General features: G+C 68.1%; 99 protein-coding genes and 7 pseudogenes (1 of these 106 only partly in view). 56 read left to right on the top strand and 50 right to left on the bottom strand.

From position 1 onward, the window contains the following. Positions 1-166: 166 nt before the first annotated feature. The 5 genes and pseudogenes from KUF83_RS32605 to KUF83_RS32585 all read right to left on the bottom strand — a co-directional run bounded on the left by KUF83_RS32605 (position 167) and on the right by KUF83_RS32585 (position 3,123). Positions 167-1,351: an IS701 family transposase gene (locus tag KUF83_RS32605; RefSeq protein ID WP_217458249.1), complete on the bottom strand. Its 1,185-nt coding sequence runs from the start codon at positions 1,349-1,351 to the stop codon at positions 167-169. A gap of 54 nt (positions 1,352-1,405) precedes the next feature. Next, a pseudogene (locus KUF83_RS32600) lies at positions 1,406-2,029 on the bottom strand (anti-sigma factor RsbA family regulatory protein); the annotation flags it as partial. Further along, positions 2,026-2,382 (bottom strand): STAS domain-containing protein, encoded by a 357-nt coding sequence (locus KUF83_RS32595; RefSeq protein WP_308403232.1) that lies wholly within the window; start codon positions 2,380-2,382, stop codon positions 2,026-2,028. The pseudogene KUF83_RS32600 and the gene KUF83_RS32595, both read right to left, overlap by 4 nt. A 188-nt stretch (positions 2,383-2,570) precedes the next feature. After that, a pseudogene (locus KUF83_RS32590) lies at positions 2,571-2,776 on the bottom strand (ATP-binding protein); the annotation flags it as partial. Positions 2,777-2,814: 38 nt separating this feature from the next. Further along, positions 2,815-3,123: a hypothetical protein gene (locus KUF83_RS32585; protein WP_217458595.1), complete on the bottom strand. Its 309-nt coding sequence runs from the start codon at positions 3,121-3,123 to the stop codon at positions 2,815-2,817. 545 nt (positions 3,124-3,668) lie between these two features. On the opposite strand from KUF83_RS32585, the pseudogene KUF83_RS32580 reads away from it, so the two are divergent. From KUF83_RS32580 to KUF83_RS32560, 5 genes and pseudogenes are all read left to right on the top strand, one after another. Further along, positions 3,669-4,682: pseudogene (locus tag KUF83_RS32580) on the top strand (TerC family protein); the annotation flags it as partial. Between the two features lie 428 nt (positions 4,683-5,110). After that, positions 5,111-5,428: pseudogene (locus KUF83_RS32575) on the top strand (hypothetical protein); the annotation flags it as partial. Then, positions 5,425-6,339 (top strand): SDR family oxidoreductase, encoded by a 915-nt coding sequence (locus KUF83_RS32570; RefSeq protein ID WP_217458594.1) that lies wholly within the window; start codon positions 5,425-5,427, stop codon positions 6,337-6,339. The pseudogene KUF83_RS32575 and the gene KUF83_RS32570, both read left to right, overlap by 4 nt. 219 nt (positions 6,340-6,558) lie before the next feature. Continuing rightward, positions 6,559-7,476, top strand: a complete 918-nt coding sequence (locus KUF83_RS32565) for an alpha/beta fold hydrolase (RefSeq protein ID WP_217458593.1) — start codon at positions 6,559-6,561, stop codon at positions 7,474-7,476. A 183-nt stretch (positions 7,477-7,659) separates the two neighbouring features. Next, positions 7,660-8,643, top strand: coding sequence for an SDR family oxidoreductase (locus KUF83_RS32560; RefSeq protein ID WP_217458592.1), 984 nt, complete (start codon positions 7,660-7,662; stop codon positions 8,641-8,643). 146 nt (positions 8,644-8,789) lie between these two features. Here the strand turns inward: KUF83_RS32560 and KUF83_RS32555 are convergent, their stop codons facing one another. The 6 genes from KUF83_RS32555 to KUF83_RS32530 all read right to left on the bottom strand — a co-directional run bounded on the left by KUF83_RS32555 (position 8,790) and on the right by KUF83_RS32530 (position 13,852). Further along, positions 8,790-9,056: an LLM class flavin-dependent oxidoreductase gene (locus KUF83_RS32555; RefSeq protein WP_217458591.1), complete on the bottom strand. Its 267-nt coding sequence runs from the start codon at positions 9,054-9,056 to the stop codon at positions 8,790-8,792. A gap of 135 nt (positions 9,057-9,191) precedes the next feature. Next, a complete protein-coding gene (locus KUF83_RS32550; protein ID WP_217458590.1) occupies positions 9,192-9,890 on the bottom strand; it encodes a nitroreductase in 699 nt (232 codons plus the stop codon). Between the two features lie 267 nt (positions 9,891-10,157). After that, positions 10,158-10,895 carry an NADPH-dependent F420 reductase gene (locus KUF83_RS32545; RefSeq protein WP_217458589.1) on the bottom strand — a complete coding sequence of 246 codons (738 nt, stop codon included), beginning with the start codon at positions 10,893-10,895 and terminating at the stop codon, positions 10,158-10,160. A 104-nt stretch (positions 10,896-10,999) separates the two neighbouring features. Then, positions 11,000-11,593 (bottom strand): TetR/AcrR family transcriptional regulator, encoded by a 594-nt coding sequence (locus KUF83_RS32540; RefSeq protein ID WP_217458588.1) that lies wholly within the window; start codon positions 11,591-11,593, stop codon positions 11,000-11,002. A 171-nt stretch (positions 11,594-11,764) separates the two neighbouring features. After that, positions 11,765-12,604 (bottom strand): helix-turn-helix transcriptional regulator, encoded by an 840-nt coding sequence (locus tag KUF83_RS32535; protein ID WP_217458587.1) that lies wholly within the window; start codon positions 12,602-12,604, stop codon positions 11,765-11,767. 498 nt (positions 12,605-13,102) lie between these two features. Beyond that, positions 13,103-13,852 carry an SDR family oxidoreductase gene (locus KUF83_RS32530; protein WP_217458586.1) on the bottom strand — a complete coding sequence of 250 codons (750 nt, stop codon included), beginning with the start codon at positions 13,850-13,852 and terminating at the stop codon, positions 13,103-13,105. A gap of 436 nt (positions 13,853-14,288) precedes the next feature. On the opposite strand from KUF83_RS32530, the gene KUF83_RS32525 reads away from it, so the two are divergent. Further along, a complete protein-coding gene (locus KUF83_RS32525) occupies positions 14,289-14,528 on the top strand; it encodes a hypothetical protein (RefSeq protein ID WP_217458585.1) in 240 nt (79 codons plus the stop codon). Between the two features lie 440 nt (positions 14,529-14,968). Here KUF83_RS32525 and KUF83_RS32520 read toward each other — a convergent pair whose 3' ends face one another. Next, positions 14,969-15,445: a MarR family winged helix-turn-helix transcriptional regulator gene (locus KUF83_RS32520; protein ID WP_217458584.1), complete on the bottom strand. Its 477-nt coding sequence runs from the start codon at positions 15,443-15,445 to the stop codon at positions 14,969-14,971. 156 nt (positions 15,446-15,601) lie between these two features. Here KUF83_RS32520 and KUF83_RS32515 point away from each other — a divergent pair, with 156 nt between their 5' ends. Beyond that, the gene (locus tag KUF83_RS32515) at positions 15,602-16,711 is read left to right on the top strand and encodes an ABC transporter substrate-binding protein (RefSeq protein WP_217458583.1); all 1,110 of its coding nucleotides are present in this window, start codon (positions 15,602-15,604) and stop codon (positions 16,709-16,711) included. 414 nt (positions 16,712-17,125) lie between these two features. On the opposite strand, the gene KUF83_RS32510 is transcribed toward KUF83_RS32515, so the two are convergent. Then, complete coding sequence (locus KUF83_RS32510; RefSeq protein WP_217458582.1) at positions 17,126-17,575, bottom strand: hypothetical protein; 450 nt, start codon at positions 17,573-17,575, stop codon at positions 17,126-17,128. 234 nt (positions 17,576-17,809) lie between these two features. Here KUF83_RS32510 and KUF83_RS32505 point away from each other — a divergent pair, with 234 nt between their 5' ends. Continuing rightward, the gene (locus KUF83_RS32505; RefSeq protein ID WP_217458581.1) at positions 17,810-18,001 is read left to right on the top strand and encodes a DUF6207 family protein; all 192 of its coding nucleotides are present in this window, start codon (positions 17,810-17,812) and stop codon (positions 17,999-18,001) included. A gap of 155 nt (positions 18,002-18,156) precedes the next feature. Continuing rightward, on the top strand, positions 18,157-18,513 hold the full coding sequence (locus tag KUF83_RS32500) for a VOC family protein (RefSeq protein WP_217458580.1): 357 nt from the start codon (positions 18,157-18,159) through the stop codon (positions 18,511-18,513). A gap of 188 nt (positions 18,514-18,701) precedes the next feature. Here KUF83_RS32500 and KUF83_RS32495 read toward each other — a convergent pair whose 3' ends face one another. Further along, entirely contained in the window at positions 18,702-19,352 is a 651-nt protein-coding gene (locus KUF83_RS32495) for a GntR family transcriptional regulator (RefSeq protein ID WP_217458613.1), read from the bottom strand. Positions 19,353-19,468: 116 nt separating this feature from the next. Here KUF83_RS32495 and KUF83_RS32490 point away from each other — a divergent pair, with 116 nt between their 5' ends. The 7 genes from KUF83_RS32490 (at position 19,469) to KUF83_RS32460 (ending at position 24,060) form a co-directional block, all read left to right on the top strand. Then, on the top strand, positions 19,469-20,119 hold the full coding sequence (locus tag KUF83_RS32490) for an NAD(P)H-binding protein (RefSeq protein ID WP_217458579.1): 651 nt from the start codon (positions 19,469-19,471) through the stop codon (positions 20,117-20,119). Positions 20,120-20,173: 54 nt separating this feature from the next. Next, positions 20,174-20,575, top strand: a complete 402-nt coding sequence (locus KUF83_RS32485; RefSeq protein WP_217458578.1) for a RidA family protein — start codon at positions 20,174-20,176, stop codon at positions 20,573-20,575. Next, complete coding sequence (locus tag KUF83_RS32480; protein WP_217458577.1) at positions 20,575-21,009, top strand: SRPBCC family protein; 435 nt, start codon at positions 20,575-20,577, stop codon at positions 21,007-21,009. The genes KUF83_RS32485 and KUF83_RS32480 overlap by 1 nt, the downstream gene beginning before the upstream one ends. Before the next feature lie 70 nt (positions 21,010-21,079). Further along, positions 21,080-22,189: an NADH:flavin oxidoreductase/NADH oxidase gene (locus tag KUF83_RS32475; protein ID WP_217458576.1), complete on the top strand. Its 1,110-nt coding sequence runs from the start codon at positions 21,080-21,082 to the stop codon at positions 22,187-22,189. 80 nt (positions 22,190-22,269) lie between these two features. Next, positions 22,270-23,013, top strand: a complete 744-nt coding sequence (locus KUF83_RS32470) for an SDR family oxidoreductase (protein WP_217458575.1) — start codon at positions 22,270-22,272, stop codon at positions 23,011-23,013. Between the two features lie 41 nt (positions 23,014-23,054). Beyond that, on the top strand, positions 23,055-23,489 hold the full coding sequence (locus KUF83_RS32465; protein WP_217458574.1) for a VOC family protein: 435 nt from the start codon (positions 23,055-23,057) through the stop codon (positions 23,487-23,489). A gap of 28 nt (positions 23,490-23,517) precedes the next feature. Then, complete coding sequence (locus KUF83_RS32460; protein WP_308403230.1) at positions 23,518-24,060, top strand: nuclear transport factor 2 family protein; 543 nt, start codon at positions 23,518-23,520, stop codon at positions 24,058-24,060. 106 nt (positions 24,061-24,166) lie between these two features. On the opposite strand, the gene KUF83_RS43090 is transcribed toward KUF83_RS32460, so the two are convergent. Continuing rightward, the gene (locus KUF83_RS43090; RefSeq protein WP_374106219.1) at positions 24,167-24,511 is read right to left on the bottom strand and encodes a transposase; all 345 of its coding nucleotides are present in this window, start codon (positions 24,509-24,511) and stop codon (positions 24,167-24,169) included. Positions 24,512-24,594: 83 nt separating this feature from the next. Between KUF83_RS43090 and KUF83_RS32450 the strand changes: the two genes are divergently transcribed. Then, positions 24,595-25,137, top strand: a complete 543-nt coding sequence (locus KUF83_RS32450; RefSeq protein WP_217458572.1) for a GNAT family N-acetyltransferase — start codon at positions 24,595-24,597, stop codon at positions 25,135-25,137. Positions 25,138-25,449: 312 nt separating this feature from the next. Here KUF83_RS32450 and KUF83_RS32445 read toward each other — a convergent pair whose 3' ends face one another. From KUF83_RS32445 to KUF83_RS32430, 4 genes are all read right to left on the bottom strand, one after another. Next, on the bottom strand, positions 25,450-25,923 hold the full coding sequence (locus KUF83_RS32445) for a GNAT family N-acetyltransferase (RefSeq protein ID WP_217458571.1): 474 nt from the start codon (positions 25,921-25,923) through the stop codon (positions 25,450-25,452). Between the two features lie 202 nt (positions 25,924-26,125). Beyond that, on the bottom strand, positions 26,126-26,491 hold the full coding sequence (locus KUF83_RS32440) for a VOC family protein (protein WP_254644687.1): 366 nt from the start codon (positions 26,489-26,491) through the stop codon (positions 26,126-26,128). A gap of 400 nt (positions 26,492-26,891) precedes the next feature. Then, positions 26,892-27,059, bottom strand: a complete 168-nt coding sequence (locus tag KUF83_RS32435; protein ID WP_217458569.1) for a hypothetical protein — start codon at positions 27,057-27,059, stop codon at positions 26,892-26,894. Between the two features lie 9 nt (positions 27,060-27,068). Further along, positions 27,069-27,809, bottom strand: coding sequence for a leucine-rich repeat domain-containing protein (locus KUF83_RS32430; protein ID WP_217458568.1), 741 nt, complete (start codon positions 27,807-27,809; stop codon positions 27,069-27,071). A gap of 459 nt (positions 27,810-28,268) precedes the next feature. Here KUF83_RS32430 and KUF83_RS32425 point away from each other — a divergent pair, with 459 nt between their 5' ends. Further along, the gene (locus KUF83_RS32425; protein WP_217458567.1) at positions 28,269-28,805 is read left to right on the top strand and encodes a DUF4240 domain-containing protein; all 537 of its coding nucleotides are present in this window, start codon (positions 28,269-28,271) and stop codon (positions 28,803-28,805) included. A gap of 90 nt (positions 28,806-28,895) precedes the next feature. Here KUF83_RS32425 and KUF83_RS32420 read toward each other — a convergent pair whose 3' ends face one another. After that, complete coding sequence (locus KUF83_RS32420; RefSeq protein WP_217458566.1) at positions 28,896-29,369, bottom strand: hypothetical protein; 474 nt, start codon at positions 29,367-29,369, stop codon at positions 28,896-28,898. A 226-nt stretch (positions 29,370-29,595) separates the two neighbouring features. Continuing rightward, entirely contained in the window at positions 29,596-30,324 is a 729-nt protein-coding gene (locus KUF83_RS32415) for a TetR/AcrR family transcriptional regulator (protein WP_217458565.1), read from the bottom strand. A 141-nt stretch (positions 30,325-30,465) separates the two neighbouring features. Here KUF83_RS32415 and KUF83_RS32410 point away from each other — a divergent pair, with 141 nt between their 5' ends. After that, positions 30,466-30,984, top strand: coding sequence for a hypothetical protein (locus KUF83_RS32410; protein WP_217458564.1), 519 nt, complete (start codon positions 30,466-30,468; stop codon positions 30,982-30,984). Positions 30,985-31,406: 422 nt separating this feature from the next. Here KUF83_RS32410 and KUF83_RS32405 read toward each other — a convergent pair whose 3' ends face one another. After that, positions 31,407-32,321, bottom strand: coding sequence for an NAD(P)-dependent oxidoreductase (locus KUF83_RS32405; RefSeq protein ID WP_217458563.1), 915 nt, complete (start codon positions 32,319-32,321; stop codon positions 31,407-31,409). Positions 32,322-32,355: 34 nt separating this feature from the next. Further along, entirely contained in the window at positions 32,356-33,225 is an 870-nt protein-coding gene (locus tag KUF83_RS32400) for an alpha/beta fold hydrolase (RefSeq protein WP_217458562.1), read from the bottom strand. A 72-nt stretch (positions 33,226-33,297) separates the two neighbouring features. On the opposite strand from KUF83_RS32400, the gene KUF83_RS32395 reads away from it, so the two are divergent. Continuing rightward, the gene (locus KUF83_RS32395) at positions 33,298-33,786 is read left to right on the top strand and encodes a MarR family winged helix-turn-helix transcriptional regulator (RefSeq protein ID WP_217458561.1); all 489 of its coding nucleotides are present in this window, start codon (positions 33,298-33,300) and stop codon (positions 33,784-33,786) included. A 791-nt stretch (positions 33,787-34,577) separates the two neighbouring features. On the opposite strand, the gene KUF83_RS32390 is transcribed toward KUF83_RS32395, so the two are convergent. Next, positions 34,578-35,390 (bottom strand): hypothetical protein, encoded by an 813-nt coding sequence (locus KUF83_RS32390; RefSeq protein ID WP_217458560.1) that lies wholly within the window; start codon positions 35,388-35,390, stop codon positions 34,578-34,580. Positions 35,391-36,049: 659 nt separating this feature from the next. Next, entirely contained in the window at positions 36,050-39,709 is a 3,660-nt protein-coding gene (locus tag KUF83_RS32385) for a helix-turn-helix domain-containing protein (RefSeq protein ID WP_308403229.1), read from the bottom strand. Between the two features lie 450 nt (positions 39,710-40,159). On the opposite strand from KUF83_RS32385, the gene KUF83_RS32380 reads away from it, so the two are divergent. Together KUF83_RS32380 and KUF83_RS32375 are read left to right on the top strand one after the other, a co-directional pair. Beyond that, positions 40,160-41,356, top strand: coding sequence for an acyltransferase (locus KUF83_RS32380; protein WP_308403227.1), 1,197 nt, complete (start codon positions 40,160-40,162; stop codon positions 41,354-41,356). A gap of 186 nt (positions 41,357-41,542) precedes the next feature. Further along, positions 41,543-42,418 (top strand): annotated as a pseudogene (locus tag KUF83_RS32375) (IS5 family transposase). Positions 42,419-42,470: 52 nt separating this feature from the next. Here KUF83_RS32375 and KUF83_RS32370 read toward each other — a convergent pair. Together KUF83_RS32370 and KUF83_RS32365 are read right to left on the bottom strand one after the other, a co-directional pair. Beyond that, complete coding sequence (locus KUF83_RS32370) at positions 42,471-42,977, bottom strand: DinB family protein (protein WP_217458558.1); 507 nt, start codon at positions 42,975-42,977, stop codon at positions 42,471-42,473. Positions 42,978-43,014: 37 nt separating this feature from the next. Beyond that, positions 43,015-43,587 (bottom strand): GNAT family N-acetyltransferase, encoded by a 573-nt coding sequence (locus KUF83_RS32365; RefSeq protein ID WP_217458610.1) that lies wholly within the window; start codon positions 43,585-43,587, stop codon positions 43,015-43,017. Positions 43,588-44,013: 426 nt separating this feature from the next. On the opposite strand from KUF83_RS32365, the gene KUF83_RS32360 reads away from it, so the two are divergent. Beyond that, positions 44,014-44,598, top strand: a complete 585-nt coding sequence (locus KUF83_RS32360) for a 3'-5' exonuclease (RefSeq protein ID WP_217458557.1) — start codon at positions 44,014-44,016, stop codon at positions 44,596-44,598. A 76-nt stretch (positions 44,599-44,674) separates the two neighbouring features. Here the strand turns inward: KUF83_RS32360 and KUF83_RS43085 are convergent. Beyond that, positions 44,675-44,779, bottom strand: a pseudogene (locus tag KUF83_RS43085) (hypothetical protein); the annotation flags it as partial. A 383-nt stretch (positions 44,780-45,162) separates the two neighbouring features. Between KUF83_RS43085 and KUF83_RS32355 the strand changes: the two are divergent. Continuing rightward, entirely contained in the window at positions 45,163-45,807 is a 645-nt protein-coding gene (locus KUF83_RS32355) for a dihydrofolate reductase family protein (RefSeq protein WP_217458556.1), read from the top strand. Between the two features lie 93 nt (positions 45,808-45,900). On the opposite strand, the gene KUF83_RS32350 is transcribed toward KUF83_RS32355, so the two are convergent. The 4 genes and pseudogenes from KUF83_RS32350 to KUF83_RS32330 all read right to left on the bottom strand — a co-directional run. Next, complete coding sequence (locus KUF83_RS32350) at positions 45,901-46,113, bottom strand: hypothetical protein (RefSeq protein ID WP_217458555.1); 213 nt, start codon at positions 46,111-46,113, stop codon at positions 45,901-45,903. Continuing rightward, positions 46,079-46,990 carry a DUF5937 family protein gene (locus KUF83_RS32345; protein ID WP_217458554.1) on the bottom strand — a complete coding sequence of 304 codons (912 nt, stop codon included), beginning with the start codon at positions 46,988-46,990 and terminating at the stop codon, positions 46,079-46,081. The genes KUF83_RS32350 and KUF83_RS32345 overlap by 35 nt, the downstream gene beginning before the upstream one ends. Before the next feature lie 1,103 nt (positions 46,991-48,093). Further along, positions 48,094-48,303 carry a hypothetical protein gene (locus tag KUF83_RS32340; protein WP_217458615.1) on the bottom strand — a complete coding sequence of 70 codons (210 nt, stop codon included), beginning with the start codon at positions 48,301-48,303 and terminating at the stop codon, positions 48,094-48,096. A 207-nt stretch (positions 48,304-48,510) separates the two neighbouring features. Then, positions 48,511-48,642: pseudogene (locus tag KUF83_RS32330) on the bottom strand (N-acetyltransferase); the annotation flags it as partial. A 96-nt stretch (positions 48,643-48,738) separates the two neighbouring features. Here KUF83_RS32330 and KUF83_RS32325 point away from each other — a divergent pair. Further along, positions 48,739-48,903, top strand: coding sequence for a hypothetical protein (locus KUF83_RS32325; protein WP_217458553.1), 165 nt, complete (start codon positions 48,739-48,741; stop codon positions 48,901-48,903). A gap of 135 nt (positions 48,904-49,038) precedes the next feature. On the opposite strand, the gene KUF83_RS32320 is transcribed toward KUF83_RS32325, so the two are convergent. Then, the gene (locus KUF83_RS32320) at positions 49,039-49,902 is read right to left on the bottom strand and encodes a LysR family transcriptional regulator (RefSeq protein WP_217458552.1); all 864 of its coding nucleotides are present in this window, start codon (positions 49,900-49,902) and stop codon (positions 49,039-49,041) included. 105 nt (positions 49,903-50,007) lie between these two features. On the opposite strand from KUF83_RS32320, the gene KUF83_RS32315 reads away from it, so the two are divergent. Beyond that, positions 50,008-50,880, top strand: coding sequence for an aldo/keto reductase family oxidoreductase (locus KUF83_RS32315; protein ID WP_302828573.1), 873 nt, complete (start codon positions 50,008-50,010; stop codon positions 50,878-50,880). Here KUF83_RS32315 and KUF83_RS32310 read toward each other — a convergent pair. The 4 genes from KUF83_RS32310 to KUF83_RS32295 form a co-directional block, all read right to left on the bottom strand. Continuing rightward, the gene (locus KUF83_RS32310) at positions 50,837-51,700 is read right to left on the bottom strand and encodes an alpha/beta fold hydrolase (RefSeq protein ID WP_217458551.1); all 864 of its coding nucleotides are present in this window, start codon (positions 51,698-51,700) and stop codon (positions 50,837-50,839) included. The two genes, KUF83_RS32315 and KUF83_RS32310, sit on opposite strands and share 44 nt — an antisense overlap. A gap of 170 nt (positions 51,701-51,870) precedes the next feature. Next, positions 51,871-52,224 (bottom strand): hypothetical protein, encoded by a 354-nt coding sequence (locus KUF83_RS32305; RefSeq protein ID WP_217458550.1) that lies wholly within the window; start codon positions 52,222-52,224, stop codon positions 51,871-51,873. A 169-nt stretch (positions 52,225-52,393) separates the two neighbouring features. After that, positions 52,394-53,290 (bottom strand): LLM class flavin-dependent oxidoreductase, encoded by an 897-nt coding sequence (locus tag KUF83_RS32300; RefSeq protein WP_254644684.1) that lies wholly within the window; start codon positions 53,288-53,290, stop codon positions 52,394-52,396. 104 nt (positions 53,291-53,394) lie between these two features. Beyond that, on the bottom strand, positions 53,395-54,189 hold the full coding sequence (locus KUF83_RS32295) for a hypothetical protein (RefSeq protein WP_217458549.1): 795 nt from the start codon (positions 54,187-54,189) through the stop codon (positions 53,395-53,397). On the opposite strand from KUF83_RS32295, the gene KUF83_RS32290 reads away from it, so the two are divergent. From KUF83_RS32290 to KUF83_RS32275, 4 genes are all read left to right on the top strand, one after another. Then, complete coding sequence (locus tag KUF83_RS32290; protein WP_374106217.1) at positions 54,175-55,770, top strand: radical SAM protein; 1,596 nt, start codon at positions 54,175-54,177, stop codon at positions 55,768-55,770. The two genes, KUF83_RS32295 and KUF83_RS32290, sit on opposite strands and share 15 nt — an antisense overlap. Further along, positions 55,767-56,783 (top strand): aminotransferase class I/II-fold pyridoxal phosphate-dependent enzyme, encoded by a 1,017-nt coding sequence (locus tag KUF83_RS32285; protein WP_217458548.1) that lies wholly within the window; start codon positions 55,767-55,769, stop codon positions 56,781-56,783. Before KUF83_RS32290 ends, KUF83_RS32285 begins: the two co-directional genes overlap by 4 nt. A gap of 30 nt (positions 56,784-56,813) precedes the next feature. Then, a complete protein-coding gene (locus KUF83_RS32280) occupies positions 56,814-56,981 on the top strand; it encodes a hypothetical protein (protein WP_254644683.1) in 168 nt (55 codons plus the stop codon). 270 nt (positions 56,982-57,251) lie between these two features. Beyond that, positions 57,252-58,241: a phosphotransferase gene (locus tag KUF83_RS32275; RefSeq protein WP_217458547.1), complete on the top strand. Its 990-nt coding sequence runs from the start codon at positions 57,252-57,254 to the stop codon at positions 58,239-58,241. A gap of 77 nt (positions 58,242-58,318) precedes the next feature. On the opposite strand, the gene KUF83_RS32270 is transcribed toward KUF83_RS32275, so the two are convergent. After that, a complete protein-coding gene (locus tag KUF83_RS32270) occupies positions 58,319-59,230 on the bottom strand; it encodes an aminoglycoside phosphotransferase family protein (protein ID WP_217458546.1) in 912 nt (303 codons plus the stop codon). Between the two features lie 155 nt (positions 59,231-59,385). Here KUF83_RS32270 and KUF83_RS32265 point away from each other — a divergent pair, with 155 nt between their 5' ends. Together KUF83_RS32265 and KUF83_RS32260 are read left to right on the top strand one after the other, a co-directional pair. Continuing rightward, entirely contained in the window at positions 59,386-60,483 is a 1,098-nt protein-coding gene (locus KUF83_RS32265; RefSeq protein ID WP_217458545.1) for a DUF4037 domain-containing protein, read from the top strand. 90 nt (positions 60,484-60,573) lie between these two features. After that, a complete protein-coding gene (locus KUF83_RS32260) occupies positions 60,574-61,173 on the top strand; it encodes a hypothetical protein (RefSeq protein WP_217458544.1) in 600 nt (199 codons plus the stop codon). Between the two features lie 81 nt (positions 61,174-61,254). Here KUF83_RS32260 and KUF83_RS32255 read toward each other — a convergent pair whose 3' ends face one another. Beyond that, entirely contained in the window at positions 61,255-62,169 is a 915-nt protein-coding gene (locus KUF83_RS32255; RefSeq protein ID WP_217458543.1) for a LysR family transcriptional regulator, read from the bottom strand. 125 nt (positions 62,170-62,294) lie between these two features. Between KUF83_RS32255 and KUF83_RS32250 the strand changes: the two genes are divergently transcribed. The 10 genes from KUF83_RS32250 (at position 62,295) to KUF83_RS32205 (ending at position 72,765) form a co-directional block, all read left to right on the top strand. Continuing rightward, positions 62,295-63,104 (top strand): inositol monophosphatase, encoded by an 810-nt coding sequence (locus KUF83_RS32250; RefSeq protein ID WP_217458542.1) that lies wholly within the window; start codon positions 62,295-62,297, stop codon positions 63,102-63,104. 43 nt (positions 63,105-63,147) lie between these two features. After that, the gene (locus KUF83_RS32245; protein WP_217458541.1) at positions 63,148-63,792 is read left to right on the top strand and encodes an NADPH-dependent F420 reductase; all 645 of its coding nucleotides are present in this window, start codon (positions 63,148-63,150) and stop codon (positions 63,790-63,792) included. A gap of 122 nt (positions 63,793-63,914) precedes the next feature. Continuing rightward, positions 63,915-64,736 (top strand): GNAT family N-acetyltransferase, encoded by an 822-nt coding sequence (locus KUF83_RS32240; protein ID WP_308403225.1) that lies wholly within the window; start codon positions 63,915-63,917, stop codon positions 64,734-64,736. 146 nt (positions 64,737-64,882) lie between these two features. Next, entirely contained in the window at positions 64,883-65,410 is a 528-nt protein-coding gene (locus tag KUF83_RS32235) for a hypothetical protein (protein ID WP_254644682.1), read from the top strand. A 243-nt stretch (positions 65,411-65,653) separates the two neighbouring features. Continuing rightward, the gene (locus KUF83_RS32230) at positions 65,654-66,412 is read left to right on the top strand and encodes an alpha/beta fold hydrolase (protein WP_217458539.1); all 759 of its coding nucleotides are present in this window, start codon (positions 65,654-65,656) and stop codon (positions 66,410-66,412) included. A gap of 190 nt (positions 66,413-66,602) precedes the next feature. Then, the gene (locus KUF83_RS32225; protein WP_217458538.1) at positions 66,603-67,151 is read left to right on the top strand and encodes a YciI family protein; all 549 of its coding nucleotides are present in this window, start codon (positions 66,603-66,605) and stop codon (positions 67,149-67,151) included. A 70-nt stretch (positions 67,152-67,221) separates the two neighbouring features. Continuing rightward, a complete protein-coding gene (locus KUF83_RS32220) occupies positions 67,222-68,373 on the top strand; it encodes a GDSL-type esterase/lipase family protein (protein ID WP_217458605.1) in 1,152 nt (383 codons plus the stop codon). A 194-nt stretch (positions 68,374-68,567) separates the two neighbouring features. Then, entirely contained in the window at positions 68,568-69,431 is an 864-nt protein-coding gene (locus KUF83_RS32215) for an LLM class flavin-dependent oxidoreductase (RefSeq protein WP_217458537.1), read from the top strand. A gap of 412 nt (positions 69,432-69,843) precedes the next feature. Continuing rightward, entirely contained in the window at positions 69,844-72,192 is a 2,349-nt protein-coding gene (locus KUF83_RS32210) for an alpha-L-fucosidase (RefSeq protein ID WP_217458536.1), read from the top strand. Between the two features lie 165 nt (positions 72,193-72,357). Further along, a complete protein-coding gene (locus tag KUF83_RS32205) occupies positions 72,358-72,765 on the top strand; it encodes a MerR family transcriptional regulator (protein ID WP_217458535.1) in 408 nt (135 codons plus the stop codon). A gap of 2 nt (positions 72,766-72,767) precedes the next feature. Here the strand turns inward: KUF83_RS32205 and KUF83_RS32200 are convergent, their stop codons facing one another. Together KUF83_RS32200 and KUF83_RS32195 are read right to left on the bottom strand one after the other, a co-directional pair. Further along, entirely contained in the window at positions 72,768-73,694 is a 927-nt protein-coding gene (locus KUF83_RS32200) for an NADP-dependent oxidoreductase (protein ID WP_217458534.1), read from the bottom strand. 179 nt (positions 73,695-73,873) lie between these two features. Then, entirely contained in the window at positions 73,874-74,719 is an 846-nt protein-coding gene (locus KUF83_RS32195; protein ID WP_217458533.1) for an SDR family oxidoreductase, read from the bottom strand. A gap of 65 nt (positions 74,720-74,784) precedes the next feature. Here KUF83_RS32195 and KUF83_RS32190 point away from each other — a divergent pair, with 65 nt between their 5' ends. Continuing rightward, positions 74,785-75,120 (top strand): helix-turn-helix domain-containing protein, encoded by a 336-nt coding sequence (locus KUF83_RS32190; RefSeq protein ID WP_217458532.1) that lies wholly within the window; start codon positions 74,785-74,787, stop codon positions 75,118-75,120. Between the two features lie 31 nt (positions 75,121-75,151). Here KUF83_RS32190 and KUF83_RS32185 read toward each other — a convergent pair whose 3' ends face one another. After that, positions 75,152-76,033 carry a radical SAM protein gene (locus KUF83_RS32185; protein ID WP_217458531.1) on the bottom strand — a complete coding sequence of 294 codons (882 nt, stop codon included), beginning with the start codon at positions 76,031-76,033 and terminating at the stop codon, positions 75,152-75,154. A gap of 283 nt (positions 76,034-76,316) precedes the next feature. On the opposite strand from KUF83_RS32185, the gene KUF83_RS32180 reads away from it, so the two are divergent. The 3 genes from KUF83_RS32180 to KUF83_RS32170 all read left to right on the top strand — a co-directional run bounded on the left by KUF83_RS32180 (position 76,317) and on the right by KUF83_RS32170 (position 77,715). After that, positions 76,317-76,697: a VOC family protein gene (locus KUF83_RS32180; protein ID WP_217458530.1), complete on the top strand. Its 381-nt coding sequence runs from the start codon at positions 76,317-76,319 to the stop codon at positions 76,695-76,697. A 125-nt stretch (positions 76,698-76,822) separates the two neighbouring features. Then, positions 76,823-77,215, top strand: a complete 393-nt coding sequence (locus KUF83_RS32175) for a nuclear transport factor 2 family protein (protein WP_217458529.1) — start codon at positions 76,823-76,825, stop codon at positions 77,213-77,215. Between the two features lie 74 nt (positions 77,216-77,289). Then, positions 77,290-77,715, top strand: coding sequence for a PPOX class F420-dependent oxidoreductase (locus tag KUF83_RS32170; RefSeq protein ID WP_217458528.1), 426 nt, complete (start codon positions 77,290-77,292; stop codon positions 77,713-77,715). A gap of 85 nt (positions 77,716-77,800) precedes the next feature. Here KUF83_RS32170 and KUF83_RS32165 read toward each other — a convergent pair whose 3' ends face one another. Next, positions 77,801-78,313, bottom strand: a complete 513-nt coding sequence (locus KUF83_RS32165; protein ID WP_217458527.1) for a MarR family winged helix-turn-helix transcriptional regulator — start codon at positions 78,311-78,313, stop codon at positions 77,801-77,803. A gap of 196 nt (positions 78,314-78,509) precedes the next feature. On the opposite strand from KUF83_RS32165, the gene KUF83_RS32160 reads away from it, so the two are divergent. Genes KUF83_RS32160 through KUF83_RS32150 form a run of 3 tightly spaced genes read left to right on the top strand, consistent with a single transcriptional unit; the run spans position 78,510 to position 80,057 of the window. Continuing rightward, positions 78,510-78,872 (top strand): helix-turn-helix transcriptional regulator, encoded by a 363-nt coding sequence (locus tag KUF83_RS32160; protein WP_217458526.1) that lies wholly within the window; start codon positions 78,510-78,512, stop codon positions 78,870-78,872. Next, entirely contained in the window at positions 78,856-79,392 is a 537-nt protein-coding gene (locus KUF83_RS32155; protein WP_217458525.1) for an SRPBCC family protein, read from the top strand. The genes KUF83_RS32160 and KUF83_RS32155 overlap by 17 nt, the downstream gene beginning before the upstream one ends. Beyond that, complete coding sequence (locus KUF83_RS32150; protein ID WP_217458524.1) at positions 79,392-80,057, top strand: dihydrofolate reductase family protein; 666 nt, start codon at positions 79,392-79,394, stop codon at positions 80,055-80,057. The genes KUF83_RS32155 and KUF83_RS32150 overlap by 1 nt, the downstream gene beginning before the upstream one ends. 191 nt (positions 80,058-80,248) lie before the next feature. On the opposite strand, the gene KUF83_RS32145 is transcribed toward KUF83_RS32150, so the two are convergent. The 3 genes from KUF83_RS32145 to KUF83_RS32135 all read right to left on the bottom strand — a co-directional run bounded on the left by KUF83_RS32145 (position 80,249) and on the right by KUF83_RS32135 (position 82,923). Continuing rightward, entirely contained in the window at positions 80,249-81,289 is a 1,041-nt protein-coding gene (locus tag KUF83_RS32145) for a DUF6215 domain-containing protein (RefSeq protein WP_217458523.1), read from the bottom strand. Positions 81,290-81,517: 228 nt separating this feature from the next. Continuing rightward, complete coding sequence (gene arsB / locus KUF83_RS32140) at positions 81,518-82,618, bottom strand: ACR3 family arsenite efflux transporter (protein WP_217458522.1); 1,101 nt, start codon at positions 82,616-82,618, stop codon at positions 81,518-81,520. Next, the gene (locus KUF83_RS32135) at positions 82,615-82,923 is read right to left on the bottom strand and encodes a helix-turn-helix transcriptional regulator (protein WP_217458521.1); all 309 of its coding nucleotides are present in this window, start codon (positions 82,921-82,923) and stop codon (positions 82,615-82,617) included. Before KUF83_RS32135 ends, arsB begins: the two co-directional genes overlap by 4 nt. A gap of 227 nt (positions 82,924-83,150) precedes the next feature. On the opposite strand from KUF83_RS32135, the gene KUF83_RS32130 reads away from it, so the two are divergent. After that, complete coding sequence (locus KUF83_RS32130; protein ID WP_217458520.1) at positions 83,151-83,570, top strand: arsenate reductase ArsC; 420 nt, start codon at positions 83,151-83,153, stop codon at positions 83,568-83,570. A gap of 251 nt (positions 83,571-83,821) precedes the next feature. Then, positions 83,822-84,256, top strand: a complete 435-nt coding sequence (locus KUF83_RS32125; protein ID WP_217458604.1) for a hypothetical protein — start codon at positions 83,822-83,824, stop codon at positions 84,254-84,256. A gap of 195 nt (positions 84,257-84,451) precedes the next feature. On the opposite strand, the gene KUF83_RS32120 is transcribed toward KUF83_RS32125, so the two are convergent. Together KUF83_RS32120 and KUF83_RS32115 are read right to left on the bottom strand one after the other, a co-directional pair. Beyond that, positions 84,452-84,901 carry a spore-associated protein gene (locus KUF83_RS32120; protein WP_217458519.1) on the bottom strand — a complete coding sequence of 150 codons (450 nt, stop codon included), beginning with the start codon at positions 84,899-84,901 and terminating at the stop codon, positions 84,452-84,454. Between the two features lie 174 nt (positions 84,902-85,075). After that, complete coding sequence (locus tag KUF83_RS32115) at positions 85,076-85,300, bottom strand: hypothetical protein (protein WP_217458518.1); 225 nt, start codon at positions 85,298-85,300, stop codon at positions 85,076-85,078. 303 nt (positions 85,301-85,603) lie between these two features. Between KUF83_RS32115 and KUF83_RS32110 the strand changes: the two genes are divergently transcribed. From KUF83_RS32110 to KUF83_RS32095, 4 genes are all read left to right on the top strand, one after another. Continuing rightward, a complete protein-coding gene (locus KUF83_RS32110) occupies positions 85,604-86,113 on the top strand; it encodes a SigE family RNA polymerase sigma factor (protein WP_217458517.1) in 510 nt (169 codons plus the stop codon). 12 nt (positions 86,114-86,125) lie between these two features. Continuing rightward, entirely contained in the window at positions 86,126-86,638 is a 513-nt protein-coding gene (locus KUF83_RS32105; RefSeq protein ID WP_217458516.1) for a hypothetical protein, read from the top strand. Positions 86,639-86,755: 117 nt separating this feature from the next. Next, entirely contained in the window at positions 86,756-87,973 is a 1,218-nt protein-coding gene (locus KUF83_RS32100) for a bifunctional glycosyltransferase family 2/GtrA family protein (RefSeq protein WP_217458603.1), read from the top strand. After that, positions 87,970-89,256, top strand: a complete 1,287-nt coding sequence (locus tag KUF83_RS32095) for a glycosyltransferase family 39 protein (protein ID WP_217458515.1) — start codon at positions 87,970-87,972, stop codon at positions 89,254-89,256. The genes KUF83_RS32100 and KUF83_RS32095 overlap by 4 nt, the downstream gene beginning before the upstream one ends. A gap of 187 nt (positions 89,257-89,443) precedes the next feature. Here KUF83_RS32095 and KUF83_RS32090 read toward each other — a convergent pair whose 3' ends face one another. Beyond that, a complete protein-coding gene (locus KUF83_RS32090) occupies positions 89,444-90,181 on the bottom strand; it encodes an SDR family NAD(P)-dependent oxidoreductase (RefSeq protein ID WP_217458514.1) in 738 nt (245 codons plus the stop codon). An 84-nt stretch (positions 90,182-90,265) separates the two neighbouring features. Between KUF83_RS32090 and KUF83_RS32085 the strand changes: the two genes are divergently transcribed. Then, positions 90,266-90,931, top strand: a complete 666-nt coding sequence (locus tag KUF83_RS32085; protein ID WP_217458513.1) for a TetR/AcrR family transcriptional regulator — start codon at positions 90,266-90,268, stop codon at positions 90,929-90,931. A gap of 122 nt (positions 90,932-91,053) precedes the next feature. Here the strand turns inward: KUF83_RS32085 and KUF83_RS32080 are convergent, their stop codons facing one another. After that, positions 91,054-91,109 carry the 3' end of an alpha/beta fold hydrolase gene (locus tag KUF83_RS32080; RefSeq protein ID WP_217458512.1) on the bottom strand. It continues 814 nt past the right edge of the window, so only the last 56 of its 870 coding nucleotides appear in the window; its start codon lies off the right edge, out of view; its stop codon occupies positions 91,054-91,056.

The raw sequence follows: 91,109 nt of genomic DNA, 5'->3' as shown, positions 1-91,109 counted from the left end.
CTAGTACTGCAACGGTGCTTGTTCTGATTGATGGGCAGTTGTCAGGGGCTGTGTCCGCGTCTTTTGTAGTGGCTGGTGCGGGCTTGGTGCTGGCGTCGGCGTCGCCAGTGTGACCAGTGCAGGATGTGGTCGACCGGGGTGGGTCGGCGGTCGGTGAGGCGGGTGATCAGGCGTCTGATCTCGGCGAGGCTGAGGTGGATGAGCTGGGAGGATCCGTTTCTGCTTTGTCCGTGTCCAGCTGGCGGGCCCGCAGGACGGTCAGGCAGGCGTGGGCGGCCATGGCCAGGGTCATGTGGCGGTGCCAGCCGGGGTAGCGGCGGACTTGGTAGTCGTCCAGGCCGCATTCCTGCTTCGCGGTCTGGAAGCACTCCTCCACGGCCCACCGACTGCCCGCGATGCGGATCAGGTCGTCGAGGGTGGTCTCCGCGGGGCAGTAGGCGATGTAGTAGGAGATCTCCTCCGGGCGGCTGACGCTGCGGCGGGCGATCACCCAGTGCCGGCGGTCGGGTCGGTGCCAAGGGCGGACCTCGACGCGGGCCCAGTCGTAGATCCGCTGTCCATGGGCACCTTGGCCGCAGGAGCGGCGCTTCCACTTCTGCCGTGCAAGGCCGGGGAACAAGTCATGGACGGGATGGTCGAGGGCCCAGCGGGTGACGACGGTGTCGTGCCGGGTGGTGGCCATGACGTGGAAGACGTCCGCCTGCTCCAACTCGAAGCGCCAGCCCTTGCTGAAGCCATAGGCGGCATCCGCCGTCACCCACCCGAACGGAATCTTCTCCGCGATCGCCCGGCGGACCATCGCCTTGGCCATGGCCACCTTCGTCTCGAAGGCGACGCTGTCGTCGATGCCTGCCCGTCGGCACCGCTCCCGGTCGTCCGTCCATGACGTGGGCAGATACAAGCGGCGGTCGATCAGCGTGCGCCCGCGCCCAGTGGCGTAGGCGAGGAACACACCGACCTGGCAGTTCTCGGTACGGCCCGCGGTGCCGGAGTACTGCCTTTGCACGCCGGCCGAACGGACGCCCTTCTTGAGGAAGCCGGTGTCATCGACGACCAGGACGGCATCCCGGTCTCCGAGATGTTCTACGACGTACTCGCGCACGTCGTCCAGGACCTCGTCGGCGTCCCACTCGATCCGGTTCAGCAACCGGTGGATGCGATCGGGGCCCGCGTGCCCGGCCTCCTCCGCCAGCGTCCAGCCGTTCTTGCGCTCCAGCGGCGCAACCAATCCCCTCATGTATGCGAGCGCCGAATCCCGCGGCTCCGACCGGCTGAACCGGTGCACGAACCGCCCGTGCACAGCGTCCAGTTCACTCGCCCACAACCTGACATCAGCAAGGTCCCCACCCATAACCTCACCAACGACTGACCTGGCCAGCAGTCACGGCAAGCACCGTTGCAGTACTAGAGCGAACCGGCGGACCGCCGGAAGGTCCTCCCCGCCGTAGGAGAGGGCCGCGGCGTCCGGTGCAGGCGCAAGCGCCTGGTTGTACCGATCGACGACCGCCTGCCAGTCGTAGACGTCGCTGACCGACTCACGCCCCTCCCTGCTGATGAGGGTCGGGTGCGTAACCCGCGCATCGGCGATCACCTCCGGGTCCAGCCGCACCTCGTCGTAGGGGCACAGGATCGTCACCGCCCGGCCCTCGAACGCGGCGTTGATCAGCGCCTCGTGCTGCGCGCACGCCGGGTACTCCACCGCGCTGCGCCCGGCCCAGATCGGCTCGCCGATGATCCGCACACGCCCCTTCGGGTGGGCGTCGGCGAATCCGCGCAGCACCCTGGGGATGATCCGCCCCGGGTTGCGGCCGGCCTCGGTCATGTCCAGGAACAGGATGCCCTCGGCGTTCCCGCCCAGACCTGCCTTGATCAGTTCCAGGTTGGGGCCGGGCACCGCCACGGCCATCGGCTCGCCGTTGCTCAGGCCCTCGCGCAGGAAGGTCACCGTCTGCCGCGTGTACTCCTGCTCGGTGCGGTAGAAAAGGGCAGGGTGCACGAACACCTCGTGGGTGGTCACCGTGCTCGTCACAGAGCCACCTCGATCCGGTCCAGGCCCGGCCAAAACATCTCCAGAACCCGCGGCAGCTGCGGCGGGGGATTCTCGACCACAACCCTCCCGTCGGGCAGGTTCATGGCGGTGACCGCCAGCGCGCTCACCCCGGCCACGTCGACGAACGCCACGTCCGACAGCTCGACGTACGACACGCCCGCGTGCCGCCGGACCAGCTCGGACAGAGCCTGCTCCCAAGACGGGCGAGTGAGGACGCTGATCTCACCACGGGCACGTATCCCAGAACGACCGCCGGGCAACGGGCTCACCTCCAACGCGGCCCTCCCGGGCACCGCCGGGTCGGGCCCGCCCACCACATGTGGGTCATCCACCCTCGGGCTCCTTCACATCAGGCCGCCTGCCGACCGTCCGGCACGGGCAGAGGAACAGCCCCTCCCAACGAGACAGTGTATCCAGGCAGCAGAAACGCCTGGCTCTCAGTGGGAGCGAGCAACGTTTTCGACGGTTCCGGAGAGCGCTCTGGGATCGCGGAGCACGAAGTCGGGGTGGTCTGCATCGTCTACGGGGGTCGGAGTCCGGCGATGGCACCTCCGGGGTCTCCGGGGTCGTCCAGGAGGGCGATGCGGACGGTGATGCGCTTGCCGACTGGCTCCTGCTGCGCTTCGAAGCCCTGGGCGACGGCCCTGACGATCTCCAGATCGTGCTGGCCGAGCCGTCCCGCGTCTGCGGTCCGGCCACCGGCAGTACCGGATCGCCGGCCCACACTCACCTGTCCCCATACCGGCTGACGCTGTCCGACCGGCTCAGTGCTGACGGTGATCGTGCTTGGACAGGTAGAGGGGACCGATCTGACGCCAGTAGCCGTGAACCAGGTTTTCGGCCTCCTGCACCGCCCGCTGAGCGCCTGGCGCGTCCGCTGGCAGGCGTTGCTCGGATTGAGCCGCGGCGGGCCCCGTGCGCCGGGCCTTTCTCAACACCGTCCAGCGCGAGGCACGGCGGGATACGGCAGCAGTGCGCGGCCTGCCAGTTCGGCCCGCCATGCACCATCGCGCGAGCAGTATCGCGGCCACCACCGACAATGCGCTGGCGGCATAGACCTCATGACCGGCCACTGGCTCCTCCTGCCGGACACCCGCCTGGACCGTGCCGGGTTCATCTGCCCCGGTATCCCACCGTCAACGTCACCGCTGGGCCAAGAAACCCTCACACGCCATCCCCGGGTGGCGGGGGTCGGCACCCGGCGTGGGGAAGACCGGGGCGTTCTGCATGCGCCGGACTGCGAGAAAGCACCGCAGGGTGCGCCGCTGCTCGAGGTCGAGCCCGCTCTGGACACTGCCGAGGACCCGGGCACCCGGCTGTGAAGGGCCGCTCAGGAGCTGACTCCCCTTGACTGAACACCCGTTCTGATCTCTGGACCGGAATCCCCCGTCCCCTCCCCCGCCACCGCATGCTGAGGCCCGTCCACGGCGCGCGTACGGGACGGGCGGCGGGGGTGAGCGTGGACTATGCGACCCTCCCGAGGCGCCAGTCTCCGGGAACTTCTGCGTCTCCGAACCCTCCGGCCGCACCCGCTCCGCATGCTCGCGGCGGTGCAATGCCGGACACTCCCTTATAGGGGCCGGCGTATTTCGCGCGGGCCATGGTGAAGGTGTTCGGCGTGCTTGAGGTCCCACTCTGGCTGTGGGGGGCGTTCGCCGCGACGGTGGTCGTGTCGCTGGCGGTGGACCTGCTGGCCCACCGCACCGCGCACGTCATCGGCTTCAAGGAGGCAGCCGCCTGGAGCGGCCTGTGGGTGAGCCTCGCCCTGATCTTCGGCGCGGTCGTCTTCCTCGTTCTCGGCACGACGGCCGGCACCGAGTACACGACAGCCTGGCTGCTGGAGAAGAGCCTGTCGGTGGACAACCTCTTCGTCTTCGCCGTGATCTTCGCGTACTTCAAGGTGCCCCGCGCCTACCAACACCGCGTGCTGTTCTTCGGCGTCATCGGCGCGCTTGTCTTCCGCGGGATCTTCCTCTCCCTCGGCGTCGCCGTGGTCAGCCGCTTCACCGCGGTGCTGTTCGCCTTCGCGGCGGTCCTCTTCTACAGCACCTACAAACTCCTCAAGGACGAGCAGGAGAGCTTCGACCCGGGCAAGAGCTTCGCCGTACGGATGCTCCGTAAGATCATCCCGGTCCGGGACGAGTATGCCGGGGCGAAGTTCTTCGTCAAAGAGGCCGGCAAACGGATGGCGACCCCGCTGCTCGCGGTGGTCGCCGCGATCGAGGCAGCCGACCTGGTCTTCGCCGTCGACAGTGTCCCGGCCGTCCTCGCGGTCAGCGACGACGCCTTCATCGTCTACACCAGCAACGCGTTCGCCATCCTCGGCCTGCGGGCCCTCTACTTCATGCTCGCCGGCCTCCTGGACCGCTTCCACTACCTCAACAAGGGCCTCGCGATCATCCTGGCGTTCATCGGCGTCAAGCTCATCTTCCAGGCCTCCCACAAGTTGATCAGCCCCAGCATCCCGGAAATCCCCTCGCCGGTCAGCCTCGCAGTCATTGTCTGTGTCCTGGCGGGCTCCGTCGTACTCAGCCTCAGAAGGCCCGCTCCGGCAGGCGCCCAGGAGCAGCCCGACGAACAGGAAGGCGCTTCCGAGACCTCTGAGCAGTCCGGCTCACCACCTGTGACGGATGGTCCTCAGCCCTCAAACGGTTCAGCAGGCCGGCACACTGCATCCCTCTCGCACTCGGGGCAGCGAGGAAACAGGGCCCTTCCCGACGGGCCGATACGGGCATATCGTAAAAATATGGTCAAAATGAAGCGTAAACCGGAAGCCTATACGTGTCCGAGCTGCAAGCGGTCCGTGCCGCCTGCTGCCCACCGCCACAAGACCCTCGGCGTGTTCGTTCCCGTGTGGGGCCCGGGCGCATGTCAAAACCGCGAGTGTCCCGACTTCCGGCTGGACCCCAGCCACAAGCACTCCGAGGGCCCGGTGACGAAATCCGACTGAGCCTGTCGGCAGATGGTCCCCGTCACGGGGCGGCCGCGGCGGTCGGCCCCCCCCTGCGGTCGCACACTCACTGACCTCGTCGGCGAGCTGTCCACCCGTCGCGAGATCTTCCGTGGCTGTGGGCCCGCCACGACGTGCGCACCTACGGCCGCGGCACCAAGCGATTCCAGCACCCGGTCGTGGGCACGCTCGACCCGGGCTACGACCTCCTCCGGCCAGCTGCCGAGCCCGGCCTGACGGTAACCATCTACACCGCCGAACCGGGAACGGCCTCACACGACAACCTAGGGGTGCGTGACCCGGGCGGGTGTGTGGTCGTTGCCCCCGAAGGCGCGTCCGCCGCCGCCCGTGCCGGGACCTGGGACTGCCCGGAGCTGGGTTCACAGCGGGACAACTACTGGCGTATCCCTGGAGCGAACAAGTCGTGAATGAGCGGACGAGCGGCGCCGGTTGGCCGGCCAGCGTGCTGGTGACGGGTGCGACCAGCGGGATCGGGCTGGCCACTGCGCTGCTCCTGGCCCGCCAGGGCCGGCAGGTTATCGGGACGGCTCGCTCCAAGGACAAGGCCGACGCGCTGGTCAACACCGCCCGCGCCCAGGGCCTGGCGTTGGACGCAGTGGTCATGGACCTCACCGACCCGGCGTCCTGCCGGGAAGCCGTCGCAAGAGCAGCCGACCTCTCCGGCGGTGGCCCCCACGCGCTGGTGGCCAATGCCGGCATCCCCCTGACGGGAGCGATCACAGACCTGTCGGAGGACCGGATCCGCGAGGTACTGGAAGTCAACGTCGTAGGCACACTGCGCATGTGCACACTGGTGCTGCCCGCGATGCGCAGGCGGGGCCGGGGACGGATCGTGACCGTCTCCTCCGTCGGCGCACGGATCCCGTCGCCGATGAGCGGCTGGTACGCGGCCAGCAAGCACGCGCTCAGCGCGGCGACGCACACCCTGCGCATGGAGACCCGCCGCTACGGCGTGCAGGTGATCCTTGTCGAGCCCGGCACCGTCGCGACCCCGTTCTGGGACCGGGCCCAGGAGGACCTGTCCGCCCTCGCCACGGCCCACACCGGCGCCGGTGTCCACGACCGTGCCGCAAGCCTCTTCTCCCGTATCCAGGGGTCGGCCGGCGGCCCGCAGCCAGTGGCCCGCACTATCGCCAAGGCCCTCGGCGTCCCGCGCCCGCGTCGCAGGTACACCGTCGGCCTCGATGCCCACCTGGGCGCCGCCCTGCAATGCGCGGCGCCTCTATGGCTCAGCGACCACATCAAGACCCGCCTGTTCGCCCTCCACACCCCGGCTGCCGCGGAACCGACCAAGGTCGCGCCGGCAAACGGGAACTGACTGTTCTCCAGGGTCACAGAGCCTGGCGAGCACCGCTGCGGCCCGTTCACGCAAACGCAGCCCGCACCGACGAACCCGCCCGGCGATCTCACGTCGAGGTAGGCGCTTCCGTACGCCATCCGCGTGACGCCACGCCGCTGTGATCGTTGCACTGTCGGCGTGGACGTCACGGTCGGTGAGGCCGGGCCGTCAAAGGGCCCGCAAAAGCAGGGGAGCGTCTTGGCCTTCGAAGAGTTCGTCGTGTCCGGCTACGGCGGATACAAGTCCGAGGGGCGCACGCTACGGCACCGTGACCCCGCGTCGGAGACCATCGTGCTGATCGGCGGGGCACTCCAGAACAAGACGGCATGGGGTCGCTTCGAAGCGGTACTGGCCGAAAGATTTCATGTGTTCACCGTGGACCTGCCCGGGTGGGGTGATGCCGACACACTGCCCGCCTCCTACGGCGTGGACTTCCTCGCGGCCGCCCTGCACGACCTGCTGGGGGCGGCAGGACACCGGCAGGTGCACGTACTCGGCGCCTCGTACGGTTCGGGCATCGCTTACCGCTATGCCCAGGCCTGTCCCCAGGCGGTACGCAGCATCGCCCTGGCGGGACCGCTCCTGTGGGTTCCCGACGAAATCCGGGAGGACCTGCGGCGCACCGTGGACCTCTTGGACGGCGAGCGGATGGAGGAGTTCGCCGAACTCAGCGCCGGCATCATCCTCCGCTCCAGGCCGGGCGCGCGCGTGACCCGCCAGTCGGCAGTGCGCCGCATCCTGCATTCCATGTTCCGCGGCATCGACGACGCGGACCGGGCGAAGTACCGCAACAACACCCTGCGGCTGCTGCAGCAGGTACCGTCACCGCAGCCGGCGATCACCGTGCCCGTCCTGGTGGCCACAGGCGAGCACGACCTCTTCACGCCACCGGACCTGTGCCGTGAAATCGCCTCGGCCTGTCTAGACGGCCGCTTCACGCTGGTCCACGACGCCGACCACGCAATGCACCTGGAGCTTCCCAAACAGGCCGGCGACCTGCTGACCCGCTTCGCGGCCGGAGAGTCCCTCGACGGCCTCGCCTACTGCCACCCGGTGGAGTACCCGGACGCGCTATCGCCCGGTTCCGGAATGAGGGAAGCGGACACACGGCCATGACTGGAATTCGTACGCCGCGGACCGCCGCCTCTTCCACCGCCCACTGCCCGCATCAGCACGTAGAGGTCCTTCCCGCTGGCGACGCGTGAACTGACCGCAGTCACCGACTCGGCCCTCGACATCCCAGCCCGGGGCACCCACACAGGGCTGCCCCGCCACCCCCTCAACAGCCCCGAGGCCACCATGACCGCAGCCCGTCCCACCATCCTCCTCACCGGCTCAACCGGCGTGATCGGGGCGAACCTCCTCCCAGCACTCACCGTCCGCCACGACGTCACTGCACTTGTCCATCGCCGCCGACCCCAAGGTGCCGCCACCTGCGTGCAGGCCGACCTGACCGCCGACGGCTTGGGCCTGAACACCAGTCAGCGCAGCGAACTGGCCGCCGGTATCGACGTGATCGTGCACTGCGGCGGTCTCACCGACTTCGCCCCGCGCGACCACACCGCCTTCGACAGCGTCAACGCCGACGGCACCCGCAGGATCCTCGAGCTCGCCGAAGAAGCCCGCGTGCCGGTGGTCCTGCTCTCCTCCGCCTCAGCCGCCTTCGACGTCCCTGGAAACGACCTCGCCGCCCGCTCCATGCGCGCGTACGGCCAGTCCAAGCGCCGAGCCGAGGAACTGGCCGTCCAATGCAGCCAGCCCGTCGCCATCGTGCGCACCGCCCTCCTGTTCGCCGCCCGCAGCGCCCCCACCGCCCCCCGACACCAGTTCCCCCACGCCCTGTTCACCACCATGCTGCAAGCCCGCCCCGGCGGACTGCCCGTCCAGCCCGACCACTGGACCGACATCCTCCCGATGGAAACCCTCGTCGACTACGTCACCGCACTGACCGAAGCCCTGATCCGCGGCGACGCCGCGGCCCCCGGTCTCCACTGGGTCACCGCCGGCCCCGCCCGGCTGACCGCAGCAGACCTGGAACGAGCCTGCATCGACTTCCTCGAGGAAGCGGGCCGCCCGGCAAGCGGACCGCTGCTGGCCGATCCCGCCACACCGCAACCTCGTACGCACGGCATGGCCCACGTAGCCCAACTCGGCTTCCTGCCGCCCGACCAGCCAGACATGCCCTCCCACCTGAACCGCCTGCTCCCCACTCAGGTGACCCGCACCGACGTACTCGAAGCCCTCCGCCACAACGTCCGACGCTGCGCGCCCTGGGCATCATGACCCCACGTAGGCCAAGCGAAACGACCGCAGGGGACGCCGCGAACTGTCGCTGCTGCTCGGCAGATACGACACCGCCGGACGCTTCCAGTACACCGGCCTCACCACCACACTCCCCCGCACCGCGGGCCGCACCATCGCTGGCCTACTCACGTCGGCAGACTCCGGGGACACCCCTGGCGGGCTGGTCCTCCTCTGCCGGGTGGGGGGATCGTCGCGCCGAAGCTCGCCGCGGCGGCGAGGTCGGAGGTCGTCACCGCGTTCCAACTGACCCGGCCGTGGCTGATCACGTCCAGGGCCCTGAACTGGCGGGCGAGATTGTAGGGCTCGGTGAACGTGGTGGAGGAAGTGGTGACCAGGCCGATCCGCTCGGTCTCGCGCGCGAGGACGGTCAGGTTCAGTAGCGGGGCGCTCATGTGGTGCGGCGCATGGTGGTCGAGGCCGACGTCCAGGACCGGGGTGTCCGCGATGAAACCGATGCGGGTGCCGGGCCCGGACCACCCGAGTGGCGACCCGGGCCCGGCGCCGGATGGTTCCGGCGGGCGGAGGAACTACTGCCTGGCAAGGACTCCCGGGGTGTCATGAAGGACCACGCTCCGCTGCAGCGGAACCCGCTCCGTGCGGAGCGTGTTCACCGGTGCCGCCGGGTCAGCCATGCCGAAGGAGATCCCGAACAGCAGCTTGAGCTCCGCGGGGACACCCAGGAACTCGCGGACGGTGTCGGCGTAGACGCCGAGGACCGTCTGCGGGATGCCGGCCAGCCCCCGGGCCGCCAACGAGAGCAGGAAGTTCTGCGCGTACATGCCGATGTCGCCGGCCGTCCGTACCCCGTCTCCGAGGGCCGGCATGAACAGGAACGCGGCATGGGGAGCGCCGTAGAACTCCAGGTTTTCGCGGACGGCCGCCCTCCTGCCGTCCCGGTCCGAGCGCTCGACGCCCCTGGCCCGGTAAACACTCGCGCCCAAGGCCTGCGACCGCTCGAGGTACAGGCCCTCGCCGTAGCCATCGGTGAAATCCGGGGAGGTCCGTCCCTCCTCCTCGGCCTGGAGCAGCTCTTTGGCCAGGGCGTCCCGGGCCGCACCCGAGACGACGTGCACCGTCCACGGCTGGGTGTTGCTGTTCGAGGGCGCTGTCTGTGCGTCTTCCAGCACGCCGCGGATGTCCGCAGGAGACAGGGCGGTGGGCAGGAACTGCCGGGGCGAGCGGCGGGAGCGGGCGATGTCGATGAAGGGTGATGCGGTGCCGGGCAAGGCGGTTCCTCTCCATGGTGCGCAGTCGCCGCCACGGCGCGGCGCGCATACGGCAGGCTCTGCAAGGAGGCAGCCGACTTAGCGGCTGGGTGCAGGATGCGCCCTGCGGGCGCCGGCAGGCTTGCGGATGCTCGCGGGCAGCGGCGTGCCGAGACTGCAGGCTGCAGCGCAGGTGACTGTGCGCTCTGGGTGTTCGTGTGTGAGTCCGTGGGCTGCCGACGCTGCCACTCTCGGGTCGTTGTGTGGACGAGTGCCGCGTCGGGTGTCTCAGCGGTGGGCGGCGCGGTTCATCTCGACGACGTCGTCGACGGTGGGGTTGGCCGGGAGTGCGGCGAAGCGTTCCGGGAGACTGTCGCGGATGGCCACGTCCTTGGCGCGATCGGCCGCGGCCAGGGCCGTCGGCAGCTCGTCGAGGGTCAGTTCGGTGCAGTAGGCGGGGCTGTTGGGCTGCTGGCGCCAGGAGTCGGCCAGTGTGCCGGCGTCGTAGGGGTCGAAGCCGGTGTCGTCCACCAGCTGCATGGCCACACGCCGCGCCTCCTGGGAGTCGCCGGCGACGGGGAGGGCGAGGCGGCCGGGCGTTCCGGCCGGGACGCCCTTGGTCCGCTGGGTTTCGGCCAGGGCTGCGTTCCACGCCTTGACCACGGGGCGGCCGAGCAACTCGGCGGTGTACACGCTCTCCACCTGGCCGTTGTCCACCGCCTCGATCGGCTCGCTGAGCATGCCGGGGTAGTAGTTCGAGGTGTCGATGACCACCGTCTCGTCGGGCACCGACGCGAACAGGTCCGCCAGCCGGCCCGCCACCCCGAACGGGATCGACAGGACGATGACGTCCCGGCCCTGGACGGCGTCGGAGAGGTCGGCCGCGCGGGCCCCGGACTCCAGCACCTCCGCCCGGACGGCCTCGGGGCCGCGGGCGTCGGCCACCTGGACGTCGTGACCGGCCGTGCTGAGCTTGGCAGCGAGGTTCCCGCCGATGGCGCCAGCGCCTATGACAGTAATTTTCATGATTCGTTCCCTAGGAGGCTCTGCTGCCCCTGGGAGCAGCACGATGTAATGGAAGGGTGGTGGTGCCACCTTGTGTTGCGGGGCGCAGCGGGGTGTCTGGCGATTTACGCCTGGGCTTTCTGCTGGCGGTAGCCGCTCGCGATGAGCGTGCGGAGCCGGTCGAGCGACTCCTCCTCGGTACCGGTGCCCTTGATCCAGGCAACGGAACAGGCCGCGAGGAACAGGTCGTGCCCCCGCACCGACGCGCGCACGCGCCCCGCGAGCTGCGCGGCTCGAACGTACTCATCGGTGGCGGAGATGAGGATGTCGCAGGGAATCGTGAGCGGGTTGTCCGGCTCCTGCGCCCGAGCCGCGGCCATGAGTGGGTCCGGCAGCCCACTGAAGGCGCTGAAGTACTCCTCCATCGCCCGCAGCCACTGCTCCAGCGCCTCGGCCGGGTCGCCGAGCTGGTCGATGTCCGTCTGGCGCGCCACCAGCTCTGCGGAACGCGTCTGCAGCACAGCCGCCAGCAGCGCCTCCCGGGTCGGGAAGTGCCGGTACAGGGTGGCGGGCCCGACGCCCGCTTCCTTGGCCACCGCCTCAAGGGAGGTGCCGACCCCATGCTGCAAGAAGTGACGCTGCGCGGTCTCCAGAAGGGCCGCGCGGTTGCGTTGAACGTCCGCGCGGGGCTTGCGTCCCCGCTCCTCACCGGCGCTCATACGCCCTCCTGCCTTTCGTGATCCTGCGGCCGCATCAAAACGGATGCTGCCTCCGTACACATTCGAGAGTAAAACGGAGGCAGCATCCGGTCAAACCGGCGGCCCGACCACAGGGCTCCAGGCTGCCCTTGTCCGACTCCTCCCCCGCCGAACCTGGCCCCCGGCAGGACGTCATGGGGCGAGCTGCTGGTGCCCGATGACGGAGAGCAGTTCCAGCTTGCTGTGGCTCTCCGTGCCGGGGCGTGTGGTCAGGACCACCAGAGCCTGGGCGCGGTTCTCGGTGAACAGGAGCTGGGCGTCGACGTCGATGCGGCCGAGTTCGGGATGGAGGATCGTCTTGCAGTCGTCATAGCGTCGGGCGACCTCCTGAAGTTCCCACATGCGGACGAACTCAGGGCTGTGCTCCTGGAGTTCGGCGAGAATCCGGGCGGCTCGCGGGGTGTCGCTGCCGGCTGTGAGCGCGGCCCGCAGACGTGCGGCCTGGGCGCGGCCGTGGCGCTCGCGGCTCTCCTCGGGGACCATCAGACGTTCGGCCGGGTCCATGAACCAGCGGTAGTAGGCGCTGCGGGCCAGGCCGGTGTGGCGGGTCTGGTCGCCGAGCAGCGCGACGGCCAAAGGATTCATCGCGAGGGTGTCGACCAGATCGGTCTGTACCAGGGCCGGCGCGTCGTCCAGGCGGTCCAGGACCCGCAACAGCGTCGGGCTGACGTGCTCGGAGCGGTGGAAGCGGGCCGGGGCGTTGTGCCCGATGAGCACGAAGAGATGGTCGCGTTCGTCCAGGGTCAGCCGCAGCGCTCTGGCCAGCGCTTCGGTGATCTGCACGGAGGGCTGCGGAGCCCGCTGCTGTTCCAGCCGGGCGTAGTAGTCCGTGGACATACCGGCGAGCTGCGCGACCTCCTCGCGGCGCAGCCCCTGCGTACGCCTACGCGCCCCCTCGGCCAACCCGACGTCGCGGGGCCGCAGCGCCTCACGCCGGTGCCGCAGAAATTCCGCCAGTTCCCTTTTGTCCATGCCCCCATCCTCGCCGCGTCCCGCTCCGCTATCCAGGGACCGCCGATCCATGGCTGAGCCCCCCTCTCCCACCTCCGCGAAGCCGCCCGTACGGCCGACGCCCAGAACGCTCCCGGCGAGACGATCCGGTGATCACTTGCCCCTGCATGAATCGCCCGGCAATTCGCCGACTGTGGCCGGTGCACCGCAGTCCCTCGGCAGGGAAGACGGCCTGCGACGACGGTTCCGTCGACGACGCCCGACGCCCGACACTTGGACCCCTGCCCCGGACCTCACCACCCGGCCCACCCGACACGGCGATGTTCGTCGCGTGACGGGCACTCGCGTGTCTCTCGCCCCGGTCCGACGACCGAGGTGCAGCCGCGGACGTGTCCTTACCGTTCCGACCGTTCCGCATCCTCGGTGACCACCCCGAGGCGGTCCTCGCGGCGTACGCCCGTAATGCGACCCCGCGTGCCCGCCCGCGTGCTCTTGTCCCGCGTCGGTCCCTCTAGGTAGTCAGCTGCCGCTGATCATGGCCAGGACGTTGTCGTAGGAGCCGTCGGCCTGCGCGTCGCGGATGAACTTGGCGCGCTCGACGACAAGCTCTTTCGCGTCGGGGTTCTCGCGCAGCAGATCGAGGGTCTCGGTGAGGAAGTCGTCCAACGGCATGGATTGGTCGCTGTCCTGCTGGCCCAGCAGGGTCGTGCGCACGCCCGGCGGGACCACCTCGATCACCTGGACGCCTGCGCCAGCACCACCGACCTGGATGCGCAGGCTCTCGGAGAAGGAGTGCAGCGCGGCCTTGGTCGCGCTGTAGGTCGGGGTGCTCTGATACGGGACGAACGCCAGCGCCGAGGTGACGTTCATGACGACCGCGTCGTCCTTGCCCACCAACAGCGGCAGGAAGGCGTACGTCATCCGGATCGTGCCGAGCAGGTTGACGGTGACGTGGTCCTCGGCGACCGGAAGTTCGGCCGGGTCGAGGAGGTTCTCCCGCAGCATGATGCCAGCGTTGTTGACCAGGACGTTCAGCCCCGGGTGACTCGCCGCCACGGTCTCACGGGCCTGCGCAATCGAGTCGGGGTCCGCGACATCGAGGACGAGCGCATCGATGCCCGGGTGCTCGGCCGTGATCTCGTCGAGGAGTTCCTTGCGCCGGCCGGCGACGACCACCTTGTTGCCGGCCCCGTGCAGACGCAGGGCCAGACCGAGGCCGATGCCCGAGGTTCCGCCGGTGATCAGAATCGTGTTGCCGGTCATCTTCATGAGGGTCCTGCTCCTTCGGTACGGCGGGCCGGTGAGCGCCCGCGGCCTCGACCGTAGGAGCGCCCCCGCAAGGGCGGGAGAGGAGGGTTTATCCATGGATCGGCGGTCTCTGCCTCGTGAAGCGGCCCGCCCAGCGACCCTGCCCAGCGGCCCCGCCCAGCGGATCCGGTGTCGTGGGCGGCGGAGGTGGCGCCAAGGTCACGCTATTGCCGAGACGGTCGGCGTCAGATGAGACGACGTCGAGGGCGGTGACCGAACCACCCAGCCCTCCCGTCGTGGCCGTCAGCTGAATGATCGCGTTGCCTGCCGCGGGACTTCGCGCCGGATGGCCGAGGAGGAGACGCTGGGCGTGCTCACGGAAGGGTCCTCATCCGTCCTGCCTCCTGCTGCACGGGGGCCCGGAGGATGCCGCCGGTGGGTGACGTAGATGCGAGGGATGACCGCAGCGGCCCTGCTTGAGGATGCGGTCGATGCCGACGATCAGGGAGAGGGCGGCGAGCTGGATGTGGCCGACCGCCGTGACGGTGCGGGGGAGGACGATGAACGCGCCGCCCGCAATCCCGGTGTGCCCTTGCTGGTGCGCATCATGACGCCGACCGTGATCGGCTGCTTGCCGGCTTCCGGCCTCGGGTGCTCCGCTGGGCAGGTTCGTAGCCGGCGACGGCGAAGTGCCTGAGGACCAGGGCCGGCACCGCGCGGAGATCCGCCCGTACTTGCAAATCCGGGAGTGCGTGCTGGCTGCCCCGGACGAGCCGGCCGACAAACCGACGGAGGAGAGCCGTGCCGACCTCTCAGGTACTCGATGAATAGCTGCGCCAACTGAGTGCGGTGTGGCGAACCGGATCTCATTCGAAGCATGCGGCGCGGGTGATCGTCCGGACAGAGATGCCGGTGTGGTCGTGGGCATGAAGAAACGGACCTCTTGGCAGTGCCTGGTTGTTGAGGCCGGTCACGAGTGAGGAGACCCGTTGTCCGACCCTGCCCGGCCATGGACTTCTCCCACCCCGCTGCGGTGACACCAACAGTGATGCGGGAGCCGATCATGCCGTTGGCGCCGATCAGGAGGGTCTTCCCGGAGGTGCTCCGCTTCCGGGGGTCTTCGCGGCGAAGGGCCGGTCACGGCCCAGCAGGCGTGGCGACCGTGCCGCGCGTGGAGTGGGCGAGCAGCTTGGTCACCAGCTCGCGCAGGATCAACCGCTCGATGGTGGTGAGCGGTTCCAACAGGTCGGCGGTCATCTGCGGGACGTGTGCGGCGAGGGCACGCTCCAGCAGGTCGTTGCCCTTCTCGGTGGCTTCCAGGAGGGAGGCCCTGCGGTCCTCGGGGTGAGGGTGCCGGGTGATCAGCCCGGCCTCTTCCATGCGGGCGATCAGCCGGGTCAGGCCGCCGGAGGTGAAGGAGAGGTCCTCGGCGAGGCGGGCGCTGGTGGTACGGCGTTGCGGATGCCGTGCCAGACGCAGCAGCACCTCGAACTCGGAGCCGCCGAGTCCGGCGGCCTCGCGGATCGTGCGGTCGGCCCGTCCACCGAATGCGTCGGTCAGGCGCAGGATGTCGCCGTACAGGACGACTGCCTCATCGTTGAGAAGCTCACTCATAAACCTGACGATACAGTAATTCTCTGGCCCTCTATGCAAGTATTTAGGGAGATTTGCACAGCACTTGCTGTACTTGAAGCTTGAAATATAGCTGCCTTTGCAGATACTTTTCCTGCAGCCGAACCCACTGCACCGCACCGAAGGGACCATCCCCCCATGTCACTCGGACGACGTCAGGTACTCGTCGCAGGCTCACTCACCGCCGCGGCAGGCGCCCTGGGCGCCGGAACGGCGCACGCCACGGGACGTGGCGAGGAGACGAAGAGCCTGGAGCAGCTGTACCGCGAGGCGAAGGCGGAAGGTGGCGCGCTGACCGTCTACGCGGGCGGCGACACCGCGACCCAGCAGGACGGCAACAAGGCCGCCTTCGAGAAGGCGTTCCCCGGCATCACGCTGGACATCGTCGTGGACTACAGCAAGTTCCACGACGCCCGTATCGACAACCAGCTCACCACCGGCACCCTCGTCCCCGACGTCGTCCAGCTGCAGACGCTGCAGGACTTCCCCCGCTGGAAGCGGGAAGGCGTACTGCGCTGCTACAAGCCGGCCGGCTTCTCCCGCGTACACCCCGCCTTCAAGGACGCCGACGGCGCCTGGACCGGCATCTTCGTCGACGCGTTCTCCACGATCTACAACGTCGACAAGGCCGGGGCCACCGCGCCCACCTCCGCCCGGGACCTCCTCGCCCCCCGCTGGAAGGGGAAGATCGTCTCGACGTTCCCGAACGACGACGACGCCGTCCTCTACCTCTACAAGGTCATCGTCGACAAGTACGGCTGGGACTGGCTGCGCCGCTTCGTCGCCCAGGACATCGCCTGGGTACGCGGCACCCAGGAACCCGCCGACCGGGTCGAGGCCGGCACCGCGGCCGTCGCCCTCGGCACCGACGGCATGCTGACCCCGGCCGACGGGGTCAAGACCCGCTTCGTCCTGCCGAAGAACGACCCCTTCATGGCCTGGGCACAGCGCGCCGCCATCTTCAAGGACGCCAAGCACCCGGCCGCCGCCAAGCTGTACCTGAACTGGTGGCTCGACAAGCAGACCCAGTCCGACTTCTACATGTGGTCCGTCCGCACCGACGTCGCCCCCCACGCCGGCTACCGCCCCATCTGGGACTACCCCAACGCCAACGTGAGCGGCTTCGAAGCGTTCATGGCCGACCGCGCCCTCGTCGAACGCTTCCGACAGCAGCTGACCCTCTACGTCGGCGAGGTCACCGGAGCACCGTCCCCGGGCTGGCTGGGACTACACCCCGGAGGCCGGTGACATCTCGTCGGCTCTTTCGGCCCGCCTCGCCGCCTGCCGAGGGGGTGTCGAGGACACGGTTGCCCCAGCGCGTTCGGCGCGGGCCCGGCGCAGCGCGGCGGCCTCGGTACCGCAGCCTGACGGCGGCGCCGCACGCGGGGCTGTTCGATCTGGGTTGGCGCATCGTCCGGAACGACGTCGAGCTCGTTCTTTCCAGGCGCGTCTTCGTCACCCAGGCCGTCGAGGCGTGCTGACTGAACCAAATGAGGCATTTATTCAGTTCAGGAGTAGTGGTGCCAGCTTTCCGGCATGGGGCAAGCACGTAGTCCTGAGAAGGACTTGAGGGATCCTGTCGTGCCCGATTCCGGGCGTTTGGTACGGAGGACCTGTGGGAATCGGTCCGGCTGTTGGACTGCGCCTGCCGCCGGTGCGTGGTTACGCGTGGCCGGTGTACGCGATGCTGCAGTGTGAGGACGTGCCCTTGACCGCGCAGAGTTGGATGGCGACTCTGGCGCCCTCTGTCAGATCGCCGGTGCTCCAGGGACTGTAGTAGGTGGCCTCGTGCCCGCGCGTGGTCGCCTTGCGCGAGCTCACCGGAACGATCATCTTGGCCTCCATGCCCCACCCGTCCGACAGCCGGTCCACCACCTGGAACGCGTCGCCTGGGATTTCACAGCACCCCGGATCGGCGTTCCACACCATGACGCCCGCGTAGGTGCCGCTCGGGGTGTAGGCGGCGATCGTGAAGCCCCCGTCTTCATCCACCGGGCTCTTGGAGAAGGTCCATTCGGCAGCTGCCGCGTTGGTCGCTCCGAGGGTGAGAGAACTGCCGGCAAGGAGTGCACTGGCTGCCAGTAGCGTGAGTACTCGGTTCTTCGTCCGCATGTGAGGTCCCCTTCAGGGTGGTTGATGCGCAGATCCAACTGACGGTGATCGTCGCTCCAACCGAGAGGCTGATCAACGCTTTCCGTGGACAGTCCACGCAGAACCAAGGCTCTGTGGACTCCGTGCGTACGATCCGGCTCCGCGCTGCTCTGGTGACGTGCCGGCACAGAACACCGGTCGGGAGAACCCCGCCTGCACTGCAGCACCGCCAGGGGCCGCGGCGTAGATGCCGGTATGGGGCCGTTCAATCCAGCGCATGCGGCAGACCCGGTGCTGGCCGTCATCGACGTCGTCGCCGAGGACGACGCCACCCCCTTCGCCGTCCCGCTGGTCGGGGTCATGATCGGGGTGTGGCCCCATCGGCGACGGGGTGCGCGCAGGGGCATTCAGGTGGCGCGCGGCCGGGGTGGATGGCATGTGCTGTGATGTGGACCTTGCCGGAACCGATGCTCACCGAAGCGGTACGCAGCCCCGTCCTGCCCGGCCACCGCGGTCAGCCGCGGAAGCGAAGTGGGACGGATTCCGGGCGCGCTCTTGGTCGACGGCGGCCACCGGCCCTGTTCGTCGTTAGCGTGGCCGGCATGGCTATCGCTCGCTTGCCCCTCATCGTCATCGACTGTCCGGATCCTGGCGCACTGGCGAGGTTCTACGGCGCGATGTTGGACTGGGAGACTGACGTTTCCCCTGACCGGGCCTCGGTTTGCGCCGGCGACGGCCGGTGCATCTCCTTTCACAGGGTGGCTGATTACACCCCGCCGGAATGGCCCACTCAGGACCGACCTCAGCAGATGCACCTCGATGTGATCGTTGACGACCTTGATGCCGCCGAGGTGGCAGTAACCAATCTTGGTGCGACCAGACACGAGAAGCAGACCGGGACGTCCTACCGAGTTTTCCTGGACCCGGCGGGTCACCCTTTCTGCCTTTGTCTGAACTGAGGGAGCTCTCTGAACTCACCACGCTGACCTGCCGTGGCCAGGTTTGATGACTGGAGTGCGCGTCAGCTCACGGACGAGCGCCTCGACCACCGGCTGCCGTTGCACATGCCCCCGGTTCCGGGCGCATGCGATGACGGACAGGCTTCACCATCGCCGGGCGGAGCCCAGACTTGCCAACGGACGGGTCGTCAGGCCGAGTTCGGCGTGCCGGTGACGACGTCCACCGCGTGGCGGCGGTGGGCGGCGAAGAGGGGGAGGGCGACCTGGGGGTCCCGGGTGCGCAGGGCTGCGGCCAGCGCATGGTGCTCCTGGGGGATGCAGCCGAGGTAGCCCTCGGTGCTGAGGCCGATTCGGGTGAGCAGGAACAGGTGGACCTGGCAGCGGATGGCCTCCCAGGCCGCGGCGAGACGCTGATGGCCGGTGGCGGCGAAGACGGCGTCGTGGAAGGCGATGTCCAGGCGGACCATGGCGTGCGGGTCCGTCGTGAGGTCCATCCCGCCGGCCGCCTTCTCGATGGCCGCGAGGTCCGTGTCCGAGGCGTGCGCAATGACCTGCTGGACGGCGAGGTCCTCGATCGCGCCGCGCAGGCTGTCGAGTTCGGCGACATCCTCGGCGGACAACGTCGTGACCACGGTGCCGCGGTGCCAGGCGCAGTGCACGAGCCCCTCGCGCTCCAGTACGCGCAGAGCCTCACGCACCGGACCCCTGCTGACCTGCAGGACGCCGGAGAGTTCGACCTCTCGCAGCGGTGCCCCGGGGGCGTACGCACCGCTGAAGATCGCCTCCCGGATCCGGTCGGCGACCTCGTCGGCCAGTCCGCGACGGCGGGCGGGGGCCACCGCGTCTACGAGTTGCGTCTTCTGCATGTCTCAATGTTAACATCCTTGAGTTGTCGCAATGTCAACATTAGGACAACCGGGAGGCCGGCCGTCCGGCCAGGAGAGAGGCGATTTCCATGAAGGTGTTCCAGATCGGTGCCGCCGGAGGTGTCGGCAGGAGGCTTTCCGTCCTACTGTCCGAGCGCGGTGACGAGGTGACCGGCATGCACCGCAGCCCGGACCAGGCCGACACGATCCGCGCGACCGGTGCGACGCCGGTGACCGGCGACCTGATCGCCGACTCTGTGGAAGAGCTCGCGGGCAAGTTCGCCGGGCACGACGCAGTGGTGTTCTCGGCCGGTGCCCACGGGACCGGCATGGACAAGACCACCCTCATCGACGGCAAAGGCCTGGAGAAGGCAGCCGACGCGGCCGCCACCGCCGGGGTGACCCGGTTCGTCCTGGTTTCCGTCTTCCCCGATGCGCTGCGCGGCGGCGACGGCGGTGAGGGCTTCGAGCACTACATCAAGGTCAAGAAGAGTGCGGACGTCTACCTGGCGCGCACCGATCTCGACTGGCTGATCGTCCGTCCCGGAACCCTTCTGGACACCCCCGGCAGCGGCCGGGTGACCGCGGGATCCGCCGTCGAGTACGGCGACGTGCACCGTGACGATGTCGCCGCGTTCCTCGACGCCGCCCTGCACGAGCCCGCCCTCAGCCGCGTCATCGTCGAGCTGACCTCCGGCGACACACCCGTAGCGGACGCGGTCGCCCGCCTGGCCGCCTGAGCCCAGCGGCCCCATCCGCCCCTCCTCCCCCCCCACCAGCAAAGGAAAGCCACCATGACTGCGATCGATTCCTACAGCCACGGCGTCTCCGGCGAGCGCGAGTTCGGCTTCGCCCAGGCCATCAAGGTCGAGCACACGATCTATGTCTCGGGCCAGCTCTCCCACGACGACGAGGGCAACTTCCTGTTCCCGGGCGACTTCGACGCCCAGAGCGAGCAGGTCTTCGCCAACTTCGAGAAAGTCCTCGCCCACTACGGCGCCACCCGCAACCAGGTCGTCTCCGAGACCCAGTTCATCGTCGACCTGCCGAAGTACAACAACGCGATGGCCGCCGCCAACCTCGCCTACTTCGGCGACCACCGCCCCACCAGCAGCACCATCGGCGTCGCGTCGCTGTTCTTCCCCGGCCAGCTCATCGAGACCAACTTCATCATCGACACCCGACTGCCCGCCTGATGGCACAGGCGTACTGGAGCTCGGTCTTCACCAGCTCCGCAGACGAGACATGGGCCGTCGTCCGGCAGTTCAACGGCCTGCCCGACTGGCACCCGGCCATCCGGGCGAGCGAGATCACGGGCGGCGGCAACGGGCTCACCCCCGGCGCGATCCGGGTCCTCACCGGGGTGGACGGCAGCATCTACCGGGAACGGCTCGTGGGCCTGGACGACGCGGACCGGAAGCTGAGTTACGAGATCGTCGAGGCGCCGCTGCCGGTCCGTGGCTACCGCTCGACGCTGCACGTCCAGCCCGTCGCCGACACCGGCGGCGCCTTCCTCAGCTGGCACGCCACCTTCGATCCGGCCGAGGGAACCACCGCTCAGGAAGCCACCGCGGTCCTCGAAGCGGCCTACGCCCCCGCCCTCGCAGGACTCCACACGATCATCGCCTGACCCGGACGGCAGCTGCTCCGTCCGTTGACACCGATCACCGATCACCGATCACGAAGGAAGCACCACCCGCATGAGTTCCCTGTTCACCCCCCTCACCCTGCGTTCCCTTCGGATACCCAATCGGGTGTGGATGTCCCCGATGTGCATGTACTCCGCCGCCCCCGAAGGCACGGCGACCGGTGCGCCGACCGACTTCCACCTCGCCCACCTGGCCTCGCGTGCCGTCGGCGGCGCTGGTCTGGTCATGGCCGAGGCCACCGGCGTACGACCCGACGGGCGCATCAGCCCCTGGGACCTGGGCCTGTGGAACGACCGCCAGCAGGAGGCCTTCGCCCGCATCACCAAGGTCATCAAGGCTCACGGAGCCGTCCCCGCCATCCAGCTCGCGCACGCCGGGCGCAAGGCATCGGTGGACAAGCCCTGGGTGTCCGACCGCTACCTGACCGAGGCCGAGGGTGGCTGGCAGCCCGTGGCGCCCAGCGCGATCGCCTACGACGGACTGGCCGTCCCGCACGAGCTGACCGTGGAGGAGATCCAGCAGCTGGTACGCGACTTCGCCGACTCCGCCCGGCGCGCCCTGGCCGCGGGATTCCAGGTGGTCGAGGTGCACGGAGCCCACGGCTACCTGATCAACTCCTTCCTCTCCCCGGCCTCCAACCACCGCACCGACGCCTACGGCGGCAGCTTCGACAACCGGATCCGCTTCGCCCTGGAGGTCGTCGACGCGGTCCGCGCGGTGTGGCCCGAGGACCTGCCGGTCTTCTTCCGCACCTCGGCCACCGACTGGCTGACCGAGAACCCCGAGGACGAGCGCGACGGCTGGACCGGGGACGACACCGTCCGCCTCGCCAAGGAATTGACGGTCCACGGCGTCGACCTCCTGGACGTCTCCACCGGCGGCATGGTCCGCGACGCGAAGATCGTCGCCGGGCCCGGCTACCAAGTGCCCTTCGCCACCCAGGCCCGCCAGGGCTCCGACATCCCCACCGGCGCGGTCGGCATCATCACCGACCCGCACCAGGCCGAGGAGATCGTCAACTCCGGGCAGGCCGACGCCGTCCTGCTCGGCCGTGAACTCCTGCGCAACCCCTACTGGCCACAGCACGCCGCCCTCGCGCTCGACGCCGAGCCGACCTGGCCGGACCAGTACGCCTACGTTGTCGAGCGCCGCAAGCGCTGACCCCTCCACCCTGTTCACAGCCTCCGCCGCACCGCCCTCACCAGGGGAGGCGCGCTGAACCACCGCACTGGGAGATCCCCGTGAACCACCTTCAGGACAAGGTCGTCGTCATCACCGGCGCCTCCTCCGGCATCGGCGCCGTCAGCGCCAAGGCCCTCGCTGCCCGCGGCGCCAAGATCGTCGCAGCCGCCCGCGGCCAGGAAGACCTCGACCAACTGGTCGACGACATCAACAAGACCGGCGGCACCGCAGTTGCCAGGCTCACCGACGTCGCCGACGCCGCGGACATGCAGGCGCTGGCCGACCTCGCTGTCGAGCGGTTCGGCCGAATCGACGTTCTGGTCAACAACGCCGGTCTGATGCTCTTCTCCTTCTGGAAGGACGGCGCGATCGAGGACTGGAACCGGATGATCGACGTGAACATCCGCGGCTACCTCAATGGCGTCCACGCCGTCCTTCCGGTCATGCTGCGCCAGAAGTCCGGCCACATCCTCAACATGGACTCGGTCGCCGGCCACCAGGTCGGCGACGGCGCCGGTGTCTACAGCTCCACCAAGTTCTTCGTGCAGGCCATGACCGAGTCCATGCGCAAGGAACTCGGCGCCCGTGAAGGCATCAAGGCCTCCACCATCAGCCCCGGCGTCATCGACACCGGCTGGGCCGACAAGGTCACCGACCCCGCCGGCCGAAAGGCGGCCCAGGAACTCAACGCCATCGCCATCAGCCCGCAAAGCGTCGCCGACGCCGTGGTCTACGCCCTCGACCAGCCCGCCGACGTCACCGTCAACGACCTGATCATCTCCCCCACCCGTCAGAACTGGTAAACGCCAGGCACTCCGCGCCGCCCGGAAGGAACCCCAGGCCCATGTCCGGTCTCGCCTCCCCCATCCCCCGCTTCCACCTCGCCGTCCCAGTCGACGACCTGGACGACGCCCGCCGCTTCTATGGCGAGACGCTCGGCCTGGAGCAGGGCCGCAGCGCCGCCACCTGGGTGGACTGGAACCTGCACGGCCACCAGTTCGTCACCCACCTCGCCCCCGCCCGCACCGAACAGGTACACAACCCGGTCGACGGCCACGACGTCCCGGTACCGCACTTCGGGCTGATCCTGACCATCGACGCCTTCCACCGGCTCGCCGACCGACTGCGCGCCGCGGACACCGACTTCGTCATCGAGCCCTACGTGCGCTTCGCAGGCGAGACCGGCGAGCAGTGGACGATGTTCCTGCTCGACCCGGCCGGCAACGCCCTGGAGTTCAAGGCGTTCGCCGACGACTCCCAAGTGTTCGCCACGCCGTGACGCCGGGACCCTGCGGCGCGCTCCGGCCGTGAACTGGCAGGTAACCCAGCTGCTCATGGGCTGGTGGCTCAACTATCCGGACAGGCGTAGCGCGGGTCTCGACCACATGGCCGCCGACGCAACCAGACCCACGTCTCAACCCACTCGGCGCAAGTACGCCGCAGCCTCAGACGGGATGCAGAACATGTCGAAACCGACCTATGTCGCGGACCACATTGCCATCACCGAAGTACTGGAAAAGTACAACCAGGGCGTCGCCAAGGCCGACAGCTCGATCATGAAGCCCGCGTTCGCCGAAGAGGCGACGATCTTCGGCGTCGAGAACGGCAAGCTCTCCGGCGGCGCGATCACGGCCCTCTACCAGGGGATCGACACGGATTTCCGTCCCTCGCCGGAAGGCCGCGCCGTGATCGCCTACATCAACGTGACCGGCACCGCAGCCAACGCACGTGTCGATACCAACGATGTCTCCGGCCTGTGCTTCACCGACTACTTCAACCTGCTGAAAGTCGATGGCACCTGGACCATAGTCAGCAAGATCTACCACACCAACGACGCGCCGAAATCGTAGCTGCGCACACGGCCGGGCGCGCAGCAGCATGGTGGACCGGCCCACCGCTTCGCGAAGCGCAACTGCTGCCGAATCTTCCAAGCCGCCCCCGGCGTCGTCCCCATTCTTACGCGCGTTGTCGGCGTGCTGGTGGATGCGGACCACCGTGGAGTCGATCGATCCCCGTCCACTCCACTCCACTCCACTCCACGGTGCCTACCGCGTCATCGCGGACCGGGGCTTCTCCCAGGCGTTTCGCCCACCCACCATCCTGCTCCCACTGGGAGAAACGCCGGTAGACGGTCTGCAGGGCGCGTACGCCGTGACGGTAGATCACGCCACGGAGTACACGCCAGAGCACCCCGTTGACCATCTGGCGGTGGTCCCGCCACCGGCGGCCTGCATCGTCATGCTTCGGCAGCAACGGCTCTGTTCGCGACCGGGCCGCGTCTGTCAGCTCTCCTCGCCCCACCACCAAATCGATACGTGACCCAGGTGTGCATCGAAGTACTTGTGAGGATGCCGGAGAGCTTCCTTGTCATCCAGAATCGTCGGATGGTCACTCTTGAGACTCCCCGTTTGATCCTGCGTCGCTGGCGCAAGGAAGACATTGCGCCCATGGCTGCCATCAATGCCGACCCCGAGGTCATGCGGTGGATACGTGACGGCAGCGTCCGTGACGAACAGCAGACTCGCGGCGGGGTCCAGGCATGGGAGAGCGAGTGGGAGTCACAGGACTTCGGCCTGTTCGCCGTGGAAATCCGGTCCACTGGCGAGCTGGCCGGGTTCACCGGGCTTTCGGTGCCCTACTTCTTGCCGGAGGTACTGCCGGCTGTTGAGGTCGGCTGGCGGCTGGGGCGTTCGCACTGGGGGCAGGGCTTGGCCACCGAGGCCGCTGCGGCGGCTGTACGGTTCGGGTTCGAAGAGCGAGGGCTGGAGCGGATCGTCAGCATCACTCAAGTGGGCAACGACGCCTCCGAGCGGATCATGACCAAACTGGGGATGCATCCGGTCCGCGAGACCGTCAATCCCACCAGCGGGCGGCGAGTGCGAGTGTTCGAGTTGTCGTCGGACCAGTACGTCACAACCACTCGTTGACGGTGGCAATGCGGACGGCAGCCTCGTATCGAACCGCGACTCTGCCGTAGCTGGTGCCCACGGCTCGAAGCCCCTCATGCCGCACTCGACCGAGTGCCGGGCCTTGTAGTCCTGTGGGACACCAGCGCGGACCCGAAACCGCAGGCCGTTGATCAGCTGTCGTCGGGCCCACGTCAGCGGCCGGGCTTCTTGCCCCTCGTCAACAACGGCTCCAGCACCACCCATTGCTCATCCGCCAGACCTCCACGTTCCACGAACCAAAATCACCCCACGGTGAAGACCGGGGAGCTATTACCGGTGATGGCCGGCGGGTCAGGGCCGTGAGACGTTGAGCGGCAGATCTCGGTGGAAGACGGCCATAGCCCGGCCGGGGCCGTTGTAGTCGTCGACGATCTCCGTGTCGAAGCCGAGGCCGCGATGGAAGGCGATCGAGCCGGCGTTCTCGACTGACGTGATCGCCTTCAACTTCCGAGCACCGTCGCGTTCCGCCGCTTCAGCGAACGCCGTGTACAGGCGACGCCCGAGACCGGTGCCACGGGCATCGTCCCGGGTGGCGATCAGATGCACGTACCCGGTGCCGTCCGGGGTGACGAACCCGAAGATGTACCCGCGGATTCCGTCCCCGGCCCGGGCAACCAAACACGTGGAACCGAACTCCTGCACCAAGGCCAGCAGATGCAGCGACCGAAGGTCGCGCTCGCCCCAGTAACGGGAGTGATCCGTCAGAACCTGGTGGAAGTCGGCCACCCCGGCCGGTGCGATGTGTATCCCCATGCTGACGATCATGGCAGGCGCCCTGGCCAATACAGGCGAAACCCAGCTGCATCCGTGCTGTCGGCCGCGCCAGGCCGCAACCCACACCAGTGCTGCCCGGATTCAGGGCCTTGACCCGAGGCCCGCTGTGACTGGTTGGCAAACGGCTCGGCCAGTATTGCGGGGTGAGTGCCCGGGTCCGCTACCGGTTGCCCAGGCACTTCCCGAACAGGTCTCACTTCCAGATCCGCGCGGTTGCCGCAAAGAGATCCGGATCGCTGTGGACGGGGATGACACACAACAGGTGTCCGCCCGGCGCTCGCAGCACATGGCACTGAAGCCACTGAGACACCTCGGTGGCACCGAGCCCCAGGAGGCGGGCGACTTCGGCATCGACGTCGTCGGTTTCGATATCGATGTGCATGCGCGGCGTATCGGCAACCGACTGGACCACGGTGGCCAGTCCGTCCACAGCGCCGACCAGCGACGTGAACTGGGGCTCTGCCGCGTCCACATGGGCGGGCACGCCCAGAGCCGACGACCAGAAGCGAGCTGCCGCCGAAGCCTCCCGCTCGGGGGCGTCCACAATCAGCGCGTACATTCGTGATCGGTGCATGACTGCCACTGTAATGATCGCAGAGCAGGCCCGAGGCTCCCTGGAGACCATTCCATGAGCATCTTGCGTCAGTAGAGCTTGGCCGGTCGGCGTTGCGGTGGGAGGGGAATCACAACGGCTCGCCGCGTGCAGATCGGCTGTGGACTTTGGCGGCACCGTTTATGGATGCACGCCATCGCAATGTGGATCATGCTGCCTCGCGGCGCTCTGAAGCCCCGTGAGGAGGAGCAACTCCTGAAAGTACGGCTGGCATGCCCCGACACCACCCGGGCTTGTGACCTCACCCACGCCTTCCACGACCTGCTCCAACAGCGGCGTGGCCCACCAGTTACTGGAGTGGGTACGCCAGGCTGAACACGACGCGCCGAGCCCCATCCGGTCCTTCCTACAGGGGCTGTGCCTCGATCTCGATGGCGTCGCCGCCGACCTTATTCTCCCGCGGATCTCGGGCATCGCCGAAGGTCACGTCAATCGCATCAACGATCAAGCGGGTTATGTACGACCGAGCCTCGCTCCGCCTCATGCGCACCCGAACCCTGCTGGCTGCGCTCATGATCCCGAATCACACGCAATCGCGGCCAGAACTAAAACTTGATCGTCGGGAGGGTGGCTGCTCGACGCTGCCGCCTGTGTGCGGCCGCTGCACGTAGTCCTCAGCGCCGGAAGGAAGTGCAGAGACGCAAGCTGCCGAGCAGGCGTTGACCAAGAGAGGCAGGACATCTGTGGCCACCCGCAGCGAGATCCACACCTGGTGGAGCGCACCCTGCTCGATCGGCCGATCGCAGACGCTGCACCCGCGGATGGCGGTGGTCCCCCAGCGCCGGGCATCGAGCTCTGCCAGATCGAGTTCAGCATCTGAGTCCGTCCAGCGCTGAAGCCGAGGGAAAGGAGGACGGAGCTTGTAGTTCCCGAAGAGCGCGCGGGTACTCACCGTGCTCCGGGCCAGCTTTGAGCATCTGGTGATCTCGTAGGGAAACCAATGCAGCCGGTACGAGGTGTAGGAGGTGAGCTCCTCCAAGCTGGTCATTGCACCGAGCTCGGGCGGTATTCGGACCAGGTTGCTGCCGTAGAGCACGAAATGCTTGACCGCCGTCAGTCTGGCGATGCTCGGCGGCAGGGTGATGACCTGCCGACGCTCCTCGGGACGGAGGTCGACCAGAGGCCGGAACTCCTCCCGCCCGTCCTCCACAGCCTCTTCGATCAACTCCAGCAGGCGTCGCCAGCCAGCGGTCGAAGTGTCCTGGCGTTCGGCGTGGAAACCGACCCGGGTTCGCGGGTGCGGCTTGCCCTGGTCGAAGCACACGCACTCATCCCGATAGGAAGGGCGTCCTACAGACGCGGGGTCCGATGTGTCGCCCCACCGGTTCACGAAGAGTCTCGGCCCTCCCTCATCCACCATGTGGCCAGGATACGGATGTTCAACTGGCCGTCCCAGTGCTTAACGGCCAAGCGGAACCCCCTCCCCACGCCGCCGCAAGGTGGGCAGAGGACCGTCCACCTGCGGAAGACCGGTGTCCCACCGCAACGGGGCAGGACCTCCGCGATCCGCCAACTCGTACTTCAGACCCCGGCTCCCGTCATCGCGAAGGCGCTCGGCTACCACGGCAGGACAGCCGCCCGCCTGCTCATCGAGGCCGGAGGAACCACGAGCCGATACGCCCCCGGAGACAACACACGTGGACGGGCGGCGACATGCTTGCTCTGGCGAGCCAACCTCCCGGGGCCGGCATGATGTCAGTACCAGGTGGCATGCTCTGCCGCCATGAACAAAGAGCAGTTCTGGCAACTCATCGAGGCAGCCCGCAACCAGACATCCAACCTGAACGACGGAGAACTTGTCGCCCGCCGGGCAGCCTCGCAACTGGCCACGTACCCGGCCGAGGAGATCGTCGCCTCTCAGCAGGTGTTGTGGGACCTGATGGCCGACTCTTACACAAATCCTCTGTGGGCTGCTGCCTACGTGATCAACGGCGGATGCTCCGACGACGGCTTCGACTACTTCCGCGGCTGGTTGATCGCGCAGGGACGCGAGGTCTTCGAGCGCATAGTTGCTGACCCCGATGCCCTCGCCGAAGTGCCCGTCGTACGAGCTGCAGCGGCCGACGGAATTGATCTCGATTGTGAGGAGGCGCTGAGCATCGTCTGGAACGCACACGTCATGGCGACCGGCAGGCAACTCCCGGACGACGCATTCACCATCCGATACCCGGAGCTGGATCCCACCTGGGGCTTCGACTTCGACGACCAAGCCGAAATGACTCGCCACCTGCCACGCTTGGCAGCTCTCTACCTGGAGTAAGCGGTGAATCGCATTCACGAGCCTGCTCACTGGGAACTCGCGGGTCAGTCTGTGTGCATCAGATCACGGCATCCGTGGGTTCGGAAAAACTTAGAGATGGGCTGCGAGACGACGAGCCTCTGCCGTGACCTCCGCATCGACCTGTGCCGCTGGCATGTCTCCATATGCGAGGGTGTCGTACTCGTCGTCGAGTTCGGCGAGCCGTTCAGTCAGGGCAAGCTCGTGTCCGTGGCGCTTATGGATCCGGAAGGTGAACTCCCGAGGTGTCAGCTCGCCGGCGAGCATGCGACGTGCCAGGGCTCGCGCGGCGGCTTCCTGGCCGACTTCACTGGCAACTGGATAGAAGGTGAGGCCGAGCTCTTCGAGTGCTTCGGGGAGCAATGCGTGCACGTCGTAGTCCGCGTCAGCACGCGTACAGGCTGCCAGGATACGAAGCCCGGAGCTGTCGAGCCCGGCGGCGAGCGCATCACAGGCCGCATTGACGACGTCGCTCGCTCGCGCGTCTCCCGTGCTCCAGAGGGCGGCATGATCCTGGAAAGCTCTTGCTGCTTCAGTCGACGTCACCCATCCATGATTCCCTTCGCGGGATGTCCTGGTCGAGCTGATTTCGTCGAAGCTGCTGTCCAGCGGCCCGTTCCTGTAGAGATCGTGCGGAGTCCACGTAGCGCATTGCGGTCTTCTCACCGAGGCCGAAGACCTCGGCGAGGTGGAGTGGATCGGATCGGATCGGGCCCGTGGGACAGGGCGCTTCTTCGAGTTGGCGGTGACGGGATCTGGACGGCAACAGCCGTCACGGGCGCCCGTCGCCGGCGGAGCCGCATGGCGCGCCTGGGCCGATGGGTGCGCCGGGGCCGATGAGTTCGGCCGCGAGGCCGTTGAGGAGGGCTTCCAGGCCATATTCAAAGGTCAGCCCGGGTGCCGCATTGTAGTCGGCGGCAGGGGTGGTGAGGCGGCTGCGCAGCCGCGGGAACTGCATGGCGACTTCGCTCGCCTTCGCCAACGTGCCCTGGATCTGCTCCTGCGCATTGCCGCCGTCGCGGCTGAGCCTTCTGGTCAGCGAGACCATGGCGGAGGCGCCGAGGACGTTGCCGAGCACGAATGTGAAGACGGCGGCCGCTGCCCGGTCCGCCTGCGGACCAGTGAAACCGGCCGCTTCGTAGACGGCGAGGCTGTGGTCGTCGTAGCGCGCCTTTCCTGAGCCGTAGAAGAGGTACGAGCCGAAAGCCTGTACCAGCCACGGGTGTCTGCTGAGCATCGCGTGCAGGCTGCCGGCCATCTTCGTGGCCGCCGTTCGCCAGTCGACCGCGTCGAGATCGGGAAATTCGATCTCGTCCCAGACGTGGTCGCCGACAAGCAGGACGAGGTTGTCCTTGTTCTTGACGTGCCAGTAGACGGCCGTCGCGACGGTGCCGAGCCGTTTGCCCAGGCTGCGCATGTTCAGGCCTTCCAGGCCCTCGTCGTCGAGCAGTTCGATCGCAGTGCGGATGATCTGCTCCTTGGTCAGTGTGTCGCGAGGCATGGCCCCACGATAGGCATCAGACCTCGACTTGCACAAAGTTCAGGACGCTACTTGCACTTAGTTCATGTGAGGCTTAAGTTGCTCTTGAACTTAGTGCAAGCATGGTCGGCGCCGGCGAGCGCCTGATGAAGGAGACCCACCGTGAATGCTTCCGTCGCCGTCATGCAGCTGCTCGTCGCCGCGGCTTTCCTGAGCATCCCGCTGGTGCGTGCCCGCTACGGGGCGACCGCGATGGCGGGCGCGGAGGCGGAACTCGAGCGCCAAGGCATACGGACCACCGCCCTCACCGAGAACGGGATGAGGTTCGATGCCGGCGGCCACGAGACGTGGGCTCCGGTCTCGATCGCCGCGGCGATGACGGCAGTGGCTGCGGTAAATCTGTTCGGTGGTTCGTGGGCCGAGCCCCTGACCTGGGCTTTCCAGTCGATCGTGCTGGCCGTCAACTGCGTGATCCTCTACAGCAACCTGACCGCCGTGAAGTCCGTGCAGGCCGCCTTCCTACGCAAGGACGACCCGGCGCTCGCTCGCATCGACGTCCCCGCCCTCCTCAAGGCGGCCGAGGACGGCTTCCCCTCCTGGGTGTGGGTCCTCCAGAACGCCCGCCACGTCGTGGTGTTCGGCGCATCCGTCCTCGCGCTTGCAACGCTGTTCACCACCTGACACGCCAAGCGGGCCACCTCCATCCGAAAACCCCGACAGCGGCCCGCCTTTCCAGGTGAGAGCCGCTGCCGGGTCGCCGTTTCGCCAGCCTGACCGGGAGCGGACCCGACGTTGAGCACGGGGAGCCGTGTTTCCGCCCCGCGCACTGCGCAGCGAGCCTCGGCCTGTCGGGCGCCGGGGGCTCGCTGCGCTCGTGAACGTCGGGATCGGCTCCGGCTCGCCGCCCGGCTCCAGCAGCAGATCGGCCTTCCAGGTCAGCGGCAGAGTGTCGGCGCCGACGTAGCAGTCCGTCCGGCCGATATGGCGACCCGATGGCGGGTTCGGCGGCAGGGCGACGTTGCGCGTGCACTCGGGTCGTGGAGGGGGTGACGGCGTCTTGTTAGAGTTTCGCGGGTGACCGGAGCCGTCGGCCCTGTACGGCGTCAGGCGCCGGTCTGGGCAGTCTGGGCCGCCTTCCAAGCGCGGTAGTGGAGGGCGGGGTTGTCGGTGAATGAGGTATGCCGGGGGGTCCAGCCGAGGAGGCGGTGGGCCTTGGCGCTGGTGACGAGTTCGTCCTGGTCGGCGGCCATCTGCATCATGCCCCCGGCCTCGGCACTCTCCAGGGTTATCTCGCCGGTGTAGCCGGCAGCCCGTACGGCTGCGTGCTGCATGTCCAGGGCGGTCAGCCTCTGGTCGTCGGCGATGACGAAGGTCTCCCCGTCGACGACGGCGGCGTTGTCGAGGATGCGGACGTAGGCGTCGGCGAGGTCGTTGACGTGGACCCAGCTCCACCGCTTGGCGGCGTCACCGTAGAAGACCGGGCTGCCCGCTTCGGCGGCGGCGAACCACTGACCGGTCATGGAGGTGCTCGCCGGCCCGCCGTACATGAATCCCGGGCGGACCACGGTGTGGGCGAGGCCGGAGGCGGCCAGTTCCTTTTCCAGGCCGAAGCGGAAGCCGATGGGGCTCTCGGGGTTGCCGGGGGTGTTCTCGTCCATGAGGGGCAGGCCGGTGCGGCCGTAGCTGGAGATGCCGGTGGTGAACACCAGGTGCCGACGGCGGCCGTCGCGCTCCTGTGCGGCGAGCAGTTCGGCGAACAGGCGCTGGTCGCCGCCGACGGGGTCGCTCATGTCCATGAGGAGATGGACGACGGCGTCGGTACCTTCAAGGTGCTCGCGCCAGGTCTCGGGCTTGGTGAAGTCTCCCTCGACGGGGGTGACCTCGTTGACCGTGAGGTCTCGGGCGGCGGGGGCGGTGGTGTCGCGGGCCAGGCCCAGGACGGTGTGCCCGGCGCGGGCCAGTGCGGTGGAGACGCGGCGGCCGGCGTAGCCGGTGGCGCCGATGACGAGGATCTGCATGAGATGTGCTCCGTGTGCTGTGTGGCGCCGCGTCTCAGGCGGCGCGGGCGGTGGTCAAGAAGCGGGTCAGCCGGTCGGCCGTCCACGCCGGGTTGTCGGCGGCGAAGGTGTGCGCGGCGTCGGGGACGGTGTCCGCGCGGACGTCGTCAGCGGCGGCGTGCGCGCCCTCCAGCAGGACGCCCTGGGGCAGGCCGTACTCGCCGTTCAGGACGAGGACGGGCATCATCAGGCGGCCGTCCGCGCGGGCGGCCTGGCCGTCCTGGACGAGGGTGGCGTAGTGCTCGAACCCTCCGCGCATCGCGTCGGGACGCGTGTAGGTGCGAAGCAGGTCAGCTCGGTCCGCCTCGGTGATGCCGCCGCGGGTCATCATCGTCCAGAAGCCAGACAGATACTGCTCCTCCTTGCCCGCGGTGAGCATGGCGGCCAGCTCGCTCTGGGCGTGGAAGCCGAAGTGCCAGGAGCCTCCGGTGGCGGGGTTCATGTGCTCCTCCAAGCCGTAGCCGGGAAGGAACGCCTCGCTGAGCACCAGCCGCTCCACGTCGTCGGGATGGTGCTGGGCCCAGACGTGAGCGGTCATCGTGCCGACATCGGTTCCGACCACGTACGCGCGGTCGTGGCCCAGGTGCCTGAGCAGGCGGTGGAGGTCTTCGGCCTCCTCCCGCTTGGTCCAGTGGCCGTCCGGAATCTGGGAGTCGCCGGAGCCGCGCAGGTCAGGGGCGATGACCGTGAAGCCCCGGGCTGCGAGCAGCGGCATCAGAGCCCGCCACTCGATCCAGCTGAACGGCCAGCCGTGAACGAGGACGACCGCGGGTCCGGACCCGCCGACCACGAAGTGGATGCCGACACCGTTGACGTCGGCGACAGCGTGCTGGAAACCGTTTGGTGCAGGTGCTTGGGAAGTCATGCAGCCCCTTAAATTTGCTTGCTTCAGCAACAATCACACTAGTTGCTTGCCCAGTCAAATACAGTGGTTGGCATGGACTCCATCCCGCCCGAAGACGATCCGCTGAACACCGACGAACTACTGCTGTGGCAGAGCCTGGGGCGTCTGGTGCACTCCCTGCCGCGTCTGCTGGAGGAGGACATGGGCCGCACCGGCGTGACCATGACCGAGTTCGCCGCCCTGCTGCTGCTGAGCGAGGCACCCGACCACCGCATGCGCATGTCCGCTCTCGCGACCGCCTCCGGCCTGACTCCCTCACGCATCACGCGGATCGTCGACGGCCTGTCCCGCCACGACATGGTGCGCAAGGAACGCCACAGCCAGGACGCCCGCGGCAGCGAAGCCGTCCTCACCGACACCGGCCTGCACGCCATGCGAGCGGCTCAACCCGCCCACCTCGCCAGCGCCCGGCGCCGAGTTCTCGATCACATCCCGGCCGACCTCCTGCCCGGCATCGCCGAAACACTGGCCCGCCTCGCCGACACCCAGCAGCGACAACGACCTTCCGATCCCACCCCCTGACCGCACGAGACGCCCGCGGATCGCGCGGTGGCCTCTTTCCATGTGCGTTCCTGCCGCTCGCCCGTCGTCACCCTCGGCCAGCCAGGGCGCGTTGGGATCGCGCAGCGGGCGCAAGGCACCGACAGCTGGGGGGTGGAGGCGGTGAAGCTGTAGCGGCCGGGCCAGGTTGCGGAACCGGCTCCACGCCGGCCGGGGCCGCGGCTGGCACGCGCCCACCCGGTGGCCGCAGGAGTGGCGGTTGCCCCGCCAGCGCCTGCGCGTACCTCAACCGCGCTCGGTTCACCCCGAACCCGCGCGGCGCTCGCCAGGTTCGACACCGAGGCCGTGAAGGTCAACCGGGGTGAACCATTCGTCCACGAGGTGCACGGGTCATCTCTCCAGGTGGTCGCCATCAGGCCGCACCTCAGCGCGCGCCGCCTCAAGGAATCGACGCCGGACGCCACCAAGATGCGCCCAGGCTCTACTGCCGTCCGGCGTCCCGTGCCAGTACGTCTCGCCAAGAGCGTTGGCGAGGTCAGTGACCGCGTCGTGAAGCTCTTGCGAGGCGATCAACGTCAGATTGTTGCGCAGAGACCACATGCGGTGGATCAACTCACTCGGTCGATCACCACCGTCACTGATGACACGCTCGATCTTTTGATAGACCGCGACGAACTCCTCGATCGCAGCCTTCCGTTCAGTTCGGACCTGCTCCGCAAGTGTCCGAACCGGAGGAGCTGCGTTTCTACCAAGGCGGCAAGGCGCCGCTGCTGGGCCCGGTTCACCGCAGCCCAAGCAGGGGTCAGTCCTGCTCAGGAGGCGTCCAGATCCACACCCGCGAGCTCGGGCATGGCCCGTAGAAAATCACGGACACTGTGAAGTTCATCCAGCCGCTGCTCGTAGGACTCGACGCGCTGCGCGCAGTCCGCAGCAAGGTCGGTCAGCGGTCTCAGCAGATCAGTACATGACGCGATGATGATCGAGTCGTAGTTGCCCAGATCGGAACCGATCGTGAGGTCGAGGAAAATTCCGTCGTCCCCGAGGATGTGGCCCAGGGCCGGCCGCACCGGGCCCCGCAACGCTGCGGTCAGGCGCTCGAAGCGTTCGGCGCCCGGGGCGACGGCGAACACGCTGATCTCCGAGGAGGCGTCGAAGATCACGGCGTGCAACGCGGACACCAGATCCCGCGGGGTCGCCAGCGGAAACAGGCCCGCGCGACTGGCGTTCTCCACCTCCCACGCGGTGGGGCGGATTGTGAGCGCGGCGCGTCCGGGAACGAAACCGTTGTCCCGTGACTCGGCGGTCAGTTGCTCGGCGTCGACTTCGTACTCCCAGTCCACCAAAACTGGCTCGCGTCCCAGCGTCCGTGCGGCGTCGTCGCGGTAGTACGTCGGAATTGCATAGCGGGCGAGCCCGGCTGTCAGGCGCCAGACCAGACCCACGTAGACGGCGACTTCCTCCGTGTTGTTGTTATTCACCGCCCACTCGGTGAACGGTGTCTCTCCCTCAGGCCATTCTTCGAACAGCCCTGGCCAGTGCCTGGACACAGCGACGTCGTCGCCCGGAGCGTAGTGGAAGACGTGGGTGTCGTGACGCTGGACGGCAGCGAACCGGATGGGATGCACGGCGTCAACCTAGCCGCCATCCCATTGCCCAGGCTCGCTGAAATTCCCTTCGACCGTGCAACGGAAGCGGCGTGGCCCCGAACCGGTGACATCAGTTCACCTACATATTGATCTTGCTTCGGAGACGCAGACCGACTCCCGAACTCGTGTGGAATGACCTCCCTGGAACCTGGCACAGCCATACCCCGCACTGACCTGGGCGCTGTGCGCTTCAGGGCGGGGTCACGCAGCAGCGGCCGTTGTTGTCCCAGAAACCGGGGCGCACCCGCTGAGGCAGCCCGGAGTGGGTGACCGTGCGTCAGCAGCGGTCAGCAAGTGTGGGTACGAGAGGGTCGGCCGTGGCTACCCGCAGCAGCCGGAAGACCTGGGCGTCGCCGGCCGCGCCGTGGCCCCAGCCGTAGCTGAGGAGATCGATCGCATCGGGAAGTACTGCGGGGTGGAGTGCAGCGCCAGGAAGCCCTCCGGCCCTGCTTCGTCACGCACCGCTGTGTCCGCGGCGCCGGCCAGCGACAGATCTACCAGGTCGGCATGGCCGGAGGCCCGGCCGACCCTGCCAAGCGTCAGGCCAATGCCGAGCGTGCCGTGCAAGTTGGCCGGTACCTCCACTACGGTCAGCTCCTGGGGCCGGTGCTTGAATCACGGGGTGCTGCCGTGAGGTCCTATCGCTCCGATGCCTGGCAGCCGGCTTCAGCGGACTTGTTGTGCAGGTAGCGGGACTGTTCCAGGGGGCTGAGAGTGGTGTCGATGGCCTCGCAGATGTTACGGATCGCGCGGACCGGATCGGGCAGGTCGACGTTCCACAGCCCGACGGAACTGTCCGTGCCGATGGCCAAGGTCCGTCCGTCCGGGCTGAACGCCACCGGTGCGAGCGAGCGAACCGGCAGGGTGATTCTCAGCTGACTGGTGGCGAGGTCCCACAGCTGGACTCCTCTTGCGCTGCTGGCGGCCAAGGTACGCCCCTCGGAACTGAACGCCAGCGACGCCACCTCGCCGCCGACGCTGAAGCTGCCTTGCAGCCGACCGGTGCGCGTATCCCATGTCTTCACGGCTCCGCTACTGCTGCTTGCGGTGGCCAGGGTGAGCCCGTCCGGGCTGAACGCGAGAGACAGCGGGCCCCCTCTCGGCTTGATAGTGAGCTGTCTGCGGCCTGTTTCTGAATCGAGCAGCGTGACCTGGTCGCCGTCGGCCTCGATGTCTACGACGGCGAGTGTGCGGCCGTCCGGGGTGAACGCCGACTCTCTGACGGATCGGCCGTGACCGGTGCGGACAGTGTGCAGCGAACCCGTTGAAAGGTGCCAGATCCTCACCGCCCCCTTCGCGCCAACGACGGCGAGCCTCGCCCCGTCAAGACTGAAGACCGCCCTTCTGGCCCCCAGGGCACGGCTATTGCGAAGACGGCCCGTGGCGACATCCCGGACCTCGACCACCACACCGTTCTTTGTGGCCCTGACGGCCAAGGCGCGCCCTGTCGGGCTGAACCCCACAGCCCCGAGGCGCCGAACCGGGAATGGCAGCTGCTTTCCCCTGAATGCCACGTCGGTGTCGAGCGCCAGTGTGGCTTCATGGTCACCGGTCCTGACATTCCAAAGCCGCACCGACCCACGGCCGGGCGGGCCTTGGTGAACCGTGGCAACCGCGCGTCCGTCCGGACTGAATGCCATGTCGTCAACGGACGTGCCGGCACGGCCTCGCAGCATGGTCAGCGGAAGGTCAGCGGCAAGGCGGTGAACACGGACGGTGGGGTCCGAGTTGCCGGTGACCAGGGTGCGGCCGTCCGCGCTGAGAGCCACTTTCAAGGCCCCGCGTCCGTGGCGCCCGGCGGTCACGGTGGCTTGTGCCGTGCCGGAGGCGGTGTTCCACAGTCGTACCGTGTCCCCACGCCCCGGAATGGCGAGGGTCCGCCCGTCCGGGGCGAAGGTCACCTTGTTCCACTCGACGCGACCATCCCTGATAGTGCGCCGGACAATGCCAGTGGCCGTCTCCCGCAGTTGCACCGAACCGTCGGTGCGGACAGCCGCGTATGTCCGGCCGTCAGGGCTGAAAACCACCCCCTCGCTTTGGCTGTCGTGCGCATTTCGGGTGCGGCCGGTGGCCACGTCCCACACCCGCACCCGCCCGTTGTCTACGGCGGCGACGGTACGTCCGTCAGGGCCGAAGGCGACCGCCTGCGCATCGAACTGGCTGGCGAAACTACGCCGCTGGCGGCCGGTGGCGACATCCCACACCCGTACAGCTGCCGGGGACGAGGCGGCGACGGTGCGACCGTCAGGGCTGAAGGCCATCCCTCGTACTGAACCGTCGGAGACGGTGATGGTTCTGAGTTTCCTGCCGGTGACTGGATCGAGTAGACCTATCAGCCCGTCGGAGCCACGGACGGCAGCGACAGCGAGAGTGCGTCCGTCGGGGCTGAACGCCGCGACTTCGCCGCTGTCGTAGCCGGCGAGTGTGTGTCGGAGCTGCCCCCCGGGCAGACTCCAGATCCGAACCTTGCCGTCTCGGCTGTTGGCGGCAACGGTGCGTCCATCCGGGCTGAGGGCGATGGAATCCACGGGTTCGCTGCCGCCGATGAGGCGCTTTCGCAATGGTAGGGCCGCAGCCGCATACAGGGCGGCGGTGGCTTCGCGGGTCGGGCTGGTCCGGTAGGCGTGGACAGCGAGCAGTGAGGCGAGGTCGGGATCGGAGTCCAGCAGTGCGCCGGACTGGGCGGCCAGTTGCCGGGACTGGGCGAGGTGTTGGGCGGCGACCGCGCTCTGCCACTGCCCCACGGCGAGGCCGGCAGCGACGAGGGCGAGACACAGGACGGCGGTGACCGCAGTCAGCACCAACCGGTACCGACGACGGCCCTTCTGCTCGTGGTTGCGGCTGGCGTCGAGGAAGGCGCGCTCAAGGTCGTTGAGGTCTGCGCGCGATGCGCCGCCGAAGTGTTCCTGGGCGGCGGCGAGTCGGCTACCCCGGTACAAAGCGCCCCGTTCGCGCCCCAGTTCCGTCCAGGCGTGAGCCGCTTCGGTCAGGTTCCGGTGCACACGCAGGCGATCACGGTCCTCCTCGATCCACCCGCTCAACCGCGGCCAGCCCGTGATCAGGGCCTCGTGGGCCATCTCGACCGTGTCGCCGTCCAGGGTGAGCAGCCGCGCACCGGCGAGTGCCTCCACCACGTGGGCCGTGTCCTTTCGGCCGATGCCGGGCAGCGCCGCGCGTTCGACGGGACGGCGGGTGTCAGGGGTGCCGTCCCCGGGAGCGACCAGACGCAGCAACACCCGGCGGGCGGCAGCCGCCTGGCCTTCGGTGAATTGGCCGTAGACCGTCTCGGCGGTCCTGGCGACAGCGCCGTCCAAGCATCCGGCTGCCTCGTACCCCGCCATGGTCAGTGTCTTGCCGCGGCGGCGGCGCCAGGTCTCCAACAACGCGTGGGACAGCAGCGGCAGCCCGCCCGGCGCGTCGGCGACCTCCTTGACCAGCCGGGCGGTGAGGGCACGTTCCACGTGCAGTCCGGCGTCCGTGGCCGGTTTGACGACGGCGTCGCGCAGTTCCGCAGGGCTCATCGCACCGGCCAGGAGGTTGGCATCGCGTAACGCGTCGGCCAGGTCGCGGTGCTCAGCGCAGCGGCCGTAGAAGTCGCCGCGCACCGCCAACAGCACCCGCAGGCCGCTCTCGGGCTTCCGGGAGGCCAGGAGCAGATCGATGAAGCGAGCACGCTCGGCGGCATCGTGACAGAGGCTGAAGACCTCCTCGAACTGGTCGACGATCACGAAGGTGTCTGCTCCTGCGCTGCCGTCGCCGGGAGTTGCGGGGGCGAAGAGGGATGCGTGGGTTCGGGCCGGACGTTCGCCCGGGGTGAGGATCCGGATCGCGGACGGACGCAGGTCCGGCTCCTGAGTCTGCCGGAGGGCGGGTATCAGGCCGGCCCGCAGCAGGGAGGACTTGCCGCTGCCGGAAGGGCCGAAGACCGCCGCGAACCGGCGACGGCGCAGCAGGTCGACCAGGTCGGCTGCGAGTTGTTCCCGGCCGAAGAACAAGGCGCTGTCCCCGGTCTCGAACCGTGCCAGGCCCCGATAGGGGGCGGGTGATCCGTCGTCGTCCCGGCAGCCGTCACCGGCGGACTCCTCCACCGTGTCCTTCCACCGAGCCTCCCATTCCACCAGGTCTCCCCCGCACGCCCCCACATAGGCCAGGGCCACCGGCAGCGTCGGCAACTGCTCGCCCGCAGCCGCCTGCGACAGCGTGGTCACCGAGTAGCCCGCCCGCTGGGCCAGCGCCCGGTAGGTGATCCCGTCCGCCTCCGCCCTCAGCTTGCGTAACTCGAACGCGAACCGCTGCACCGGACCTGCTGCCGGATCCACCGGCACCTCACGACGCCCCGCCACACCCTCACCCCTCCAACTGCCCCTGCGTCAGCGCGGGCAGCCAACCCATGCATCCTGCGACGCCCGACGGCTCGCGCGCCCCGTTCCATTGTTCGGCCGCCAGAACGGTACTGCCGATCAATGCTCCAGCCGCTGAACTCGGTGATGCGAGCGGTGCAGTGGACCGCTCAGCGCAAATCCCTACTGGTCACCGGCCGCCAGCAGAGCCTGCAAGCGCGCGAGCAGGATCGAAGGCTTGGCGATCTCCCCCACCCGATGCGGATCGCGTCAGCACCCACCCCACGACACGCCCAACCATCACCCCACCAAAGAGGACTCTGTCTGCGCATGCAATCCCCACCTCTCCGGCCTGCTTCACCGGAACATTCACTCTCGGCCAGATCGCGACTACTGAAGGTCCTCACGGTGGCCGGTTCGTCGCGGTTGGGCTGGCTGGACGCCTTGCGCGGCATCGCCGCACTCGTCGTGGTGTTCGACCACTCCTCGCACACGTTCATGGCGGACTTCCGGAGGGAGTTGATGCCGCAGTTCAACACCAGCCGCTACGGCATCATGGTGTTCTTTCTGGTGAGCGGCTACATCATCCCCGCGTCGCTGGAGCGCCGGGGCTGCGTCCGAACGTTCTGGATCGGACGGATCTTCCGTGTGTACCCGCTGTGGGCGGCTGTCGTCGCGGTGCTCCTTGCCGTCAGCCTCTTGGGAATTGCGGAGGTGCGTGACTTCGGTCAGCAGAGCGCGGCCGCTGTGGCTCTCGCACACGCCACCATGCTCCAGGAGTTACTGGGGACACCCAACCTCCTACTCATCCTGTGGACGCTTTCGTACGAGATGTCCTTCTACCTGCTCGTCGTCGCTCTCTTCTCGGTCCGTCTTCACCAGCAGTCTGCGGCGGTCGCCGTCATCTTGGCCGTGCTCGCAGCTGTGAGCGTGACGGCCGGGGTGGTGCTGCCGTCCTCTGCCCTGTCCGGCCTGGTCGGCACCAGCCTGCTGATCGTGTTTGCCTCGATCATCATGGCGTCCGCCATCTGCTGTGCGAGCGCCAGGTCACCCGTACTCCGGGTGTTCGGAGGTGCGCTGGGTGGTGTGCTGGCGCTCGCCCTGATCGCGTTCAACGGCACGGTCCCGGCGTGGGAGGGCCTGGTGATCCTCGCCATGATGTTCCTCGGCACCGTCGTCTACCGTGCCGAGAACGGTCAGAACGCCTGGCGCCATGCGGCTGGCACCGCCGTCATGGTGGTCGCCTGCGCCGTGGGGAGTGCGTACTGGTACGGCGACGGGGACCACTTCACACGGCGCGGCTGGATCGTCGCATTCCTGCTGGCTTTGCTCACCTTCGGCGCCGGACTGGCGACGCGCCACCGGCGCATGCCGCGGGTGCTGACCGGCTTGGGGACGATCAGCTACTCGGTCTATCTGGTGCACCCGGTACTGCTGGCAGTTGTCGACAGCACAATCGGCCGACGGCGGCAGGACAGTCTCGCACTCGAAGCGGCGTTCTTCACCGTGCTATTGCCTCTGTGCGTGCTGACGTACCGCTACATTGAAGTGCCTGGCCAGGCTTTGGGCCGCAGGATGGCTCGACACGTGCAGCCGCCGGGATGAGCGCTTGTGCCCACCACATAGCCAAGCCGGCATCGTCGAAGCGCAACTCGCCGACGTCCAGCCCGCAGATACAGCCGAAGAGTTCAAGTCCAGTGCCGATCGGAGAAGCCTACGGGCACCACCAAGCAAGACGTCGTCCTAGGCCGTGTATCGAAAGTGGATCTTGGCGATGGATGATTGTGGTTCATGGCGCGGGGATATCTCACGGATGAACAGTGGTCGGTGCTGGAGCCGTTGTTGCCGAGGGGGACGAAGGCGGGATGACCGCCCGTCTGGCCCCGGCGGCAGGTGGTCGACGGCATACGGTTCCGGGTCCGGGCAGGGGTTCCGTGGCGGGACGTCCCCGTTGAGTACGGGCCGTGGGGCCGGATCTACGACCTGTTCCGCCAATGGCAGCGGGCCGGCACCTGGCACCGGGTCCTTACCCAGCTCCAGTCCCTGGCTGATGCGAAGAGTGCGATCACGTGGGAGCTGAGCGTCGACTCCACGGTGTGCCGTGCCCATCAGCATGCAGCCGGGGCTCTGAAGCGGGGTGACCTGTAGAAGGAACCGCCGGGCTGTGTAGTCACCGAGCTCCGTGATCACGGACTGGGACGCTCGCGCGGCGGGTTCACCACCAAGCTGCACTTGGCCGTCGAGCAGGGTCAGAAGCCCATGTCGATCGTGATCACCGCTGGACAGCGCGGTGACTCCCCACAGTTCGAGGTCGTCCTGGGCCGCGTTCGGGTGACCCAGCTCGGGGCCGACAGGCCCCGCACCCGGCCACGGCAAGTGCGGGCCGACAAAGCCTACGCCTGCCGCAAGAACCGGGCCTACCTGCGGCGCCGCGGCATTCGCTGCACCATCCCGGACAAGGTTGATCAAGTCCGCAACCGCAAGAAGCGGGGGTCCTCCGGTGGCCGACCGCCGAAGTTCGACCGGGAGGACTATAAAGCGCGGAACGCGGTCGAGTGCGGCATCAACCGCCTCAAGAGGCACCGTGCCGTGGCGACGAGATACGACAAACTCGCGGTCCGCTATGAGGCAACTGTCCTCATCGCGGCCATCAACGAGTGGCTGTAGTCCGCATGCGCCTGCCGTTCGTGGAGCACCTGGGATCGAGCGCAGTAGTGCGCTACCTACCGATGGAACCGTCAGCCTGCTCACGAAGTATGTCGGCGTGGCCTGCATGACGAGCCGTCTCTTCGATCATGTGCACCAGGACCCACCGCATCGGTCGCACAGCACCCGCTTGGCCTGCCGCCCGAGCACACGGATGGTTCAAGTTGTCACAACGCTTGATGATCTCGTTGGACCGTTCAATGGCACCGAGGTAGGCAGCGAGAAGACTGTCCACGGTCTCGCCCTCGGCGAGATCCATACTGAAATCCGGATGCTCGACATCGGCACCCTCGAAGGCCCAGGCGAACCAGTAAAGCTCCGCCGCCGTCAGGTGCTTGACCAGGCCGAAAACACTGGTGCCAGAGGGCACCCCGGGCGTTCGGCCCTGCCTGTCATCAAGGCCCTGCGCCTTCGCAACCACTGCTTCACGGACGTAGTTCAAGAACGTGAGCAATGTCGACTTCTCGTCGGAGTCGCTGCCAGGTGGGCCTACGTCGCGGCGTCGTTGCGTCTCTGTCATCGGGGCACACTAGCTTTATCCACTTTCGAAACGCACCCTAGCGGGCTGCGGTCGGCACGGTCGACGGCCGCCACTCTCGCCGGAGCAACCCGAACACCCACGAGTCGGATATCTCACCGTTCACAACGCAGTCTTCACGCAACGTACCTTCACGCACGAATCCGAGCTTCTCCAGGACCCGGGCAGATGCGACGTTGCGCGTATCGGCCTCGGCCTGAACTCGATTCAGTTCCAGCGTGTCGAATGCCCACTGCAGCAGGGCATGCGCGGCTTCCGTCGCGTAGCCCTGACCCCACATCCCGTCGTCCAGGATGTACCCCAATGACGCGCTGCGGTAGTCCGGGTTCCATGCGGACAGCCCGCACCAACCGACGAAGGCTCCGTCAGAAACACGGTCGATGGCTACTCGTGCCCCCGTGCCTTCGTCCGCCATCTTCCCGCACGTCGCGATGAAGCGCTCAGCGCGAGCCCGTTCGGTCCATGGCGCGGAGTCCCAGTAGCGCATCGCGTGGGTGCTGCTGTGCAGCGCGAAGAGGAGGTCCGCGTCGGCGTCGGTGAAGGGGCGCAGTCGCAGGCGAGCTGTGTGCAGTACGGGAGTGGCCAAAGTCATGCGCACCATCTTGCGTCCTCATGGAGCCGACAGAACACCGAATATCCGCCTCGGGCCCTGCACCACTACAGACACAGGCCCAACGCAACGTTTCATTGCAGCCGTTCCGTGGGGTCTGGAAACGTGGGACTCCGTGTTCGCCTTCAGAAGGTCGTCTTCGCTTGAGCATCGCGCCGGGCGTCGGCGAGCCATCCGGACGTCAGGGGACAATCGCTCAGAGGCCGGGCAATACGCGCGGCGTACGGCCGACCCTGAGGTATATGTCGGGCACTTCTTTGGGCTCCACCGCAGAGCTCAGAAGTGGCTCCACGCCGCGAAAAGTTGCGGCTTCCCCGTCAAAGACAGTATCCGTGTAACGCGAGCCAGCGTCGGGGCAGCCTCGAAAACCAGGTGCTCCAGCCGCTGTGCTTTCCTACGCTTCCTGCCATGGAAAGCGCCTGGACCGAGAACCTCGTCAACGTCGTGGACGTTGAAGCGACCTGTTGGGCGGGTTCCCAGCCGCCTGGAGCGGTCAGCGAGATCATTGAGGTCGGACTGACCGTCGTCGACCTAAATGCCGGTGAGCGCCTCGCCCGGCACCGGATTCTGGTGCGCCCCGTCCGGTCCACGGTCAGCGAGTTCTGCACGGAGCTGACCGGCCTCACCCAACACGAAGTCGACCAGGGAGTCAGTTTCACCGAAGCGTGCCAACTCCTGGCGGCCGAGCACCGTGCAGGCACCCGACCGTGGGCCAGCTGGGGCGACTACGACCGCCACCAGTTCACCCGGCAGTGCCAGGCGACGCGGACGCCCTACCCATTCGGCCGCCACCACACCAACGCCAAGATGGTCTTCACCGAGGCACATGGTCTGCGTAAGCGCCCCGGCATGGCACGGGCCCTGGAGATCGCCGGGCGGCCGCTTGAAGGCCGTCACCACCGAGGCGAGGACGACGCCTGGAACATCGCGGCCCTCGTGCTCCACCTGTCCCAACAGGGGCGCTGGCCGGCCACGGTCGAACGTCCTGCTTGACGCACTCCCCCGGTGCAGCAGCACCTACAGCAACCTGACCGCCGTGAAGTTCGTGAAGGCCGCCTTCGACGCGGCGGCCCCCGCTCTCGTACGTCCACGTCGCGTGGACGGTGAGAGGGCTGAGGTTCATGACGTGGGTGACGGTCATGCCGGATTCCTCGACCCAGCCGACGGCGAAGATGCCGAGGCGACTTCGGCGGCCTGCGGGGTGACGTCCTCCAGCTCATCCCGCCCACCTCCGAGAACGACAACACCATGTTCTGATCGGCAGCGGCCGGCCCGACCCGCTCGGAGATCCGGCCCAGCGTCGCCGCGGGCCTCGGAGGCTGCAAAGTCCGCCCTCACCTTGAGGTGAGTGAAGGACGACCGGCTCAACCACGCAGGCTCCTCCTGGGCCGTTGCCTCACCACATTCACCCGCTCACCCCAGGCGATTGCGCAGACCACGCGAACCTCAGGGTCCGCGAAACTACGTAGCTCGATTTACTGTTGGCGACGGACGCAGCGATGAGTTTTCCCGGCCCGGCAAGTCTCACCACCGTTGTCGACAACACAGGAGGAGCACGTGGCTCAGCTACTGAAAGTCCAGAACTTCAACGTCTCGAGTGACGGAATCGGTGCCGGTGAGGACCAGACCCTCGAGAGGCCGTTCGGCCATGTCGAGCCCGAGCGACTGTTCGCCTGGGCCGGCGCCACGGCGAGCTGGCCCATGCGCACCGACCCCGGAGGAAGCCGGGGTCTGGACGACTACCTCACGCGGGACTATCCCCGCAACATCGGCGCCGAGATCATGGGCCGCAACAAGTTCGGGCCCCAGCGCGGCCCCTGGCACGACCATGAGTGGCAGGGCTGGTGGGGTGACGAGCCCCCCTTTCGCACTCCGGTGTTCGTCATGACCCACCACAAGCGTCCTTCGTTCACGCTTTCCGACACCACGTTCCACTTCGTCGACGGCGACCCTGCATCGGTCTTTGAACAGGCCCGGGAAGCGGCGCAGGGCAAGGACGTCCGACTCGGCGGTGGGGCAACCACCATCCGGCAGTTCCTCGACGCCGACCTCGTCGACACCATGCACGTGGCGGTCTCGCCGGTGAAGCTCGGGTCCGGAGTACGACTCTGGGACTCCCCCGATGAGCTTCTCGACCGGTTCCACCTGGATGTGGTTCCCAGCCCGAGCGGCGTCACGCACCACCTGTTCTGGCGAAAGTAGCCGGTCTTCAGGGTTGCCCCCCGTGCCGTTCTGCCTTCCAGGGCCGCCCTGAGGTAGGGCTTCGGGGTAGTCGCGCGACGGGGCGACACACAACTACGCCGAAGCCCTGGGCTCGAGCCCTTCTTGATCCCTCGCCGCCACCAGGGCCGTCTCCAGGGCATCGAGTTGGAGATCGGTGCGCATGTGTATGGCGAGCTGCCATCCGACGATCATCCGGGAGTACATGTCCAGGACGAATGCGACGTAGGACCAGGCCGACCAGGCGCGGACGTCAGCCGCAGGCTTCTTCCAGCAGACCTGCCGCATGTGCGGTCCGCTGGTACAACACGTGTCGCCCGTCTCTCACCTTGGTGACGAGGCGTGCGCGGTGCAGTGCACTGAGGTGGTAGGAGACGGTGCCCGGTGTGCATCCGATCCGGGAAGCGAGTTCCGTAGTGGACCGGGGAGTTTCGAGGTCCGCCAGCAAGGCCGCTCGGACGTTGCCTACTACTCGCGCAATCGTTCCGGACCCGCGGCCCCTTGCGGCTCCGATCCGCTGGGCGGGGTAGTAGAGGACGAACTGTCCGGGGGTGTCGACCTGGATGATGACGTGCGGCCAGTTGAGCACGCCGGGGGCGAGGACGAGGTCCCGGCCTGTGGCATCTATTTCGCCATCCCATGACTTGGTGACGGTGACCGCGTCGCCTGCCCAATCCATGTCTGGGTGAAGTGCTCCGAGCGCCCGGCCGACGCCATGGGTGGCGATGGCTGTCGCGCGGTGGGTGATGTCCTGATCGATGATCGAACGCAGTGCGGGCCAGCCCTCGGAAAGGGCATCCCGCCAGAACCGGGCGAGGCCGTTGGCGAGATGTCGCTGCATCCGCCCCGACTCCGCGATCCGGCGGGTCGTGGCCAGCAGTGGCCTGTTCCAGTGGGTCCGGGTGTAGGTGAAGACCTGCGTTTCGAGGACGTCCTGCGTTGCGGCCTCGATCTGCGCGATCTGCTCGTCGAGCAGGTCACGACGCTGCGCGTCCGTCCCTGGCTGAGGGGTGAGCAGGTCAGGTGTGTAGGTGTCGCCGTTCAGCGGCAACAGGTCCGCAAGCAGGGCAACGTCCGGATGGGCAAGTGACGCGCGGGCGAGTGGTCCGGGATCTCCGAACACCGGGTGCCGTCCCGACGCGGCAGTGAGCTTCAACCACGCCATGGACTCCGACGCGGGGGAAGGGGCCAACCGCGTCCTGGACACTGTGTCGGCGTCTACACGCAGAGTGAGCACCGCTCCGACGGTAGCAGTCGTCGCAATGGATTTGAACAGGCTCGAATGCTTTCCGGCACGAGGTCCACGCGTGGTTGAGTCGTGGTGCCGAACAACGGCAGCAACGTTCACTGCCCGATCTGAGGCAGTCGCCTCCGCACGACGTGAGGTTGTGCACTCGATACCCGAAGAACCTGGGAGTGGTTGTCATGGTGAGATTGAAGGACACCTCGAAGGTGAAGAGCCGCCCGAGGACGGTCGGCGCGGCCGGCATGCGAGTTACGCGAACGGGCGCAGGTTCGTTGGTCGCCATCACTGCCGTTCTCGGACTGAGCCTGGCAACCGCAGGCCCCGCCGCAGCTACGGATGCCGGCCCCGCCGCGGTTACGGATGCCGGCACCTGGCGTGCTTACGGCAACACGAATCCGATTACCTCCAGCCCCGCCACCTGGCGGTGTGCCGGCAGCAAGACGATCGGCGCCTCTGTGCTCGCGCAGGTTTGTGCGATCAGGTCGTCGACCGGGGGCAGTGTGCAGGCGGCAGTTATCGTGCGCAACAACCGATCCAGCCTCTACAGTGCACGAGCAGACGTGCACCTGTATGCCGTCAACCCTGCGACACGCCTGGGCTCTTGGGAGTGCGCGTCATCGGGGGTAGGGGCGAACTCGTGGTCAGTATGCTTCGGGGAAACCCTCAGCAAGCCCAGCTCTGTGAAGGTGAACTCGGCAGGGCTCCTCAACAATGTTGGACTCGGCCAGTCACCGAACGTCTGAACCGGAGCCCACCGGGTGGCGTGCATCCTGTGCGTTGTGCTCGGTCAACCGCTCCTGAACCTCACGGTGCACAGGGGTGAGGTCGGCGGCGATCCGGGCCACGATGCCCGCCGAGGCCTGGCGCATGGCGACTCGGATGCTGTCGCACTCGCCCCTGCGGAACAGGCAGTCAATGGCGAGTATCTGGCCCTGTTTCAGAGGGTGGTGTGTGACTTGATGGCGTGTCTGTCATCACGGGAACGGGTGCGGCCGCCGCATAGCCGCTGACTTGCTCGCGCGTCATCTTTCGAGTTCAGCCAGTTCCGGCTTCAGAGACCGGATCTCGATGTGTGCTCTGCGCCGGCGCTGATCGTCGTCGACTGGCTGGAAGCACAGGCAGCAGGCGTCTTCGTCATACCCACGGCGTGAGTCGACGTGCTGCTCGCAGGCCGCGCACAGCCGCACGGGGAGCGTGTCGAGGAATTCCACCGCGGTGATCAGTCGCTCCATGCGGCTGATCACCGCGATGTAGATCGTTCCTGGAGACGCCGAGGAGCTTCGCGATCGAGGTGGCGGTGTTCTCCGGGCGGGCGAGCAGGTCGCGGGCGTGACATACCTGGTCCTCCGTCATCACTGGCGGGCGGCCGAGTCGGGCGCGCGGGTACGAGCGGCGTCCAGGCTCTTATTGGTGCCCAGCACGATGAGTTCGCGGATGAACTCCGCCAGCTGGCCGGGCTGCCACTGGCCGGTGATGCCCTGGGCGAGCATCCAGCGGGCAGCGTCGTCACGCAGACGAACGAGAGTGGCGAGGTCGGTGTCTTCGGCGAAGCGGAAGTGCAGATCGTTCACGTCGCGATCCTCGCACGGATCGCACGAGCGCTCGATGCTGTGCCTCCACACAGCCGAGCGCCAGCGTTGTCAGTTCTCGTCGCCTCGGTCACCGGCATGAGACGCGCCTGCTACCGCGGTCTGCCAAGGGCCCACATCGAGCACGTCTTCGCCGCTGTCTCACGCAACCTCATACACCTCGACGCCTGGTGGAACGGGCATCCTTTGGGTCGCACCCGCGTCAGCAACCTCGCCCGGCTCGACCTCTCCCCCGCCGTATGACCCCGAGTAGGCCAGCAGGATCGGTACACGGTTCTTACCGGCACCCCTACACAAAGTCGCGACGGTGCCCGTGGGCGGCGGCGTGTGGAGACCGGCGGTCAGGCGGTGCGTCGCGACGGTGAGAGGCGGGGCGTGTCACAGCCGTGTGGCCGTGCGGATCAGCCCGGCGAGGGCGAGGGAGCGGCTGTGCGCGGGCCAGGCGATGTGGGTGACGACGGGTGCTGCGTCGGTCAGGGGGACGGCAGTGTGCTCGGCCCATAGCCAGGCGCGGGCGGAGTCGGGGAAGACAGCCATGGTGCGTCCGAGGGCGATCAGCTGCGCCAGCTGTGTCTGGTCGTGGATCTCGGGGCCCGGGCCGGGTGGGTACGTGCCGTGACGGGACCAGCGGGCGAGCGGAAGATCGGGGATGTCGGTGACGTCGGCCAGGGACAGAGATCTCTGCGCGGCGAGGGGGTGCCCGGCGGGCAGGATCACGATCTGCCCCTCGGTCATCAGTTCCTCGCTGTCGAATCCGGCGAGGGAGTTGAACGGTTTGTGCATGAGCGCCACATCGGCGCGGCCATCGCGCAGCATCTCTTCCTGTTCACACGTGCCGCTCGGCAGCACCTCGATCTCGGCGGCGTCGGGCTCGGCCGCGTAGGCGGCAAGGAGTTTGTGCACCAGCTCATGAGACGCACCCGCCTTCACCGCCAGCACCAGGCGGTTGCGGGAGCCGCCCGGACTGTCGGCGCCACCGGCGCGACGGGTGCGGCGGGCGGCGGCGGCGGTCGCGTCGAGGGCTGCGCGGCCCTCGTGCAGCAGTACTTCCCCGGCGCCGGTGAGGGAGACGCCGCGGCGGTTGCGTTGCAACAGAGAGACTCCGAGGCGCCGTTCGAGCTGCTGGATCGCCCGGGACAGTGGCGGCTGGGCCATGCCTAGGCGTTCGGCGGCGCGACCGAAGTGCAGTTCTTCGGCGACGGCCGTGAAGTACCTCAGCTCGCGGGTCTCCAAGGTGTCCATGGCCACAACCTACCTCGGTGATACCTGTCGGGTATGACAGGGCACTGTATCGGTGTTGGATGCGCCGCTCGGGTGCAAGCGAGCATCGACGGCATGAGCGACACAATGAACACATCCACCGCGTCACTGCCCGGCGGCACCTGGACCCTGGGCGATCTGACCGTCACCCGCTTCGGCTACGGCGCCATGCAGCTCGCCGGCCCCGGAGTCATGGGCCCGCCCGCCGACCGCGAGGGCGCGCTCGCCGTCCTGCGCGAGGCCGCCGGCGTCGGGATCAGCCATATCGACACCGCCGGTGCCTACGGCCCGCGCGTCACCAACCAGTTGATCCGTGAAGCGCTGCACCCCTATTCCGAATCGCTGCACATCGTGACCAAGGTTGGCGCGGTCCGCGATCTGCAGGGCGGCTGGCCCACCGCCCGGCAGCCCGAGGACCTGCGCCGCGCCGTCCACGAGAACCTTGACGACCTCGGCCTCGGTTCGCTCGACGTGGTCAACCTCCGGCTCGGCAATGCCCAGGGTCCCCAACCCGGCTCGCTCGCCGAGCCCTTCGAGACCCTCGTCGAACTCCAGCAGCAGGGCCTGATCAGGCACCTCGGAGTGAGTAACGCGACGGCGGAGCAGGTCGCCGAGGCGCAGGCGATGGCGCCGATCGTGTGCGTACAGAACATGTACAACCTCGCCCACCGCCAGGACGACGAGCTGATCGACGAACTCGCCTGCCAGGGCATCGCCTACGTGCCCTTCTTCCCTCTCGGCGGCTTCACCCCACTGCAGTCCACCACGCTTTCTGCCGTGGCCACCCGGCTGGGTGCGACGCCGATGTCGGTCGCCTTGGCCTGGCTGCTGCGGCGGTCGCCGAACATCCTGCTCATTCCCGGCACCTCGTCGGTGGCGCACCTGCGGGAGAACGTCGCCGGTACAGGACTCTCGCTCACCGACGAGGAGCTCGCAGAGTTGGAGAAGATCGGCCAGTAGGAGGAAGCCGGCCCGGCCCGCCGTTCTCTTGGCCGCCGAACTCCCAGTCCTCGACCAGGCGCACGGTGCGTTCGGGGTGTTCCTCGTGCAGGTAGTGACCGCTGTCGGGCCAGTGGTCGACGCGGGAGCCGGGGACGCGCAGAGTGCCGCGTTCCCAGGCGGCCGCCTCCGCCGAGGTCCACACGGTGAGCGCGGGCTGCGCACGCCGGCGCAGGTACGCCTCGCTGTGCGGACGGACGCCGACCGCGCCGGGGTCGGCGTACATGCCGGCGTACGCCTGGGCGATGACGTGGTTCGGCGTGCCGAGCATGGTGCGGACGTGGGCGGTACGCAGTCCCGCGGGAGCCCTCGCCGAGAAGGCACCGGCGACGAAGTCGGCCGCGGCGCGTGCCCCGTGTTCCCGGTACTCCTCGAGCCGGGCCGGAATTCCCTCCGCTTCCGTGCCGTGCGCGCCGTGCGCCGGATCGAGCGCGACGACCGATCGAACCAGTTCCGGATGCCGTACCGCCAGCAGGTTGACGACCTGGCCGCCCATGGAGTGACCCACGGCGGTCGTCGGCCCGGCGCCCAGGCGGCGGAGCAGCGCGGCGAGATCGTCGGCCATTTCCGCCGTGGTGTTGCCTTCGTCGGGTACCTCAGAGCGGCCGTGCCCCCGCAGGTCGGGGACGATCACGCGGAACCGGTCGGCCAGCGCCTCGGCGTGCGCGGACCACTCCCGGCCGTCTCCGCCCCAGCCGTGCACCAGGAGCAGCGGGGCCGTCCGGTCGGACCCGAGAGCGGTGCAGAAGAGCTGGACTCGGTCCAGGTCGATCATCGTCATGCTGGGCCGTCCTGGAGGGTCCGGAAGGTGTGAGACAAGGTGCAACAGGCCGTCCGCGTACGGCAGTCCGGGCGCCCGGATCCCGCCGGAGTCGGGGACGTCGGGGAAGGCCGGACAGGCGAGCGCTGAGCAGTGGCATCACTGGCACAACCAGGTGGGCAGTTCGCCGGTCAGTAGCCGGGTGGGATTCGGTCCTGCGGCCCGTCAGCCACGTCCGCCGTGCCGCCTTCCATCTGCGCCCTCTTGGCCATGGCCGGATCAGCCGAGTCCGAGAGCAGCTCCACGATGCGCAGAGTGCACTCCCACTCCGTCAGCTTGCCTTTGATCACCACCAGGTACGACTCCTGGTCGGCAAAGCGGTACACGCGGCGCCGCTTCTCGACAATATTCTTGCTCGGCAAGTACGTGTGGAGGACAGCGCGGAGCTCCTCCAGCGCCTGGTCCTTCGTCTCCCGCCCACGACAGATGAACTCGGTGTACGACTCACCGTTGTAGTACTGCGCAATCACAGCCCAGTTGCCCATGCCCACTCCCCCTCGGTGCCGCCGCCAGTCATCCACAGCTCAGCCGCCGGGACAAGAGCAGTACAGACCGAAAGGCGGCCGCCTCACCGTAGCGGCGCGGACGAGCGGCTGACCGCCGCCGGACACGTCACCCTTGGATGACCAGTACCAGCTACACCACTGGGTCAGGTCAGGTCAGGGACGGCAGCACGTCCGAGGCAACGGTGTCGAGGATGGCCTCGTCACCGGCGAACGGGCCCGACTCCCTCGGCCACGGCGCCAGTACATCGGTGAAGCCGAGCTCGTCCGCCCGACCGAGGAAGTCGCGGTAGCACTCGACACTCGAAAGCGAGAAGACCGGCGCCGCGTCGGTCTGGAGGAACCGGCGGACCGTGGCGGGGTCGCGGGATTCGGCGGCCAACGCCTCGTCGAACCGGGCCGACACCTCGGTCAACGAGCGCCACCAGCCGTCCAACGAGTCGTGGTCGGTGCCCAGGGTGACCCACCCCTCGCCGTGCTTCGCAGCCAGGGCCAGCGCCTTCGGCCCGTTGGCAGCCAGCACGAACGGCGTGCGCGGTCGCTGCACGCAACCCGGCGCGCTCCGTGCGTCCACGGCCGTGTAGTACTCGCCGGAGTAGTCGACCCGGTCCTTGGTGAGCAGGGCGTCCAGCAGCTCGACGAACTCCCGGTACCGGCGGAACGGGCTTGCGGCCTTCGTGGTGCCCCCGAACACGTCCACGTCGTAGCCGCCGACCCCGCCCGCGCCGATGCCGACCGTGCAGCGGCCGTCGGACAGGTCGTCCACCGCGAGCACGTCCCTGGCGAACGACAGCGGGTGGCGGAAGTTCGGCGACGCGACCATGAAGCCCAACTCGATCCGCGAGGTCACCGTCGCCGCCGCGCCCAATGTCGGCACGGCGCCCAACCAAGTGTGGTCGACGAGCGGACCCCAGCCCAGGTGGTCGAACGTCCAGGCGTGGGCGAAGCCATACGCCTCAGCTGCCTGCCATCGAGGCTTGGCCTCGGCCCAACGGTACTCCGGCAAGATCGTGATCCCGGCCCGCACGACACCCCCATCTACGATCATCGGTCACGTCATTCGAACAGAGCTGGCGTTCGCGGTCAAACACTTAACAAGGTGATCGAACGGCCGGTCAGTCGGGGTTCACGCGCGCCCGGCGATGTACCCGCTCAGGCCAGCAGGACGTCCTCGCCCGCCGTCACGGGGACGACCTGGCTGGCCGGCGGCGCCTCGGCCTTCACCGGAGTCCCGAAGTCCGACAGTGTCATCGTCGTCATGGCCTTCATACCGCCGAAGTAGGACAACCGAGCCTGGACGGCGCGCCCTTTCCCGTCGACCCACACGTCCGCGTAGACGGGCACGTCCTCGCCCAGCTCCTCGCGCAGGTCGTCCATCCCTTGCCTCGTCTCCGTCGTCATCCGGAGCGTCGCGGTGGCGTGGTCGATCGTGCCCCGGTAGTGCACCGCAGGGGCGTCGTTCACCTGCTCCTTGCCCTCGTTCGACACCTGTCGCATCGTCTTCATCTGGCGGAGCAGGTGTTCGGGGTCGTTCAGGGGCGCCCGCAGGAAATAGCGGGTGAGGGCCTCACTCCGGTCGGCTGAGGCCCACTTGCCCTCGCCCACGTCCCGCGAGCCCCGCACGTAGACGGTGTCACCGATGAAGACCTCCTCGACGGGTTCCATACCGCTGTCCTCGAGCTCCACCGTGAGTCGCCCCCTGTCGCCCGCCAGATCGAAAGCCCCGGCGACCGCGAACACGTACGTCGTGGGGCTGTCGGCGGACTGCAGCTCGATCTTCTCGGCCAGGCGGGCGCTGTCCGCGCTCGTCCTGGCGATCGCTGCGCGTACGGTCGCCCCGTGGTCCGCTGCTTTCTTCGTACTCTCCGAGGCCCCACTGTCCGGATCGCCGGAACACGCGGTGCAGAGCAGGAGGACAGCGGCGGAGAGGAGGTGGGCGCGGCGCATGAACTCTCCGAGGAATCGTTACTGCGGCAGGGGAGCCCGAAAGGGCCTGTAGATCTTCGCATGAAAGCCTTATCAGGGCCCGGGAATTCCGGCCTTGAGGCCCTGTGCTCACGGCTGCCGCACCACGCTCCAGTGCTCGGCGACACTCTCGCAGCCGCGGGGACGGATCGGATGGGGGCGTCGCGTTACGCCTGCAGTTCGGCCCATGTCGTCCGGGGCCCGTTCATGCATGATGACGGGATGAACCACAGTGACCAGCGCTTCCATGTCATCGTGCTGTCGAACTTCGCGAAGGGCTTCGACAAGTACGCCTTCGCTTACGGTAAGGCGGGGATTCCGGAGAGTACCTATCCTGACCGGTTCCACCTGCTGACCCGTGCGGAGTTGGGAATCGGCATCGGCAAGGCGCGACGCCTGCTGGACCGTCTGGCCATTCCTGGCGATCGGCTGCTGGTGCTGGAAACCACGGTGGACCCCGCCACGTTGATACCCAACGTGTCGACCGGCCTCGGTATGGAACTGCACGAGGCTCGCATCCGGTTGTCAGCCGTCCACGAACTCGACCACGTGGGCGACGAGTTCACTCTGCGCCCGACGACCGTCGAAGACGCGATGGCGGCCTCCCTGCACCTGCACGGATCGGCACAGCGTCGCTACGCCGACATGCGACCGCGCTCGGTTTCGCTGCTGCCGGTCGCCGCCGCCTGCCAAGCCCGGTGTTCGTTCTGCTTCTCCGCGGCTTCGATCTCCAGCGACCAGGCGCCGGCCCGGGTCCCGTGGGACGCGGTCACCCACTGGCTGGAGCGCGCCCGGACAGCGGGTGCCGAACGTGCGGTGATCACCGGCGGCGGGGAACCCACGCTCATACCGTTCGAACAGCAGCTACGACTGGTGTCCGCCTGCTCGGCGGCCTTCCCGAAGGTCGTCCTGATCACCAACGGGCACACCCTGGCGAAGGGCCCGCACGCCGACCGCGCCGGGCGTCTCGCAGCCCTCAGCGCCGCAGGTCTGAGCGTGCTCGCGGTCTCCCGGCACCATCAGGACGACGCCGTCAGCGACCGGCTGATGATGCTGAGCACGCCGGTGAGCTCTGTGATCGACACCTGGCGCATGGAACGTGACCGCTGGCCGGAGCTGCGCATGAGGCTGATCTGCGTGCTCCAGCACGGCGGCGTCGCCGACGCGTCCTCGATCGCCGACTACCTTTCGTGGGCCGCGGCTCTCGGTGTCGAGGAGGTCTGCTTCAAAGAGCTCTACGTATCCACCAGCACCGAGTCGCTCTACTTCGACCGCGCCGCCAACGTCTGGAGCCGGGAGCACCAGGTGTCGCTGTCCGTCGTCACCCGGTTCGCCGAGCAGCACGGCTTCGAACTGGCGAGCCGTCTGCCCTGGGGCGCGCCGGTCTACCACGGCACCTGGGACGGACGGCCTCTGCGGATCGCCGCCTACACCGAACCCAGTCTCTTCTGGGAACGCGCCAATGGGATCGCGCGCAGCTGGAACGTCATGGCCGACGGACGCTGCTACGCCTCCCTGGAAGACCGGGCCAGCGAGATCGTGCCAGAAGGTGCCACGGCATGAGGTTCGACGACTTCCAGGCCTTCCGGCAGCGGGAACTCAGCGCCTCCTCACCGCTTCTGGACGCGGCCGAGACCAACGTGTACCAGGCGCTTGCTCAGATGCGACCGGAACCGCCGACCGACATGAGTACGGTCCACCGGTGCGATCTCGCCCGTGTCTGGCTGCGGCGCTTCGAGCTTCCGGAAGAGTGGTCCGGTCAGGCCATGGTCTGTCGAGGCGTCCGGCACGGGCTCGGCGTGGTGTTCCAACAGCTGCGCACCGTGCAGGCGCGGCTGTGGCTGCCCAGTGACGTGTACCCGGTCTACTTCGAGTTGGCCCGCTCTGCGGGCCTGACGCCCGCGTCCTACCCGACGCTGCCGGCACCGGCTCTGCCGGGGTCACCGGTGGACGACCGGCCCGAGTATCTGCTGCTCGCCAACCCCAGCAAGCCGCTCGGCCGGTACCTGTCCGATGCCGAGTGTGCCGCGGTGATGTCGTGGCTGCGGGAATCACCACGCCGCCGCCTGCTGATCGACAGTGTCTACGACCTCGGAGCGCCGTTCGCTGCAGGCACACGGCGATTGCTGGACACCGGTCGTGCGGTCCTGCTGCATTCGGTCACCAAGGGGTGGCTGTGGCCTCGCACGTTCGGCGTGGTCCTGCTGGGTCCGGCGCAAGCCGAACTGGCCGAAGCGTTCCGGGCGGATCCGCCGACGTCGGCTCAGTTGAGGCTCGCCGACCGTCTGCTGACCGAGCACAGCGACGTGCCCGGGCAGGTCGTCGACGAACTGGCCGCACGGGCTGAGCGGTTGTTCGAACGGTTGCCGGACGAGGTGCTCGGGGCGATTCCCTCGGCGAGCCGGACCTGTCCCGGCAACTACTTCTTCCCGGTCGACATACCGGCGGAGACGCTCCGGCGTGAGTGCGGCGTGCTCGCCATACCGGTCAGCGTGTTCGGGGAGAGCGGTTGGTCCGGCTCCATCCTGACCAGCCTTGCTGACGCATTCGGTCCGACGCCGACGACGACACGATGAAGCCGCTGGAGGACCTGGCCGTGTACGACGATGCGGCCGAGCGCCCCCGGCGAGAACGCCGGTGAGCCCAGGTCGGGTGGCGTCTGGTTCGCGCCGAGCAGCACCGAGGAGACGTACCCGCCGGGGAAGTCGCTGACCCCGTTCGGCTTCGCGCTGCCCCACGGGGCCATCAAGTACGGCGAGGTGCTGGGGCTTTAGGGATCCTTGCAGAACGCCCCATCTGTCTTCGATCGACTGCCCGAGAACGGTGGCCGAAGGAGCCGTTTCCGGGGCCGCGCCCTCGCCCGAACGCTCACGCTCGATGCGGTCAGCATCCGAGCCGGCCGGCCCTCGCCGAACATCCGCTCCCCCGCCGTCTGCCACCTGCCACCTGCCGCCACGGTCATCCACCGCTCTGCATCGCCTGGCCTGCACGCCGACGCTCCCGTAGGGTGCGCGGGTTGTCATGGCGGAGAGGCGGTTCACAACGTGGCACCCAGGGCAGCGACACGGGACCAGCTGGCTGGTGCGGCGCGGGCCGCGCTGGGCGGCGGGCGACGGCTGGAGACGGTCGAGCGGATCGCGGGCGGCAGTAAGAAGGGCGTGTACCGCCTGGTGATGGACGATGCGGCGACGGCGATCGCCTACCTGTGGGACGACGCCGAGAACTACTGGCCGGCGGCCGAAGGTGACGGCGACCTCACCGACCCGTTCTCGCCCGGCCTCGGGCTCGATCTGTTCAAGGCTGCGCACGCGCGGTTGGACGCACTCAGGGTCCGCGTTCCGGCGATCCGTCTCGTCGACCGCGACGGCGCCCACTGTGCGGCCGACCTTGCGATCGTCGAAGACCTTCCCGGAGAGAGCCTGGAGGCGTTGCTCGCGCGCGACCCAGGCGCTGCCGCTCCGGTCATGGCCCGGCTCGCGGAGTCACTGGAAGTGATGCGAAGTCACCAGGCACCGGGGTACGGCAAGGTGGCCCTGGTCGATGGCGGAGGAGCGTCACGGGGTACGTCGTGCGAGGCGGTGGTTCTCGACCGTGCGCTGCGGGACCTGGCCGAGGCGGCCTCCCGCGATCCGCGGATCGCGGGCGCCCGCGGCCGGCTGGAGGAGGGGCTGCTGGGCCTGGCGGCCGCGGTGCGGCCCCGCGCGGAGTATGCGGTCGTGCACGGCGAACTGGGGCCCGATCACGTGCTGGTGGACGCGGACGGGATGCCCGTGGCGATCGACATCGAGGGATTGATGTACTTCGACGTCGAGTGGGAGCACGTGTTTCTGCGCATCCGCCTGCACGACGCCTACCAGCCGCTGAGGGCGGCCGGGCTGGACGAGGACCGGCTCGCGCTCTACATGCTCGCCCAGCGGCTGTCGCTGACGGCGGGGCCGCTGCGGCTGCTCGACGGGGACTTTCCCGACCGGACGTTCATGGCGGACATCGCCGAGTACAACCTGAGGCAGGCGCTGCAACTGGTCCACGCCTGAATACCGGGTGCCTCGACTCGTCCGCCACGTGGCAGCGTCTCGCTCCCAAACGGGAGCAGGGCCTACGCGGAAGAGAATCAGCCCCGGCCGGGTGTCAGGACACGATCGAGCGCCGCCCTTCCGGCGGGCCCCCATGTGGTCTTGCCGCCGGGCAGGCCCCGCTCCCCGTTCTGGCCCATAAGAATGAGGAAGAGGCTCTTCAGCGCAGCCAGACCTCGGGCGCGCCGGATGGTCGCCTCGTCCGCATGCGCGTACGCCTCGAAGAACCGTGCGCCTGCGCCTGCGGGCAGGAGCAGCCACGCGGCCGCAAGGTCCCACGCCGGATCGCCGGCGAACATGTCACCGAAATCGATCACGCCCGCGAGCGTCCCGTCCGAGACGACGACATTCGCGGGGTGGAGATCACCGTGCAGCCAAACCGGCGGGCCCTCCCACTCGGGAGCCGCCACGGCATCGTCCCAGACGTCCCACAGGGCCCGTACGTCGCCGGTGATGCCGCCGGGGGCGATCGCTCGCAAGCACCTCTCGAAGCCGTCCGTGCACTTCTTGGGGTGAGCGCCGCGGTCCGAGGCGGTCGGCGCATCGGCGGGCGCCTCCACATGGAGCGTTTTGAGGAAGCCCGCCAGAGTGTCGGCAGCGTGGTCGCTGCGGCTGATCGAGGTGTGGTCGAGTGGCACGCCGGGGACCCACGTCATGATGGTCCAGAGCCTCGGGAAGCGCGCGGACGGTTCGCCGATCCGCACAGGGGTCGGAATCGGGAGCGGAAGGCGCGTGGCCAGGAGGGGCAGCCACCGGCGCTCTTTACGCTGGAGATCCGGGGCACGTTCCGTGCGCGGCATGCGCAGGACCAACTCGTCCCCGAGGCGCCACATGTGGTTGTCCCAGCCGCCGGCTACTTCGCGGACGGCCAGCCCCGCAAGGTCCGGATGCTGGTCCCTGAGAAGGCCGTGCAGCAGCTCTGCGGTGATCTCGATCTCGGAGTCGGTCATGCGAAGCCACAGTAGGTGAGACAGAGACAGACGGAGCCGACTCACACTCTTCGAAATGCCCACCGCCACGTCCGTTCGTGGCCAGCGACGATTACCCCTCCCAGGTGCGAAAAACGGGTCGCCCGCCCGCGTACCGATCAGGCACTCTCCCCGGCATGGTCACATCACCCTTCATCCCCGGCCTGGAACTCTCCCGGCGCTTCTACGTCCAAGCCGTGCGCCCTCTGCTGGACGAGAACGTTCCAGGTGTCGTGCACTCTGCTGCCCATCTCGGCAGCGGCTCGGAGGTGCTCGGATTCGACACCGCCCGATCCGCAGACCACGAATGGGGCCCACGCCTGCAGATCTTCCTGAAGGCTCAGGACGCGGCCGACCACGGCCCGCACATCACCACGATGCTTTCCGAGCGGCTGCCGAAGATCTTCTGCGGCTATCCGACGCACTTCGCTGCGACGGGGAAAGGGGATATCCGCGTGATGCGGGCCACCGACGGACCGGTGCACCACCGCGTCGAGGTCACCGATCCGGGTTCCTGGTTCACCGCGCTGCTGGGATTCGACCCGTCTCAGGGCGTCACCCCGGCGGACTGGCTGGCCACGCCCACCCAGCGACTCGCCGAGGTCACAGGCGGCGCCGTCTTCCATGACGGACTCGGCGAGCTTGCCACGGCGCGAGCCGGCCTCCGCTGGTATCCGCACGACCTCTGGCTCTACGTCCTTGCCTGTCAGTGGCAGCGCATCGCCCAGGAAGAGGCCTTCGTCGGCAGGTGCGGCGAAGTGGGTGACGAGCTCGGATCCGCTGTCGTCGCCGCTCGCCTGGTCCGCGACCTGATGCGACTCTGCCTGCTCATGGACCGCCGCTACCCGCCCTACAGCAAATGGCTCGGTTCCGCCTTCGCCCGCACTCCCCAGGCATCCTCCCTCGCTCCGCTCCTCAGCACCGTTCTCCCGGCAACCGACTGGCACACCCGCGAACAGCACCTGGCCCGCGCCTACGAAGCCGTTGCGACCGTCCACAACGAACTCGCCCTCACCGACGCGGTCGACCCCACCACCCGGCCCTACCACAGTCGGCCGTTCCAGGTCCTGCACGCTGAGCGCTTCACCGCGGCGCTGACGGCACACATCACCGACCCTGCGGTCAGGGCCCTGCCGGTTTTCGGAGCGGCCGACCAGTTCATCGACAGCACGGACGTCCTTGTGCACAGCGAGATGACGCGCACCGTGACACGGGCCCTGGTCAACCGCAGTTAGAAAGCGTCGATCTCCGCTGGGCATCACCGTCAGTCACTTCCACAGTGGGACTGCGGCGATCAACGCCCCTTCCCGTCCTACGCTGATGTGATGGGCGTGGGGATAGAGGTACTGATCGTGGACTGGCCGCGGGTCGAGGCGGCAGCGCCTGACGACCGGGGAGAGATGCTGGTCGATGCCGCCCTCGGAGACGCGTACGGAGACGACCCTTTCGAGCATGGCTGGTCATGGTCCACTCAGCCCGGTGAGGACTGGTACGGCAGATACGCCCTCCGGAACACTCTGGGCTCGTACAAGCCGCACTTTTGGGCTGGTCATCGCTGGGACCACATGCGCGACTTCGTCGCGCCTGGAGCACGCGCGGTGCTGGACCGGTTCAACGACGCGCTGTTCTGGCACGGCCTGGAGGACACCACCGGGACCGTCTCAGGACTCCCGGAGCGGCCGTGCACCTGGGAGGCAGACCTGCTGCTGTGGTGTCCGCCCGACCATGTGCCACTGATCGCGGCATGGTGGCGACAGGCGGCACCCCAACTGGAGGATATGCGCGAGCCGTTCGACCGGCACGCCGCGGAGCCCAGCGGATGGATCACGACCTTCGAATCCTTTGCCCACTTCCTCACCGACTGGGGAGAGGTGGTGACGGAGGCGGAGCGCCGTGGCTGGGGCGTCATCGGCCTGCGCTGCTGACCGCGTCGGGGCGCCGCTCGCAGCAATGAAGAGACAATGACAGCGCCACCGGGTGGACCTGCCGCAGGCCGCCGCTGCCGGTCAGGCCGTGGGCGGCGGGGTGAACAGGGCCTGGAGGGTTCGGGTGGCTGTTTCGCGCAGCCAGGTGTGGGCGGGGTCGTTGTCGTGGCGCTGGTGCCAGAGCAGGTGGAGGGGCACTTCGGGCAGTTCGAGCGGCAGCGGCAGTGTCGTCAGACCGAGTTGGTGGCGGATGGGGCGAGTGGCCGCGTCGGGCAGGGTGACCACGAGGTCGGTGTCGCGGGCGAGTTGCAGTGCGGTCGTCGTCGTGGGGGCGGAGGCGATGACACGGCGCTCGTGGCCCAGTGCGGTCAGGGCGTCGTCGATCGGGTCGTGGAGGCGTCCGCGTCGGGAGACGGTGAGGTGATCGGCCGCCGCGAACCTCTCGGTGGTGACGGGCTGTTCGGTGAGCGGGTGGTCCGGCCGGACTGCGATGACGAGCCGGTCACGACCGATGAGGCGGTGGTGGACATCGGGCTGGGTGGGTGGGCCCGCGCTTGAGGCGAGGTCCACCGTGCCGCGGCGCAGCTCGGGGGTGTCGTCGCCCGGCTCGGCGGTGAGGCGCAGTCGCACCCCGGGGGCCTGGCGGTGCACTGCGGCGACCAGGGCGGTCCCGCACGTGGTGGTGAGCGCGTCGTGCCAGCGGACCGTGAACACTCGCTCCAGAGTCGCCAGGTCGAGTTCTGTCTGTGGGGACAGCAGTTGGTGGGCCTGCTGCACGAGGGCGTGGACCTCGGTGCGAATGGCCAGCGCGTGGATGGTGGGGGTCATGTGGCGTCCGGTGCGAACCAGGATCTGGTCGCCGGTGACTTTGCGGATACGGCCCAGCGAGCGGCTCATCGCCGGTGCGGTGACGTGAAGTCGGGCTGCGGCCCCGGCCACGCTGCCTTCTTCCAGCAGGGCGTCCAGGGCGGTGAGCAGGTTCAAATCCAGTTGCATGGCAGTAACTATACGAGTGAAAACCATGCACTTGCTGTTAATGGGCGAGGCTTCTACCTTCGAGATGTGGGGCCGAAGGAAGAACCCAACACCGCCCCGTTTCCACCGAATCCAAGGAGTACGCCATGACCACAGCCATGCCTTTCGACCTCGATGCCACGTTCCTGACCGCGGTGGCCGACACGGTGAAGGTCGCCGGAGTCACCCTGCGGGAGCGCTACACGACCCAGGCCCGGGGCGTGAGCCTGGAAGAGGTCGTCGACGAGATCCACGCCAATGACGACGCGGTCCTCGCCGTGATGCGTGAGCCGCTGCTGAAGGCGAGGCCGGGGTCGCAGTGGGCGGAGGACGAGCTGGCCGGCGGTGCGCTCCCGCCGGGCGAGTGGTGGGTCGTCGACCCGGCCGAGGGCAACATCAACCACGTCCACGGCATGCCGGAGTGGGCCGTCACCGCCACCCTCGTGCGCGACAACCAGCCGGTCCTCACGGTCGTTCACCTCCCGCTGACCGGCGACACCTACACCGCCGCCGTCGGCGGCGGCGCCCACCTCAACGGCCGTCCCCTGACCGTGTCGGCCAAGAGCGACCTGGGTGCCGCGCTGATCGGCACCGGACAGGCCCGGCCCGGTGAGAGCACCGACACCTTCCGCAGGATCGGCGCATCTGTCACCGCCATGCTCACCGCCGGCCTCGTCGTGCGTGTGTCCGTCCCGGCCACGCTGCAGCTCATCCACGTCGCCGCCGGACGCATGGACGCCTTCTGGCAGTTCTCCGACGTCCGCTCCGGCCTCGTCGCGGGCGCCCTGCTGGTCACCGAGGCCGGAGGTACCGTCACCGACCTGGACGGCAAGCCCTGGAGTACGGCCAGCCGCGACTTCCTGGCCGCCGCTCCCCGTATCCACACTGCCGCGCTCGACGTGCTGTCCTCGATCTGACCAGCCCGCCCATACCCACCAAGTCCGCAAGGGGCAACCCAACATGAGCAGCATCGGCATTCTGGGCGCCGGCCGCGTCGGCACCAACCTCGCTCGCAGCCTCGCGGCCGCGGGACACCACGTCACCCTCGGCCGCCGTCAGAGCGGCGTCGAGACGGGCACGCCGCCCACCGAGGGAACCGCCGTCCGCTACGCCGACCACCCCACCACCGCCCGCACCGCGGACATCGTGATCAACGCCACCCCCGGAATCAGCACCCTGGGCCGATTCACCGCCCTGCGGGCCGAACTCGCGGACAAGATCCTCATCGATGTCTCCAACGCCACCCACGACGCCGCCGACAAGCTGCCCGGCGACCTGTGCTACCCCGGTAGCAGCCTCGCCGAACAGCTCCAGGCCGCCCTGCCCGACACCCGCGTCGTCAAGACGCTCAACACCATGCTGTTCATGGTCATGACCGCCCCGGGAACCCTGGCCTCCCCGCCCACCGCCTACCTCTCCGGAGACGACGAACAGGCAAAGAAGACCGTCACGGGCCTTCTCGACGACCTGGGCTGGCAGCCCGACTGGATCGAGGACCTCGGCGGCATCACCACTGCCCGCGCCACCGAAGCCATGATCCTCGTCGTCCCCCACATCATGCGCCGCAACGGCTTCGCTCCCTTCGCCGTCTCCCTCGCCCGCTGACCCCTCCCGGAGCAGTGCGTCCGTCGCACCGGACACACGGGACGTCCCACCGCCCGAGCACAGCCCCTCCTCCCACATTCCCAGCACTGCCACACGAGCGAGAGCCACGTATGACGACCACCGTGCCTTCAGACATCGCCGAGCTGACCGAGATCACGGCCTACACCGACTTCGCGACCAGCGCCCCGCCATCCGTACAGGAGACCCTGGGTCTTGGCGCGTTACACATCGGCCCGGCGCAGGCGCTGACCATCCGCGAGGACCCGAGCCACTTCTTCAACCGGGCAGGCGGCTTCGGCACCGATCGTCCGATCACCATCGACGACCTGACCCCGGTGTGCGACTTCTACCGGCAGCAAGGGGTGGCGCAGGGCTCGATCATGCTCGCACCACGCTCGTTGCCGCCCGGCTGGGCCGCCATCGCCTCGAAGCTGGGACTCACCGAGGACAGTCGGTACACCAAGCTCAGCCGCGACATCGAGAGGATGCCCGCCACCGTCGGCGTTCCCGTACTGGAAGCAGGCTGGCGGGTCGGCGTCGTCGAGGACCGACAGGCCCACGAATGGGACACCGTCATGATGACCACCTTCGGGTTCACCTCACCCGACATGATCGGGATGGCCGCGTCCTTCGTAGGCAAGGCGAATTGGCGGCAGTACGCGGTCTGGGCCGACAAGCGCATCGTCGCGGTCGGGAGCGTCTTCCTCAACGGCGAGTGCGCCCACATGTTCGCCGGGGCCACCCTCCCTGACGCACGCGGCCGCGGCGCCCAGTCCGCGCTGCTCGCCGCCCGACTCCACGCAGCCGCGGCCGAGGGGTGCCGTTGGATCGTCGCGGAGACCGCGGCGGAGAACTCCGGCGAGCACAACCCGTCCTTGCACAACCTGCTGCGCGCCGGCTTCGAGCCGATGTACGACCGAGCCAACTGGCTGTGGCACGCATAGAGCGACACCACGGTCCCGTGATGCGCCGGAGAAGGGGACCGGACGCCCTCACGCCACATTCCAACCGCGCAGGGCAGGCCCTGTCAGGGAGCCGACTGCTGACCCACCCGAGACGATCCGCAGACGATCCGCAGACGAGGACAGCCATGACCACCCTTTCCCCAGCCCGAACCACCCCGCCACGACAGGCCAACCGGGTCCGCTGGACCATCCCGGCCCGGCTGCGCAAGAGCGTCCTCGTCACGCATGTCGTCTCGGCGGGGGCCTGGATCGGCATCGATGTCATCTCCATCGTCCTGGTGGCGATCGGCTGGGTTCGCGCGGGCGACGACCGCACCGCCGTATACCAAGCACTCGCGGACTTCTTCGTCGTCCCTCTCCTGCTGACGGCACTCATAGCAGGCACGGTCTGCCTGGTCACCGGCGTCCTGCTGGGACTGGCGACCAAGTGGGGACTCGTACGCTACTGGTGGGTCGCCGTGAAGCTGGTCCTCAACGTCATCGCCTGCGCGATGATGCTGACGTTCCTGGGCCCCATCACCGAACTCGCTTCGGGGGAACAGCCGTTGCGCGACATCTGGTTCCTCTCGTTCCTCGCCGCAACCGCCATGGCGCTCCTGAGCTTTGCCACAGTGCTCTCGGTCTTCAAACCATGGGGCCGAGTCCGCAAGTAGTTCCACCCCATCAGCGAGGAACAGGCGCACAGAACAGAAGGATCCGAGACTGCGGACGCCTGCCCACCGAACTGCTTCACCTCACGACAGCAGCAACCACCGCCACCAACAATCCGTCTTCTCAAACCGCCGGCTTCATTGTGCTGAGGGCGGACCGTTACCAGCGTTGGTGAAGTTCCGCCCTTCGGGCTGTTTGCCGAACGGTTCCAATCCGTAAAACCCGCATCACAACCGAGAGTGACCATGACACACAACAATCAGCTGGCCCACGACCTCCAGGGCACGGGACCGCTGCTCGTGGCAGTCCACGGCATCACCGAGAACCGCAGCTTCTGGGACCCGGTTCGCCTGCAGCAGCACTTCCGCGTGCTGCGCGTCGATCTGCGTGGCCACGGGGAATCGCCTCGGACCGCACCCTTCGGGATCGACGAGTCGGTGGAGGACATCCACCGTCTGATCGAGTCGCTGGGCGAGGATCTGACAGGGGACCAACCACCGTTCATCGTCGGCCACTCCCTCGGCGGGGTGATCGCGACTGCCTACGCAGCTCGTTATCCGACCCGCGGTGTGGTCAACGTCGACCAGTCGCTGCGAGTCGGTCCGCTGCCCGCGGAGATAGCCATCGCTGTGCGGGGAGAGGGCTTCGAGGACTTCGCTCGTACGGTTCTCGCCTCGATGTACGGTGAGTTGGACCCTGAGCTCGTGGCCGACATCGAACGCCGCCGCACCCTCGACCAGGACGTGTTCGACGGATTCTGGACCCCATTGCTCGATTGGGACGCTGAGACCCTGGCAGCGTGGTCTCGACGGGCCACGAGTCTCCCGCCTGGTGTCCCGTACCTGTCCTTGCATGGAACGGACGCCGGCGCCGACTACGCCGAGTGGCTCGCCGACCGCATCCCCGCCGCCGTGATCGAACAGGCACCGAAGCGCACGCACTATCCGCACCTGGCACAGCCCGATTGGTTCGTGTCCCGCCTCCGTAAGTTCTTCAGCGTCTGATTGTCAGGCACCCACGGGCGCACCCTCTTCCCGCGTCGCAAACGCTGATGCCCGGCAGCCTCAACGGCGGCCGGGCATCACGGCTGCAGAGGACCCACTGAGGTTTCAGGACCTGGTCGAGACGCGGCTACGCTTCTCGCCGGCAAAAGCCGGTTGAGATGGTGACCTTGGTGCGGAAGGGTCTGTGGTCATGGAGTACTTCTGCTACCACCGAGACCGGCCCGGCTCCCTTGCCCTTCGCGAGGAGTTGACTGAGGAGCACTGGTCCTACATGGACCGGTATGCGAAGGAACTGATCGCTCGCGGCCCGACCTTCGCCGCTGACGGTGAAACGCCCACCGGAAGCGTGCATATCGTCGATCTGCCCGATCCCGCCGCTGCCCGTGCATTCGCCTTCGACGAGCCCAACTACCAGGCCGGTGCGTTCCGGGACGTGCTGCTGCGCCGGTGGCGCAACGTCCTGGGGCGCACCATGTGGGATTTTCCCGGTGGCCGGAGCGGTGGCGACCGGTACCTGGTGCTCGGCCTCGGCGAGGGCCCGGCAGCCGACCTCGACCTGCCGCCCGACCAGGACGAGCTGATCGCGTACGGGCCGCTGCTGTCCGACGACGGCGACACCTGGCTGGGCACGGCGGTACTGCTCAGGGCCCCGGACCCGGATACGGCACGCGCCGTCCTGACCCCGGACCGCTACGCAGACATCGAGGTCCACCACTGGGAGTTCGGCGGGCGCCGATGAACGACGGAGACACCGGACGGATGCCATCGCCGGAACGCGTCGACCTGGGACAGCAGCGGTGACGATGGCGATGCGGACGGTTCCGCTGGTCGGCGGACCGGTGGAGATACGCGGTGCGCTGGACCTGGAGACCACACCGGCAGGGGTCATGCCGCGCCGGTTGCCCGCGTGGACCAAGGAGCAGTACCAGGACCCCTCGGTCTACGGGGTGACCGTGATGCCCTCGGGGGTGCGGCTGGTGTTCCGCACCGACGCCCGCGCATTGGAGTTCGAGGTACTCACCTCCACCGGCCAGCTCGACACCGACGCCCACCCTCGCCCGACCGGGATGCTGGAGTTGTTGGTGGACGGCGCCCTGGCAGGGCGTCGGCAGGCGCCGGTCGGCAACGTGATGCGCATGGCGGGCCCCAGGGCCGTACAGCGACTCGTGCCGGGCAAACCTGGGACCGTACGCTTCGCCGGACTGCCGGCCGGCATGAAGAACGTCGAGCTGTGGCTCCCACAGCAGACTCCTACGGAACTGGTGGCACTACGCGCTGACGGCGACGTGCTGGCACCGCTGCCGGACGGGCGGCGCCGCTGGGTCCACCACGGCAGTTCCATCAGCCACTGCATCGAGGCCGACGGCCCGACCGGAACCTGGCCGGTGGTGGCCGCCGCGCTCGGAGGGGTGGAGGTGATCAACCTCAGCCAGGCCGGCAACGCGCTGCTGGATCCCTATGTCGCCCGTACGATCCGCGACACGCCCGCCGACCTGATCAGCCTCAAGGTGGGCATCAACATCGTGAGCCTGCCCGCCTTCCGACTGCGGACGTTCGGCCCGGCACTCCACGGATTTCTGGACACGATCCGGGACGGCCACCCGGACACTCCGCTGCTGTTGATCTCCCCTGTGAGCTGTCCAGCCCTTGAGCAGGTTCCCGGCCCGGCCGCGACCGGACCGGACGGGAGGATCACTGCGCTGGGCGACCCGGCAGATGTGGCCGCCGGCGCATTGTCACTGACGGTGGTCCGTGCTGAGCTGGCCCGGATCGCTGCGGCACGACAAACGGCTGATCCCCACCTTCACCATCTCGACGGACGAGAGCTGCTCGGCCCGGATGAGGCAGACGATCTGCCCGACGGCCTTCACCCCACCGCCACCGCGTATCGCCGAATGGGCAAGCGGTTTGCTGCCCACTCCTTCGCGACCGACGGCCCCTTCGCTGAGCTTGTTCGTTGACCTCCGGTATGAAGCGCGCTTCGGACTGGGGCGCCGGCCTCGTTCATGGCTAACGGTCGGCCCTGCCGGTACAGCCGCCGTGCGACGAGCCCGGTGGAGTACGTGTGGTGCTGCGTTCGCCGGGGGCCCCGCCGTGAAGCCGCCCGGATCCGAATTCGATTGCTCCGTCACGGCCAGTTCCGCATCCTGCTGAGATGCGCTTCTCCATCAACATCCCCAACTTCGGCGACTTCGCCGACCCCCGCAATGTCGCGTCCGTGGCAACTGCCGCCGAACAGGCCGGCTGGGACGGACTTTTCGTCTGGGACCACGTACTGCACCGACAACACCAGGGACGCCCCTTCGGAGACCCCTGGATGCTGCTGACCGCAGCCGCGCTGGCGACCTCGCGGATCCGGCTGGGCACCCTCCTGACGCCGGTCCCCCGCTACCGTCCGCAGCAACTGGCCCGCCAGGTGGCCACCCTGGACCATCTCAGCAACGGCCGGGTGATCTTCACAGCCGGCCTGGGCGGCCCGGTCGAGGACGAATACCGCAGTTTCGGCGACACGGCCGAGCCACGCGTCCTCGCCGAGCGGCTGGACGAGGGACTGGAACTGTTGGGGCGCTGGTGGTCCGGCGAGCCGGTGAACCACCAGGGCCGGCACTACCAGGTCCGGGATGTGACGTTGCTGCCTGCCACGGTGCAGCGGCCCGGTCCGCCGGTGTGGATCGGCGGCTTCTGGCCGCGTCGCCCGCCGATGCGGCGCGCAGCGCGCTGGGACGGCGCGGTGCCTCTCTTCGAGACGGCCCGGCATGGGCATGTACCCGAGGTGGCGGAGGTACGGGATCTTGTCGGCTATGTACGTGAGCACCGCATGGCCGGAGACGAGCGGCCCTTTGAAGTCGTGCTCGGCGGTGCCACGTCCTCGGATGCCGCGAAGGCCAGGGACGTCATCGGTCCGCTGCGCGACGCCGGTGCCACCTGGTGGGACGAGCGCCAGGTCCAGACCGGCCCGGACCTGGACCGCCTGCCTCCGGTACTGCGCCGGATCGAGGCGGGACCGCCGGTGATCTGATCATCCGGTCCAGCAATGAATCGGCGACGACGGGAGTGGGGTCGGGGTAGAGGGGCTACCGGTCGCTGGTCGCCGGTCCGCTGGTGATGATCAGGAACGGGCACTCGGCGCTCAGGCACCAACTGACGGAGAAGCGAACACAGTTCAGCGGTTTCGTGCGACGACCGCGTAGGTTCGGCCGATGGCTGGTCTGGATGGGCAGCCGCCCGGTTCAGCTCATCCGGATGCGGGACGGTCCGTCATGGCGCTCGGTGGCGCGACGGAGATTCACCATATACCGGGCACCCATCCCACGGACTCAGGATCCTCACTGATCATCCTACCTATTTCCCCGACTCCACTCTCTGTCCGCACCGTTGACAGCACCGCGACTCCCCTCGATCATCAGACATCCGATGAATTGGAGCCGCTCATGGGTACGTATCCGAGACGTCAGGTCCTGGGCGCCGCAGCCGGGGTTTCCGCCGCGGCAGCCCTTCCTCTCACCTCAGCCACCTCCGCCACGGCCGCCGAACCCCCCGCCAAGCAGGCCGGGCCGTGGGCTCCCGTCCCCGACCCTGTGCCTGTCCCCCTCGACTCCCTCTACGACAACGACGGCGTCGACACCACCTCCGCGCGGGGCGGTGACTTCGACGGCTCGGGCTACACGTTCCCGGGCGAGGAACTTCCCGCGGGCCGTGTCGAAGTCGACGGCGCGCCGTTCGTCTTCCCGACCTCGGATGCCGGCGCGAAGAACAACGTCGTCGCCCTCGGCCAGCGCGTCGACCTGCCCAAAGGCCGCTACTTCTCGGCTGTCTTCCTCACCGCAGGCAGTTACGGCAACGCCTCCGGCAGAGCCACGGTCCACTACGCGGACGGCTCCACCACGACCGCCACCCTCGGCGGATCCGACTGGTACGCCACGGGCGGATCCCTGTCGGTGCCGTACCGCTACGGACCGGACGGCACCAGGGACGAACACCGTGTGGGGATAGGCACGTCCGAACTGTGGCTCGACCCACAGCGCGACGCCGTTGCGATCACACTTCCGGTGACCAACCCGGCGCAGGCGAACAAGGCGTCGCTCCACGTGTTCGCTTTGTCCCTGCAACCTGCCGCCCAGGGGCGCGCGTTGACCCTGCGCGGGGCCCGCTCCACGAACTCGCTCCTGGAGTCGTCCGGCGCCCAGAGCATCGAAGCCACCGTCGTCAACGCGGGGACGGTGGCCGTGCTGGCCACGGACGGCGTGTCGGTGGGCGTCGAGGTTCCGGGAGCCCGCACCGTCGAAGCCGCTCGTGTCCGCCGCCTGGACCCCGGTGAGCAGGCCCGCGTCCGCGTGGGAATCCGCAACCGCGGGGGCACCGCCCCCGGCACGGCCCGGGACGGCTCAGTGACCGTCACCGGACGCGGAACCCAAGTCGCTTCACAGAAACGCCGGTTGACCCTCGGCGTATCCGACTACCAGCCCACTGCGGCTTCCCTCTCAGGCCACCAGGCGCCGTACTGGTTCCAGGGCGCCAAGTTCGGCATCTTCATCCACTGGGGCGTCTACTCGGTCCCCGCCTGGTCGCCCGTCGGAAAGCAGTACGCCGAGTGGTACTGGAACCACATGCAGGATCCCGGGAACGCCGTCTTCGCGTACCACCGCGAGAAGTACGGCGAGAACTTCGCCTACGACGACTTCATCCCGATGTTCACGGCGGAGAAGTTCGATCCGCGCGCCTGGGTCGAACTGTTCCGGGACGCGGGCGCGGAGTACCACGTGCTGACCTCGAAGCACCACGAAGGCTTCGCCCTGTGGGACACGAAGGTCTCCGACCGCAACTCCGTGAAGATGGGTCCGAAACGGGATCTCGTCAAGGAACTCTTCGACGCGTCCCGCCGCTACACACCCGAACTCCACCGCGGGCTCTACTTCTCCATGCCCGAGTGGTTCAACCCGGACAACCCCTGGATGGGTCACGCCCCGCGTAATCCGTACACCCAGGAGCTGGTGCCCTACACGGGCTACACCGCGGGCATGGACTACGTGAAGGACTACCAGGCGGCACAGATGAGGGAGTTGATCCACGGCTACGACCCCGAGGTCATCTGGTGCGACATCGGCGGCGTCAACGACAGCCTCCACGTCCTCGCCGACTACTTCAACCACGCGAAGAACCGCGCCCGGCCCATCGAGGTCACCGTCAACGACCGTGCGGGCATCGCCTTCCACGACTTCACGACGCCCGAGTACACGACGTACGACAACACGGTCGTCGCGAAGTGGGAGTCCAGCCGCGGCCTGGACCCCTTCAGCTACGGCTACAACCAGGCGACACCCGACGACGCCTACATGACGACCGAAGCGGTGGTGCACAGCCTCGTCGACATCGTCTCCAAGAACGGCAACTTCCTCCTCGACATCGGCCCACGTGCCGACGGCACCATCCCCGAGATCATGCAGACCCGGCTGCGTGAGACGGGCCGATGGCTGCGCACCAACGGGGAGGCGATCTACGACACCACGTACTGGTCCAGGATGGCCGAACTGGGCGAGGACCTGCGGTTCACCATCCGCCCGGACGAGGCCTTCTACATCCACTCCCTCACGAAGCCCGGCGCCACACTCACCGTCGAAGCACCGATCCCGATCCGCAACGGCGACAAAATCACCATGCTCGGCCACGGCCGGCCCCTGACGTGGACTCTCAGCAAGGGAGCGCTGGTGATCGACGTTCCCGAAGCGGCACGCAAGGCGGGGCAGCACGCGTGGGTCTTCAAGGTGCACTGGCGCGCCTGAGACCCAGGGGAGCTGAGCACAACCGGCGGAGATGAGAGCGGTGCGTCATAGAGCAGACCCGTCCCGGAGATACCCTCGGCCACGCGCTGACTAAGCTGTAGCCATGCGGAATTGGCTGAGGTGCGGGAGGCGCGTGTCGTGACTTTGACATCTCCCCCTGTGACCATGCGGATCGGAGAAGTGGCCCGGCTGACGGGTGCCAGCGCCCGATCACTGCGGTACTACGAGCAGCAGGGTCTCATCCACAGCGCACGATCCGGCGGCGGGCAGCGGCACTACGCCGCGACCGAGGTCGCGCGGGTCCATCTCATCCGGCGGCTGTTCGACGCGGGACTGGGGAGCAAGGTGATCGCCCAGTTGCTGCCCTGTGTGGACAGCGACGACGCCGACGTTCACGAGGATGCGTTCGAAACGATGGTCAAAGAACGGGACCGCCTGACCGCCGACATCGCTCGACTCGTCGAGACCCGGGACTCCCTCAATGCCGTGATCGAAGTGAACACCCGGCACCGGCTCGGCGCGGGCCGGGCCGGTGCCGTTCCCACCGGGGACGGTCATCACTGCGAAGCGTGAGTTCAGAGTCGCATGTCGATGACGAGCTTGCCCGACGCGTGGCCCGACTCGACGAGCGCCAGCGCCTCCTCCGCCCGCGCCAGAGGATAGGTCGCCGTGATGTTGGGATCGAGTCGCCCGGCGGCCATCAGTTCGGCGACACGCTCGAGACTGCTCCGGTCGAGACGGCGGTGGACCATCGCTCCGCCGAGCTCGCTGACCGACGGGTCCCCTACCGAAACGAGTGCGTCCGGCCTGGCAACCAGTGGGGCGACGCTCCGCAGGGAATCTCCGCCGACCGTGTCGACGACGGCGTCGAAGCCGTCCGGGGCCCGCATGCGGAGCTGGGCCACGACATCGCCTGCGGTGTACTCGACGAAGGCTGCACCGGTGGCCGTCGCACGATCCCGCTTGGCCGCACTGCCGGTGCCGACCACGACCAGACCACGGTCCCGTGCGATCTGGGCAAGGGCGATTCCGACACCGCCGCCGATGCCGTTCACGAGCAGCGACGCCCCGGCGGGCAAGGCGAGTTGGTCCAGGACGTCGAGCGCGGTGGTGCCTGCGACGGGGATGGTCGCGGCCCAGGTCTCCGAGAGTGTGTCGGGTATGCGGGCCGTGGACTCGGCGAGCAGCAGAGTCGTCGTTGCGTACGTGCCGGCACCGGTCAGGGCGAATCCGGTGACCCGGTCGCCGACGGCCAGGTCAGTCACATCGTCCCCCACCGCAAGGACGGTGCCTGCCGCCTCCATTCCCAGGACCTGCGGAAAGGGCACATGGCCGTTCAACTCCTGGATGTGTCCGGACCGGAGCAGGTGATCGAGCGGGTTGACTCCCGCTGCCGCGACGCGCACGAGGACTTCGAGAGGACCGGGTGACGGAACGGGCCGATCGAAGAACTCGTGGACGTCGGCGCTACCGAAGGTGCGATACCCCAGGGCTGTACTCATCAAGAATTCCTTTCGCAACGTCCTCGTCCGGTGTTCGGCGGGGACATCGCCAAGCTAGTTCTTGACATCAATGTCAGGTTCAAGCTGATGTGACGTGAGTAACACCCTTGAACCCGCAGTCACCGAACCCACGGCTGATGCAGGCTCCGCCCTCGGAAGAGCCAAGGTGTGCTGACCCGTCAGAGGCCGATGTCGGTCAGCCACTGCCCGGTGGTGCGAGGGGTGATGCCGAGCAGCTTCTGGGCGGATTCCTCGAGTGCGATCGAGCGGTGCGGAAGTGTGCTCACGGCCGCGTAGAACCCGGCGACGTCGGCGGCGGGGCCCTCCCCCAACAACGGTGCGACAGAGCTGCGGAACTGCTCGGGGGTGATCTGCTCGAAGACCACGTCCTTGCCGAAGCGGGCGCCGAACGCCTCGGCCAGGTCCGGCCCGGTGATCGCCGGGTACTGGCCGACGGAGATCACACCGGTGATGTCCGGGCGGTCGAACAGGGCGGCGACGGCATCGGCTATGTCCAGGTGCGAGGCCCAGGAGGCTGGGAAGTCGACACGGATCGGGTAGGGCAGCACGCCTCGTTCACGGACCGCGTCGAGGACGTACGGCATGAGCAGGTTCTCGAGGTAGAACGTGGGCGCGATCACCGCATGGGACACCCCGCTGCCCGCCAGACCGTCGGCCAGTACCGCGGCCGCGCCACCGGTTTCCGGGTCGATCGGGGCGCCGCTGGTCGAGAACACCACCCGGGCCGGACGGGCCGCGCGGACCGCAGCGACGATGTTGCGCGCATAGGTCACGCGGTCCTCTTCGGAGACCACCGGCAGGTGGACGAACACTCCGTCAGCGCCGCGGTACGCCTCAGTCAGTTCGGCCGTGGAGCCGTAGCCGGCGGCAACGACGCGCTGCGCGCCGTCCACGGCTGCATCGGCGGTTCGGGTCAGGGCGGTCACGGACTTGCCCGCGGCGGCGAGAGCGGAGACGACGGGGGCACCCTGGGCGCCGGTGGCGCCGTGAATCACGTAGGTCATGGGCGCCATTAGTGCATGGGATGCATCAGTTACATCAACTGCACTATTGGGGTACGGTCAAAACTGTGACCGATCCCTGTCTCCCCGAGTGCGGCGTCGCCCGGTTCCTCACGCTGCTCAACGGCCCGTGGGCCACGCTGATCGTGCGCGAACTGCTGCACGGACCCCACCGTTTCACCCGGCTGCGCGAGGCCCTGCCCGGCATCAGTCCGCACACCCTGACCAGCCGGCTGCGCCAGTTCGAGCGGCACGGCATCGTCACCCGCACGACCTACGCGGAGATCCCGCCGCGCGTCGAGTACGCGCTGACCCCTCTCGGTGAGGGGTTGCGCGACGTCTTGGACGCCATGGGCACCTGGGCCATGGCGGTGCCGGATCCCGAGGCCGACGTCACCGCGTGACGCGGTCCCAGGCCCGGCGGCGCGGACGCGGTCACTCCGAGGACGCGAGCCTCTGCCGCAGAGAGTCGTTGTCGTCGTGGTGGACGACCTCCTCGAAGCGCAGCCGCAGACCGTGTTTGTCGAGCAGTTCCGCCACGATCGCGTCGAGCTGCTCGCGGTGTTCCTTCGTCCGCGCCTGGAGGTACGCCTCCCGGACGTCCTCGGGCTCGCCCGCGAGGACCTGGTCCATGCGCTCGCGGATGTACCGCTTGAGGTTGATGTGCTCCATGAACACCTCACGCACGCCCGCGTCGACGAGTCGGCCGAAGAGGTCGTCCAGAAGCTCGGGCTGGGTGGCGAAGTGGGGCAGGAGCGGGCCGACGAAGGCGTAGGTGGGTATGCCTGCCTCGGCGAGTTCGGCCAGGGTGCGCAGGCGACGGGACGCGAGTGGGGCGCGTACCTCCAGCCAGCGGCTGACCTTGTCGTCGGTGGTGGTCACGGTCATGCCGACCTCGGCGCGGGGCAGGCCGGCGAGCAGGTCGATGTCGCGAGTGACGACGGGTGACTTGGTGAGGATGCGCACCAGGCCCGGGTACTCGACCGCCTTCAGTTCGCGCAGGATGCCACGGGTCAGCCGGTACTTCGTCTCGTGCCCCTGGTAGGGGTCGGTGACCGAGCTGAGCAGCATCGTGCCCCGCCGCCTGCTCTCAGGCATCTTCGCCAGTTCCTTGCGGGCGAGTTCGACCGCGTTCTTCTTCACGTACAGGTAGTCACCCCACTCCGTCACCGACCGGCCGAACTGCCGCCCGGCGAAGCTGGCGAAGCAGTAGGCGCAGCCCAGCACGCAACCGGTGTAGGGGTTGATCACGTAGTCGTTCGACGGGGTCTTCGACTTCTGGATCAGGGTTTTCGCCTCGATCTCGACCGGCTCCATGACCTCTTCCTTCCGACCCGGCCGCCCCTCTTCCGAGCCGCCGGGCTCCTGTGGTGTCCATGGTTCGGACGGCTGAGGACCATCGAACCCATACCCGTGGAACAATAATCTAAGGAAGTTGCTTCCATGGAATGGAAATGGTTTGCTGGACGCCGAGCCGATGCATCGCTCATCTGCGCCGATTCCCGCAAGGTGCCCCGCCGCGGGATGCGGTGACCACCGGGATTCAACCTGCCACGGAGAGTCACAAGTCTTGCCTTGCGGGGCCTAAGGAGTGAGTGCCATGTCCGTTCCCGCCTTCAACTCGGTCGCCTGGTTCGAGTTCGGCACCGACCAGCCGGAGAAGGTCAAGGAGTTCTACGGCGAGCTCTTCGACTGGAAGTACGTCCTCAACACCAACACCCCAGGGGTCACCTATCACTCGGTGATGACGCCGGGCGCCCAGCAGCCGGCGGGCGGTGTTTGGGAGTCGGAGGGTGGCTTCCCCAACTACGCGGTCTTCTACGTCCTTGTCCAGGACGTCGCCGCGACCGTCAAACACGGCCAGGACCTCGGCGCCGAGGTCCTCATGGAGCCGGTCTCCGATGCTGCGGGCTTCACCTTCGCCCGACTGCAGGACACTGCCGGCAACCACTTCGGCGTCTTCTCCGCGCCCGCCGCCTGACCGGTTCCCGCAGAGCCGTATCTCCCCCGTTCACCGCCTGGAGGCTCACCGAAGCCTGCCTCGCGACGACCTCGACTTCGCCGTACGGCCGTACGCCCCGCGCAAGAACCCAAGGAGCCAAAGACATGACCAGCGCCAACATCGACATCGCCCGCACCTACTTCCAAGCCGTGCAGACGGGAGACATGGCCACCCTCGGCGGACTCCTCGACGAGGGGATCGTCTGGCACCAGCCGGGCGCCAACCAGTTCTCCGGCGAGCACAAGGGCCAGGGCGCCGTCTTCCAGATGCTCGGCGGGATGATGGAAGCCAGCCAGGGCAGCTTCGCCATCGACACGATCCACACACTCATGGCCAACGGCGACCTGGTCAGCGCCACCATCCGCTTCAGCGGCCGTCGCGACAACGCGTCGATGAGCATGAACGGCGTCGACCTCCTGCGCATCGCAGACGGCAGGATCACCGAGATGTGGCTCTTCTCCGAGGACCCGGCCACCGAGGACGCCTTCTGGGGCTGACCCCAAGGGTGTCCGGGGCCGAGTCGGCCCCGGACACCTACAAGTCAGGCCGTACACATGCGAAAGGCACCCCCATGCGGAAGATGACCGAGCAGCAGTGGCGGGCCTTCGCCACGCACGGCACTCGCACCGGCAAGCTGTCCACCGTCCGCGCCGACGGCAGCCCTCACGTGACACCGGTGTGGTTTCTCCTCGACGGCGACGACGTCGTGCTCACCACCGAGAAGAGCGGGGTCAAAGGCCGCAACCTCGCCCGTGACGGGCGGTTCGTCCTCTGCGTCGACGAGGACCGGCCACCGTACGCATTCGTCCTGCTTCACGGACGCGCGGAGATCTCCGAGGCCCCCGACGACATGCTGCGCTGGGGCGGACTCCTCGGCGCCCGCTACATGGGCGACGGCCGCGCCGAGGAGTACGCCGCACGCAACGGCGGCCCCGGCAACCTCCTCGTCCGCGGCCGTATCGACAAAGTCATCGCCTTCGCCGGCATCGCCGACTGAGTCGTGAACTGACAGGCCGGGGCCGGGGACCGTGTTCGTCCGGCCCCGGCCTGTCGACCCACCGGCACGGCCGACCCGTCACGTTTCACGTCGCAGGTCGGCCGGGCTGCTTCGACGCCCGCCCGGCCGGTACCGGTGTGCGTGAGGCCCTCCGCTCCGCGTCCAGGGTGCGTCCGGCTGCCCGCAGCGTGCTGAGGACCGCGGTCACCTCGCGGACGGACTGCTCGGTGATCACCGACCCGATCCGCAGTTCCAGCTCCTCCTCGAAGACCTTCAGCGCCCCGCTCACCAGCTTCCGCCCCTCGGATGTCAGCTCGACGATCGAGGAACGGCGGTCGTTCGGATTGGCCCGCCGCTCACACAGGCCTGCCGCCTCCAGGCGATCGACCACCTTGCTGGTGCCGCCCACCGTGATCGAGAACTTCTCCGCGATGTCCTGGATGCGCCGTCCGGGCCGCTGCAGCAGCAGGTGCAGCACCTCGAACGAGGTCAGCGGCAGGTCGTACTCGGCCCTCAACCGCCCCTCGATGCCGTCCCACAGCTCGATCTCCAGAGAGACCAGCTCCCGGTACAGCAGCTTCAGGTCAGCGTCAGCCATCACTCATCTTCCGAAGAATCATCTTCCATGGACAGATAATTGTAGGTCACCAGCATCGGGAACCCTGACTGACGCCAGGTTGGGCGTGACACGCGGATTAGCCGTAAGTGCGTGCGGGCCGACCGGTGATCTCGGCCGCCACTGACGGTGGTCACACAGCCGTTGACGCATGCCGCTATGGGCATACGATGGGTTCATGGCACGAGCGGCGACGACCTCGGACGCGTTCAACGCGATCGCAGAGCCGCAGCGGCGGGAGATCCTGATGCTGCTGCGGGGTGGCGAACGGCCCGTGACCGAACTGGCGCGGGACCTCGGGATGAGCCAGCCGCAGGCGTCCAAGCACCTGCGGGTCCTCCGCGAGGTCGGGCTGGTGCAGGTCCGCGGAGCGGGCAAGCAGCGGCTGTACGGCCTGGACGCCCGCGGGCTGCGGCCGATCCACGAGTGGGTGGGTGGCTTCGAACAGTTCTGGAACGAGACCTTCGACCGGCTGGACGAGTACGTGCGAGATCTGAGACAGGCAAGGCAGGAGGAACCCCCGGATGACGAAGACCAGTAGCGGCAGCGAGCCCGACCACACGACCGCGGACCGCGAGGTCGTGATCTCCCGGACCATCGGCGCCCCACGGGAGCTGGTGTTCGAGGCGTTCACGCAGGTGCGGCACCTGTCGCGGTGGTGGGGACCGGACGGGTTCACCACCACGACGCGGTCCTTCGAGTTCCGCACGGGCGGGGCCTGGGCCTTCGTGATGCACGGGCCGGACGGGACCGACTACCAGGAGTGGATCACCTGGACCGAGATCGTCCCGCCGACACGCATCGCGCTGGTGCACGGCGAGTCCCGCGACGACCCCAACGCCTTCGAGTCGGTCCTGACCTTCGAACCGGCCGGCGAGGAGACCCGGATCGTGATGCGCACGGTGTTCCCCACCAAGGAACTGCGCGACGAGGCGGTGGAGAAGTACCACGCGGTCGAGGGCGGCGAGCAGACGCTGCGCAACCTGGCGGCGTACGTCGTCGGCCTCACCCGGAACGACACCGGCCGGACCGAATCCACACCGAAGGGAGCGGAGGGCTGATGGGCGGAAAGGTGTTCTTCAGCGTGACGATGTCGCTCGACGGCTTCATGGCGCCGGAGGCCGTGCCCGTCGAGCTCGTGTTCTCCCCCGTAGGTCAGAACGACCCGAGGGTCCAGCGCTGGATGTCGAAATGGTCGGAGCTGCAGGCGTGGCTGTTCCCGCAGCGGTGGTTCCGGGAGACCCTCAAGCTCGGCGAGGGCGGCGAGGAAGGCATCGACAACGACGTCGCACGGGCGACGTACGAGCGCACCGGCGCGAGCGTCATGGGCAAGCGCATGTTCGACGCGGGCGAGTTGGCATGGCCGGAGGAGGCTCCGTTCCGCACCCCGGTGTTCGTCGTCACCCACACCAAGCGTGACCCGTGGGTGCGGCCGGGCGGCACGACCTTCCATTTTGTCAACGACGGCATCTCCAGCGCCCTCGACCAGGCCCGTGAGGCCGCCGGAGACCGTGACGTCCGCATCTCCGGCGGCGCCGAGACGATCCAGCAGTACCTGGACGGCGGCCTGATCGACGAGTTCTCGATCACTCTCGCGCCCGTACTGTTCGGCAGCGGTATCCGTCTGTTCGACCGCGTGGACCCGGCCCGCCTCGCCCTCGACCAGTCCCGCACGGACGCATCGTCCCGGGTGACCCACCTGACCTACACCGTCGGGAAGCGGTAGCGGGCGCACCACGCCCAGCTGGCGACTCTGCGATCCTGGTCGCGCGACTGAGGACGCGTTGCCCCAACCGCGTACGGCAGACCAGCAGTTGCCGCGTGCGCGCCGACCGCACCGAGCCCCCGTCACGCGACAAATGCCAACGCCGACCGGGCGATCGGATCAGTCTTTTCGCGGCCCAGGTTCGCAGCGCCTCATCGAACAGGCCGTTCGGGGATCGTCGGAAGAACCTTCTCAGCGATGTCGAGGAGAACGCTGTCGTTCGGGAGGGCTCCGGACTCGCTCCATACGGTGATGTCGCAGTAGCCGCCGTGGTCTTGGCGGTCGAGGGCCACGGTAAGTGTCCTGGCCAGGGGGCCCTGTTCGACCGGTCCGCCGGATCCGCCACCCCCGAGGTTGATCTCGATCTTCATGGTGTGGTCCGAGGCGAAGACCGCGGGCCGACCCAGAACCTTGAGGGTCCTGATGTCTATCTCATTCCCGTACTTCATCAGCTTCACGTACTGGTCAGTCGTGAGCTTGTTGTACGTGGCCGAGACATTCACCGAGTACGTGTCGAAGCTGACCTCGGCCTCCGGCGCGGCAACCTTCCCGTCGGTCAGGGGAGCCGTGTTGCTTGTGCCGGAAGCTGAGGTCGCGATCTCTCCGGGCGTTCCGAGGAGCTCGGCCAGGTCTGGCCGGTTGAGTGCCTCGCACAGCTCCTCACCGGTCACCGGCCGAGGCGTCTTCTTGTAGGTCCTCGGAAGCGCCTCTTGCTCTCCGTCCGAACACGAGGCGGGTTTCGGGGTGCTGTCTTCGGACGGCATCACCTTCGGTCCCACCCACACCGCTGCCGCGAGTGCCCCGAACACGGCCACGGCCGCGAAGGCCTGGCCCCACGCGTTGGGCTCCTTTTCCGGCGTGCTCGGGACGGGGCGCGGCCCAACTCCGGCCTGGGGCTGGACCTTGGCCTGGGGCTGGACCTTGGCCTGGGGCTGGACCTTGGCGGCAATATCGGCCGCCGCCCCGCCTGCGGAGACCGCCGGACTCGAGTCCCGGCGTGCACGCAGAGCACGGACCACCACGTAGACGCGTACCGCGGTGAACACGAGGAACACCACGCTGAGACCGGCCGCAACCCGGTCGCGATCACTGATGGCGAGATACATGATGCGTACGCCGAGGACGGATCCGACCGCGATGAGCAGCGGCTCGCGGACCCAGAACGGCAGGAGACGGAGGAGGAAACCGAGCATCCGGCGATCTCACCAGGTCAAGACCGCATTCGCCGTGGTGGAGGCCACAATTCCGGGTACGCGCAGGGCCTGTCGCAGGAATAGCCGCCAATCCGATACTTCCGGGACCGCTATCGGGGTGGCAGCTCATGCAAGCCCTTGGAGCCAGGCCCTCGGCTTCGGCTCCTCCCCCCTCCTACCCTGCTCCCCTCCTGCCCGCGCCGACCCCGGCGCCGACGCTCGCGGCGATCAGAGCGGGGAGGAGGCAGCAGGCCACAATTTGCGCCGCCAGGCCAGGGACACGTAGACGAGCGCGACCAGGACAGGCACCTCGATCAGCGGGCCGACCACGCCGGACAGGGCCTGGCCGGAGGTGACGCCGAAGGTGGCGATGGCGACCGCGATCGCGAGCTCGAAGTTGTTGCCCGCCGCTGTGAAGGCGAGCGTGGCGGTGCGGTCGTAGGCGAGGCCGATGGCTTTGCCGAGGGCGAAGGTGCCGAACCACATCACGGCGAAGTAGACCAGCAGCGGCACAGCGATCCGGACCACGTCCAGGGGCTGCGAGGTGATGGACTTGCCCTGCAGGGCGAAGAGGATCACGATCGTGAAGAGCAGACCGTAGAGCGCCCAGGGACCGATCTTCGGAAGGAAGCCGGACTCGTAGCGGTCGCGGCCGAGCTTCTGCTCGCCGACGCGTCGGGTGAGGAAGCCGGCGAGCAGCGGGATGCCGAGGAAGATGACGACGTTCAGGGCGATCTTCCACATGGAGATGTCGAGGTGTTCGCCGTCGCCGAGGTTCAGCCAGCCGGGCAGCAGGTCGAGGTAGAACCAGCCGAGCAGGCCGAAGGTGAGGACCTGGAAGACGGAGTTGAGGGCGACCAGGACGGCTGCCGCCTCGCGGTCGCCGCAGGCGAGGTCGTTCCAGATGATGACCATGGCGATGCAGCGGGCCAGACCGACGATGATCAGGCCGGTGCGGTACTCGGGCAGGTCCGGCAGGAAGATCCACGCCAGGGCGAACATGATGGCCGGGCCGAGGATCCAGTTGATGACCAGCGAGGAGACCATGAGCTTCTTGTCGCCGGTGACCGCGTCGAGCTTGTCGTAGCGGACCTTCGCCAGGACCGGGTACATCATGATCAGGAGGCCGACCGCGATGGGCAGGGAGATACCGCCGATCTCGACCTTGGCCAGTGCGTCGTCGAGGCCGGGGACCGCGCGCCCCAGACCGAGGCCGAGGGCCATGGCGGCCAGGATCCAGACGGCGAGGAAACGGTCGAGCGTCGACAGTTTCGCGACGACGGAGGAATCCCCGGTGGGGGACGTCGCGGGTGCTTCGGTGGGGGTCACGGGCAGGCCCTCTTGTTGTCGGCGGCATGGCGAGCGGACTCGGCCAGGTCGGCGAACTGACCGGCGAGCGAGGCGATGACGTCCGGCTTGAGCTTGTAGTACGTGAAGCGCCCGCACGGCTCCGTCTCCACGACCCCGGCCTCGCGCAGCACTCTCAGGTGGTTGGAGAGGTTGGTCTGCTTCGCACCCGTCTCCTCGATCAGGTGAGTGGAGCAGAGCGTCTCCTTGGCGAGGAGAGTGACGATCTGGAGGCGGAGCGGGTCGGCGAGGACCCGCATCAGATCAGTGTCGACTGACGTCATCATGGGCTGATACTGTCACATCACCCGACACTGATACCAGTCCGGGCTGACCTACAGACCGCCGGAGAGGTCTCGCGGCCGGCCTCGACGGCGCACCGCTCGCCGCCGTACGGGCAATCCGCGACGCCCCCGACGCCCACATCACCGAACCACCGCACCACTGGCCACCTTGCCCGCCTGAACCACCGCGCACCGCAGCCGCGTTGATCCAGACCGTGAAGGAAGAACCCATGCCTGCCGCCCCGCTCGCCTCCGTGCTGTTCGTCTGCGTCCACAACGCGGGCCGCTCCCAGATGGCCGCCGGCTTCCTCAGCCACCTCGCGGGCGACCGGATCGAGGTGCGCTCGGCCGGCTCCGTCCCCGGCGACCAGGTCAACCCGGCCGCCGTCGCGGCCATGAGGGAAGTCGGCGTCGACATCGCCAACGCCAAACCGAAGATCCTGACCACCGAGGCCGTCCAGGCCTCCGACTACGTCATCACCATGGGCTGCGGCGACGCCTGCCCGATCTTCCCCGGCAAGAAGTATCTCGACTGGGCTCTGGAGGACCCCGCAGGCAAGGGCGTCGAGTCAGTACGGCCGATCCGCGACGAAATCAAGAACCGCATCGAGGCGCTCATCGCCGAGATCGACGCCACGCAGGGGGCGTGAGCCCGACGCCCCCAACCGGTGACGGGGACGACGACGAGCCCCGGCCCGATGGAAGAAGGTGACACCGGCCGAGAGCCTCTGGCGGTCCAATTCGTGCCGCACTCCGATGCCCGGCAACGGGGTTCTGCTCAGGCGCGGAGTACCCGCAACTGACGTCCGCCTGGAAGAATTCGCCTGTGGCACGGACCTGGCGAGACTGCGGGCTCTGTTCCGCACTCGCGCAGGAAAGCGAACAGAGAGGCGCCATGGGCATGATCGAGTGGGTACGGCTGAGCACAGGTGCCAGAGCAGTTCCGCAGCCCGTCGCGACCCGGCTCGTCTGGTTCGCGGCCTCCATCGGCGCCCTGCTGCTGGTGGCGCTCACCAGCCACCTCGGCGGTCGGGGACACCCCACCACGGCGCTGATCGCGCTGTCCCTCCTCGCTGCCCTGCTCGGGTTGTTCGCCCGCCTCACCGCGGCCCCCGGAACCGCCGTACTGTGCTGGCTCTTCCTCAACGGCTTCGCCATTCCACCTGCGGGAGAGCTCACCTGGGCCGGGCACCGGGACACCACCTGGCTCTCATGCCTGCTCGCCGCAGCGGTCGCAGGAACCGCCGTCGCCCGCATCGTCAACGCCCGCGCCGCGTACCGACGCATCCCCGCACCAGCCGCACGACAGGACCACGAGACGCGTCGTCGCTGGTAGCGGTTGTCACGGGCCATCAGCCCGTACTGCGAAAATCAAGGCGCAGCCCCGGCCCCTGGCGGGAGAGTCCACCGACATCGCCCGCCAGGGGCCTTCGTACTCAACTCCACGTACTCCCCGGTGAGTTGGCCAGCCACACTGGCGGCTGCCGCTCAAGGAGCACTACGTCGGACGGCATGGCCGTCAAGCAACAGGTCAGCGGGTGGTGGTGACCCGGTGCTCCTTGCGTGCGTCGCAGTTGGAGTCGTTCACCTGCACGTACACGTTGTTGATCCCACCGCCCCAACTGACGCAGTACCCCTTGCCGTACACGTAGGCCGGACCCGCGTACGAGGTGTACCGCCCGTAGTCCTCCGCATACTCCTGGGTGTCGGGGATGTGGACCCAGGTGGACATGTCCACGGCGGCGCCGGGGTTGTTGCGGATGGTGGCCACGCAGTTCTGGCCGTTCGCGGAGTTGTACGTCAGATAGATCGTGCCCAGCGAGCCGACAGCCGCCGAGTTCACGGTCTTGTAGGCGCTTCCGCAGACCTTCTGCGGCGTGGTGTTGGGTGCCGCGGAGGCGGGTGCCGCCAGGGCGGTCGTGGCTCCCACCGCGAGAGCGGCGAATGCGGCCGCAGTCAGGACTGAACGGTTGAATCTCATGTTTCCCCCTTGTGTGCTGCGGAGTTGGTCTCTCCCGCCTGATGGACACGCGGGACAACCAAGCGGTCATGTGTCGTGTGCGTGTGACTGTTCGGACCGTGGCCGGCCCTGACGGACGGACTGTCAGCCCCCGTGGCTGCGACCGTTGCCGTGCTTGCGCATCTCCGAAGCCGGTCAAGGCTCCCAGCAGTAGCCGTTCTCGACGGTCAGGCCCCCGTGGCTGCCGTCCTGCAGATACACAGCACTCCCCCGGAACGAGTACTGGCCGATCCTCTTCCCCGTGGACACCCACAGGTCATTGGGGTGGCCGTTGACGGTGACGGTCTCGCCGCTGCACGGGCACAGGCCGAGGCCTGTGCCGTTTTCGGCGAGGGTGCCTTCCACCCTCTGTCCGTTCACCGGTCGACAGAACAGTGGCACACCCCCGTCGGGGCGGCCATGTTTTCAGCGGTCGCCAAAAGGCTGGACTCGACGGGCGGCAGAGGCGTATGGCGGCGTCTCCGCATGATGCGCTGCGACCCCGCGAGGCGGGAGCAGGCCGTGGCCAACACGGCACTCAGAGCGGTGGTGGAGATCGCACCGAGAGCGATCATCCCTCAACTGCAAAGTGATGTGACCCGGATCACGAGGCTGAAGTGAATCGTGGGGCGGTGTCCACAGTCTTTCCCCAAGTAGCGGGCTGACCAGAACGGGGAGGGTGGGATGGAGGAGCAGAGTCGAGCCGAAGGGTTCGACGGTTTTGTGGCGGCCCGCTGGCCCGGCTTGCTTCACCTCGCCCATCTGCTCGTGGGCGGCGACCGGCACCGGGCCGAGGATCTGCTCCAGGAGGCTCTGGTCAAGCTCTGGTTCGTCTGGCCCAGGATTGCGGAGGAGGCCCCGGAGGCGTACGTACGCCAGGTCCTGGCACGAGCGGCGGCGCGCTCGGCGCGGCGGCGCTGGTGGGGCGAACGGCCGGTCGAACAGCTGCCCGACCTGGCGGCGGCCGGTGACATGTCCTCTGCGGTGGCCGAACGCTCGCGTCTGGAGGCCGCGTTGGCGCAGTTGCCGCCGCGGCAGCGGGCGGTGGTCGTGCTGCGCTATTACCAGGATCTGCCGGAGAGGCAGGTCGCGGAGGTGCTGGGGTGCCCGGTGGGCACCGTACGGACCCATGCGTCGCGTGGTGTGGCGCGCCTGCGTCGGATTCTGACCGACGTCATCGAGCCGGTGCGGTGAGGAGGAGACCATATGGACCACTTCGAGCGGGAGTTGGCGCGGATGATGCGCGACGCCCAGGAACACACTCCCTTCGAGTCGCGGCACAAGGCGCGGCTGCGGTCCGCCGTTCGGGCCCGGCGCCGTGTCCGCGCGGCGCAGAAGGCCGTCGGCTCGGTCGTGGCCGTCGCCGGAGTGGGCCTTGGCTTCTTCCTCCTGCCCCAGACCTCCGACGAGGTCAGGCCGCAGGCTCCCGCTCCGCGGCCTGTGGTGAGCCCGGCACCTTCGGACACAGGCGCTGAGCCGACACCGGGCGCGACGTCCACGGCCAACTCCACCCCGACCGCCGAGGGAACCTCCGCTCCCGCCACGGAGCCGGCCACCACCGGGAGTTCGACCACAGGGTCCTCGGACCCGACCGCGTCCCGAACCACGAATCCGCCGCCCTCAGCCACCGGAACACCCAGAGCGTCGACGACGATGACAAGTCCGCCGACATCACCGGCCACGACGTGGGAGCCGTCTGCGTCCGCGGGCTCCGGATAGCCGGGGCCGCACCGACCCTCAACCTCACTGCCGGCAATCCCGGCTCGCAGCGCTGCCATGGGCGGCCGCGGCATGCCTGCGACGAACCCCCCAATGGATCGAAACGTGACAAAACTGATGGATCAACTGCCGCTGCGCACGCCGCTGCCGGCACACCACCATGAGCCGGTTCTGGATGTGGTCGTGCCGGTCTACAACGAGCAGCAAGATCTGGAGGCGAGCGTACGAAGACTTCACGCGCACCTGCGCGAGACCTTCCCGTACCCCTTCCGCGTCACCGTCGCGGACAACGCAAGCACCGACGCAACTCCGCTGATCGCGGCCCGGCTCGCTGCCGAACTCCCCGAGACGCAGTGGCTGCGCCTGGCGGAGAAGGGCCGGGGCCGGGCCCTGCACGCCGCCTGGTCCCGGTCGAGGGCGCCGGTCCTCGCGTATCTTGACGTCGATCTGTCGACAGACCTCAGCGCGCTGCTGCCGCTGGTCGCCCCGCTGATCTCGGGGCACTCCGACATCGCCATCGGCACCCGTCTGGCCCCCGGATCCCGGGTGGTGCGCGGCCCCAAGCGGGAGGTCATATCGCGCTGCTACAACGCCCTGTTGCGCTCCACGCTCGCGGTGCAGTTCTCCGACGCGCAGTGCGGGTTCAAAGCGGTCCGGCGTGACGTGGCCGAGCGGCTGCTGCCCCTGGTGAAGGACTCCGAGTGGTTCTTCGACACCGAACTGCTGGTGATCGCCGAGCGGGCGGGTCTGCGCATCCACGAGATACCGGTCGACTGGGTGGACGACCCCGACAGCCGGGTCGACATCCTCGCCACGGCGCTGGCGGATCTGCGCGGCATCGCCAGGATCGGCCGGGCCCTGGCCCGCGGCATGCTCCCGACGACCGCTCTGCGCCAAGGCGACGGCGAACCGGCGGGTGGACTGGCCGGTCAGCTGCTGCGCTTCGGCGCCGTGGGAGCGGTCAGCACCATCGGCTACGTCCTGCTCTACGCGGCTCTGCGTCCGACGGTGGGCCCGCAGGCTGCCAATGCGCTGGCACTGCTGGTCTGCGCGATCGCCAACACGGCCGCGAACCGGCGGCTCACCTTCGGGCTGCGCGGTCGCGGCGGCGCGCTGCGCCACCAGGCCAAGGGGCTGCTGGTCTTCGGGATGGGCCTCGCTCTCACCAGCGGCTCGCTCGCCGCGCTGCACCACATGGCACCCGGCGCCGCCCGCCTGGCGGAGGTCGCGGTGCTCGTCGCCGCCAATCTGGCGGCCACTCTGCTGCGCTTTCTGCTCCTGCGGGCCTGGGTGTTCCCCGCCCGCCGCCGTGGGACGGAGCACACCGCCGCATGAACGACACGACAACGCTGACGTCCCTCGCCGATCCGGACTCCCCCCGTCTCCCCGCCCCGGACACGGGCACCGGTACGGAGACGGGCAGGGTGTTGCACATCCGGCTGCGTCGCGCGGCCAGGCACTACCTGCCGGTGCTTGCGCTGTACGGCGTTCTGAAGCTGATCGGCTTCATCGTCTTCATGTACCTGCTGGACTCCGCCGGGGACTTCCGCAAGAAAGACCCGCGATTCGGTGGCGGAACCCACGCCTGGGACGTGCTGGCCAGCTGGGACGGATGGTGGTACCAGCAGGTCGCCGCACACGGCTACGACCCCGCGCTGGTCCCCGTCCCCGGCGCCAAGGGACTGATCACCCTCGAAGGCAACTCAGCCGCGTTCTTCCCCCTGTACCCGGCGACCATGCGACTGGTCTCCGAGTGCACGGGGCTCGGCCTGTACGGCTCCGGCATGCTGGTCTCCGTCGTCGCCTCGTTCGTCGCCGCCCTCGGCATCTACGCCGTCGCCGCCCAGCTCGGCGGCAGACGCGCCGGACTCGCCGCGGCCGGACTGTGGGCCGTCTGGCCGGGCTCCGGCGTGGAGTGGGCAGGCTACTCGGAGTCCCTCTACGTCGCCCTCGCCGTCTGGACCTGCCACTCCGTCATGAACGACCGCTGGCTCACCGCGGGCGTCCTCACGTTCACCGCAGGACTGAACCGGCCCACCGCCGTCGCACTCATCGCCGCCCTCACCGTCGCCGCGCTCCTGGCACTGCATCGCCGCCACGAAGACATCGCCCGCCCCTGGACCGCGATACTGATCGCGCCACTCGGGCTCGTTGGCTACCTGCTCTGGGTCGGCAACGCGATGGGCGACCTGGGCGGCTACTTCGAGCTCCAGGACCGCGCGTGGGCCCACTCCTTCGACTACGGCAAACACACGGTGAACGTCTTCACCTCCATGGCGGTGGGCCACTTCGACTACCTCTTCGCCTACCCCTTCGCAGACGTGATCGGCGCCATGGTCACGCTCCTGGCGCTGCTCCTGATCCCCCTCCTGATCCGCCAGCGCCCACCGCTCGTCCTGACCGTCTACACCGTCCTCACCTTCGCCATGGTGATGGGCAGCCAGCAGATCTTCGGCAACGTCTCCCGGTACCTGCTCCCCGCCTTCCCCCTCTTCGTCTCCCTCGCCATCCGACTCCGCAACGTCCCGCTGCCCCTGCTGTGCTGCCTGCTCGGCATCATGGCGGTCGCGTCAGGCTCGTACGCGGGATACGTCCTGTTCGAACTGGGGGTCCCCTGACAGGCCGGAGCGCCCGAAATCCCCGAGATCCGGGCCCTGCCCGCCCTGCTGCTGCTGCTGCTGCTGCTGCTGAACGGCAACGCCGTGCACGTCACCGAGGTATGCACTCCCTCACCCTGAACTGGGGAGCGGCCGGGAGTGCGACCCACTGCTTCGAGGGAACCGGATACGCACCACCGGCCGTCGTTCAGGCCCGGGTGTAGCCGCCGTCGGCGAAGAGTTCGGCGCCGGTGACGAACGACGAGGCGGCCGAAGCCAGGAAGAGGGCGGCCTCGGCGATTTCCTCGGCGTCGGCCAGCCGCCCCAGTGGCACGACGGCCTCGGCGAACTGGTCGACGTCCGGCCCCGCGGCGCGCAGCAGGGCAGGGGTTCGTGTGGGTCCCGGGCTGAGGACGTTGACCCGGAATCGACGCTCTCGCGATTGCCGGGCCCAGTTGTGCACGAGGTTGCTCAACGCTGCCTTCGATGCGCTGTAGACCTCGAGGTGCTCATTGGGGCGCACGCTGTTGCTTGAGCCGATGACCAGGACGGAGGCGTTCTCCGCCAGCAGCGGAAGCGCCTTCTGGACGGTGAACAGTGGGCCCTTGACGTTGACGGCGAGTGTCAGGTCGACGTTCGCCTCGGTGTGGGCGCCGAGCGCGGCGTCCGCGACGATTCCCGCGTTGGCCACCAGCACGTCGATGCGTCCGGCCTCCTCACGGACTCGCGCGTAGAGCGCGTCCAGGTCGGCCAGGACCGAGACGTCGGATCGTACGCCGGTGGCCGCCGGGCCGATCTCCTTGACTGCCGCTTCGAGGCGGTCGATGTCCCGGCCGGTCACGAAGACCCGTGCGCCCTCCCGGACGAAGCGGTGGGCGATGGCCAGCCCGATCCCGCTGGTCCCTCCGGTGATCACGGCCACCTTCTCCTGCAGCACGCCTGGCATGTCGAAGCCCTTCAGTTGTGGAATGGATCGTCCACAACGTAGGCAGTAATGGACGATCGAGTCAAGAATGGATACGCTGAGACCATGCCGAGACCACGCGCATTCGACGAACGCCAAGTCCTGGAGCGGGCCCGGGAACAGTTCTGGGCGACCGGCTATGCAGGAACCCGGATGGACGACATCGCCCAGGCGACCGGCCTGGGAAAGGGCAGCCTGTACGGCGCATTCGGCGACAAGGGCAAGCTGTTCCACCGTGTGTTCGGCGACTGGTGCACCGCAGTCGTTGAGGTGGCCGAAGAGCGGCTGGCAGGTGGCCCGGACGCAGAGGCCTTGGTCCGGCTGTCGGAATACGTGCACCTGATGGCGGAGAACACCGCCTCCGACACCGAACGCCGCGGGTGCCTGTTGGCCAAGGGCGCGGCGGAACTGGCCCAGCACGATCCGACGGTCGCCGGACGGTCGGCCGAGACCATGACGGCACTGCTGACCCTGCTCCGGACGGAGATCAGCGCAGCCCAGCGCCACGGCGACATCGACAGCGCTGCGGATCCGGAGCGGTTGGCGGCACTGCTGCTGACGGTGGTCCGCGGTATCGAGGCGGTAGGCAAGGCCGGCCTGGACCCGGAAACGCTGCGGAACATTGCAGATACCGCACTGGCAGTCCTGCCCATGCCCGAGGGGCAGAAACGCCGCGCCACCGGGCGCAGTCCGGCCCGCAAAAACGCACGTGGTGCCAACACGGCCACATGATCCGCCGGACAGTGCCTGGCGGACTGTCGTGCGTAGTGACCCGACGGCGATGCCACACCTCACGGGGACAACCTCGCGATGTCCCGACTGAGGTACTCGGAACCACCCGTCCAGCACTTGCCCTACGAGGCGCCGTCAAGGACCTCCCGCAGCCGATGCGCGAACTCGTCGGGCTTTC

Origin of the sequence: Streptomyces sp. BV286, from assembly GCF_019090165.1 — a bacterium.
GTDB lineage: Bacteria > Actinomycetota > Actinomycetes > Streptomycetales > Streptomycetaceae > Streptomyces.
Note: the sequence above shows the minus strand (reverse complement) of the source record. Positions and strands in the feature narration are given on the sequence as shown.

Excerpts from the sequence above, each read along its gene's own strand:
- KUF83_RS32165 (WP_217458527.1), bottom strand. The coding sequence starts at position 78,313 with ATGGCTGACGCTGACCTGAAGCTGCTGTACCGGGAGCTGGTCTCTCTG.
- KUF83_RS32475 (WP_217458576.1), top strand. The coding sequence starts at position 21,080 with ATGAGTTCCCTGTTCACCCCCCTCACCCTGCGTTCCCTTCGGATACCC.
- KUF83_RS32245 (WP_217458541.1), top strand. The coding sequence starts at position 63,148 with ATGAGCAGCATCGGCATTCTGGGCGCCGGCCGCGTCGGCACCAACCTC.
- KUF83_RS32285 (WP_217458548.1), top strand. The coding sequence starts at position 55,767 with ATGAGGTTCGACGACTTCCAGGCCTTCCGGCAGCGGGAACTCAGCGCC.
- KUF83_RS32310 (WP_217458551.1), bottom strand. The coding sequence starts at position 51,700 with ATGACGATGATCGACCTGGACCGAGTCCAGCTCTTCTGCACCGCTCTC.
- KUF83_RS32490 (WP_217458579.1), top strand. The coding sequence starts at position 19,469 with ATGAAGGTGTTCCAGATCGGTGCCGCCGGAGGTGTCGGCAGGAGGCTT.
- KUF83_RS32515 (WP_217458583.1), top strand. The coding sequence starts at position 15,602 with ATGTCACTCGGACGACGTCAGGTACTCGTCGCAGGCTCACTCACCGCC.
- KUF83_RS32195 (WP_217458533.1), bottom strand. The coding sequence starts at position 74,719 with ATGACCTACGTGATTCACGGCGCCACCGGCGCCCAGGGTGCCCCCGTC.
- KUF83_RS32100 (WP_217458603.1), top strand. The coding sequence starts at position 86,756 with ATGGATCAACTGCCGCTGCGCACGCCGCTGCCGGCACACCACCATGAG.
- KUF83_RS32215 (WP_217458537.1), top strand. The coding sequence starts at position 68,568 with ATGCGCTTCTCCATCAACATCCCCAACTTCGGCGACTTCGCCGACCCC.
- KUF83_RS32230 (WP_217458539.1), top strand. The coding sequence starts at position 65,654 with ATGACACACAACAATCAGCTGGCCCACGACCTCCAGGGCACGGGACCG.
- KUF83_RS32435 (WP_217458569.1), bottom strand. The coding sequence starts at position 27,059 with ATGAGCGCAGCCAGCAGGGTTCGGGTGCGCATGAGGCGGAGCGAGGCT.
- KUF83_RS32250 (WP_217458542.1), top strand. The coding sequence starts at position 62,295 with ATGACCACAGCCATGCCTTTCGACCTCGATGCCACGTTCCTGACCGCG.
- KUF83_RS32255 (WP_217458543.1), bottom strand. The coding sequence starts at position 62,169 with ATGCAACTGGATTTGAACCTGCTCACCGCCCTGGACGCCCTGCTGGAA.
- KUF83_RS32540 (WP_217458588.1), bottom strand. The coding sequence starts at position 11,593 with ATGAGCGCCGGTGAGGAGCGGGGACGCAAGCCCCGCGCGGACGTTCAA.
- KUF83_RS32555 (WP_217458591.1), bottom strand. The coding sequence starts at position 9,056 with ATGAGCGCCCCGCTACTGAACCTGACCGTCCTCGCGCGCGAGACCGAG.
- KUF83_RS32530 (WP_217458586.1), bottom strand. The coding sequence starts at position 13,852 with ATGAAGATGACCGGCAACACGATTCTGATCACCGGCGGAACCTCGGGC.
- KUF83_RS32325 (WP_217458553.1), top strand. The coding sequence starts at position 48,739 with ATGAGACGCGCCTGCTACCGCGGTCTGCCAAGGGCCCACATCGAGCAC.
- KUF83_RS32415 (WP_217458565.1), bottom strand. The coding sequence starts at position 30,324 with ATGCCTCGCGACACACTGACCAAGGAGCAGATCATCCGCACTGCGATC.
- KUF83_RS32150 (WP_217458524.1), top strand. The coding sequence starts at position 79,392 with ATGGGCGGAAAGGTGTTCTTCAGCGTGACGATGTCGCTCGACGGCTTC.
- KUF83_RS32400 (WP_217458562.1), bottom strand. The coding sequence starts at position 33,225 with ATGACTTCCCAAGCACCTGCACCAAACGGTTTCCAGCACGCTGTCGCC.
- KUF83_RS32260 (WP_217458544.1), top strand. The coding sequence starts at position 60,574 with ATGGGCGTGGGGATAGAGGTACTGATCGTGGACTGGCCGCGGGTCGAG.
- KUF83_RS32405 (WP_217458563.1), bottom strand. The coding sequence starts at position 32,321 with ATGCAGATCCTCGTCATCGGCGCCACCGGCTACGCCGGCCGCCGCGTC.
- KUF83_RS32440 (WP_254644687.1), bottom strand. The coding sequence starts at position 26,491 with ATGTACGCGCTGATTGTGGACGCCCCCGAGCGGGAGGCTTCGGCGGCA.
- KUF83_RS32560 (WP_217458592.1), top strand. The coding sequence starts at position 7,660 with ATGACCGCAGCCCGTCCCACCATCCTCCTCACCGGCTCAACCGGCGTG.
- KUF83_RS32500 (WP_217458580.1), top strand. The coding sequence starts at position 18,157 with ATGGCTATCGCTCGCTTGCCCCTCATCGTCATCGACTGTCCGGATCCT.
- KUF83_RS32315 (WP_302828573.1), top strand. The coding sequence starts at position 50,008 with ATGAACACATCCACCGCGTCACTGCCCGGCGGCACCTGGACCCTGGGC.
- KUF83_RS32130 (WP_217458520.1), top strand. The coding sequence starts at position 83,151 with ATGCCTGCCGCCCCGCTCGCCTCCGTGCTGTTCGTCTGCGTCCACAAC.
- KUF83_RS32605 (WP_217458249.1), bottom strand. The coding sequence starts at position 1,351 with ATGGGTGGGGACCTTGCTGATGTCAGGTTGTGGGCGAGTGAACTGGAC.
- KUF83_RS32135 (WP_217458521.1), bottom strand. The coding sequence starts at position 82,923 with ATGATGACGTCAGTCGACACTGATCTGATGCGGGTCCTCGCCGACCCG.
- KUF83_RS32445 (WP_217458571.1), bottom strand. The coding sequence starts at position 25,923 with ATGATCGTCAGCATGGGGATACACATCGCACCGGCCGGGGTGGCCGAC.
- KUF83_RS32090 (WP_217458514.1), bottom strand. The coding sequence starts at position 90,181 with ATGCCAGGCGTGCTGCAGGAGAAGGTGGCCGTGATCACCGGAGGGACC.
- KUF83_RS32125 (WP_217458604.1), top strand. The coding sequence starts at position 83,822 with ATGATCGAGTGGGTACGGCTGAGCACAGGTGCCAGAGCAGTTCCGCAG.
- KUF83_RS32235 (WP_254644682.1), top strand. The coding sequence starts at position 64,883 with ATGACCACCCTTTCCCCAGCCCGAACCACCCCGCCACGACAGGCCAAC.
- KUF83_RS32265 (WP_217458545.1), top strand. The coding sequence starts at position 59,386 with ATGGTCACATCACCCTTCATCCCCGGCCTGGAACTCTCCCGGCGCTTC.
- KUF83_RS32095 (WP_217458515.1), top strand. The coding sequence starts at position 87,970 with ATGAACGACACGACAACGCTGACGTCCCTCGCCGATCCGGACTCCCCC.
- KUF83_RS32505 (WP_217458581.1), top strand. The coding sequence starts at position 17,810 with ATGGGGCCGTTCAATCCAGCGCATGCGGCAGACCCGGTGCTGGCCGTC.
- KUF83_RS32450 (WP_217458572.1), top strand. The coding sequence starts at position 24,595 with ATGGTCACTCTTGAGACTCCCCGTTTGATCCTGCGTCGCTGGCGCAAG.
- KUF83_RS32220 (WP_217458605.1), top strand. The coding sequence starts at position 67,222 with ATGCGGACGGTTCCGCTGGTCGGCGGACCGGTGGAGATACGCGGTGCG.
- KUF83_RS32465 (WP_217458574.1), top strand. The coding sequence starts at position 23,055 with ATGTCCGGTCTCGCCTCCCCCATCCCCCGCTTCCACCTCGCCGTCCCA.
- KUF83_RS32145 (WP_217458523.1), bottom strand. The coding sequence starts at position 81,289 with ATGCTCGGTTTCCTCCTCCGTCTCCTGCCGTTCTGGGTCCGCGAGCCG.
- KUF83_RS32345 (WP_217458554.1), bottom strand. The coding sequence starts at position 46,990 with ATGGCGTGGTTGAAGCTCACTGCCGCGTCGGGACGGCACCCGGTGTTC.
- KUF83_RS32085 (WP_217458513.1), top strand. The coding sequence starts at position 90,266 with ATGCCGAGACCACGCGCATTCGACGAACGCCAAGTCCTGGAGCGGGCC.
- KUF83_RS32340 (WP_217458615.1), bottom strand. The coding sequence starts at position 48,303 with ATGGAGCGACTGATCACCGCGGTGGAATTCCTCGACACGCTCCCCGTG.
- KUF83_RS32205 (WP_217458535.1), top strand. The coding sequence starts at position 72,358 with ATGCGGATCGGAGAAGTGGCCCGGCTGACGGGTGCCAGCGCCCGATCA.
- KUF83_RS32225 (WP_217458538.1), top strand. The coding sequence starts at position 66,603 with ATGGAGTACTTCTGCTACCACCGAGACCGGCCCGGCTCCCTTGCCCTT.
- KUF83_RS32270 (WP_217458546.1), bottom strand. The coding sequence starts at position 59,230 with ATGACCGACTCCGAGATCGAGATCACCGCAGAGCTGCTGCACGGCCTT.
- KUF83_RS32350 (WP_217458555.1), bottom strand. The coding sequence starts at position 46,113 with ATGCGGCAGGTCTGCTGGAAGAAGCCTGCGGCTGACGTCCGCGCCTGG.
- KUF83_RS32155 (WP_217458525.1), top strand. The coding sequence starts at position 78,856 with ATGACGAAGACCAGTAGCGGCAGCGAGCCCGACCACACGACCGCGGAC.
- KUF83_RS32175 (WP_217458529.1), top strand. The coding sequence starts at position 76,823 with ATGACCAGCGCCAACATCGACATCGCCCGCACCTACTTCCAAGCCGTG.
- KUF83_RS32510 (WP_217458582.1), bottom strand. The coding sequence starts at position 17,575 with ATGCGGACGAAGAACCGAGTACTCACGCTACTGGCAGCCAGTGCACTC.
- KUF83_RS32525 (WP_217458585.1), top strand. The coding sequence starts at position 14,289 with ATGACCGCAGCGGCCCTGCTTGAGGATGCGGTCGATGCCGACGATCAG.
- KUF83_RS32365 (WP_217458610.1), bottom strand. The coding sequence starts at position 43,587 with ATGACTTTGGCCACTCCCGTACTGCACACAGCTCGCCTGCGACTGCGC.
- KUF83_RS32370 (WP_217458558.1), bottom strand. The coding sequence starts at position 42,977 with ATGACAGAGACGCAACGACGCCGCGACGTAGGCCCACCTGGCAGCGAC.
- KUF83_RS32395 (WP_217458561.1), top strand. The coding sequence starts at position 33,298 with ATGGACTCCATCCCGCCCGAAGACGATCCGCTGAACACCGACGAACTA.
- KUF83_RS32320 (WP_217458552.1), bottom strand. The coding sequence starts at position 49,902 with ATGGACACCTTGGAGACCCGCGAGCTGAGGTACTTCACGGCCGTCGCC.
- KUF83_RS32295 (WP_217458549.1), bottom strand. The coding sequence starts at position 54,189 with ATGCGCCGCGCCCACCTCCTCTCCGCCGCTGTCCTCCTGCTCTGCACC.
- KUF83_RS32535 (WP_217458587.1), bottom strand. The coding sequence starts at position 12,604 with ATGGACAAAAGGGAACTGGCGGAATTTCTGCGGCACCGGCGTGAGGCG.
- KUF83_RS32545 (WP_217458589.1), bottom strand. The coding sequence starts at position 10,895 with ATGAAAATTACTGTCATAGGCGCTGGCGCCATCGGCGGGAACCTCGCT.
- KUF83_RS32300 (WP_254644684.1), bottom strand. The coding sequence starts at position 53,290 with ATGATCGTAGATGGGGGTGTCGTGCGGGCCGGGATCACGATCTTGCCG.
- KUF83_RS32110 (WP_217458517.1), top strand. The coding sequence starts at position 85,604 with ATGGAGGAGCAGAGTCGAGCCGAAGGGTTCGACGGTTTTGTGGCGGCC.
- KUF83_RS32210 (WP_217458536.1), top strand. The coding sequence starts at position 69,844 with ATGGGTACGTATCCGAGACGTCAGGTCCTGGGCGCCGCAGCCGGGGTT.
- KUF83_RS32360 (WP_217458557.1), top strand. The coding sequence starts at position 44,014 with ATGGAAAGCGCCTGGACCGAGAACCTCGTCAACGTCGTGGACGTTGAA.
- KUF83_RS32120 (WP_217458519.1), bottom strand. The coding sequence starts at position 84,901 with ATGAGATTCAACCGTTCAGTCCTGACTGCGGCCGCATTCGCCGCTCTC.
- KUF83_RS32520 (WP_217458584.1), bottom strand. The coding sequence starts at position 15,445 with ATGAGTGAGCTTCTCAACGATGAGGCAGTCGTCCTGTACGGCGACATC.
- KUF83_RS32170 (WP_217458528.1), top strand. The coding sequence starts at position 77,290 with ATGCGGAAGATGACCGAGCAGCAGTGGCGGGCCTTCGCCACGCACGGC.
- KUF83_RS32200 (WP_217458534.1), bottom strand. The coding sequence starts at position 73,694 with ATGAGTACAGCCCTGGGGTATCGCACCTTCGGTAGCGCCGACGTCCAC.
- KUF83_RS32160 (WP_217458526.1), top strand. The coding sequence starts at position 78,510 with ATGGCACGAGCGGCGACGACCTCGGACGCGTTCAACGCGATCGCAGAG.
- KUF83_RS32480 (WP_217458577.1), top strand. The coding sequence starts at position 20,575 with ATGGCACAGGCGTACTGGAGCTCGGTCTTCACCAGCTCCGCAGACGAG.
- KUF83_RS32425 (WP_217458567.1), top strand. The coding sequence starts at position 28,269 with ATGAACAAAGAGCAGTTCTGGCAACTCATCGAGGCAGCCCGCAACCAG.
- KUF83_RS32180 (WP_217458530.1), top strand. The coding sequence starts at position 76,317 with ATGTCCGTTCCCGCCTTCAACTCGGTCGCCTGGTTCGAGTTCGGCACC.
- KUF83_RS32185 (WP_217458531.1), bottom strand. The coding sequence starts at position 76,033 with ATGGAGCCGGTCGAGATCGAGGCGAAAACCCTGATCCAGAAGTCGAAG.
- KUF83_RS32485 (WP_217458578.1), top strand. The coding sequence starts at position 20,174 with ATGACTGCGATCGATTCCTACAGCCACGGCGTCTCCGGCGAGCGCGAG.
- KUF83_RS32305 (WP_217458550.1), bottom strand. The coding sequence starts at position 52,224 with ATGGGCAACTGGGCTGTGATTGCGCAGTACTACAACGGTGAGTCGTAC.
- KUF83_RS32280 (WP_254644683.1), top strand. The coding sequence starts at position 56,814 with ATGCGGCCGAGCGCCCCCGGCGAGAACGCCGGTGAGCCCAGGTCGGGT.
- KUF83_RS32105 (WP_217458516.1), top strand. The coding sequence starts at position 86,126 with ATGGACCACTTCGAGCGGGAGTTGGCGCGGATGATGCGCGACGCCCAG.